We start from the raw sequence: 109,776 nt of genomic DNA on the forward strand, positions 1-109,776 counted from the left end.
CCGCCCACGGTTGACTCGGCCACGGTTGTCCCGGCCACGGTTGTCCCGATCCCGGTTGTCCCGATCCCGGTTGTCCCGATCCCGGTTGTCCCGATCCCGGTTGTCCCGATCCCGGTTGTCCCGATCCCGGTTGTTTCGGTGCGGGTTGTCCGGACCACGGTTGACTGGACACCGGCCGCAGTCCTGCCGGTCGTTCCCATGGCTCCAGCCCCGCCGGTCGTGCCCACGCCGGCAGGGCCGATGCCGGTCCGGATTGCGCCGGCCCGGGTAGCGGCGGCCCCGACGTCACAGGTCGTTCGGTTTCGAGCGCAGGCCTCGATTTCGGCTCCGCCGACTCGTCCGGTAGCTGCTCCGCCGGCCCCGCGGGCCGCATCGGCCTCGGCTCTCCGTGCCCGGGTTCCGCGGCACCCATCGGCTCCGACGTGCCCGATACCGATTCCGGCGATCTCTCGGCCTCCGGTTGCCTCGGCTCCACCGACTCCGGTTCCGCCGGCCCATCCGGTTCCCCCGGCGCCCGTTCCGCCGATCCGTCCGGCTCCCCCGGCGCCCGTTCCACCGACCCATCCGGCTCCGCCGGCCCCCGTTCCACCGACCCGCCCGGCTCCCCCGGCCCCCGTTCCACCGACCCGCCCGGCTCGCCCGGCCCCCGTTCCACCGACCCATCCGGCTCGCCCGGCCCCCGTTCCACCGACCCATCCGGCTCGCCCGGCCCCCGTTCCACCGACCCATCCGGCTCGCCCGGCCCCCGTTCCACCGGCCCATCCGGATTCCTCGGCGCCGGTTCCTCCGGTTCCGCCACCTGACCCCCCATGCCCCTGCTCCGCCGTGCCCCTGCCGCCCATCCTGGTGCACGCCGGTGCCCCACCGCCCACCGAACTGCCCCCGGCCTCCGGTGCCCCCGCTTGACGGGCGTTGGCCGGCTACCTAGCGTCGTCCAGGCGGCCCCCAGCGCACACCGATCGACGGAGGAGCCGTGTCTCAGACCGAACCGCCGAACGCCCGCGCCAGGATGGCCGAGGGCGCCCTCCGGTGGACCCCGGACCCAACCGCGCTGGACGCACCGGTCACCGAAACCGAGAACGTCTACCTGATCGGACACTTCGGACTCGCCGAGGTTCCCGCCGAGGGGTGGGCGCTGCGAGTGGACGGCATGGTGGACCGGCCACTGCGGCTCACCCTGGACGAGCTGCGCGCGTTGCCCGCGGTCACGGTGACCGCGGTACTGGAGTGCTACGGCAGCCCACTGCGGCCGGACGAGCCGGTGCGCCGGGCGGCGAACGTGACGTGGCGCGGGGTGCCGGTGCGCGACCTGCTGACCATGGCCGGCGCCGACGCCGGAGCGGACAGCCTCTGGGCGCGAGGCCTCGATTTCGGCCGGTTCGGCGACTGGGAGGACCTGGACTACCTGAAGGACGTCCCGCTCGCGGTGGTCGTCGAGCGCGGCCTGGTTGCCTACGAGATGAACGGTGCCCCGCTGACCCCGGGCCACGGTTTCCCGGCGCGGCTGTTCGTGCCGGGCTACTTCGGCACCAACAACGTGAAGTGGCTGGACGGACTGACCGTGGCCACCGGTCGCCCGGTGCACCTGTTCACCACGCGGCTCTACCAGCGCGAACGGCCCGGCTCGATCGAGCCGGCGCCGGTGCGCGACATCGACGTGAACAGTCTGGTCACCGGGCACGCCGAGGCCGGAGGGAAGCTCACCGTGTACGGCTGGGCGTGGGGCTCGGCGCCGGTCACCCGGGTGGAGATCGGCGTCGGTGACCGCTGGCTTCCCGCCGCTGTGAACGCCCGCGAGCCCGGCCGGTTCGACTGGCAGCGCTTCACCGTAGACCTGGACCTGGCCACGCTGCCTCCCGGCGAGCGCCTGGTCACCGCTCGCGCCACCGACGCCCTCGGCGCCACCCAGCCCTTGGCGAAGGCCCGCAACCAGGCGCACACGGTCACCCTGCCCGGCTGGTCCGCGAGTTAGAAGGGCGGGTCGGGGCCGAGTTCGGGTGGTGGGTCGATGAGCGGGTCTGCTCTGGTTCGGTAGGTCTGGCCGAGTGGGCTGCGCCAGACCAGAACGCCCGGTTCGGGTTGGTGCAGCGTCCAACCGCCCTCGGTCTTGAGTAGATGGTCGTGCCCGCATTGTGGGCTGAGGTTGATATGGAGGGTCTTGCCGCCGTGTTGGACGTCGCGGGTGTGGTCGATGTCGGACTGTCGGGCGGGTCGCCCGCATCCGCCGGGGCCGAGGCAGGTTTGGTCGCGGGTCTCGATCCATCGGCGCAACCCCGCCGTCGGGAACCGCCGGTCGAGTTGGGCGTTCAGGTCGGCAGCTCGTTGTCGCCAGGCGCGATATCGGGCAGCGATCTCGGCAATCAGCTTCTCGAAGCCCGGCGGGGGGTCGTGGAGCCAGCGTTCGAGCTGGGTGAGGGTCATTCGCAGCTCGACGGTCCCGCCCCGGTAGCGGTCGGTGGCGCCGGCGGGGCGGGCACGCAGGGTTTCGCAGCACAGCAGGTAACCCTGGTGATCACACACGGCGACGATCCACTGCCCGCGTCGTTGGGCCAGGGCTTCGGTGCGGGCGACGTGGCCGGGTATCGCGCCCCGTAGCTCCGGGAGTTCGCCGGGGCGTTGGTCGGCGCCGATGAGGGTGCCCAGTTCGAGCACGACGTCGGCCCCGGGTCGGTTCCCGGCCCCGTCGGGTCTCGCGGCGCGGGACTTCCCGGCAACGGTGCCGTCAGGTTCGGTGCCGCTGGGTTCGATGTAGCTGGGTTCGATGTAGCTGGGTTCGATGCCGACAGGTTCCGTAGCGGCGGGTTTCGCCGCGCGGGCCTTGGCGGCACCGGGTTCCGCAACGGATGTCGCGAGGGATTTCGCGGCCGGCGGCGCGTCAGAAGCAACGGTGGCTGGCGTGCTCGGCAGCGGGACCGACTCGTTTCCCGTGGTGGGGCGGAAGTGGGCGAGGATCTGCGCGCTGGTCAGGCCTTCCAGGGTGCCGTCCAACAGCGCGAGGGTGATGTCCGCGCGCAGCTGATCCATGCTGCCGGGGCAGCCGGTGCGCCGGAGTGCGCGGGCCAGTGCGCTGATGCGCTTCTTCGCCGCCGCCGCGTCACCCGGCGCGACCCCGTCCAACGCCAGCGAAGCTGTGCCGTCGGGGTTGAGGAACCACACCGCGCGACGGGCCGCCACCGCCCGCTCGTAGCGTTCCTCAGCTCTGTCCGGCGCGGCGGCGAGGGTGAGTTTGCGCAGCCGGGCGGCGAGCCGGCCGGTGTTCCAACCCGCGATCTTGCCCGCCACCTCCGACCACACCCTGGCCCGCTCGGTTGCCGGCAGGTCGGCCAGGTAGGTGTGACAAGTCCGGGCCTTGGCCCGGTCGATCACCCCGTCGTACCAGGCAGCGGCCACCTCGGGCAGCAGCTCGCGCAGCTCGTCGGCGAACGCCACCTCCCGTTCGGCTCGTTGGCGCGGCCAACCCAGCGCCACCCGCACCTCATCCGCGCCGAACCGGTGCGGGCGCGCCAACCGCCGACCCGCACCGGGCGGCGCCGAAGGATCCCGCCGGGCCGTCTCGTCCACCCAGGCCAGCTCCAGCGCGTCCCAACGGGCCCGCACCCGCCCGATCGCCGCCAACACTCGAGGAACATCCTCGTTCGCCACCAGATCCGGATCCAGCCCGTGCAGCAACGCCATCAGCCCCGGATCGAGGTCACGATCCTCAAGATCCGGCGGAACCACGCTGCCTGCGCCCACAACATCAGAATATCACATAGTTCGAACGCATGTTCGCTAACGATGACGACCGGATCGGGCCGACGAGGCCGATCCGACGGAGCGCCCGCTCGGCAACCCGGCGCATGTTGCACGGCCAGATCTTCCCGCAGGATGCACAGGTGTCCCCCTCGAACTTGCGGACGTGCTCGTTGAGCAGGTCCGCGGTGTGCCCGTTCAGCACGATGAAGTGAACGAATTCGTCAACGGGGCGAACGTCCATCGCCGCTCCAACTCTTATACTCTTTAGAATGGGTGTCGTTCGATCAGGTGTTCGACACAGTTAGTGCGCCGCGCCGTGCCGGTGCGGGATACGATGATGAGCCAATAAAGGGTCAATCGACCCCGGTTTCAGCGGGAACATTTTCCCGGGCGCTATATGCCACTTGAGCAGGGAAAATGCTTCGCTATCGCCCCGTTTCTTCGGGCGTTCAGGGAGTCATCCCCACCGGCTCTGTCGTCCGCTCTGGCTACTGTTTGCCCGCGGCATTGAGTGCCGATGACCGTGGGGGAAGCACATGCCCAGACGATCCAGTGACTCCGCGAAGGCGACGCGGGACGAAATGCGCGAGCGCATGCACGCGCTCGGCTTGAGCCTGCCGCTGATCGCGGCGGAGATGGGGCGCCGGTTCAGCCTGCGCCCGCGCATCGCGTGGCGGCATGCCTTGGGCTGGCCGCAGTGGAAGGTGGCGCAGCGGTACCGGACGCTGCACAACGAGCGCATCTCGGACAACCGGATCAGCGAGCACGAGACCTGGCCGCACGGCGGCGCCAAACCCAGCCTGGACTACCTGGTCAAGCTGGCCGCCACCTACGGGCACGGCTGCACGCCCGGCCACCTGATCGACCTGGCCGACCTGGAGGGCCTGGAGCCCGCCGAGCGGCGGGTGTTCGCCTCGGTGTTGCATCCCTCGCTGGCCGGCATGCACGCCGAGGTGAGCCGGGCCCTGGCCCGGCGGGTCGACCCCGGCCAGGTGGGCGCGCGACCGCTGTGGCTACCCGAGCTCGAGGACGGCCACTAGGGCACTAGACAAACCGGCCCGGGGTCGCGACGAACTGGCGCAAGCAGTCGTCCGAGCAGAAGTACACCCGGTCCTCCCGCCAGGACAGTTCGGCGGCCGCCCGCGTCGGGTCCACTTCCATGCGGCACACCGGATCGACCGCCCGGCCCGGACGGGCGGTGCCCGCGCGCAGGTCGAACAGCGGGACCTCGCCCTGGATGCCCTTCAGCCGGCGCCCGCCCACCGGCTCGAACTTCACGTCCTGCCCGTCGCCGGGCAGCTGATCGCGCATCGCCTCGGTGACCAGGAACTGGCCCCGGGTGGCGTGCCCGGCCACCCGGGCCGCGATGTTGACCGTGGTGCCCAGGTAGTCACCCTCGCGGTACAGGGCGCTGCCGACGTGCGCGCCCATGCGCAGCGCGGGGAAGTTGGGCTCCTCGGCCAGCCGTTCGGCCAGGCCCAGCCCGCAGCTGACCGCGGCCGCGGCGGTGCCGAAGGCCAGCATGAACTCGTCGCCGATCTGCTTGATGATCCGCCCGCCGGCCTCCCCGGTGGCTTCCCGCACCACGTCGGAGAACCGCTCGACCACCGCGGCCGCCACCCGGTCCCCCATCGCCTCGGTCATCGGGGTGAACCCGGCCAGGTCGGCGAACAGCACGGCCACCGACACCTGGCCTACCTCGGTCTCCTCCGCCGCCAGGTCCTCGGTCAGGTGCATGATCATGTCCTCGCGCAACGCCCGTTGCATCGCCTTGCGGTGGAAGTAGGCGAGGGCGGCGTCGCCGAGCTCGGTCAGCGGGTCGCTCACCGCCCGCGCGGTCTCCAGCAGCCGCACCCCGGACAACCCCTCGGCCCGCATCCGCGAGTGCACCTGCAGGTGGAACAACCGGATCTGCGCCTCGGCCACCCGCCCCATGGCGTCCCCGAACACCCGGACCAGCTGGAGCAGCGCGTCCTCGGGCAACCCCAGGCGCAACGCGGCGGCGAGCCCGCCGAACAACTCGACGTCCTCGTCGTAGACGTCCCGCTGGTCGCTCAGCCCGGCGGCGATCCACAGCCGCCGGACGAGCCCGGGGTCCAGCTCGGACAGCTCGGCCAGTGCGCCGAACGGGCGGCTGCCGCACTCGGCCTGCACGAACTCCACGAAGCTGCCGATCACGTCCTGGCCCCGGTCGAGCAGCTCGGCGATCTCCGCGGCGGAGACACCCCGCCGGGCGGCGAAACCGATCAGCCTGGCGCGCTCCACCGCGGGCTCGGCGAGCAGGCCGAGGCTGTCCCACTGCGCCACCGTGCCCTCGGGCTCGCCCACGCACTCCGCGATCTGCCGTACGTCTGCCATATCCGCATTGTGGGCGCCGTCACTCCCCCGGCGCATCCCGGATGCCCCGGTCAGTAGGCGGAGATGTCGGTGCACACCCACTTGATCACCCGGGCACCCGGGCCGGGCGCGGCCGACCTGGCCAGGCTGGCGGCCCGGTCGGCGGAACCGGCGTAGGCCCATCCCCAGGCCCGGTTCCTGGCCTGCGCCACGGCGGCGCAGCCGTTGGTCACCCGGACCACGGCCTGGCAGTCGGAAGCGCCGCACTGGCTGACCGCGCGGCCGACCGCGCTGCCGGCCGAGGGGGCGTTCAGGCTCCAGCCGACGTTGCCGGTCCTCGGCGAGATGGCGATGGCGGCCCAGTCGCCCACCGCCGCCTGCGCGGTACCCGGCGTGAGTGCCACGGCGGCGCCGGCGAACAGGGACAGGGCGGCGGTTCGGGCCACGGTCTGGCGGATGCGCTGCATGTCGATCTCCCCCTCGGTATTTCCGGTGCGTCTGACCGGTACGACCGAGGGAGAGCCGATTTGGTTGGGGTGCTTCCGAGCCCGCGACTACCAGCGCGGCGGGGGCGGAGGCGTGCGGGCCTGCAGCTTGGCCTGGAACTCCCGGTACTCCTCGAACTCCCGCAGCAGGTTGATGTCCACCCGGTGCAGGTCGCGGTCGATCACCTCACGCCCGCGCGGGGTGATCCGCAGGTACCCGCGCTTGGGCCGGGACAGCAGTCCCGCCTGCACCAGGTGCGCCAGGGCGAAGTTGATCCGGCTGTCGAACCGGGTGCCGCCGCTGGGGATACGGTCACCGAGCTGGTTGTCGGTCAGCCCGAAGTCTTCGGCGCACTCGTCGCGCAGCCGTCGCCAGGAGTGGACGACGCCGTCCGCGCTGTGGATCAGCAACGGAAGCATCAGATCCTGGAACGACGGCATTTCCACTCCGCCCAGGTAACGCGACCTTGCCCGGTTGTCAAGATCTCGCGCCGTAAGAGCGGTGTGATGCGCCCGGTCGGGTGGCGGTCGGGCCTATCGGGCCCGGGCGAACGGCACCGAGGTGGTCTCCGCGCCGGCGTGGGCGATCGAGCCGGCCGGCGGCTCCCACAGGCCCCGGGCGTGCAACACCGGCAGCAGGCCCTCGCCCACCCACCAGGCCTCCTCCAGGTGCGGGTGGCCGGAGAGCACGAACTCCTCGATGCCCAGCGCGTGGTACTCGGCGATGCGGTCCGCCACCTCGGCGTGGCTGCCCACCAGCGCGGTGCCGGCGCCGCCCCGCACCAGCCCGATGCCGGCCCACAGGTTGGGTGAGATCTCCAGGCGCTCGGTCGAGTCCCCGTGCAGCGCGCGCATCCGGCGCTGCCCCTCGGACTCGCTGCGCGCCAGGCCGGCCTGCACCTCCGCGATGGCCGCCGGGTCCAGCGCGTCCAGCAGGCGCCGCGCCTCCGTCCAGGCGGCCTCGCTGGTGTCCCTGGTGATGATGTGCAGCCGGATGCCGAAGCGCAGGGTGCGACCTCGGTCGGCGGCCAGCTTGCGCACCCAGCTGATCTTCTCGGCCACCTGCTCCGGCGGTTCTCCCCAGGTCAGATAGGTATCCACGTGCTCGGCGGCGACCTCGCCGGCGGCCGCCGAAGATCCGCCGAAGTAGATCGGCGGCACCGGGTCCGGGGTGCGCTCCAGCTCGGCGCCCTCCACCCGCAGGTGCCGGCCGGTGAAGTCCACCCGCTCGCCCCGCCACAGCGCCCGCACCACGTGCAGGAACTCGCCGCTGCGCCCGTACCGCTCGTCCTTGGTCAGGAAGTCGCCGTAGCCGCGCTGCTCCAGCGGCTCGCCGCCGGTCACCACGTTCAGCAGCAGCCGGCCGCCGGAGTGCCGCTGGTAGGTCGCGGCCATCTGCGCGGCCAGCGTGGGGGTGAGCATGCCCGGCCGGAAGGCGACCAGGAACTTCAGCCGCTCGGTGGTCTGGGTCAACATCGCCGTGGTCAGCCAGGCGTCCTCGCACCACATGCCGGTGGGGGTCAGCGCGGCCTCGAAGCCGAGCTGCTCGGCGGCGCGGGCCACCTGGGTGAGGTAGCCGAGGGTGGCCGGGCGCACCCGGTCCGCCGACCCGATGGGGACCCCGTGGCCGCCCCCCACCAGCTGCCGGCCGTCCCCGTAGGTGGGCAGGAACCAGTGCGCCTTCAGCTTCGGCTCAGTCATTCGTAAAACCCATCAAAGTAGTCTAGTTGTGTCAACGCGGCGTGACCTTTCGCACGCCGGCCTCGCAGGCAGGTTACAGATAATTCCAACTCTTCTGGTTGAGATTAGCAAGCACGACGGTTACCGTCGCTGCCGTTGATGCCGTTGAGCGGAGACCCGATGACCTTGACCGAGCCGGCCGAGCGCACCCGCTCGGCCGCCATCCCGACGCACCTCGTGCGGGCGGTGCCGGCCCACGGAGCCGGCCGCCTGCCCCGGTGGCTGATCAAGACGCTGTCCCCGATCGGCCTGGTCGCCGTGTGGCAGCTGCTCAGCTCCAGCGGCGTGCTCACCGCCGAGACCCTCGCCTCCCCGGTCGCGGTGGCCCGTACCGCCGCCGCCCTGTGCCTGGACGGCCAGCTCCCGGAAGCGGTGCTCACCTCGCTCGGCCGGGTGCTCGCCGGCCTGGCTCTCGGCGGCGTCGCGGGTGTGGTCCTGGCCACGCTCTCCGGGCTGTTCCGCCGGGGCGAGGACACCATCGACGCGCCGATCCAGATGCTGCGCACGGTGCCGGTGATCGGCCTGATCCCGCTGCTGATCATCTGGTTCGGCATCGGCGAGGAGCCCAAGGTGGCGCTGATCTCGCTGGCCGTGATGTTCCCGCTGTACATGAACATCTTCGGCGGCATCCGCAACGCGGACGCCGGGCTGGTGGAGGCGGCCAGGACGCTCGGGCTCGGCTGGTTCGGCCAGGTCCGGCACGTGATCCTGCCGTCCGCGCTGCCCAACGCGCTGGTCGGGCTGCGCTACGCGCTGGGCTCGGCCTGGCTGGCCCTGGTGTTCGGCGAGACCATCAACGCCACCTCCGGCATCGGCTACGTGATGAACAACGCCCGGGAGTTCTTCCAGACCGACGTCATCGTGGTCTGCCTGGTGCTCTACGCGGTGCTCGGCCTGCTCGGCGACCTGATCGTGCGCACGCTGGAGGGGGTGTTGCTGTCGTGGCGACCGGCGTTCCAGGGAGCGTGACCGATACCGCGCTGCCCGTCGAGGTGCGCGGGCTGATCCGGCGGTTCGGCGAGCGCGCCATGCTGGACGGCCTGGACCTGGACATCCCGCCCGGCCAGTTCGTGGCGCTGCTCGGCGCCAGCGGCTGCGGGAAGAGCACCCTGCTGCGGGTGCTGGCCGACCTGGACCAGGACATCGCCGGCACGGTCCGGGTGGCCCGGCGGCGGGCGATCGCCTTCCAGGCGCCCCGGCTGCTGCCCTGGAAACGGGTCTGGCGGAACGTGTCGCTGGGCCTGCCCGGCCGGCCGGACCGGGCCAAGTCGGTGGCCGCGCTGGACGAGGTAGGGCTGGCCAAGCGCGCGGACGTGTGGCCCAAGACGCTGTCCGGCGGCGAGGCGCAACGGGCCTCGCTGGCCCGCGCGCTGGTCCGCGAGCCGGACCTGTTGCTGCTGGACGAGCCGTTCTCCGCGCTGGACGCATTGACCCGGCTCACCGCACAGGCCCTGGTCGGAGAGCTGTGGCAGCGGCACGGCTGCGCGGTGCTGCTGGTCACCCACGACGTGTCCGAGGCGATCACGCTGGCGGACCGCGTGCTGGTCATGGAGCACGGGCGGATCGGCTACGACGCCCCGGTGGCGCTGGACCGGCCGAGGAGCACCGGTGACCCCGGGTTCGTCGCGCTGCGCACCGAGCTGCTGGGCCGGCTGGGGGTGCGGGTGTGACCGTCGAGTTCATCGGGATGATCGGCACGCGGCACGTCTCGGAGATCCACCGGCCGTCCGGGCCGCTGGTGAACCCCGATTTCGTGCGCCGGTTCGTGGCCGCGCACGAGGACGGCGGCTTCGACAAGGTGCTCATCGGGCACAGCTCGAGTACCCCGGACGGCCTGCAGGTGGCCGGGTACGCGGCGGCGCACAGCGAGCGGCTGGGCTTCCTGGTCGCTCACCGGCCGGGGTTCACCGCACCCACCCTGGCGGCGCGCCAGTTCGCCACGCTGGACCAGTTCTCCGGCGGGCGGGTGGCGGTGCACGTGATCAGCGGGGGCAGCGACCCCGAGCAGCGCCGGGACGGCGACTTCCTGGCCAAGGACGAGCGGTACGCGCGCACCGACGAGTACCTGAGCGTGCTGACCCGGGCCTGGACCGAGCCCGAGCCGTTCAGCCACCACGGCCGCTTCTACCGGGTGGAGGACGCGCACGCCGAGGTGCGGCCGGTGCACCGGATCCCGGTGTACTTCGGCGGCTCTTCCGAGGCCGCCTACCGGGTGGGCGGCCGGCACGCCGACGTGTTCGCGCTGTGGGGCGAACCGCTGGCCGAGACCGCCGAGCAGATCGCCTCGGTGCGGGCGGCCGCGCGCGCCGCGGGACGGGCCGAGCCACCCCGGATCAGCGTGTCCTTCCGGCCCATCCTCGGGCCCACCGAGGACGAGGCGTGGCGGCGGGCGCACCAGATCCTGGACCGGATCACCGCCGCCCGAGGCGGGCACGGCTCGTTCACCGGCAATCGGCTGCGGCTGGGCGGCGCGGCCCCGGCCAACGTGGGGTCCCGGCGGCTGCTCGCGGCCGCGGCCAAGGGCGAACGGCACGACCGGGCGCTGTGGACCCCGACGGCGGCCGCCACCGGCGCGGCGGGCAACTCCACCGCGCTGGTCGGCACCCCGGAGACCGTGGCCGCCGCGCTGCTGGACTACGTGGACATCGGGGTGAGCACGCTGCTCATCCGGGGCTACGACCCGCTGGAGGACGCGGTCCAGTACGGCCGCGAGCTGCTGCCCCTGGTCCACCAGGAGCTGGCCCACCGGGCGTCGGCATGACGACCTGGACTCCCGCCGGTACGCCTCGGGGCGCGGTGCTGATACTGCCCGGCCGGGGCGAGCATCCCGGGACCTACCGCCGGCTGGGCCAACGGCTGGCCGCCGACGGGTACGCCGTGCGCGCGGTGCGCACCCCGGCCGCGCTGTCCGAACCGAAGGCGCTGGCCGAACCGAGGGCGCTGCCCGAGCCGGAGGTGCTTGCCGATGCGGAGGCGCTGGCCGGCGAGTTTCCTGCCGTGACCGGACCGAGGGTGCTGCTCGGCGCGGACTCCGGTGCGCTGCACGCCTGGCGGTTCGCCGCCGCGCACCCGGGTGCGGTGGATGCGCTGGTGCTGGCCGGGCTGCCGTTGGAGGCGGGTAACCCGCCACCCACCGACCGGGACGCGGAGCTGGCCGCGCGCACCGCCTGCCCGGTGCACCGGGAACTGCTGGTCACCGACGACGACTTCGGCTGGGGCTCGCTCGCCGATCCGGTCCCGGCGCCGCCGGACCGGCTGCCCGCGCTGCCCGTGCTGCTGCTGCACGGGGAGGCGGACCAGGTGGCACCGGTCGCCGCCGTCCGGCTGCTCGCCGCGCGGCATCCGCGAGCCGCGACCGGGGTGGTCCGGGACGGCCTGCACGACGTGCTGAACGACCAGTTCCACCGCAGCGTGGCCGCCCGGCTGGTGCTGTTCCTGGAGGAGGTGGGCAAGGGCGCGCTGTTGTTGCCCGAGCCCACCGAGCCGGCCCGGCCCACCCGTGCCCGGCGCGCGGCGCCGCTGCACGTGTCCGCCCGGCTGGACTACGCGCTGCGCGCGCTGTCCGAGCTGATCGCCACTGACGCGTTGCCGCCGAACGAGCCGGTGCGCTGCGAGGCGATCGCGCGCGCCCGGGGTATTCCGCTGAACTCGCTGGTGAACCTGATGGGCGAGCTGCGGCGCGCCGGCCTGGTGCGCAGCCAGCGGGGCTGCGAGGGTGGCTACTGGCTGGCCCGGCCCGCACCGGAGATCACCATCACCGACGTGGTGCGCGCGGTGGAGGGCGAGGTGATCTCGCTGCACGCGGACGGCCCGGACACCTGGCTGTGGCACCGGCTCGGCCAGACCGTGACCGCCTTCCTGGACGGATGGACCGTCCGGGAGATCGCCGGGGGCGACGGCGCCGGCCTGACCCGAGAGGCGGCGCTATGACCGACCAGTTCCACCCCGACTTCCCGGCCACCGCCGGCACCCCGCGCACGCGACTGCACCACGTGAAGGCCGGCGAGCTGGACGGGGACACCGCACAGACCGCCGGAATGCGCCGGCTGGCCGCGATCAGCGGCAAGCGGGTCGGCTCGGAGCGGATCTGGATGGGCGAGACGCACGTCTCCCCGGACACCGCGTCGGCCAACCACCACCACGGCGAGTCGGAAACCGCGATCTACGTGGTCAGCGGGCATCCGTCGTTCGTGTTCCACGACGGCGACGGCGAGGTGCGCATCGACACCGGCCCCGGCGACTACATCTTCGTGCCGCCGTTCGTCCCGCACCGCGAGGAGAACCCGGACCCGGACGAGCCGGCGGTCGTGGTGATCTCCCGCAGCACCCAGGAGGCGATCGTGGTCAACCTGCCCGAGCTCTATCCACTCCAGGAGAAGTAGATGCGCCGAGTTGTCCTGGCCGCCGTCGCCGCACTGGTCACCCTGGTCACCGCCTGCTCAGGGGGCGGAGGTGACCTCGGTTCGGTGACCTTGCGGGTCGGCGACCAGGCCGGCATCCAGCAGGCGCTGCTGCGCGGCGCCGGCGCGCTGGACGGGACGCCGTACCGGGTGGACTGGGCGGAGTTCCCGGCCGCCGCGCCGCTGCTGGAGGCGCTGCGCGGCGGCGCCATCGACATCGGCATCGCCGGCGACGCACCCACGCTGAACGCGCTGGCCGCGACCGGGGACATCAGCATCGCGGCGGCGAGCACCCAGCCGAAGCGGGGCGGCCTGGCCATCCTGGTGCCCCGCGACTCCCCCATCAAGACGGTCGCCGACCTGCGCGGACGGGCCGTCTCACCGACCACCCAGGGCAGCATCGGGCACTACCTGCTGCTGCGGGCGCTGTCCGAGGCCGGGCTGGCCCCCACCGACGTGAAGATCAGCTTCCTGCAGCCGGTGGACGCGGCGGCGGCACTGAACTCGGGGGCGATCGACGCCTGGTCCACCTGGGACCCGTACACGGCGGTCGCCGAGCGGGAGCAGGGCGCGCGAATCCTGCGCGACGCCGGCGGCCTGGCCTCCGGGCTCACCTTCCTGGACGCCAACAACGACTCGCTGGCCGACCCGGACAAGCGGGCGGCGATGTCGGACTTCGTGCGCCGCTACAACCGCGCGCTGGACTGGGCGCACACCAACACCGCCGACTACACCCGGATCTACCTGGAGCTCACCCGCCGGCCCGAACCGGTGGCCGGTCTGGTCGCCGAGCGGGCCAAGCGAACCGGTACGCCGATCACCCCGGAGATCGTGGCCGAGCTGCAGCGCACCGCCGACAACTTCCACCGCTACGGCGTACTCCGGCAGCCGGTGGTGGTCGCCGACCGCGTCCAGGACCTGACCCCGGCCGGGCCCTAGATGATCGATTCCGTACGGGTTGTCGACCCCACTCCCCGGACGGCCTTGCCCGCCGCGCGGATGCCCGCGGACGCCCTGGGGCGGTGAGATCCGCATTGGTTACCCGGCGTGGTCGCGTTCTATGGGCCCTCATCACCGAGCGCGCGCCCAGTCCGGTCTCGATCATGAGCGGCGCGGACTCAGCCAGCACTCGATGCGGGCAGCCTCGCTCAGCCCGCTCCGCGCCGGCCCCAGGGTCACCGTCAGTGAGAAGAGCCGATCACGTCGCCGATGCCACGCTTGCCGCCTACTTGCCGAACAGGCGGTTCAGCAGTTCGGTGAGGGACGCCTCGGCCTGGGCGCGCGCTTCGGCGGGGTCGTCCGCGCGCGCGATCAGCTGCGCGATCTCGTTCACCGCGGCCAGGATGACGTGCGCGAACGTGGTGACGTGCGCGCGCGTCAGGCCGCCGGCGTCGGCCACCCGGACCAGCGCCGCCTTGACCAGGCCCAGGGTGTGCTCCTCCTCCATCGCGCGCCAGCGCGCCCAGCCCAGCACGGCGGGCGCGTCGATCACCACGATCTGCCTGACCACCGGGTCCTCGGCCAGCCGGATCCACGCCAGGCAACCCTCACGCAGCGCGCCGACCGGGTCGCCGGCCACGCGCGCCGCCTCGGCCACCTGTAGGCCGGCCCGCTGCTCGACCTCCTCGAGCACGGCCCGGAAGAGCTCGTCCTTGCCCCGGTAGTGGTGGTAGAGCGAGCCCTTGCTCATGTTGGTCTCGCGCAGCACCGCATCCACCGAGGTGCCCTCGTAGCCGCGCTCGGCGAACAGCCGGGTGGCCACCGCGAGCAGCCGTTCCCGGGTCGCGGTGCCGCGTTCGGCGTTCTTGTTCACGGACTCCCCTTGATCGGTCTGCGCCCAAGGTAGCCCTTCTCCGCCGGGCCTCCGCACATCTCGACAAACCGACCGTCGGTCTAGTAGCTTCAATATAGACCGACGGTCGGTTTACAGAGACGAGGGAGCCGAGATGATCAGTACGGAACTGGCGACGTTCGACGCCGACCGCCGGGAGGCCCGGTCCCGGTCCGGCCCGTTCAGCTACGTGGACACCGGCGGCGAGGGCCGGGCGGCGGTGTTCGTGCACGGGGTCGGCACCAGCGCCTACCTGTGGCGCCACGTGATCGCCCGGCTCCGCCCGGACCACCGGTGCATCGCGCTGGACCTGCCGCTGCACGGCCGCACCCCGGGCTCCGACGTCATTGAGGATCCGGACTTCTCGCTGGCCACCGTGGCGCGGTTCGTCGCCGACGCCCTCGACGCCGTCGGACTGGACCGGGTAGACCTGGTCGCCCACGACACCGGCGGCGCGGTGGCGCAGATCTTCGCGGCGAACCACCCGGACCGGCTGCACACCCTCGCCCTGACCAACTGCGACACCCAGGACAACATCCCGCCGGCGACCTTCGCCCCGACCGTGGAGGCCGCCAGGGCCGGCCAGCTGGCGGGCAACGGCGCGAACCTGCTGGCCAACCTGGAAGCGGCCCGGGGGCTCTACAACTTCGGCTACACGGACCCCGGTCAGCCGGAGGACGAGCTGCTGCGCGCCTGGCTGGAGCCGGTGCTCGGCACCGAGGCGCGCGGGCGGCTGTTCGAGCGCTGGCTGACCGCGCTGGAGCCGCGCGAACTGCTCGCGGTGGGCACCGAGCTCGCACAGCTCCAGGTGCCGACGCTGATCGTGTGGGGCACCGCCGACGACGGCTTCGACCGCAAGTGGGCCTACTGGCTGCGCGACACCATCCCGGGCGCGACCGAGGTGGTGGAGTTGGACGGCGGGAAGCTGTTCTTCCCCGATGAACGGCCGGACGAGCTGGCCGCCGCGCTGCGCTCGCACTGGTCCGGCTGACCGGTCAGGTAGTGCTGGATCACCGGCACCAGCCAGGCCACCAGGTCCTCCCGGGGCAGTGAGGCCAGCGGTTCGACCCGCAGGATGTAGCGCGCGGCGGCGGTGCCGAACAAGTGCGACCCGGCCAGGTTCGCCCGTACCCGCGCGTCCTCGGCGCCCAGCCGGCGGGCCAGCGGCTCCTGCGCGACCTCACCGATGAACCTGGCCACCATCGAGGCCGCGCTCGGCGACACCGATACCGAGCCGACGATCGCGCGGAGCCGCCCGGAGATCTCCGGGTCCTCCCACATCGCCAGGTAGTGCCGGACCAACCGCTCGCCCAGCTCCTCCCACGGCGCGGTGGCGAGCATTTCGGCCAGGCCTCGGATCGGCGGGTTGGCCCGCAGCGCCGCCTCGAACAGCCCGTCCTTGCTGCCGAAGAAGTGCAGCACCAGCGCCTGGTCGACGCCGGCCTCGCGGGCCACCCCCCGGATGGTCGCCCCGGCGTAGCCGTGCGCGGTGAACGCCGCCTGGGCCGCCGCCAGGATCGCCTCCCTGGTCTCGTTGCCGCCCGGGCGGCGGCCGCGCGGGCGCCTCCGTTGCATGCGGCTCAGGGTAGCGCCTCACACCCTCTTCTCAAGCGACGTTGAATTCTTGTACGCTAAGAACTCAGCACCGCTGAATTACTGAGGAGTGGCCATGGAGGCAGCGCAACCCGCCCGGTGGGGGCTCCCGCTGGCCGTGCTGATCGTGGGCATGTTCATGTCCGTGCTGGACGTGACGATCGTGAACGTGGCCGTGCCGTCCATCCAGCGCGACCTGGGTTCCACGCTGGACGACGTGCTGTGGATCGCCACCGCCTACACGCTCACCCTCGGCGTGGTGGTGCCGCTGAGCAGCTGGCTCGGCGACCGGTTCGGCCTGCGCAACATCTACCTGCTGACGCTGCTCGGCTTCTCCGCCGGCTCGGCGCTGTGCGGGCTGGCCTGGAACCTGGACAGCCTGATCGCGTTCCGGGTGCTGCAGGCGATCCCGGGCGGCATCCTCCCGGTGATCACCTTGACCATCGTGTACCTGATCGTGCCGAGGGAGAAGATCGGCGCGGCGATGGGCATGTACGGGCTGGGCATCGTGTTCGCGCCGGCGGTCGGGCCGGTGTTGGGCGGCTACCTCATCGAGCACACCGACTGGCGGCTGATCTTCTACATCAACGTGCCGATCGGGCTGCTCGGCGCGGTGGCCGCGTACTTCGTGCTGCCCCGGGACGGCCGGCGCCAGCGGGTGCCGTTCGACCTGCCCGGGTTCCTGGCGGTGGCGTTCGGCCTGTTCGCCATCCTGCTGGCCAGCGAGGAGGGCCAGGACTGGGGCTGGACGTCCTACCCGGTGCTCATCCTGTACACCGCCGGGGCGCTCAGCCTGGCGCTGTTCGTGGTGATCGAGCTGGCGGTGAAGCACCCGCTGCTGGACGTGCGGGTGTTCCGACACTGGCAGTTCACCAACTCGCTGATCCTACTGTCCCTGCTCACCGTCGGCCTGATGTCCATGCTGTTCTTCGTGCCGGTGTTCCTGCAGCAGGGCCAGGGCCTCACCGCGCTGGAGGCCGGGGTGCGCATCCTGCCCCAGGCGCTGGTGGTCGGCCTGCTCATGCCGATCGCCGGCCGGCTGTACGACAAGATCGGCCCGCGCTGGCTGGCCTCGATCGGGCTGACCCTGTGCGGCTACGGCACCTACCTGCTGTGCAACATCAACCCGGACATGACCGAGGGCGACGTGATCCTGTGGACCTGCGTGCGGGCCGCCGGCATGGGCCTGGCCATGATGCCGATCATGAGCGGCGGCATCGCCAGCCTGCCGATGGACAAGGTCAACCAGGGCAGCGCGTGGAACAACGTGAGCCGCCAGGTGGCCGGCGCGCTCGGCCTGGCCGGCCTGTCCGCGATGGCCAGCAGCCAGCAGGCGCAGATCCTGTCCGACCGGTCCGCGCTGCTGCACGCCGACACGCTGGCCGGCTACGGCATGCAGCCGCCCCACCCGGGCGGGCCGGCCGAGCTGCTGCGCCCGTTCTACGGGCTGTTCCGCAACACCCAGCTGGCCGCGCTGGCCGACTCCTACAGCAACATCTTCCTGGTCACCGCGCTGCTCAGCGTGCTGGGCGGCCTGCTCGCGCTAGGACTGCGCTCCGGCCCGAACCCGGCCGCCACGGCCCCGGCCGAACCGGCGCGGCCGAAGCCGGAGGCCGAGCCGGAAGCCGCCGAGCCGCAGACGACCGAGAGCCGGCCGAGGGAGATGGCCGGCGCGCACTGATCACCCGGTCACAGCTCCAACCACTTGTCCAGGACCTGGTGGAAGTGCCGGATGCGCGCCTCCTGGTAGTCGGAGAACGTGAGGCCGGCCTTGCCGTGCGTCTTCATGCCCTTCTGCAGCGCGGCCATGTTGCCGAAGTCCTGGTCGAAGATCTCGCCGAACAGCCCCAGCTCGGGCACGGCGGTGAACGACTCCTCGTACTTCAGCTCCCGCAGCGGCGCGCTCGGCGGGCGCGGCCCCTCCGGGTTGTACGGCAACATCAGCTTCACGTCGAAGATGCAGCTGTCCGGGTCCATCCCGTTCGGCCGGAACCGGTACTGCAGCCCCTGCGCCACCCCGGCCCAAGGCAGCCAGTTCGGGAACACGAAGTACTCGATCGAGTCGATCACCTCGGTGTCCGAGGTCTTGGACAGGTCCAGGCCGAGCTGCGCGGTGAGCATCTGCCGGGTCATCGCGGCCAGCACGCTGCGCGCGGTGACGCCCTCGGGCAGCGGCGGGATCTCCGCCCCCGGCGGGGCGAAGGCGGCGGCGGCCACCGCGAACACGTCGGCCTCGGTGCTGCCCTCCGGCAGGTGCGGGCTGGGCACCCCGGTGACCGTGATCAGCCGGCTGGAGGTGTCCCAGATGTCGTACTGGGTGTTCGCGTCGCCGGTGAAGTCCAGCGCCTGGATGTGCGTGGCGATCACGTGGTACGACTCCAGGAAGGCCTCCATGCAGGCCTTCCAGTTGATCGGCACGATCTTGCGCACGTTGGCGATGGCGAACCGGTGGTCCAGCGGGAAGTGCTTGAAGTGCTCCGGGACCACGTCCAGCGACTCGAGCAGCGGGGCGGCGTCGTCGTCGAAGTTGACGAACACGAAGCCGCCGTACCGCTCGCAGCGCACCTCGCGCAGCCCGAAGCGCTTGCGGTCGGCCTGCACCTGCGGGAAATCCCACTCGCAGGGCAGGCTCTTCAGCGAGCCGTCCAGCCCGTAGGTCCAGGCGTGGAACGGGCAGACGAATGCGTTGGTGCTGCCCGGGGCGTCGGCGAGCAGCCGGCCCCGGTGCTGGCAGGAGTTGTAGAAGGCCTGGATCCGGTCCGGCTCCGACCGGACCACGATGACGTTGCGGTCGCCGATCTCGTAGACGGTGTGGTCGCCGACCTCGGGGATCTCGTCCTCGGTGGCCGCCCACTGCCACACCCGCGACCAGAGCTTTTCGTACTCCAGCTCCAGGAACTCGCGTGAGGTGTAGCGCTCGACCCCGATGTCGCCGGTGCCCAGCGACCGGGGGGCCTCCTCACGCAGCACCGGCGGGATAGCGGGGCCGCCGTCTCGGTCCAGGATGTCCTGCACCGGGACCATGGTGGAACGCGCCATGCTCGGGATCGTCATCGATTAGTCCCTCCGTGCTCGCAGTACGTGCTTACCACACTGTCAGACGTCTCCGGCCGCACCGCAACCGGATCCACCCGAACGTACTGGCGCGCGCGGCCGGAGTCAGCGGGCGTGTTCGCGCTCCCCCGCGCCGTACTGGCGGATTCCGTGCGCGGTCTGCCCGGTGCGCAGGGTGGCCATGCCGTGCTCGTACTCGCCGGCCAGCGCCTCGGCCAGCGGGCGGTCCCACTGCTGGTAGCTGGACAGCCGGTCGCCGCGCATGGCCGCCGACGGGTAACGGGCGATCTCCTCGGCCAGCGCCAACGCCGCGGACAGCGCCTCGCCGGGCGGCACCAGCCGGTTGACCAGCCCCATGCGCAGCGCCTCCTCCCCGGAGATGCCCCGGCCGGTGAGGATCAGGTCCAGCGCGTTGCCCTGGCCGACCAGCCGGGGCAGCCGCACCGTGCCGCCGTCCATCAACGGGATCCCCCAGCGCCGGCAGTACACGCCGAACACGGCGTCGGTTGCCGCCACTCGCAGGTCGCACCAGCAGGCCAGTTCCAGCCCACCGGCCACCGCTACCCCCTCCACGGCCGCAATCACCGGCTTGGACAGCAGCATGCGGGTGGGGCCGACCGGCCCGTCCCCGTCCGGCTCCACCCGGCTGGACCGCCCGCCGGCCGGGTCGTTCATCGCCTTCAGGTCCGCGCCGGCGCAGAACTTCCCGGAAGCCCCGGTCAGCACCGCGACCGCCAGCTCGGGGTCCGCGTCGAACCGGCGCATCGCGTCGGCCAGCGCCTCGGCGGTGGGCCGGTCGATGGCGTTGCTGACCTCCGGCCGGTCGATAGTGATCGTCAGAATCCGGCCGTCGGGCCGATAATGGATGCTCATCACGCTCACCTTCCTCAAGGGAAGGTTCGACCTTCCTGAAGGGAATGTCAAGTGACCGAGCTGAACGCGACCGCCGCGTCCCTGCTGGGTTTCCTGCACGACGGCCCGAAAACCGGGTGGGACCTGCTGCAGGAGATCGACGCGGGCTTCCGGCATTTCTGGAACGTCACGTCCAGCCACGTGTACCGCGAGCTGAAGGGGCTGCACGAACGCGGCTACATCCAGCCCGAGGAACGCAGCGCGCGGGACCGCCAGCCGTACTCGATCACCGACGAGGGCCGACTGGCGTTCGCCGAGTGGCTGGCCCGGGAGCCCGGCGGGGAGACCATGCGCATCCCGCTACTGGTCACCCTGTGGTTCGGTGACCGACTGGAGCCGTCGTTGCTGCGGGAGTTTCTGGCCAACCACCGCAAGGTCAACGAGGAGCGCCTGGAGCGGTACCGCACGGCGCCGGCCGACCGGATGGCCGCCGACCCCTACTTCGCCGCCGTGGTCGAGTTCGGCATCGCCTACGAGGAGGCGGTGCTGCGCTGGATGGACCGACTGAACGACCTGCCCGGCCTCAGCTCTTGACCTGGCCGCCCGAACCAGGGATCGTCAGTGTTCGGACTATATGCACCAGGGAGTGGCCGTGAACCAGAACCTGCTGAACGACATGTGCCGGCAACAGCTCACCCTCAGCGGGGTGCACGAAGGCGAGACCGTCTCGGTCCTCAGCCAGGGCGAGGAGCGCGCCGACTACGCCGACGCCTTCATGTGGGCGGCGCAGCGGCTGGGCGCCCAGACGTTCCACCTGCGGCTACCCTCGCCGTCCAGCGCGTCCGGGGCGTGGGCGGTCGGCCAGTCCGGGCTGGCCGGCAACCAGCTCGCGGTGGACTCGCTGAAGGCAACCGACATGCTGGTCGACCTGACGTTCCTGCTGTTCAGCAAGGAGCAGTTCGAGATCCAGGCCGCCGGCACCCGGGTGCTCACCGCCGTGGAGCCGGCGCCACTGCTGGCCCGGCTGATGCCCACCCGCGAACTGCGGGAGCGGGTCGAGGTGGCCGCCGAGCTGCTGGCCAAGGCGAAGACCATGCGGATCACCAGCCCGCACGGCACCGACGTGACCTACCGGCTGGGGGTCTACCCCACAATGAGCGAGTACGGCTACACCGACCAGCCCGGGCGCTGGGACCACTGGCCGGCCGCGTTCGTGTTCACCGGCGGCGCCGACGACGGCGTGGACGGGCGGATCGTGCTCGCCCCCGGTGACGTGCTGCTTCCCTTCAACACCTACGTGCAGGCGCCGGTGGAGCTGACCATCGAAGCCGGGTTCGTCACCGACATCCGGGGCGGCCTGGACGCCGAACTGCTCTCCTCGTACATCCGGTCGTTCGACGACCCGCGCGGCTACGGCATGAGCCACGTCGGCTGGGGCCTGGACGAGCGCGCGCACTGGCACGGCCTGACCCAGTTCGGCGGCGGCATGGGCATGGAGCTGCGCAGCTTCTACGGCAACGTGATGTTCTCCATCGGCCCCAACAACGAGCTGGGCGGCCCCAACGACACCCCCTGCCACTTCGACATCCCCATGCGCAACTGCACCCTCACCCTCGACGACACCCTGATCGTCGAGTCCGGCACCCTAACCATCCCCGAAATGCGCCCCCCATCCCACCGCTAACCCCCACCCCACCCATATCGCGGATTCCCCCACCCCATATCGCGGATTCCCGCACGCCATATCGCGGGTTCCTCCGCCACATGTCGCGGGTTCTCCCACCCGATGTCGCGGGTTTCGACACCGCGTGTCGCGGGTCCGGCGCCCTTGGTCGACCCCGCAACACCCGCCGGGCTCGCCGTCGGACACGTTAGGGTCGGCCGATGTTGGACCACGTGTCGATCACCGTCGGCAATCTTGACGCGGCCGTTCGGTTCTATGACGGCGTGATAGGCGCGCTCGGCCACGAACGCGTCTACCGGACCGATGACGCGGCCGGCTACGGACCGCGCAACTCGCCGAACGACGACAACCACAGCTACCTGTCGATCATCGAGCAGGCATCGGTGGTCTCCGACGACCGGCACTGGGCGTTTCGTGCCGAGTCACGACCCGCCGTCGATGCATTTCACCGGGAGGCGCTGGCCCTCGGTGGCCGGGACGACGGCGGCGTGGCGCTCCGGCCGGAGTACCACTCCGCCTATTACTCCGCCTTCGTCCTCGACCCCACCGGGAATCGGCTCGAGGCCGTGTGCCACCGCGCGCCCTGACGGCTCACTGAGCAGGAAACCGCGACTCGCGGTGCTGAAACCCGCGATATGCGGTCGGGGAACCCGCGATATGGCGTGCGGGAACCCGCGATATGGGTGGGTTAGGGGGGTGGGAGGGTTGAGTCGCGGAGGAGGGGGAAGGCGTCGGCCGGGTTGTCCCAGAAGATCATGTGGGCGGCGTTGGGGACCTCGACGAAGGTTGCTTGGGGGTTCGTGGTGCGGGCTTCCGTCACGGCAAGCGGGGGGACGACCGGGCTTTGGGCGCCGTAGATGAACACCGTGGGGGTGGGCACCTTGGGCCAGGTCTCGAAGAAGTCCTCGGACTCGAAGCCGGCGTGGCTGGCCCGGATCGCCTCCTCGTCACAGCTGGCCAACCAGCGCGCGCGGAGCTCCTGCTCGCGGCGCGGCCAGCGGGGCCAGGCCCGTGCCACCTCGTCGGCGTCGGTGCCCCGGCGGGCCTGGTCGAGCTGGCCGAGGAACGCCTCCAGGGTGGTCGGGTACGGGTCGCGGCCGGGGCCGCTGGTCGGCGGGTCCACCACGATCGAGCCGCGCACCGGGGCGCCGCCGGCGGCCACCGCCGCGACGATCCGTGCGCCCATGGAGTGGCCGAGCAGGAGCGGCGACTCAAGGTCCAGCGCGGCCAGGACGGCGAGCACGTCGGCGGTGTAGTCGGCCAGCGTGTACGACGCGCCGGAGTCGGAGAGGCCGCGACCCCGGTTGTCCAGGACGATCGGCCGCACCGGGTCGGTCAGCTCGCGGGCCACGAAGTCCATGCTGATCGCCGGGCTGGTGATGCCCGGCACGATGAGCAGCGGCACGCCGGGGCCGCCGTAGTCGAGCAGGTGCAGGCGCAGCGGCCCGGAGCGCACCCATCGGCTGGTCGCGGGCACGTCGGCCAGGTCTGCCAGTGCCGGCTGGGTCAGCACGCGACTCATCGGGCACCCACCGACTTCAGGTAGTCCAGCGCGTCGGACAACTCGATCACATCCCCGTACTTGGCCTGGATGTCGAACAGGTTCGCCTGGTGCGGGCCGTCGGCCCGATCCCCCACGCACGCAAAGGGCACCAGCACGTCGAAGCCGCCCTGAACCGCGTCCACCGCGCTGGCCCGCACGCAGCCGCTGGTGGTGGCGCCGCAGATCACCACGGTGTCCACGCGCAGGCCGGTGAGCAGCGCGGCCAGCCCGGTGCCCCAGAACGCCGAGGCGCCCTTCTTGGTGATCAGGTGGTCCCCCGGCGCCAAGGGCAGCCGGGCGTCCACCTCCACCGCCGCCGAACCCTTGGTCAGCGCGGCCAGCCCGGGCGCCTTGCGCAGCCAGGCCACCCCACCGCCGGCCACCTCGGCGGCGGTGTAGGCGATCGTGGTGAACACCACCGGCACACCGGAAGCCCGCCCGGCGGACAGCAACGTGCCGGTGGCGGCCACCACCTCGGACAGCTCCGAGCCGGTGGGCCGGGAGGGGTCGGTGAAGCCGTTGGTCAGGTCCACCACCACGATCGCCGGCCGGTCACCGCGCCGGGCGGCGGCGCCGAACCCGGCGCGCGCGTAGGTCCGGTCGGCCTCGGCCCCGTGCAGGCCGGTCATCGGGCCGCCCGCCGTCGGGCCGCGCAGGCGGTGATCGCCTCCACGATGGTCTGGTAGCCGGTGCACCGGCACAGGTTGGATGCCACCACCTCGCGGATCTCCTCCTCGTTCGCGTCCGGCCGTTCGGCCAGGAACCCCTCGGCAAGCATCAGGAACCCCGGCGTGCAGAAGCCACACTGCAACGCGTGATGCTCACTGAACGCCCGTTGCAGGTCGTTCAGCCCGCTGCCCAGCGACTCCACGGTGCGGATCTCGCAGCCCTCGGCCTGGGCGGCGAACATCAGGCAGGCCCGCGCGGGCACGCCGTCCACCAGCACCGTGCACGCGCCGCAGATGCCGTGCTCGCAGCCCACGTGGGTGCCGGTGAGGCCCAGGTCGTGGCGGAGCACGTCGGACAGCAGCCGGCGGGGCTCGATGGCCAGGTCGTGGCGCTCGCCGTTCACCGTCAGCTCGATGAGTTGGATCATGTGCGGACCTCCGAGAAGGCCCGGTACACCGCTTCCCGGGCGATCGGGGTGTCGTCCAGCTCCACACCGGTGGAGCGCAGCGCGTCGTTCACGGCGTTGAGCACCGCCGCCGGCGCACCGATGGTGCCGCCCTCCCCCGCGCCCTTGGCGCCGCTCTCGGTGAAGGCGCACGGCGTCTCCAGGTGGTGGATGGCCACGTCCGGGATCTCGGCGGCGGTGGGTACCTTGTATTCCATGAAGCTGGGCGCCAGTGGTTGCCCCGTCGGGTCATAACACACCTGCTCGAACAGCGCTCCGGCGATGCCCTGCGCGATGCCGCCCCGGCACTGCCCCTCCACCACCTGCGGGTGGATCGCCACGCCGCAGTCCTCCACGCACACGTAGCGCAGGATGCGCACGCCGCCGGTGCCCGGGTCCAGCTCGACGACCACGCCGTGGCTGGCGTTGGAGAAGGTGCCGTCGCCGGCGACGTCGAAGCTGGCCGTGGCGGCCAGGCCCGGCCCGACGCCCTTGGGCAGCAGGTGCGCCTTCAGGTAGGCCACCTCGGCGATCTCGGCGAAGGACATGCCGCGCCCCGGGTCGTCGCGCAACCGGACCCCGCCCGCGCCGTCCAGCTCGGTGTTGTCCGGGGCGGTGTGCAGCAGGTGCGCGGCGATCTCCCGCAGCTGCTCGCCGAGCTTCCCGGAGGCGGCCCCGACGGCGCTGCCGCCGATGGTCACCGACCGGCTGGCGAACGAGCCCCAGCCGTAGGTGATCCGGTCGGTGTCGCCCTGGACCACCTTGACGTCCTCGATGTCCAGGCCCAGCCGGTCGGCCACGATCTGCGCCATGGTCGTCTCGTGGCTCTGCCCGTGGCTGAGCGTGCCGGTGGTCACCGAGACGGTGCCGGTGGTGTCCATCCGGATCTCCGAGATGTCGAACCCGGGCACCACGGCCATCTTGCGCTGCGCGAACGCCCCGGAGCCGTAACCGGTGCGCTCGGAGAAGCAGCAGTAGCCGATGCCGACCACCCGGTCCGGGGCGTCCCGGACCCGGTACCAGCCCTCCTCGCGCAGCAACCGTTCACAGAGATCCAGCGACTCGCGGTACGAGCCCGGGTCGTAAGTGATCTTGTTGACGCCGGTGTAGGGGAAGACGGTGATCACGTTGCGCCGGCGGATCTCCAGTGGGTCCAGCCGCAGCGCGCGAGCCGCCTTCTCCATCAGGCGCTCCATCACCATCACGTACTGCGGCCGGCTGACCCCTCGGTACGGGCCGCTCGGCGCCTTGTTGGTGGTGACCGCACGCCCCCGCACCCGGTACGCCGGCACCCGGTAGACCCCGGGCATCTCCGCACTGGCCATCAGCGGCTCGATGCCGGCGGTGAACGGGTAGCAGGAGTAGGCGCCCATGTCGCACACGATGTCCGCGTCCAGCGCCAGGATCCGGCCGTCAGCGTCGAAGGCCGCGCGGGCGTCGTAACGCTGCTCTCGGGCCAGGAACGCGGCGGTCAGCGCGTCCCGCCGGTCCTCGATCCACTTCACCGGACGACGCAGCTTCAACGCGGCGGCCGCCGCGGCGATCTCCTCCCGGCCGACGACGCACTTCTGCCCGAACCCGCCGCCCATGTCCGGCACGATCACCCTGATCTGGCGCTCCGGCCGCCCGAGGCAGCGGGCCAGCACAGTGCGCACCTGGTGCGGGATCTGCGTGGCGGTGTGCACCCGCAGCTGCTCGTCCCGGTCGTCCCAGTCCGCCACCACGCCCCTGGTCTCCAGCGGCAACGCGTTCTGCCGGCCGGTCTTGGTCCGCACCCGGACGACCGTGTGCGCACCGGCGAACACCTCGTCGATGCCCTCGGTGGCGAACAGGGAGACGTCGACCAGCGTGTTGCCCGGCGCCTGGTCGTGCACCAGGGCGGCTCCCGGGGTCAGCGCGGCGGCGTCCGAGACGACCGGCGGCAGCTCCTCGTACTCCACGACGGCCGCCTCCACGCCGTCCTCGGCGGCATACGGGTCGCGCGCGACGACCACCGCGACCGGTTCGCCGACGTAGCGCACCTTCTCCCCGGCGAGCACCGGCATCGCGGTCGGCACGAACTCGGTGGGCGGGCGGTCCAGCAACGCCACGATGTCGGCCAGGCCCAGGTCGGCGGCGCTGAACGCGGCCACCACGCCCGGCACCTCGAGCACCTCGGAGAGGTCCACCGCACCGAGGCGGGCATGTGCCACCGGGGACCGGACGAACTGGGCGTGCAGCAGCCCGGGCAGCTCGATGTCGTCCACGAACCGGCCGCGCCCGGTGAGCAGCCGGGGGTCCTCCCGGCGCGGCACGGACGCGCCCACCCATGCCCCGTCCCGCCGGAATCCCGGTCCCCGGGTCATGCCGCAGCCTCCGCCGTGGCGCGGGCTACCAGCGTGCGCACCAGGCCGCGCCGGTAGTGCGCGCTGGCCTCGGGGGTGTCGCGGACTGCGTCCGCGACCCGTGAGTGGCGAGTATCGCTATAGCCACACTCGCCACTCACGGGCGGCAGTGCCAACGGCACTGCCGCGACCCCACCCAGCACAATCCGGTCCGTATCCAGATCCACCGCCGCCGCAACCAGCGCGAAGTCCCCGCGCCGCTCGGCGAACTCGGTCAGCGCGGCGCGCGGCGCCGGCCGGGGGAAGACCACCTCGACGATCAGCTCGTCCGGTTCCAGCGCCGTGGAGAACACGCCGAGGAAGAACTCCTCCGCCGGGATCTCGCGAACGCCGTCCGGCCCGTGTGCCACGATCACCGCCCCCAGCAGGGTGGCGAGCAGGCACCACTCGGCGGTCGGGTCGCCGTGCGCGAGGCTGCCGCCGATCGTGCCCCTGGTGCGGATGGGCAGGTGGCCGACCCAGCGCATGGCCCGGGACAGCACCGCGAAGTCCGGCCCCAGCGCGGCCGTCTCCACCGCGTGGTGGGTGACCAGTGCGCCGATGCGCAGCGCGTCGCCGTCCCGCTGGATGTGGTCCAGGCCGGGCAGCCGGCGGATGTCCACCAGGTGCGCCGGCCGGGCCAGCCGGAAGTTCATCATCGGCACCAGGCTCTGCCCGCCGGCCAGCGCCTTGACGTCTTCCCCGAGCTCGGCCAGCAGACGGACCGCGCCGGCCACCGACGCCGGCCGGTGGTACTCGAAGGACGCGGGCTTCACCGGACCGCGAGCGACTCGTCCGAGCCGGGCCCGGTGATCCGGTCCAGCTCGCGGCCCCGGGTCTCCGGCGCGGCTACCGCCATCCACGCCACGGCGGCGCACACCGCCACGGCCAGCACGGTGAAGGTCAGCGGCAGCCCGAGCACCGGCCACAGCACGCTGCCGAACAGCAGCGGGGCGAACCCGGTGACCGTCCGGCTGGCCGAGGATGCCCAGCCGAACCCGCTGGCCCGCAGCTCGGTGGGATACAGCTCGGAGACATAGGCGTACATCACCGGGATCACCGTCAGCGACAACAGCCCGAAGGCGGCCAGCGCGGCCAGTGCGGCCGCCGGCACGTCCAGCACCAGCGCGAACAGCACCAGCACCAGCGCGGCCGCCGGACCGGCCACCGCGATCACCCACTTGCGCCCGACCACCTCGACCAGCAGCACGGCGGCGGCCACGCCCAGGACGCCCACGGCGTTCATCACCGTGGTTCCGGCGAAGGCCGCGTAGTCCCCCATGCCCTGCGCGCGCAGGATGGACGGCATCCAGTTCAGCGCGGCGTAGTACACCAGCATCACCGTGACGAACAGCGTCCAGGCCACGCCGGTGATCACCGGGTTGAACCGCCACACCAGGCGCAGCTGCTCGAGGGCCGCGCCCACCCCGCGCCGGCGTCCCGGCGTCCGGTCCACCGAGGGGATCACGTAAGCCTCGGGCGCGGCGCCGGTGCGCGCCACCAGGTCGTCGATCACCGCGCGGGCCCGTTCCTCCTGGCCGGTACGGGCCAGGTAGATGGGCGACTCCGGGACGCCCCGGCGCAGCCAGAACAGCAGCACGGCGGGCAGGATCATCAGCGCCAGCATCCACCGCCAGTTCCCCGGCAGCGGCAGCAACAGCGTGGACGCCACCCCGCACAGCGTCGCGCCGATCGGCCACCAGCCGTCCATCGCGGACAACACCCGGCCCCGCTGCTTACGCGGGCAGAACTCGCTGACCAGCGCGTAGTCCACCGGGATGCACCCACCGAGGCCGATGCCGGCGATGAACCGGAGCAGCAGGAAGACCTCCCAGTTCGGGGACAGCGCGCCCAACGCGGAGAACAGCGCGAAGATCAGCAGGGTGAGGCCGAAGGCTCGCTTGCGCCCCACTCGGTCGGCCACCGTGCCCCAGGCGATCGCGCCGACCGCCATGCCGACCAGGTTGGCCGTGCCGACCAGCCCGCGCTGCCCGATGCTCAGCGCGAACTCGGTGCCCAGCAGCGGGGTGAGGAACCCGTTCAGCGCCACGTCCCAGGCGTCGAACATGTAGCCGAGGCCACCGATGATGAAGATCTTTCCCTGCACGCCCCACTTCCACGGCAGGTCCTGCACAACCTGGTCTCCGGTACGCATTGGCCGGCTCCTCAACGTGCGAACGGGTAGTGAAAGGACTCGAGATCGGGATCGTTCAGCGGGGTGCCGCGCCACAGCCACTCGTAGGAGACGTCCGACTCCCCGTTGAACTGACGCAGCTTGCGGTCGCGTTCTTCCTGCTCCGGGCCGTCCGGCAGGTGGTAGAAGCGCATGTTCTCCAGTGAAGCGTCCTGCACCATGCCGGCGTGTTTGGCCCGACGGTTGACGTAACGGAGCAACGCGCCCGCGATGCCGCCGGCGCCGACCGCGCCCAGCTCCTCGGCCAGCACGGCGGCGTCCTCCATCGCCTGGGAAGCGCCCTGCGCCTGGTAGGGCAGCATGGCGTGGCAGGCGTCGCCGAGCAGCGCGACGTGCCCGTCCACCCACACCGGGTCGCGGCGGCGGCGGAACAGCGCCCACTTGGACGCGTCCCCCTCCGCCTTGGACAACATCGCGGCCACCCGGTCGTCCCACTCGGAGAACGCCGCCACCATCTCGTCGGCGGTGGCCGGCGCGGCCCATTCCCGGGAGACGTCCAGCGTGTTCGGCACGATGGCCACCACGTTGAGGTACTCGCCGCCCCGGATGCAGTAGTGCACCAGGTGCCGCTCCGGGCCGTACCAGATGGTCGAGTGGTAGCGGTCCAGCAGGAACCGGGTGGCCGGGTCGGCGGCGATCTTCTCCCCCGGGATCAGCGCCCGGTAGGCCATCTCGCCGGAGAACACCAGGGTGTCCGGCAGGCCCATGATGTCCCGGACAGCCGAGCGGATGCCGTCCGCGCCGATGACCACGTCGGCGGCGAACCGGCGGCCGTCCGCGGTCACGGCGACCGGGCGGGTGGGCTCGGCGCGGTCGATGTCGGTGACGCTGGCGCTGGTGTGCACCTGGACGACCGGGCCGGCGCCGTCCGGGTCCAGGCAGGCGTCCAGCAGCACCCGGTGCAGGTCGGCCCGGTGGTAGTGCCAGTACGGCGCGTTGTACTCGCGCTGCACCCGCTCGCCCAGCGGCAGCTGGGCGATGATCGCGCCGTCCCGCCAGCGGCGGCGCACCTGGTCCAACGGCTCGGTGCGGATGTCCGCCAGCTGGCGGCGCAGGCCCAGGCCGAGCAGGATCCGGCTGGCGTTGGGCGCGGTCTGGATGCCGGCGCCGACCTCCCCCAGCTCGGGCGCCTGCTCCAGCACGGTGACCAGCAGGCCCCGCTGCCGCAGGGCAAGTGCGCAGGTCAGGCCGCCGAGCCCGGCGCCGACGACGGTGACCGAGTACGACTGACTGGGCGGCACGGCTTCCTCCACGGCGGTTGCTCGGAGATAATCCGAACACTGACGATCCTGGATGGCAAGGGATCCGTCAAGCCTTAACAGAGAGGAAACCGACCGCCAAGATCAGTCGTCCACCAGGCTCTCCCACCGTTCGGAAAGCTCGGTGAGCTCCTGCAACAGCGCTTTTTGGCGGTCCGCCTGGTAGCCGCGCATCAACAGCACATCCAGCTCCCGCGCGCGCCGGTCGGCATCACGCAACGCCACCCGGCCCTGCTCGGTCAGGTACAGCAGGCGCTTTCGCCCGTCCTCGGCCGGGGTCTCCCGGATGATCAGCCGCCGGTCCTCCAACCGGCGAACCAGGCTGGCCATGGTGGACCGGTCCAGCGCCACACACGAGGCCAGCGAGCCCTGCTCGGCGCCCGGATAGGCGTTCACCGCGGTGAGCACGGCGAACTGGGGGCCGGTCAACGTGGCATCGACCATCCGCACCCAGGCCGCCACGTAGGCCTGATGCAGCCGTCGCGCCACGTAGCCCGGCGCGGCAAGCAACTCACCGGGAACCGGTAGACCGCCGGTTTCCTCGGCCCGCCTGTCGCTTGCCATCCCGCCTCACCCACTATGCACCGGTCGGCCACCCGGAGCCTGCCATGGCGCGCGGCCGGGTGCCCGGCGGCTTGCGCACCGCCGGACCGGGCACCTTACCGACTCACCGGCCGGCCCCCACCGCCGCTGGCCGGGTCGGCCGGTGCTCGGTGCCGTCGCCGAAGGTCAGGCTCAGCATCCGGCCCGCCTCATTCGGCGCGACCCGGTGCCAGGTGCCGGCCGGGATGAAGCAGACCTGGCCGGCGGCGAACTCCATCCGCTCCTCGCCGTCCGGGTGTTCCAGCACCGCGGTCATCGAGCCGGCCAGGCAGATCAGCAGCTCGTCGCCGTTGGGGTGCACCTCGCTGTGCCCGCCGTCCAGGTCGCCGCGGTCCGGGAAGTCGAAGGTGGCCACCAACCAGCCGGACAGCTCCAGGTCGCCGCCGGCCAGCCGAGCCCAGAACGCCGCCCCGCCCGGCATCGTCTCGGCGCGGGTGTCCCGCAGGTGGAAGTAGCTGGAGTCGAGGTCGATCACGTTGCTCATGGCTCCCAGGCTGCCCGGACGTTCGCCACGAGTCTTGGAAAAAGGGCAGCAGCCCCGGCTGGGCCGTTCGGGCGGCCCACACAGAAACTCCTGGACAGCGCCAAGCAGATAGTTTAACTTCTCGTAGTAGATACTGATGCTATCTACTATCCGAACACGAGGTAGCCATGTCCGAGTCGCTATTCGCCGATTGGCACCGGCCGATGCTGGTCTTGGCCGGGTTGATGGCCGGTGCGGCGGCGCTCTGCCTGGTGGGGCTGGCGGTGGACGACCGCGTGCTGCTGGGCGCCCCGATCTGGCTGAAGCCGTTCAAGTTCGCCGTGTCCATGGCGCTCTACAGCGCCGCGTGGGCCTGGCTCTACGCCCTGCTGAACCGGCCCCGCCGGGCCGCGTACTGGCTGTCCAACGGGGTGGTGGCCTGCATGGCCATCGAGTACGTCGTGATCGTGGGCCAGGTGGTGCGCGGCCGGCCCAGCCACTTCAACCGGTCCACCCCGCTGGATTCGGCGCTGTGGGACGTCATGGCGTTCACCATCGTCGCGCTGTGGCTGGGCACGCTGGCGCTGACCGTGTCCGCGCTGCGCGCCCCGGTGGCCGACCGGCCGAGCCGGTGGGCGATCCGGCTGGGCACCCCGATCGCACTGGTCGGCCTGGCCCTGGCCGGCCTGATGACCGGCCTGCCGTCGCAGACCCGCCCGAAGACCATCGACGGATTCCACGTGCAGGGCGCGCACGGCGTCGGAGTCCTGGACGGCGGGCCGGGCATGCCCATCACCGGCTGGAGCACCACCGGCGGCGACCTGCGCATCCCGCACTTCGTCGGCATGCACGCGCTGCAGGCGCTGCCCCTGCTGGCCATGCTGCTCGGCGCACTGGCCACCCGCTATCCCCGGCTGCGCCCCGAGTCGGTGCGCGCCCGCCTGGTGATCGTGGCGGCGGGCGGGTACGCCGGGCTGCTGGCCCTGGTCACCTGGCAGGCGCTGCGCGGGCAACCACTGATCCGGCCGGACGGCCCGACACTGCTCGCACTGGCCGTGCTCACCGGCGCGGTGGCCGCCGGCGGAGTGCTCGCAATGCGCGCACCCCGGTCGGCCGTGGAGGTGCCGGCGTGATCACCCCACTGTTCCAGGTCACGTTCTGGCTGGCCGCACCGTTCTGGGCGTTGATGATCCTGGTGCCGAGGTGGTCGGTCACCCGCCGGGTGATGGCCTCGCCGTGGGTCACCCTGCTCCCGCTGGCGGTCTACTTCGCCCTCGCCATCCCGTACCTGGGCGAGCTCTGGCCGGTGGTGAGCCGACCGGAGCTGGAACCGCTGCGCGACTATCTCGGCACGTCCTACGGCGCGGCGACGATCTGGGCGCAGCTGATCGCGTTCGACCTGTTCATCGGCCGCTGGATGTACCTGCGCGGGCGAGACCTGCCGGCGCCGCTGGTCAGCGTGATCCTGTTCCTGACCATCCTGCTCTCCCCCTTCGGCCTGGTGATCTTCCTGGCCGTACGGTCCGTCCACCGGTGGCGCGCCGAGCGGATAAACAGACTGTCCACTATGGGTAGTTAGGCTGTCCACATGTTGATCAGGATGGCCGAGCTGAGCCGCGAGTCGGGGGTGCCGGTCGCCACCATCAAGTACTACCTGCGCGAACGCCTGCTGCCGCCCGGCGAGCGCACCAGCCCGAACCAGGCGCTCTACGACGAGACCCATATCCGCCGGCTCAAGCTGATCCGGGCGCTGCTCGAGGTCGGCGGCCTGTCCGTGGCCACCGTCGCCGACGTACTGGCCGCGCTGGACGAGCAGATCTCCACCCACAAGGTGCTCGGCATCGCCTCGCACGGCCTGCCCATGCCGAAGGCCGGCGGGGACGCACAGGCCCGGGAGTGGGCGGCCGAGCAGGTCGACCGGGTGGTCGCGGAGCGCGGCTGGCAGCTCCGCCCGGACCACCCCGTGGTGGACTCGCTGGTCGGCACGCTCAGCGCGTTCGCCGAGCTGGGGCGACCCGAGCTGATCGCCCAGCTCAGTGGTTACGCCGAACTGGCCGACCGGATCGCCGAGCTGGACCTGCGCACCATCGCCGACCTGCCCAGCACCGAGTCGATCGTGGAGGGCGCGGTGATCGCAACCGTGCTCGGCGACGTGGTGTTCGCCGCGCTGCGCCGGCTGGCCCAGCAGCAGGTGTCCGCGCGCACATTCGGCGACCGGAGCGGTTGACATTCCCTTAGGGAAGGGTAGGTTCGTACACATTCCCTAAGGGAGTGTCGAATCGGGAGGACGCCATGAACGCCGCCCACCTGCCACCCGGCCCGAGTTCACCGCGCGCCGCCCAGACGCTGCGCTGGCTGGCCGACGGCCCCCGCTACCTGCGCGACTGCCGCGCCCGCTACGGCGACGTGTTCACGCTGGACCTGCTGCCCTACGCGGTGGCCGGTCCGGGCGCCGGCACCCGGTGGACCCCGTGGGTGTTCCTGGCCAACCCGGAGCACATCAAGCAGGTGTTCCGCGCGGACCCGGCGACCGTGCTCACCGGCGAGACCAACATGTTCCTGCGCGGGGTGGTCGGCGAGCGCTCCATCCTGGTGCTCGACGAACCGATGCACATGGCCGAGCGCCGGCTGCTGCATCCCCCGCTGCACGGCGACCGGGTGGCCGGCTACCGGGACCTGATCGCCGACGTGACCCGGGCCCGGATTCGCCACTGGCCGGTCGGGCGCCCGTTCGCGGTGTGGCCGCACATGCGGGCCATCACCCTCGAAGTGATCGTCCGGGCGATCTTCGGCATCACCGAGGCGGCCGAGGTTGCCCGGTGGCAGAACCTGCTCGGCCGGCTGCTGGACGGCATGACCGGCGCCCGGTTCCTGGCCGTGCACGGGCTGCACGCGATGGTCACCGGCGGCCGGGCCGGCGACCTGGGCGAGTCCGCGCCGGCGCGCCGGCTGCTGCGGCCGGTGGACGACGCGATCTTCACCGAGATCGCCGCCCGCCGGTCCGCACCGGGCGGCGGCGGGGACATCCTTTCCGCGCTGATGCGCGAGGAGCGCACCGACCAGCAGCTGCGCGACGAACTGATCACCCTGCTCATCGCCGGGCACGAGTCCACCTCGACCATGCTGGCCTGGGCGTTCGAACGGCTGCTCCGCCACCCCGACCAGCTGGCCCGGCTGCGCGCCCAGCCGGACGAGGACGCCGCCGAGGCGTACGCGGACGCGGTGGTGAAGGAGACCCTGCGGCTGCGGCCGGTGCTGCCCATCGTGCTGCGCAAGCTGGCCGCGCCGATGACGCTCGGCGAGCACCAGCTGCCCGCCGGCGCCTGGCTGGCGCCGTGCGCCTACCTGGTGCAGCGGGACCCGGCGGTGCACGCCGACCCGGAGCGCTTCCGGCCGGAACGGTTCCTCGGCACCGCCCCCAAGGCGCACGAATGGACCCCGTTCGGCGGCGGCGTGCGGCGCTGCCTGGGCGCCAACTTCGCCCAGCTGGAGATGCGCGTGGTACTGCGCACCGTGCTGGACCAGGTGGAACTGCGCCCGGCCGGGCCGGCGGCGGAACGCACCCGGCGCCGGTTCATCACCTACGCGCCGTCCCGGGGCGGCCGGGTGGTGCTGGCCGGCCCGCGCTGAAGCACCTCACATCCGGGGCGGCCGCATCGTCAGATGGATGACCCTTGTCGATCGAGGTGCCGAGGAGACCCGAGATGTTTACACCCTGGTGGCCGCTGGCGGTGTTGGCCGTGGTTTCGGCCGGGGACGCGGTGATGTGCGTGAAGCCGCTCGCGTTCATCCGCGCATGCCTGCGCGACGTGCACTTCCCCCAGCGGTACTGGAAGCTGCTGCCGCCGATCAAGCTGGCGGCGGCGGCCGGCCTGGTGATCGGCATCTGGCTGCCGCCGCTGGCCGTGCTGACCGCCGGCGCCCTGGTGCTGTACTTCCTGATCGCCGTCACGATGCACGTCCGGGCCGGCGACTTCGGCCGCAACCTGTTCCTGAACGCCAGCGGCATGCTGCTCACCTGCATCGCCGTGCTGGCGTTCACGATCGCGGTGTTCCCGTGAGGCTCACGGGCGGGCCGGCCGGCGCCGGCTCGGCCCGCTCCTCGTCGCGCGCCGCCGCGCGCAGCATGACGAACATGACCGCCAGCCAGATCAGCAGCGCGGCCAGGCCGAGCCAGAAGGTGAACACCCCGTTCCAGGCGAACGGCCCGGTCAGGAAGAACACGACCAGCGCGCCGGGCGTCAGCAGCACGGCGATCCACAGGTTGAAGTAGCCCAGCCAGCGCGGGAACACCGGCTCGGGCGTGCGGTCGGCGAAGATCGCGGCGGCGATCGCCACCCCCTGCAACACTGCCGGGCCGACCGTGCCCACGAGCATGACCCAGGCGACGTCGTTCAGCAGCGCGACCGACTCCGCCGAGCTGTCCGCGCGCAACGCCGCGACCGCCCACAACATCGGCGGCAGCATCGCCGGCAGCACGCCGAGCACCCCGGCGGCCAACTGCAGGGTCGCCAGCGAGGTGTCGATCCGGCGCAGCTGAATGAAGATCACCGAAACCCAGGCGCAGGTCAACGGCGCGGCCAGCCACATGAGCAGGGTGCCCAGCCGGATCCCGGTGCGGTTGGCGTCGAACAGCGCGGCCACCTCCCCCAGACCCAGCCGGGGCGAGGGCGGCGGCAGGAAGCCGGCGAGCGGCCACAGTCCGGCGCCGAACAACACCGCGAACAGCGGCATGGACCACAGGCACAACCGTTGGGTTCCGGGGTTCATCGGGACCTCACCTCAGGAGTCTGAACGGTCGACTGAGACGGACGTTCAACTCAGTCGATCCGAACTCTGGCACGGCGCCGGAAGGGCGTCAAGACCGGCCGGGAAGTCCCAGCTCGTAGGATCGATCGGGGTTGGCGAGCGGGGCGACGGGAGACACATGCCGCACGTGCCGGCGCGGGAGCGCCGTCGGCAGATCGTCGAGGCGGCCATCGTGGTGATGCGCGAGGCCGGCCTGGAGGGCGCCTCGATCCGGCGCATCGCCAAGCAGGCGGGCGCGCCACTGGCCAGCGTGCACTACACGTTCGAGGACAAAGAGGCGCTGTTCGCCGCCGTCTACCGGCACTGGGTCGACCTGATGACCGAACAGCTCTCCGGCCAGGTGCCCGAGGGCCGCGGCCTGGAGGCCTGCGTGCGCGGCCTGATGACCGGCTTCCTCGACTGGGTCGTCGGCGACCGCACCCTGGGCATCGCCCAGTTCGAGCTGATGCTCTGGGCCGCCCGCACCCCCTCGGCGTCCGGGTTCGCCGCATCCATCTACCAGGGCTACCGCGACGTCTGCCGCCTGGCGCTGGCCCGGGCGACCGGCGAGGATCTGGACCCGACCCAGCTGGACCCGCTGATCGAGTTGCTGGTGGCCGCGCTGGACGGGGTGGTGATCCGGTTCCTGGTGGACCGGGACGAGCAGACCGCGCGGCGCACCGTCGACCGGTTCATCACGCTGGCGCTGGGACGGACGGAGGAGGCGATGCCGGGATGACGACAGAGCGACCGATGCCCACCCAGGACGACGTGCTCGGGTACTTCAGCACGCTGTCGAACTGGGGACGGTGGGGCGACGACGACGAGCTCGGCACCCTGAACCACATCACCGACGACGTCCGGCTGGACGCGGCGCGGTCGGTGCGCCACGGCCGGAGCGTGTCGTGCGCGTGGGAGGTCGCCGTGCCGGAGGAGATGGAGCGCTCGACGACGACCTGCCCGTGCGCCGCCGACATGCCGGGTGCCGAGGGCATGCCGCCCGCGTTCCACGCCGACCGGCGCTGGGGCTTCTCGAACGAGCGGCTCGGCCTCCTGTTCCACGGCAACACCATCACCCACGTCGACTCGCCGTGCCACCTCTTCTGGGACGGCACGATGTACAACGGGCGGCCGCACTCGCTGGTCGACCCCACGACGGGATCGGCGTGGGCGGCCGTCACGGCGGCGGCCAACGGGATCGTCACGCGGGGTGTCCTGCTGGACGTCGCCAGGGCCCGTGACGTGCCGTGGCTGGAACCGGGGCAGGGCGTGTTTCCCGAGGATCTCGAGGAGGCCGAGCGCCGCCAGGGCGTGCGGGTGCGATCCGGCGATGCGGTACTCCTGCGGACCGGCTACGGCCGCGTCCGGCACGAGGCCGGTCCGGCCGGCGGTTTCACCCAGGCCGGCTGGCACGCGTCCTGCCTGCCGTGGCTGCACGAACGGGAAGTGGCGCTGATCGGCGCCGACACCCCCCAGGACGTGCAGCCGTCGGGCTACGACGACGTGTTGATGCCGGTTCACGCCGTGGGCCTGGTCGCGATGGGCCTGTGGCTGCTGGACAACTGCGACCTGGAGGCGTGCGCGACCACGGCCGCCGGGCTCGGCCAGTGGGACTTCCACCTCGCGGTCGCGCCGGTCCGCTTCGCCGGCACGTCCGGCAGCCCGGTCAACCCGATCGCCACGTTCTGACCGAGGGACTCGCGCCCGACCGTGTACCACATGCTGGTGATCCACCGAGGCTGGTCGGCGACCCGGTACGAGCAGTGGCTCACCCGGAGCCTGGTCGACCAGCTCCTCGAAGGAGGGAACCCGACTTGACCGGTATCGCCGACACCCTGGACGCGGTGCTCGACCCGGGGTCGTTCCGGAACTGGTCGCCCAACCACGACTCGATCGTCGCCGGCGAGGGCACCGTCGACCGGCGGCGGGTCGCGGTGCTGCTCGGGGAGTACCAGGTGCACGGCGGGTCCATCGGGGTCGAGGCGGCCGGACAGATCACCGCCGCGGTGCGCCGGGCCACCGCCGAGCGGCTGCCCCTGCTCGCTTCGCCCCGGTCGGCCGGCACCCGGATGCAGGACGGGACGGCCGCGTTCGTCGGGGTGCTGCCGATCACGGCGGCGGTTTCCGAGCACCGCCGGGCCGGCCTGCCCTACCTGGTCTGGCTGCGCGATCCGGTGTTCGGCGGTGTCCTCGCGTCCTGGGGGTCGCAGGGACACCTCACCGCGGCCGAGCCCGGCGCCCGCATCGGTTTCCTCGGCCCCCGGGTGGTGGAGGCCCTGAACGGGCGGCCCCTCCCGCCCGGCGTGCAGACCGCGGAGAACCTGCACCGCAACGGCCTGATCGACCGGGTGGTCCCGCTCGCCGGCCTGCGCACGGCGGTCGGCAAGGTACTCGACCTGACCGACCGGAGCCGGGACTCCCCCGCCACCGGTGACCCCGGCCCCGAGGCCGCCGAGGCACCGGCGGTCGAGGTGCTGGCGCGCAGCCGAGACCGGAACCGCCCCGGCATCCGCGACATCGTCCGGCACGCCGGGCTGACCATCGCCGAGCTGCACGGCAGCGGCCGGGGCGACGTGGCGCGGGCGACGCTGCTGGCGCTGGCCGAGATCGGCGGCACCCGCTGCGTGCTGATCGGCCAGGACCGCGCCGCGCAGGCGGACGGAATGCCCATCGGGCCGGCCGACCTGCGAGTGGCCCGGCGGGGCATCGCGCTGGCCGGCGAGCTGGGGCTGCCCACCGTCACCGTGGTGGACACCGACGGCGGCGAACTGAGCGGGCCCGCCGAGGAGGGCGGCCTGGCCGCCGAGATCGCCGGCTGCCTGCTGGACCTGACCCGGGCCGGCCGACCCACCCTGGCAGTGCTCCTCGGGCAGGGCGCCGGTGGCACGGCCATCGCCCTGCTGCCCGCCCGCCGGGTGATCGCGGCACGGCACTCGTGGTTGGCGCCGCTGTCCCCCGAGGGCGCCAGCACGATCATGCACGGCGCGCCGGGCCGGGCGGAGGAGATGGCGGCGAACCAGGGAATCCGCGCCGCCGACCTGGCCCGCCTGGGCATCGTGCACCGGGTCGTCGCCGAACTCCCCGACGCGGCGGCCGAACCGGAGGCCTTCGCGCGGCGCCTGGTGGCGACCATCGCTAGCGAGCTCGCGGACCTCGCGGGTGAGTCGTAAGAGGTAATCCATGCCCTCGAACGGACACCAGCGGTGGCAGCCCCACCTTCGACCGCCTTAGAGTGGCGGACCAGCCCGTCGGCGGGAGGTGAAGGACGTGGCCACCTCGTTCGCGCCGATCACCCGCGACACGACCAGCGCCGAGTTCGAGGCCCAGCGCCGGGCGGACACCGCGTTCGAACGCCGGATCCGGGCGGCGCTCGACCAGGCGCGCGCCTATGTCGACGTGGACGCCGCCGTCCCACCGGCCCGCGACCGACCGCGCGACAGCATCGACGTCTGCCTCGGCCGGACCGTCGAACAGCTGAAGCAGCGCCTCACCTCCGCGACCGGGCTGGAAGCGGCCGACTACGTCGAGATGACGCGCCTGGCGTTCGAGCTGCTGGCGCTCAACAACCACTACCAGAGGCACCTCTTCTCGCGGCGACTTCGCGCGCTGGGAATGCTCCACGAGCTGACGCCCACGGTAGGCGAGTCGACCGGAATCGAGAAGCTCTTCCACCGTGCCGCAATGGACGCGTGCGATACGTGCAATTTCGACCGCATTCTCATTCTCCGGCTCGACGAGACACATCTCGCCGCTCAGGCGGCCCATTTCCGGGGACACGAGGACTGGGCGTCCGACGCTCGGGAATTCGCTCGAGCCCATCCGATTGCGCTCGACCGGGGCCGTTTCGAGAGCGAGGTGCTGCGCCGGCGGACCGCCGGCCTGGTGCTCGATCCCCGCGACGACCCGAGAGCCAACCACCCGATCGTCGCCAACACCCGGACATTCAGCTACGCGTCCGCGCCGATCATCTCCGGTGGGGTGGCGATCGGCACCGTTCACGGCGACATGCACTTCAGCGGACGCCGGGTCGACGTGGTCGACCGGGACTGCCTGGGGGCCTTCGCGGCGAGCCTGGGATCGCTGGTCGAGAAGGCGCTGCTGGCCGGCCGGCTGTATGCGCAGCGGGATCGGGCCCGGGCGATGCTGCGGGCCAGCGAGGACCTGATCAGGGAGTTCGCCGACGGCGACATCCGGATCGGCCCGCCGAGGCCGGCCTCGCCCGAGCCGGAGGCCGGTGACCCGCCGTATGTGGACAGTCCGCTGAGCGGCCGGGAACGAGAGGTCCTGGCCCTGCTGGCCGGCGGTGCGACCAACGCGGCGATCGCGCGGCGCCTCGTCCTCGCCGAGGGCACGGTCAAATCACACGTCAAACGCATCTTCCGCAAGCTGCGGGTGAGCAACCGGGCCGAAGCCGCCGCTCGGTTCGCCCGACTCGAAAGGTCCGCGCACTCCCGATGACCTCGAACGAGGTAATCGATTATCGCTGACGAGAGTATCGGCGTATTGCGTCACTGAATAATCTTCCTGGCGTGGCCTACGTAATTACCGAAGCGTGTATCGGGCAGAAGGACGGCAGTTGCGCGGCCGTGTGTCCGGTCGACTACGACGAGCTACCCGAAGAAATGAGTCATTTCGAGGCGAAGGCCGCCGAGTACTACGCCGCCGGCAGTTCTTGACCACGAGGAGCGTCATGCCCACCCAGGAGAAGATCACCTATTGCGGCATCTGCGAAGGCCAGTGCGGAATCGTCGTCACGGTGGAGGGCGGAAAGGCGGTCAAGGTCCGGCCGGACAAGAACTCGCCGTTGTCCAAGGGCTTCGCCTGCCCCAAGGGGATCGCGTACCCGAGTATCGCGGCCGACCCGGACCGCGTCGTGGAACCGCTCAGGCGGCTCCCCTCGGGCAACCTGGTCCCGGTCACCTGGGACGACGCACTCGACGACATCGCCGACCGGCTCCGGACGATCATCGACCGCGACGGCGGCGACAGCGTCGGTCTCTTCGGCGGCCACGCGCTCCTGGACAACTACAGCGGCTTCTTCTGGGACGCCGGAATGTGCGCCGCGTTGGGCTCTCCGCACAACTACACGTCGTCCTCGGTCGACATCAACAACTACTGGGCGATCGGGTCGATGCTCTACGGGCATCCGCTGATCAATCCCATTCCGGACATCGACCGGACCGACTTCCTGCTCGTGTTCGGCGCGAACCCACTCATCTCGCACTCGTCGATGCTGACCGCGCCGAGGGCGCGCGACCACTTCACCGGGGTGGTGCGCCGGGGCGGCCGGGTGGTGGTGATCGACCCGCGCCGGTCCGAGACGGCGGCCGCGTTCGACTGGCTCCCGATCCGCGCGGACGAAGACGTGCTGCTCATGGCCTCACTACTGCAGACAATCTTCGCCGGCGGGCTGGCCGACCAGGATGCGCTGGAGCGGCAGACGACGGACGGCGGCCGCTTCATCCGCGACATGGTCGGCGGGCACACCCCGGAGTCCACCGAGCATCGAACGGGGATTCCGGCCGCGACCATTCGCGCGCTCGCGCACGACTTCGCGACCACGCCCCGGGCCGCCGCCTACGGCCGCTGCGGCATCTCCCTGGGCAGCGCCGGAACCCTGGCGAAGTACCTGATGGACGCGCTCAACATCGTCACCGGGAACCTGGACCGGGTCGGCGGTTACGTCTTCGGCGAGGAGTTCATCGACCTGCAGCTGATCACCCACCTCGCGGGCGCGGCGACCTATGACACCTGGCGGACCCGGGTCGACGGATTCCCCGAGGTTCTCGGTACCGCGCCCGCGGTCAGCATGGCCAGGGAGATCACCACACCCGGCAAGGGCCAGCTGAAGGCCCTGATCGTGAACGCCGGGAACCCGGCGATGAGCGTGCCGGGCTCGGGCGAGCTCGGGCGCGCGCTGCAACAGCTCGAGCTGCTGGTCGTCCTGGACGTCCAGCAGACCGAGACCGCCGGTTACGCCGACTACGTGCTGCCCGGGGTGCTCGGGATCGAGCGCGACTGCCTGCCCTGGCTCAACTCCGGGCACACGATCAAACCGTTCGCGCTGTGGGCGGACAAGACGGTCGAGCCGCCGCCGGGCTGCCGGGAGGAATGGTGGGTGGTCGACCAGATCTGCGAACGCCTCGGCCTCGTGCCTTCGCCATTCCCGCTCATCCGCGAGCTGGGTGAAACCGGCCTGCGGCTCACCCCGCAACAGACCTTCGACCTGTTCCTGCGGATCAGCCCGCGCGGCGACCTGTTCGGCCAGCGGCCGGACGGCTGGAACCGGGAAAAGGCCTGGCAGAACCCGCAAGGCGTGATCCTGGAGGACGAGCTGCCGACCGATGTGCTGCGCGAGAAGCTGTACACCCCGGACAAGCGGGTTCACCTCGAGCAGCCGAAGATGCGCGACGAGCTGGTCCGGCACACGGCGCGATCGGTGAACGGCGACCTGCCACTGCGCCTGGTCAGCGTGCGCGAGCTCCGGACCTGCAACACCTACCTGTTGAACGTCGAGAAGTTGATGACCGGCGACCGTCGCCAGCGGCTGCGGATCAACCCGGTCGACGCCGAGGCCGCCGGCATCAACAGCGGCGACATGGTCACCATTCGCAGCGCCGAGGGTGAGATCGAGGTCGAGGCACTGGTCAGCGAGGAGATGGCCGCCGGCAACATCGGCCTCCCGCAGGGCTGGGGGCACAACGGCGGGTGGCGGCTGGCCAATGCCGCCGGCGGCGCCAACTACAACCTGCTGACCACGAGCGCGGCCGAGACCCACGACCAGCTGTCCGGCAACGGCCACGTCAACGGCGTCGACACCGCGGTGAGCGCGGTCAGGACCCCGGGCGCACGAGTACCGGCGCTCCACGAGGGCGGGCGATGACGGGTCAGGCCGGTTCCGGGGTCACATTGTGCGCGGTGATCTCCTGTTGGCAGTGGCGGCAGGTGAGGGTGGGGTCGGCGGGTTGGCCGCATTCGTGGTGGCGCAGCACGATCGGCGGCCCCTGCGGCCCGGCGAGGTAGGCGTCGCCCCAGCGCATCAGCGCGACCACGGCCGGGAAGAGGTCCCGGCCCGACTGGCTGAGGTGGTACTCGTGCCGGTCCGGCTCGGTGGCGTAGCGGACGCGCTCCAGCAGGCCGGCGTCCACCAGGGAGCGCAGGCGCGCGGACAGGGTGGGCCGGGGGATGTTGAGGTTGCGGGCGAGCCGGCCGTAGCGGCGGACGCCGAAGAACATCTCGCGCAGGATGAGCAGCGTCCAGCGCTCCCCGACCAGGTTGAGGGCGCGGCTGACCGAGTCCGCCTCGAGACCGCGGGGAAGGTCGTGCTCGGAGACCACGGTCAGCCCTGCCGGCCGGGCAGGGCCAGGATGAGCTTGCCGGTGTTCCCCCCGGTGAACAGCTTGAGCAGGGTCTCCGGGAACCGGTCGATGTCGCCGTCCACGATCGTCTCCAGGCCGGTGATCGACCCGGCGCGGACCCATTCGGCCAGCTCGGCCCGGGCCTCCGGGTAGCGCCGGGCGTAGTCGAAGATCACGAAGCCGGCCATGGTCGCCCGGCGGATCAGCAGCTGCATGTAGTTGCGCGGCCCGCTGGGCGGCGAGTTGTACTGCGAGACCGCGCCGCTGAGCACGATGCGCGCGCCCCGGGCGAGGTTGCCCAGGGCGCCCTCCAGGATCGCGCCGCCCACGTTGTCGAAGAAGACGTCGATGCCGTCCGGGGCCAGATCGCGCAGCCGGCGGCCGACGTGTTCGGACTTGTAGTCGATCGCGGCGTCGAACCCGAGCTGGTCCACCAGCAGCGCACACTTCTCCGGTCCGCCGGCGATCCCGATCGCGCGGCAGCCCCGGATCTTGGCGATCTGCCCGGTGATGCTGCCGACCGAGCCGGCCGCGGCGGAGACCACGACGGTCTGCCCCGGCTCCGGGCGGCCGATGTCCAGCAGGCCGAAGTAGGCGGTCAGCCCGCTGAGCCCCAGCGCGCCGAGGTGCGTGGGCGCGGAGGCCACGGACGTGTCGACCGGCGTCACGCCCCGCCCGTCGGCCAGCGCGAAGCGCTGCACCCCGAAGGTGCCGTAGACGGTGTCACCCACCGAGTAGTCGGGGTGCCGGGACTCGACCACCCGGCCGATGCCTGCGGCCCGCATGACCTCGCCGAGCTGTACGGGCGGCACGTAGGAGGGGACGTCGTTCATCCACGCCCGCATCGCCGGGTCCACCGAGAGGTACTCGTTCCGCACCAGGAACTCCCCCTCGGCGGGCGCCGGCACGGCCTCCTCGGTGAACTCCCAGTCCGTCGCCCCGGGCAGGCCGGACGGCCGGGCGGCGAGGCGGCATTGGCGGTTGGTCATGAGCGGGCCTCCATGGCTAGTTCGGCGAGTACCTTGGCGCCCGCCGGGTCTTCGGCGGTGGCGGGGACGACCGCCACGTGATCGGCACCGGCGCGCCGGTACTCCGCGATCCGGCCGGCGATCCGGGTCATCGAGCCGACGGCGCCGACCGCCGCCACCAGCTCCGCCGGTACGGCGGCGGCCAGCTCGGACCTCGGTGCCCCGGCCCTGGCCCGCTCGACCAGTGCGCCGTGGCCGAGCTGGCTGAACATCTCGCCGTAGCCGGGCGGCCGGAGGTACACGGCGAGCTGGCCGGCGAGCTGGCGCAGGGTCGCGGCGCCGGGGTCGTGCGCGACGGGCAGCCACACCGCGATCCGGGGCGGCGGGCGGTCGGCGTCACGGGCGTGGGTGTCCACGATCTCCCGGGTCCGCGCGACGTGTTCGGCGGTGACCAGGTTGAGCACCAGCTCATCCGCCTCCTCGGCGGCCACCCGGGTCATGGCCGGCCCGAACGCGGCGATCGAGATGCGGGTCCCCGGGCGGGGCGAACGCAGGCGGAAACCCCGCGTCCGCACGTACCTCCCCTCGAACACCCCGCGCTCGCCGTCGAGGATCCCCCGCAGGGCGCGCACGCACTCCCGCATGCGCCCGGCGGCGTGGTCCCACGGCCGGTCGTGCCAGCCCGACACGATCGGCGGGCTGGACGCGCCGAGCGCCAGGCCGACGTCGCGGCCGGTGAGCGTGGCCACCGAGGAGAGCCCCAGGGCGAGGGCCACCGGGCCGCGCACGGTGGCGGCCAGCGGCCCGATGCGCAGCGGTATGGAGCCGGTCCGCGCGCCGACCGCGGTGGCCAGCGCGAAGGCGTCGAAGGTCACCATCTCGCCGATCCACAGCGCGTCGAACCCGTTGCGGTCGGCCTCGACCGCGACCTCCAGTGCCTCGGTGTCCGGCCGGTCCAGCCAGAACGGCGTCACCACGCCGAGCTCGGTCACAGCTGGTCCGTCCGGGTCGGCAGCCCGAGCAGGAGCCGGCCGGCGAGCTCGTAGGTGGCCGGGTTGACCTGGAAGTGCGCCGTCGCGGTGTGCGCGTCGCGGAAGCGCCGCTGCAGCGGGGACCGCTCGTAGATCGCCGCCCCGCCGCCCAGGTCGTGCATCGACCTGGTGACCTCGGCCGAGGTGCGGGTGGCGTGGGTGGCGGCCAGGCGCAGCCCGAGCCGCGCCGCGTCCGGCACCGCCCGCGTCGCCAGCGCCGCCTGCCACGCGTCGGCCACGGCCTGGAAGAAGAGCAGCCGCGCGGCCCGCAGCGCCGCCTCGGCCTCGGCCACCGCCCCTTGCACCGAGGAGCGCTCGGCCAGTGATCGGGAGGACCCGAGCGACCGCTTCTCCCCGGCCAGCGCGGTCAGGTCGTCGATCGCGCCGCGCGCGTTGCCCAGCGCGGCCGCCGCGATGGAGAGGGCGAAGAACCCGAAGATCGGGAACCGGTAGAGCGGCTCGTCGACCTGTGGCCCCTCGCCCAGCGCCAGGATCCGGCGCCCGGGCACGAATACGGCCTCGGCGACCGAGTCGTGGCTGCCGGTGCCGCGCAGGCCGCCGGTGTACCAGGTGTCCCGGACCTCCAGGTCGGCCTTGGGGATCGCCACCACCCGGTTCACCGGCGGGCCGTCGCCGGCGTCCACCATGCACCCGGCGAACAACCAGTCCGAGTGGTTGATCCCGCTGCAGAACGACCAGCGGCCCGAGACCTGGAGACCGCCGTCCACGGCCCGGGCCCGGCCGGTCGGCGCCCAGACGCCGGCGGCGACCGAGGCCGGCTCGCCGAACACCTCCTCCGCGCCGTCCTTGGGCAGGTAGGCGGCGAGCAGGCTGCTGGTGGCCCCGATGGACACGCACCAACCGGCGGACGCGTCACCCCGGGCCACGGTCTCCGCGCAGCCGAGGATCACCTCGGGCGGCGCCTCCGGACCGCCCAGCCCCCGGGGCACCCCGGCCCGGAACAGCCCGCCGTCGCGCAGCGACCCGACCAGCTCCCCGGGCAGCGCCCGGCCCGACTCGGTGGCCGGCGCGTGCTCCCGGGCCAGTTCCGCGCCCCGCTCCGCCGCCCGGCGCAGTTCCCCGAAGCCGTCCGACCGCTCGCCCATGAAGCGCCCTCCACCGGTTCAATACTGTTACCGGTTCAGTATCTTTACCAAGACGCGGGGCGTCAACACCGTCACACGGTCACACCGGCACGGGCGCGGGCGTGCGGGCTCGCAGGCCGACCGCCAGCCCGGCGCCGACCAGGGCAATCCCCGCCCACATCAGCCCGGACGGCGCCGGCGCGCCCAGCAGCCATCCCATCCCGGCGGCGGCCACCGGGGCGACGCCGGTGAACAGGCCGGCCCGCGCCGAGCCGAGGCCCACCACGGCGGAGTACCAGAGCACGAACGCGAGCGCGGTCAGCACCACGGCGAGGTACCCCACCGCCAGCAGGTGCACCGGCCGCAGGGTGAGCACGGCCGACGCGCCCTCGGTGGTGAGACCGAGCGCGCCCAGCAGGACGGCGGCGATCCAGCAGCTGTGCACCGAGACCCCCCACGGGCCGTGCCGGCGCAGCACCGGCTCGGCCAGCAGCGTGAACCCCACCTCGCAGGCCAGCACCACGGCCGCCCAGCCCAGGCCGGCCGCGTCGGTGCGCCCCCCGCCCTGCACGATCATCGCCCCGAGGGTGACGACGACCGCGCCCGCGGTCACGGCCGGGCTGGGCCGGCGCCCGGCCCGGATCGGCCCGGTCACGGCCAGCACGATGGGGACGCAGGCGACCGCCACCCCGAGAACCGCGGGCGCGGCGTGCGCGGAACCCCGCACCAGCGCCACGTTGAACAGCACCAGGCCGGTCGCCGCGACGGCGGCGAGCCAGGCCCACTCCAGGCCGCGCGGGCACACCAGCCGGCGCCGCAGCAGCCGGGCGACGGCCACCAGCAGCGCCGCGGCACAGGTGTAGCGCAGCGCCTGGCTGGTGAACAGCGGGGCGTCACCCAGCAGGCCGGAGACCCCGACGCCACCACCGACGCATCCCATGGCGGCCAACCCGGCGGCGGTGGCCAGGCCACCCGACGGCCGTGGCCTCGCGGAACTGATCATAGGTTCACTGTCGGCCAGGAAAGGTCCGATGAACAGATCCATTCAGACCTTGCCTGACAGGACCATTCCAACCGCGTCGCCCGCCGAACGTTTCCCATCGCGACGGCCGCGCGGGGCAGTCGCGGGGGGGGCTCCGGCCGTCCTCACCCTGCGCCTCGGCTATGAGGTCAGTCGCGGGCGATCGGCGCGTCCAGCCAGGCCTCCGGGATACCGAAACCGTCCACCAGGGTGCGGGCGTGCGGGCGCAGCTGGGCGCACAGCTGGTTGACCATCCCGAGGACCTGCTTGGACTGGGTGGCGGTGAGCCGGCCGTGTTCCAGGTACCAGGCCCGGTCGGCCTCCACCAGGGCCAGCACGTGCAGCGCGCGCACCCGGCCGAGCAGCCCGGCCACGCCGGGATCCGCGCAGGCGTCGACGGTGCGGTCGAAGGCGTCCAGCACGAACCGGTCGACGTGGGCCTTGGCCGCCGTCAGCAGGTGGTCCTGCGCCGCGTTGAACACCGCGAAGGGGTCCGCGTCGGCCTCGCCGGCCCGGCGCAGCCGGCGGGCCAGGCCGGCCAGCAGGTGCTCCTCGCGGTCCTCCAGCAGCGAGCGGTGCCACTCCGGGTCCTCCAAATCCGGGTCGCGCAGCCGCTGGGCCAGCGCGCGGGCCGAGGTGCGCTCGGCCACGGTGTCCGCGATGTTCTCCACCACGAACCGGATCATGCCCAGGGTGTCCAGGTCGCCGACGTGGTCGCGGTAGTTGGTGAGCAGCGCCTTGGCCACCAGCTGAAGGAGCACCGTGTTGTCGCCCTCGAACGTGGTGAACACGTCGGTGTCGGCCTTGAGCTGCACGATCCGGTTCTCGGCCAGGTAGCCGGCGCCGCCGCAGGCCTCCCGGCAGGCCTGGATGGTGCCGGTGGCGTGCCAGGTGCTCACCGCCTTCAGCCCGGCCGCCCGGGTCTCCAGCTCGCGCTGCGCGGTCTCGTCCCCGGTGCCGCCGCTCTGCACCTCGTGCAGCATCTCCACCAGCCGCTGCTGGGCGAAGTGCAGCGCGTAGCTGGTGGCCAGCCGGGGCAGCAGCCGCCGCTGGTGGGCGAGGTAGTCCAGCACCACGGTCTCCTCCTCGGCCCCGGGCGCGGCGAACTGCCTGCGGGTGAGGCCGTAGCGGACGGCGATGGTGAGCGCGACGTGGGCGGCGCTGCTCGCCGCGCCGGCCACGCTCACCCGGCCCCGGACCAGCGTGCCGAGCATGGTGAAGAACCGGCGGGACTCGTTCTCGATCGGGCTGTGGTAGCTGCCGTCGGCGTCCACGTCACCGTACCGGTTGAGCAGGGCCTCGCGCGGCACCCGGACGCGATCGAAGCTCAGCCGGCCGTTGTCCACCCCGTTCAGCCCGGCCTTCACCCCGCAGTCGGAGATCTCCACGCCGGGGCACGGGCGGCCGTCCGCGTCGCGGATCGGCACCACCAGCGCGTGCACGCCGTGCCGGCCGCCCGGCGTGACGAGCTGGGCGAACACCACCGCCACCCGGCCGTCCCGGGCGGCGTTGCCGATGTAGTCCTTGCGGGCGGACGGGGTGGGCGTGTGCACCACGAACTCGCCGCTGTCCGGGTCGTAGGTCGCGGTGGTCTCCAGCGCCTGCACGTTGCTGCCGTGCCCGGTCTCGGTCATCGCGAAGCACCCGGGCAGCCGGTAGTCCATGATCTCGCGCAGGTAGCGGTCGTAGTGCCGCTCGGTGCCGAGAGCCTGCACGGCGCCGCCGAAAAGGCCCCACTGCACGCCCGCCTTGACCATCAGCGAGAGGTCGCCGTAGCCGAGCATCTCGATCGAGGTGACCGAGCCGCCGATGTCGTCCCGGCCGCCGTACCGCTCGACGAAGCCGAGGCTGGCCCGACCGCTCTCCGCGAGCTTCCGCATGTGCTCGCCCACCTTGGCGCGGTGCTCGGCCATGCTCCACTCCGGGTCGGGGTGCATACGGCGCTCCCCCATCCGCGCCCGGACGTCCTCGCGGACGGCCTGCCAGCGGCCGTCCATCACCGCACGCAGGCTTCGCACATCGATCGGGTCGGGCACGGTTGAGAGGGAGCTTTGCGTGGTAGTCATGTCTCCTCCGATGCGGGATCAGCCACCCGAGGGGGTTACCCGGAAAGGCTCGAATCATGAACAACTTGCGCCGGGCGGCGGTCATCGGCGGCAACCGGATCCCGTTCGCCCGGTCCGGAGGGCGCTACGCGCGCGCCTCCAACCAGGACATGCTGACCACCGCGCTGGACGGCTTGGTGGCCCGGTTCGGGCTGCGGGACGAGCGGATCGGCGAGGTGGTGGCGGGTGCGGTGCTCAAGCACAGCCGGGACCGGGACCTCACCCGGGAGTGTGTGCTCGGCAGCCGGCTGTCCCCCGCGACCCCGGCCTACGACGTGCAGCAGGCCTGCGGCACCGGGCTGGAGACGGTCGTGCTGGCCGCGAACAAGATCGCGCTGGGCCAGCTGGACAGCGCGGTGGCCGGCGGGGTGGACACCACCAGCGACGCGCCGGTCGCGCTGAACGACGACCTCCGCCGGGTGCTGCTCGAGCTGAACCAGGCCCGCTCGACGGGCGCGCGGCTGGCCGCGCTGCGCCGGCTGCGGCCCGGGCAGATCGTGCCCGACCTGCCGCGCAACGCCGAGCCGCGCACCGGCCTGTCCATGGGTGAACACGCCGCGATCACCGCCGAACGCTGGCGGATCTCCCGCGAGGCCCAGGACGAGCTGGCGACGGCCAGCCACCGCAACCTGGCCGCCGCGTACGACCGGGGGTTCTTCGACGACCTGGTCACCCCGTACCTCGGGTTGACCAGGGACGCCAACCTCCGCGCGGACTCCTCCGTGGAGTCGCTGGCCAAGCTGCGCCCGGTGTTCGGCGGTTCCGACGGCACCATGACGGCGGGCAACTCGACGCCGCTGTCCGACGGCGCGTCCACGGTGCTGCTGGCCAGCGAGGAATGGGCCGCCCGGCGCCGGCTGCCGGTGCGGGCGTGGCTGGTGGACGCGCAGACCGCGGCCGTGGACTACGTGCACGGCGACGAGGGCCTGTTGATGGCGCCGGCCTATGCGGTGCCGGTGCTGCTCGAGCGCAACGGGCTGACGCTGCGCGACTTCGACTTCTACGAGATCCACGAGGCCTTCGCGTCCACCGTGTTGGCCACGCTGGCGGCCTGGGAGGACAAGGAGTTCTGCACCGAACGGCTGGGGCTGGACGCCGCGTTGGGGCCGATCGACCGGTCCCGGCTGAACGTGACCGGTTCCAGCCTCGCCGCCGGGCACCCGTTCGCGGCCACCGGCGGGCGCATCGTGGCCACGCTGGCCAAGCTGCTGGCCGAGCGCGGCTCCGGCCGGGGGCTGGTCTCCATCTGCGCCGCGGGCGGGCAGGGCGTGGTAGCGATCCTGGAGGCGCCGTGACCGACACCTATGCGCGGCTGGTGAACGGCGGGCCGGGCGCCGCGCTGAGCCGGCGCCTCGGACTGCCCCGGCCCGTGCCGCTGCGCCGCTACACGCCGGGTCAGCCGCTGGTCGACGGCCCGGTACTGGTCGGCGCGGTCGGCAAGCCGCGGTTCGCCGGCCAGGTACGGGAGCTGGTCCCGGAGGCGGACTCCGGGGAGGGCACGCTGGGCGGCGTGGTGCTGGACGCGGCCGGATTGGCGCGGGTGGGTGAGCTGGCCGGCGTGCGGGAGTTCCTCCGGCCGGCGCTGCGCCGGTTGGGCCGGTGCGGCCGGCTGGTCGTGCTGGGCAGCCCGCCGGAGCGGGCCGACTCGGTGGAATCGGCGGCCGCCCGGCAGGCGTTGGACGGGCTGGTCCGGTCGGTGGCCAAGGAGCTGCGTGACGGCGCCACCGCCAACCTGGTGCTCGCCGAGGACGGAGCGGACCTCGGGTCCACGGTGCGGTTCCTGCTGTCCGCCCGATCGGCATACGTGGACGGCCAGGTGATCCGGGTGGCGTCGGCCGAGCGCACGCCCGCGCCGGAGGACCCGCCGCACGCGGGCCGGGTGGTGCTGGTCACCGGGGCCGCACGGGGCATCGGCGCGGCGATCGCCGAGGTCTTCGCCCGGGACGGCGCCACCGTGGTGTGCCTCGACGTGCCCGCCCAGGGCGAGGCGCTCGGCACCACCGCGAACCGGCTGGGCGCGCTCGCCGTGCAGCTGGACATCACCGCACCGGACGCGCCCGCCCGCCTGGTCCGCCACCTGCGGGAACGGCAGGGCGGGGTGGACGTGGTGGTGCACAACGCCGGCGTCACCCGGGACAAGCTGCTGGTGAACATGGACGAAGCCCGCTGGGACACGGTGCTCGCGGTCAACCTGCGGGCCCAGCTGGACCTGAACGAGGCGCTGCTCGCCGGTCCGCTGCGGGACGGCGGGCGGATCGTGTCGGTGGCCTCCACCAGCGGCATCGCCGGCAACCGGGGACAGGCCAACTACGCGGCCAGCAAGGCGGGCGTGATCGGCATGGTGCGCGCGCTGGCCCCGGTGACGGCGAGCCGCTCGATCACGGTCAACGCGGTCGCCCCCGGCTTCATCGAGACCGAGATGACCGGGGCGATGCCGCTGGCCACCCGGGAGGCGGGTCGCCGGATCAACAGCCTGCGGCAGGGCGGGCTGCCGGTGGACGTGGCCGAGACGGTGGCCTGGCTGGCCGAACCGTCCAGTGCCGGCGTGACCGGGCAGGTGGTCCGGGTGTGCGGGCAGAGCATGCTCGGGGCCTGAGCCGTGCGCACCGAACACCTCAGCAGGCCACCCCGGTTGGCCGGCAGCTACGCGGCCGCCCTGCTGCCCCGCCGCTCACGCGGCGAAGCCCCGCCGGACCGGGTGCTCGAGCTGGACAGCGCGCCGACCGACCCGGCCCGGCTGGCCGAGTACTGCCGGCTGTGTGGCTTCGTGCTGGACGGGAACCTGCCCAGCCCGTTCCCGCACCTGCTCGGGTTCCCGCTGCAGGCCCGGCTGATGGCGGCCGGGGACTTCCCGTTCCGCCTTCCCGGCCTGGTCCACCTGCGCCAGCGGATCGAACAGCGCCGGCCGATCGGCGCGGGCGAGGCGCCCTCGGTGGCGGTCCGGGCGGAGCGGCTCCGGGCGCACCGGCGCGGCGCGTGCATCGACCTGGTCACCGAACTGTGGGCGGCCGGTGAGCCGGTGTGGCGGGGCCGGAGCACCTACCTGGCCAAGGGCGCGGCGGCACCGGGCGTGCCCGTCGAACCGGCACCCCCTCCGGAGGTCCCGCCCGGACACCCGGTCGCCCGCTGGCGGGTGGAGGCGGAAACCGCCCGGCGTTACGCCCGGGTCAGCGGCGACATGAACCCGATCCACCTGAACCCGGCCGCCGCCCGGCTGTTCGGGTTCCCGGGCACGATCGCCCACGGCATGTGGGCGGCCGCCCGCTGCGCCGGCACGGTGGCCGGCCGGCTGCCGCCCGCGCACGCCCTCGACGTGACGTTCCGCAAACCGGTACGGCTGCCCGGAACGGTCGAGTTGGCCAGTGCCCACGACGCGGACGAGTGGCGGCTCGCGCTCCGCATGGCCGGCTCCGACCAGGCCAGCGTGGTGGCCACCGCGCGCCCGTTCAGGACTTGAGCCACTTCAGCCGCTTGCGCCGGTTCAGTTTCCGCCACGCGGCGGGGAGGTCACGCTCCGCCTGCTCGGCCCGGCGGGTCTCCAGGCCGTGCATCACCCCATGGGTGAAGCCGTTGCCGCCCTCGCTGTGCGCCTGCCCGGCCAGCTCGCGGATCACCGGCCGGGCCACCACCGCGTCCTGGTGGTCACCGAGCAGGCTGTGCACCCCTTTGAGCAGCTTGCGCAGTCGCTTGGCCGGCTTGCCCACGCTCGGCGCGGCCACCTCGACCGCGTACCGCATCCGCTTCGCCGCCTTGCGGGTCTCGTGCAGCCCCCGGTCGCGCTCCTCGCCGGAGGCCCGGTCCGCCGCGTCCATCCGCTTCGCGGTGCGGCGCCACGCCCTCGCCGCGCTCTTCGGCAGCTCGCGCTTCGCCGGCCGCTTGGCCCTGCCGGTCAGCGGCGGGTCGGCCAGCAGGCGGTCGATCGCGTCGTGCAGGGCCAGGTACCGGTCGCTGTCCAGCGCCGCGATCGCCCGCTCGCGGCCCAGCGCCCGCCGGCGCTGCAGCTGCCGGGTGGTGTGCGCCGCCACCGGTCCCATGACCAGCTCGGCGGGCAACGCGTCGATCATCTCCGCCAGGCGTTCCTCGATGACCTCGCTGTCCCGGGCGTCGCCGAGCTCGTTGCCCAGCCAGCGCAGCTCGTCCACCAGCGGCTCGGTGGCCGCCCGGTCGAGCACCCGGCGGTAGGCCTGCAGCCCGCTGCGCATCCGGCGCGCGGCCACCCGCATCTGATGCACCGCGTCCGGGGCGTCCTGGCGGACCAGCGGGTCGTACGCGCGCAGCCGTTCGGCCTGCGCGTCCAGGTACTCGAGCACGGCCTCGCCCGCGCTGCCCCGCTTCGTCTTCCGGCGCTTCGTCTCCCTCGGCAGTTGGTCACCGAGCACCCTGGCCAGCTTCGAGGGTGCCGCCGAGCGGTGCGCGCCGTGCCGCAGCAGGTCGCGCTCGATCCGGTCGAGCAGCTCGACCCGGCCGGGCTCGGCCAGTTCCACCTCCAGCTCGCTCCACGACATCGAGCTCGTCGAGGCACCCAGCGTGTGGGCGCGAACCCGGTCCTCGACCAGCTCGGCCACCACCCGGCCGCCCGAGTCGGCGAGCACCCAGCGGCGCCGTTCGGTGTCCAGCTCGGCGACCGGCGCCAGCTCGGCGCCCCGGGTCCGCAGCCGGGTGAGCGAAACCAGCTCGGCCGGCGGCTCGTGCGGGCCACCCCGGCCGAGCGGCAGGCGCAGCTCGTCCCGGCTGTCCCCGCCGGCCGGCAGCTTGAGGTGCCAGCCCTCGTCGTGGCCCCCCTCGCGGCGGCGGAGGGTGACTCCGCCCCGCAGCAGCCGCAGGTCCCCGGTGTCGAAGTACACCGCCGCCAGCCGCTGTTCCTCCGGCCCCGAACCGGCGGAAAGACCGGCCGGTCCAGCCTGTTCCGGCAGGCTGATCGGCCGGTCCGTCTCGTACTTGCGTTCCGTCTCCTTGGTTGTCGTCACTGCGCTCATGTCGCTCTGCTACCCGGCCGGGTGGGGGTCGAACCGGTCAGACGGCCAACAACCGGTCGATCATCCCCCGGTACTGGCCGAGCGCCCGGCGCAGGTCCTCGGTGGACGCGTTGTCGTCCAGGTCCTGCTCCAGCTCGGCGCGCTGCTCGCGGAAGACCCGCTGCAGCTCATCGAGCACCTCGCCGACCAGGCTGTCCGCTCCGTGCACCGCCGTGCGGGGCTCGTCCACGAACCCGGCCTTGAGCTGGTTCCACCGGGACTCGTAGGCCTGGGACCGTCCCGGCTCGAGCAGTGTCGTCTGGTTGTGGTTGGTGGGGTTCGGGTCGGTCATCTCAGCTCCGCTCCGGCTCGGTGGTTGTGGCGTTAGTCCGCTTGTCCTCGAGGAGCACCTGCACCAGCGACCGGTAGGAGGTGGTCGCATCGCGCAGCTGCTCGGTGCTGGCCTCGCCGTTCTCGTTGGCGCGGGCGATCTCGCGGGCCGACCGGTAGCGCTGGGTCAGCTCCGGGTGCTCCACCGAGAGGTCGTCGGCGCGCTGGTCGAAGTCGCGCACCGGGTAGCCGCGGGCGGACATGACCTCGGTCACCAGCTCGTCCGCGTCCCGGACCGCGCGCGCCGGGTTGTCCACGAACTCGCCCTGCACCTGCTGCCAACGGATCTCGTACCGGCCCCGGGCCTCGGGCTCCAACGGCCGCAGCTCGAACTCGCTGTGCCGCTTCTCCCGCTCCCGCAGCTCGGACTCGGCCTTGCCGCGGTCGTCGGCGCGGTCCACCACCCGGTCGTACTCGGGGCCGAAGCGTTCGCGCAGCCGGTCGGTGCGTTTGCCTCGCCATGAATAGAAGGCGCCGGCCGCCAAACCGAGTACGACGACCACGCCAAGAATGATCAGGAGGGTGAGCATCACGTTATTCATGCCGGGTCGCATTCCCTGGGCAATGAACGATAAACGCGCCTCCTCCGATTAGCCGTGAGACGATCGGGTACCAGATCGACGCGGCGCCGAGGCAGGTACCGGAGGGTGTCCGGACACCGTTCGGTACCAGGTTCCGCCGGTTGAGTACCCCAGCCGGCGGAACCGTCCGCCGCCAACCAGCCTTCGTCCAGGCCGAAGGCTGCCTCGCCGATCGGCGAATTGTCCGGGCCGGGCAACGGTGCCACCCTGAACCCGGGGGCGGGCACGAGGAAGGGGCCGACCGTTGCCGGACATCCTGGTCGAGGTGAGAGGCCCGTGGCTGGCGGGCCGGCAGGCCGCATTCCTGCGGGCGGTGCACCGGGCGGTCACCGAGGCCCTCGGAACACCCGAGGACGAACCGCTGGCGCGCCTCATCGAGCACCCGGCGGGCAACTACCTGACGCCGGATGCGGCGGGCGAACGCTTCACCCGGATCGAGATCGCCCTGTTCGCCGGGCGGTCCGTCGAGGCGAAACGCCGGCTGTACCGGGCGATCGTGCGAAACCTGGGCCGGTTCGAGGTGCCGCCGGCCGACGTCAAGATTGTGCTGCTCGAATGCGCGCCGGAGAACGTAGGGCTCCGGGGCGGCCAGGCGGCGTGCGACGTCGACCTCGGCTACTCACTGCGGGTCTGAGAGCCATCCACCTAGTAGAGCCGGTGGTCACCGCACCCTGGGGTGGCGGGTGGTGATGTCGGCGTACTCCGCGCGGATCTCCCGTTTGGAGATCTTGCCGTTGGGCAGGCGGGGCAGCGGCCGGTCCCGCACCACCACGTAGCGCGGCACCTTGTACCCGGCCACCCGGCGGTCGCACTCGGCGACCACGTCCGCCGGTTGCAGCCCGGCCCGTCCGTAGATGACGGCCGCCGGGGTCTCCCCGAACCGGTCGTCCCGGGCCGCGATCACCGCGACCTCCTCGACGCCGTCGATGCGGGCGATCACCGCCTCCAGCTCCACCGGGGAGATGTTGATCCCGCCGGAAATGATCAGGTCCTTGAGCCGGTCGACGAACGTGAGCCGACCATCGGCATCGCGCCGGCCCAGGTCACCGCTGTGCAGCCAGCCGTCCCGGAGCACCTGGGCGGTGCCGTCCGGGTCGTTCCAGTAGCCGGGCGTGACCGAGGGGCCGCGCACCAGGATCTGGCCCGCCTCACCCGGCTCGCACTCGGTGCCGTCCTCCCGCACCACCTTGATCTCGGTGAACACCGAGCCGATGCCGCAGGAGTCGGGGTGCGCGGCGGCCTCGTGGCGTAGCGTGGCGGTGACTGTCCCGCCGCCCTCGACCATGCCGTAGATCTGCCGCAGCGCGACCCCCTTGTCCGCCCAGGCCTCCAGCAACGGACCCGGCACCGCGGCCCCGCCGACCGTGGCCGTGCGCAGGCCGGAAAGGTCGGCGCCGGCGAACTCGGGAGCCTTCGCCATCACCTCGTAGATCAGCGGCACCCCGAAGATGGCCTCGATCCGCTGTTCCTCGAGCTGACGCACCGCCCGCGAGGGGTTCAGGTCGGCCTCCACCACCAGGGTGCCGCCCAGCACCGCGTGCATGTAGAGGCCCCACACCAGTCCCGGGGTGAAGCAGAACGGCAGCAGCAACAGCGTCCGGCCGCCGGGGTGCAGGCCCTCCTCGGTCAGGCTCGCCTCGAAGGCGATGTTGAGCAGCGTCCGGTTGGTCAGGATGACGCCCTTGGACAGGCCGGTGGACCCACTGGTGAACATCACCGCCAGCGTCTCGTCCGGCCCTCGCTCCACCCGGAACGGCTCGGCCGGCCCGTCGCGCAGCGCACCCAGCTCGGTCAGCTCGACCGGCCGGAACACCGCGCCCAGCTCCTCGACCTCCTTGAGGATGGCCTCGAACCCGGCGTCGGCGATCACCACGCCGGCGCCGGCCGACTCCAGCAAGGTGTGCATCTCGGCCGCTACCAGGCGGGGGTTCAGCGGGATGAGAATCGCGCCGGCCTTGATCACGCCGAACGCGGCGGCCGCCCACCCGGCGGTGTTGCCGCCCAGCAGCGCGACCCGGTCGCCGGGCGCCACGCCGTCGTCCACCAGCCGCCGGGCGATGCGGCCGGACCAGTCCCGCAGCTCGCGGTAGGACACCGCGCCGTCGGCGAACACCAGCGCTTCCCGGTCCCCCTGGGTCCGCCCCCACCACTCCAGGGCCGATGCGATCGAGGTCGCCATGTCTCTCCTCGGGTCCACGATTGCCTATAGGCTTTAGGTTACAACCGTTGACTCGCCCAGTCGAGACCATTAGCCTATAACTATTAGGCTCGAGCTGACAGGAGCGGCGAGGATGCCCACCACGGCTGCCGATGTACCGGAGAATCTGGTCGTCGATTTCGACGTGTACGACCCGAGCCACACCATTCCGGTGGACCACATGCAGGAACACGTCGGAGCGCTCGCCCGCCGGGGACCGCTGGTGTGGTCCACCGCCCACGGCGGGCACTGGGTGGTCACCCACTACCGGGAGTGCCACGACGTGCTGCGCCGGCCGGAGCTGTTCTCCAGCTACCCGAACAACCTGGTCAACGCGGCGCAGGGCAAGTTCATCCCGCTGGAGATCGACCCGCCGGACCACACCGCCTACCGTCACGCCCTCCAGCCGCTGTTCAGCCCGTCCCGGATGCGCGCACTGGAAACCGAGATCCGCCGCATCGTGATCGAGCTGATCGAGGGCTTCGCGGCGAGGGGCAAAGCGGAGTACGTCTCCGAGTTCGCCCACGAGCTGCCCGCGCAGGTGTTCCTGGCCCTGATGGGCTGGCCGAGGGAGGACACCGCACTGTTCGCCGAGGCCAGCGACATCGCGCTGAACGGGCGCCCCGGCGACACCCCGGAACAGGCCAACGAGTCCCGCGCCCGGTCGGCGTTCGCCATGTACGAGTACTTCCTGAAGGTGATCAACCAGCGCCGCGCCGCGTTCGAGGCGGGCGAGCAGCCCACCGACATCACCTCCGAGATCATGCGCCAGCGGCTCACCCTGGACGGCGATGAGCGCCCGCTCAGCGACGAGGAGCTGGTGCGCTCCTTCTTCCTGCTGCTCATGGGCGGGATGCACACCGTGCAGGGTTCGCTGGCCTGGGGCGTCATGCACCTGTCCCAGAACCCCGAGCAGCGCAAGCTGCTGCTCGACGACCGGTCCCGGATTCCGGCCGCCGTGGAGGAGATCCTCCGGCTGGAGGCCCAGGTCGCCGCCGGCCGCCGGGCCACCGCCGACGTGGAGATCGGCGGCGTGCGGGTCCAGGAGGGCGACCAGCTGCTGGTCATGCTCTGCTCGGCCAACCGGGACGCCGCCGAGTTCGACGATCCCGACCGGATGCGGGTGGACCGCACCCCGAACCGGCACCTCACCTTCGGCTCCGGCCCGCACCGCTGCCTCGGCTCGCACCTGGGCCGCATCGAGCTGCGGATCGCGTTCGAGGAGCTGCTGGACCGGGTGCCGGACTTCGCCCTCGACCCGGACGACCCGCCGGTGGTGCTGCCCAGCCAGGTCCGGTCGGTGCAGCGCCTGCCGATCGTATTCACCGAAAGGCACGGCCATGGGTAACCATCTGCTGGTGGACCGGAAGGCCTGCGCCGGGCACGGACTCTGCTACAGCGTGGCGCCCGACGTGCTCGACGCCGACGACCAGGGCGACCCGGTCGTCACCGCCGATCCGGTACCCGACGACCGGTTCGACGAAGCCGATGCCGCTGTCGACGCATGCCCGGAGCGGGCATTGTCGTGGGAGCGGGACTAGGAGGGTTGGATCATGACCAGGCCCATTGCCCCGCGCGAGGTCCGGATCAGGCGCGCCCTCGAGCACCTGCGCAACGGCAGCACCGACGAGTTCGAGAGCATCAGCCCGTTCGGCCCCGAGGAGTTCACCAGCCCGGAGATCGCGGCCACCGACCGCGCGATCTTCGCCCGGGTGCCGTCGATCATCGCGCACAGCTCGGAGCTGCCCGAGCCGAACGACTTCATCACCCACCAGATGCCGCGCAACAAGGTGATCGTGGCCCGCCAGGCCGACGGCGGGGTGAAGGCCTTCGTCAACCTCTGCCGCCACCGGGGCGCCCTGCTCGAGGAGCGGGACCGGGGCCGCTGCCGGATCTTCTCCTGTGCCTACCACCGCTGGTCGTACAACACCGACGGCACGCTGCGGGCGATCACCCGAGACCGAACCTTCGGCGACATCGACCGCTCCGCGCAGGGGCTGGTCGAGCTGCCCTGCGAGGAGCGGCACGGGTTCGTCTGGATCGTCGACGAGGCCACGGCGGAGATCGACGTGGCGGCCTGGCTCGGACCGGAGATGGACGAGATCATGGCCGGCTACCACCTCGGTGACCTGGTCTGCGTGCGGGGCGAGGCGTTCGACGAGCCGGTCAACTGGAAGATCATGCAGGACGCGTTCCTGGACGGCTACCACATCCAGTACGCCCACCCGAACACGGCGGGCAAGATCGTCCACACCAACATCATGGCGATGGAGGACTTCGGCCGGCACTGCCGGTTCGTGGCCCCCCGCAAGTCCATCGACCGCTGGCTGGACGAGGACCCGGGTGACCACAGCCTGGCCAAGCACGTGATCGAGACGCACTTCCTGCTGCCCTGCCACACGCTGCTGCGCCAGCCGGACCACTTCCAGCTGCTCACCTTCCGGCCGCACCCGAAGGAGCCCGGCCGCTCGCAGATGGAGATGCGGCTGATGGTCCCGCGACAGCGGGACAGCGGGATGGAGATGGACACCTGGACCAGGCTGTGGGACAAGAACTGGCAGATCCTGCTGGCGGTGCTGCACCAGGAGGACTTCCCTCTGCTGCGGTCCTCGCAGTCGGGCATGGAGAGCGCCAACGCGGGCCCGATGCTGCTGGGCCGCAACGAGATCGCCAACCAGATCTTCCACCGCGAGCTGCGCAAGCTGGTGACCGACAACCAGTGATCCACTACGAGTGGCGCACAGAGGTCACCGGAGCCGAGCGCGAGGAGCTCGACCGCCTGCTCACCGAGTCCGCCGAGCGGGACGCCGAGCCCGGGTTCCCGTCCTTCGCGCTCACCGACCCGGTGCCGCCGGGCTCCCGCTACCTGCTGGTCTGGCTGCTGCCCGACGAGCGGACCGGGCGGACCGAGCCGCCGCCGACGCTGGCCGCCTGCCTGCGCCTAGAACCGGACAGCGCCGAACCGAACGGCGCCGGGGCGGAAGGCGCGGAGGTGCGGATGGTGGTGCACCCGGACCTGCGGGCCCGCGGCATCTCCACGCTGCTGGGCGAACAGCTCGGCACGGACGTCACCGGGCCGGACGGCTGGGTCGGCACCGGGTGCACCCGACTGCGCTGCTGGGCCCGGGGCGACCACCCCGCCGCGCACCGCATGTGGCGGCGGCTGGACAACCCCCGGATCATCCGCGACCGCCGGCGCTGGCGGCTGATCGCCCCGCTGCGCCCGGCCGGGTCCGGGTCACGGATAGGCCAGCCGGGTTCGCCCGGCCCGGGGTTGGACAAGTTGTGGCTGGCCAGCGGCCGCCGCGACCCGGCCCCGGCCGCCGGCCGGGTCCTGGTGACCGGGCCGGCGGACGCACCGCACGGCGCGGCCTGGTTCGACGCCACCGCGGCCGAGCCCACCGAGTTCGGGCCGGCCGGGCTGATCACGGCCGTGCTCGTCGCGCCGGAACACGCCGAGAACGGCACCCGGGCCGGCCTGCTCGACGCGGCGATGGCGGCGATCCGGCGGGACGGTTCCCGGGTCGCGGCCATCACGGTGGACGAGCGGGACCGGGGCCTGGTCACCGACTGCCGGCTGGCCGGGTTCCAGCACGAGCGCACCGACATCAGGTACCACCTGCGCTGAGCTCCGGCGTGACCCCGAGGACGCAGGCCACCGGCGGGTCGATGCCGAGCATCTCGGTCCGGAGTTGCTCGAACCCGGCCTCGGTGAGCAGGTCAGCCAGTTCGCCGGCCGCCGCGGCCGAGGTGGCCGCCGTGGCACCGGGACAGCGGGGCTGGGTCACCAGGGCGATTCGGCCGCCGGGCCGCAGCATTCGGCCCAGCTCGCGTAGCCGGGCCGCCGGGTCGGTCCACATGCCGACCGTGTTGACGGCGAGCGCGGCGTCGAACGGCCCTTCCTCGAACGACAGGCCCTCAACCGGCGCGTGAACCAGCCGAACCCGCCCGGCCCGCACGGCGGCCCGGTTGCGGCGGCGGGCCTGGCTGATCATCACCGCCGAGTGGTCCACGCCGACCACCAGTCCCCGGGCCGCCCGCCCGGCAAGGGCGGCGAGGGCCACGCCCGGGCCGCAGCCGAGCTCGACGACCCGGTCGGCCGGCCGGATGTCGAGCAGCCCCGCCGCCCAGCGGTTGCGGGCCACGTTCGACGAACGCCGGCCCATGATCCAACCGGCCACGTGCCCCACCGCCCCGGTCGGCCGATGGAACTGCGCAATCCCCCCGCGCGGACCCCACCACCGCAGGATCCGGTCCAGCGCCCTCTCCTTGATCTCCATCAACCAAGCACAGCACTTCGAGTACGCTTGAAGTCAAATGGCCGACACCGAGCTGACCCCGGGCCTGCTGTCGATCGGCGAGCTGTCCGAACGCACCGGCGTGCCCACCACCGCACTGCGGTACTACGACGAGCTCGGCCTGGTGCGGCCGACGGCTCGCGCATCGGGACGACGGCGCTATGCCGCGTCGGCGGTCCGGGACGTCGCCGTGATCCTGTTCTTCCGCGAGATCGGGTTCTCGCTGGCCGAGATCGGGCGGTTCATCGCCGGCGAACGGCGGTCCCAGCGGGAGCTGATCGACCGCAAACTGGCCGAGCTGGCCGAGCAGCAGCACCGCATCGAGGTGGCCCGCACCGCACTCGAGCACGGCCGGCGGTGCCCGGCCGGCGAACCCATGAGATGCCCGCGATTCTGGTCGATCATCGAGGGCCAACAGCGCGGCCTCTCCCTGGAAGAAAGCCATGCCCGGGCGCACCGACCGTGATCCTCGGGGGCGCCGAAGTGTCTTGCCTAAAATAATTAGGCGCAGCCTCCTAGCGCCCGCCTACACCTTTTAGGTATTTTGTAGGCGACAACGGCGAGGAGGAGTCCAGGTGCCGGACAACGCCGTCGCGGCGGAGACCACCATCACCGGAGGCATCGGCGCCGACCGGGGGTACTGGGACGGGCTGGCGGCCGGCGAGTTCCGGCTGCCGCGGTGCCCCGACTGCGGCACGTGGCGCTGGCCGGCGCACTTCCGCTGCGGCCACTGCGGCGGCTGGGAGCAGGAGTGGGTCGCGGTGGAGCCGGTCGGCACCGTCTACACCTGGACCCGGTCCTGGTACGCGTTCGACCGCACGAAGGAGCGCGTCGAGGACGTGCCCTACGTGGTGGTGCTCGCCGAGATTCCGGGCGCCGGGAACGCACGGGTGCTGGGCGTGCTGAAGGGATCCGAGGACGGCCTGCGGGTGGGTGCCCCGGTCACCGGGAGCATCGACCCGCCGTCGGGCCGGTCGAAGGGCTACCCGGCGGTGCGGTGGGCGCTGGGAGGAGCGTCGTGAACCACCCGCTGCGCGGCGCGACCGCCGTGGTCGGCATCGGGCAGACCCCGATGTACAAGCGCGGCACCTCGCCCGACCCGGAGATGAAGCTGTGCCTGCGGGCGATCGCGGAGGCCTGCGCGGATGCCGGGCTCTCCACCGCCGACATCGACGGGTTCGTCTCCTACGGCGCGGACAAGAACGACCCGCCGAAGCTGGCGCCCGCCCTGGGCGTCCGCGAGCTGCGGTTCTCCGCGCTGAACTGGACGCACGGCGGCGGCATCCCGGGAGCGTTGGGGCTGGCCGCCGCCGCGATCGTGACCGGTCAGGCCGAGGTGGTCGTGGTCTACCGGGCGATCGCCGAGTCCGCCGGCCAGCGACTGCGGGTGGCGGTGGCCCAGGACGACACGGCGGCCCAGTACCTGGTCAACGGCATCGACGGCCCGGCCCAGATCTGCGCCATGCGCGCCCAACGGCTGATCGAGGCCGGTGGCGTCCCCCGCGAGACGCTGCGCGCGATGGCCCTTGCCTCCTACTTCCACGCGCAGCGCAACCCGCACGCGGTGGCCTTCGACAAACCGCTGGACGTGGCCACCTACGAGGCCTCCCGGTGGATCTCCGAGCCGTTCCACCTGTTCGACTGTTCGCGGGAGAGCGACGCCGCCGTGGCCGTGGTGCTGGTCTCCGCGGAGCGGGCCCGCGACCTGGCCCAGCCGCCGGCGTACCTGCTCTCCGCGCCCACCGGGGCCACCGCGGGCGGCGCGGGCCTCGAGGAGAGCCACACGCCGTACGGCTCGGCGAACTTCGCCGGCGTGGCCCGCCGGTTGTGGGCGGAGTCCGGTTACCGCCCGGAGGACGTGGACGTGGTGCAGGTCTACGAGAACATGACCGGTATGGGCGTGGCCGCCCTCATCGACCACGGCTTCTGCACGCCGGAGACCGCCGGCGAGGTGCTGACCTTCGACAACCTCATCGCCCCCGGGGGCGGCCTGCCGGTGAACACCTCGGGCGGAAACCTGGCCGAGGGCTTCATCCACGGGATGAGCCTGGTCACCGAGGCCGTCCGGCAGATCAGGGGCACCTCCTGCAACCAGGTGCCGGGGGCCGGCCTGTCCCTGATGACCGGCGGCCCGGGCGACCCGCTGGTCAGTTCCGCACTGTTCGCCACCGAAGACCGCCGCTAGAACCAGCAGGAGGATCAACCGTCATGGGTCGACTCGAGGGCAAGGTCGCCTTCATCACCGGCGCCGCCCGGGGCCAGGGCCGCTCGCACGCCATCCGGCTCGCCGAGGAGGGTGCGGCCGTCATCGCGGTGGACATCTGCGAGCAGATCTCCACGGTGTTCTACCCCCTGGCCACCGAGGCCGACCTGGAGGAGACCCAGCGGCTGGTCGAGGACGCCGACGGCCGAATCCTCACCGCCGTCGCCGACGTGCGGGACCGCGCGCGGCTGCAGGCGGCCTACGACGCCGGCGTCGCCGAGTTCGGGCCGGTCGACATCGTGCTGCCCAACGCCGGGATCATGCCGGTCATCGGCGAGGGCGAGCGGGTCCAGGCCTGGCACGACGGGATCGACACGCTGCTCACCGGCGTCTGGCACACCCTCGAGATCACCATCCCCGGCATGATCGAGCGCGGCCGGGGCGGCGCGATCATCATCACCAGCTCCACCGCCGGCCTCAGCGGCATCGGGCTCAACACCCTGCCCGGGCAGGCCGCCTACGTCGCGGCCAAGCACGGCGTCGTCGGGCTCATGCGCCTGTACGCCGGCCAGCTCGCCCAGCACAACATCAGGGTCAACACCGTGCACCCGACCGGCGTGAACACCCCGATGGTGGCCAACGCCGAGTACGGCGCGTTCGTGGAGCGGTTCCCCGAGATCGCCGGCAGCCCGCTCTACCAGAACCCGATGCCCGTCCAGCTCATCGAACCGGTCGACGTCAGCAACGCCATCGTCTACCTCGCCTCGGACGAGGCCCGCTACGTCACCGGCGTGACCTTCCCCGTGGACGCCGGCTACCTCAACCGCGGGCCCGCGCTGACCGACGTCCAGGGGTGACGATCCGCTACCGCCGGCCGGTCACCGGAACTGGTCGAGGTGTGTTCGTGCCCAGTCCGCGAACCTGCCGGGGGGCCGGCCGAGCAGCTCGGCCACGGTGGGCAGCAGCTCGGTGCCCACGTCGGAGCCGAGGGTGCGGGCCACCATCGCGTCGAACACCTCGTCCGTCACCCCGCCTCGCCGCATGCCGGCGCGCACCGTGTCCAGCGGCGGGTCGATGGCGCGCAGCGGCCGGTCCAACAGTTCGGCCAGCACGGACAGTTCCTCGGCCGGGGTGTGCGCCTCCGGGCCGGACAGCTGGTACGCGGCGCCCCGGTGGTCGTCGGTGGTGAGCGCGAGGGCGGCCACGGCAGCGATGTCGGCGGGGTCGATCGAGGCGGCCGGGCGGTGCGCGAACGGGATGGTGATGTCGTCGCCCCGCTGGATCATCGGTGCCCAGTGCAGCGCGTTGGACATGAACCGGCCCGGCCGCAGCAGCGTCCAGTCCATCCCGCTGTCGGTGACCGCGCCCTCGATCCGCCCGCACCACTCGGCGATTACGTCGCCGCCCCCGCCCCCGGTGTAGACGGACAACGCCACCACGTGCCGCACCCCGGCGCGCACCGCCGCTTCCACCAGCCGGGGCAGCTGGGTCGGCCGCCGGCCACCGCCGCCGACGGGCTCGGCGGACATCAGGAATGCCCGCTCGACGCCGTGGAACGCGGCGCACAGGCTGGCCGGGTCGTCGGCGTCGCCCCGGACCACCCGCACGCCGGGCAGCGCGGTGAACGCCTCCGGCCGGCGGGTCATCGCGCGGACCGGCTCGGCGCCGGCGGAGGCGAGCCGGCGGACCAGCTCGGCGCCGACATGCCCGGTGGCTCCGGTGACCAGGATCATGGGTTCCCTCCGGTACTGGTGGTGATCAGAAAGGCGGCCAGCGCCGCGCCGGCGAGCAGCAGCCCGGCGGCGACCGCGGCGGCCGTGGTGTAGCCGTGGACCAGGGCGACCGTCCGGGCGGCCGGGTAGCCGGCGGCGGCCCCGGCGGCCACGGTGTTCAGCAGCGCGAGGCCGACCGACCCGCCCACCTGCTGCGCGGTGTTGACCACGGCGGCCGCGATCCCGGCGTCGGCCCGGTCCACCCGGGCGGTCGCGCTGCTGATCGCCGGGGTGAACACGCACCCGAGGCCCACACCGAGCAGGATCTCGGCGGGCAGGACCAGCGAGGCGTAGCCGCTCTCCGGCGTGAGCCGGGTGAGCAGCCCCATCGCGGCGGCGGCCGCCAGCAGGCCGGGCACGATCAGCGCGCGGGCCGGGCAGCGAGGCAGCAACCGCGCGGCGACGAGCTGCGCGGAGCCGAACACCGCGAGCGACAACGGCAGGAAGGCCAGCCCGGTGCGCACCGGCGAGTAGCCCAGCACCACCTGCAGGTAGTAGCTGAGGAACAGGAACACCCCCAGCATGCCGGCCACCGCGAACGCCACCGCCAGGCACGCGCCAACCCGGGCCCGGTCGGCCAGGAGGCGCGGCGGAAGCAGCGGCCGGGCGGCGCGCGCCTCGCACCAGCCGAACAGAGCGATCAGCGCCAGCCCGGCACCGAGCGGCCCCAGCGTCCAACCGGACGCCCAGCCCTGGCCCGCCGCTCCGGAGCAGCCGGCCACCAGCCCGGCCAGCCCGGCGGTAACCAGCGCGGCGCCCGGCAGATCCAGCCCAGCACCCGGCGGGTCCGAACCGGCACCCGGCCGGTCCAAACCCACGCCAGGCGGGTCCAAACCGGCGCCCGGGCCGCCCGGCGCCATCCGGGGCCGGAAGGGCGGGCCGGACGGCAGGTAGCGGGTGCCGAGGGCGGCCACCACCGCGACCGGGACCGTGACGAACAGGCAGGCCCGCCAACCCAGCTGACCGACCAGCACGCCACCGAGCAGCAGGCCCACCGCTCCCCCGCTGCCCGCGATGGCCCCGAACAGGGCGAACGCCTTCGCCCGGTCGCGCGGCGCGGTGAACGTGACCGACACCAGCGCGAGCGCGCTCGGTGCCAGCAGCGCGGCCGACGCACCCTGCGCGGCTCGGGCCAGCGCCAGCGGGACCAGACCGGTGGCCAGCCCGCCGGCGGCCGACGCCGCCGCGAAGCCGGCCAGCCCGGCCAGGAACGCGCGGGCCTGGCCCAGCCGGTCGGTGAGCCGGCCGCCGAGCAGCAACAGCCCGCCGAAGGCCAGCGTGTACGCGGTGATCACCCACTGCCGGTCGCCGTCGGAGAGGCCCAGCGCGTGCTGCACCGACGGCAGCGCGACGTTCATCACCGTGGCGTCCAGGGCGATCATCAGCTGGGCCAGCGAGACGACCGCGAGCGCCGACCAGCGGTGCGGGTGGGTAGCCATCGACAAAACGTTAGATATCGAATGATTAGGCGTCAATACAATTCGATGGCTAACGTTCGTGCTAGGGTGACCGCGTGCGACCGGCCGGGACCCCGATCGGCATTGCGCTGGCCCAGGCCGCGAAGGCGACCAGCGCGGCGTTCGACGACGCGATGAGCCGGGCCGGCGGGTCGATGCCGATCTGGCTGATCCTGTTGGCGTTGAAGACGCACCAGGGCGCCAACCAGCGCGAGCTCGCCTCGGCGGTGGGCATTCAGGGCGCCACGCTGACCCACCATCTGAACGGCATGGAGTCCGCCGGCCTGGTCACCCGGCGGCGGGACCCGGCGAACCGGCGGGTGCACATCGTCGAGCTGACCGGGGCCGGCCAGGACCTGTTCAAACGGCTGGCCGGCGTCGCGCGTGAGTTCGACCGGAGGCTGCGGGCCGGCATCGGCGAGGACCAGCTCAACGGGTTCACCGAGACGCTCGGCCGACTCGAGCGCAACCTCACCGCCGGCGGGTAGCCGGGCGCACTACGAGGGCAGCCGGGCGCACGCAACGCGCCTCTGGCCGTGGCGACCCAGATCGTATATGATTTCGTCGCTGATATCAGATCAGATCTGACCGGAGGCGAGGTACGCCAGTTGGGCGTCACGGAGGCGGGGACAACGGACGCGGTGACCCGGACGCTGGGCGAACGCCCCGGCAAGGTCATCGCGGTGCACCTCAACTACCGCTCCCGGGCGGCGCAGCGCGGCCGCACCCCCACCGAGGCGTCCTACTTCCTGAAACCTTCCTCCTCGCTCGCCGGCGACGGCGCGGTGACCCGCCCGGAGGGAACCGAGCTGCTCGCCTTCGAGGGCGAGATCGCCCTGGTCATCGGCCAGCCGGCCCGACACGTGCGCCCGGACGAGGGTTGGGCGCACGTGGGCTGGGTGACGGCGGCCAACGACCTGGGGCTGCACGACCTGCGCGCCGCCGACCGGGGCTCCAACGTGCGCAGCAAGGGCGGCGACGGGTTCACCCCGCTCGGGCTGGCCCTGCTGCCGGCCGCCGGCCTCGATCCGCGCGGGCTGCGCCTGCGCACCTGGCTGGACGGGGCACCGGTGCAGGACGACACCAGCGAGAACCTGTTGTTCGACTTCGGCCACCTGGTCGCCGACCTGTCCCGGATGATCACCCTCGAGCGGGGTGACGTCATCCTGACCGGCACGCCGGCCGGTGCCTCGGTGGCCCGGCCCGGCCAGGTCATCGAGGTCGAGGTCACCGACCGGACCGGGCAACGGAGCACCGGGCGGCTGCGCACCGAGGTCGTCGAAGGCCCCGAGCTGTCGCCGTGGGGATCCCCAGCCCGGGTGGACGATGCGGCGCGCGCCGACGCCTGGGGCACCGAGCCGGCGTCCCGACCTGGGCTGGGCGACGAGCTGCGCGAGCGGCTGGCCAACGTCGCGGTGGCCACGCTGTCCGTCCAGCTGCGCAAGCGCGGCTTCGAGGACTCCAGCATCGACGGGGTGCGCCCGCTGACCCCGGGGCGGAAGCTGGTCGGCGTCGCCCGCACGCTGCGCTTCCTGCCGTTCCGCCCGGACCTGTTCGCCGAGCACGGCGGCGGGTACAACGCGCAGAAACGCGCGGTGGACGGCATCGGCGCCGGCGAGGTGCTGGTCATGGAGGCCCGCCGGGACCCGACCGCCGGAACCCTGGGCGACATCCTGGCGCTGCGCGCGCAGGTGCGCGGGGCGGCCGGGGTGGTCACCGACGGAGCCGTGCGCGACGCCGCCGCGGTCGCCGCCCTGGAGCTTCCGGTGTACGGCGCCGGCCGGCATCCGGCCGTGCTGGGCCGCCGGCACGTGCCGTGGGAGACCGACGTGACCATCGCCTGCGGCGGCGCGACCGTCGCGGTGGGGGACGTGCTGGTCGGCGATGACGACGGCGTAGTGGTGATCCCCCGCGCACTGGTCACCGAGGTACTGGAAGACGCGGAACGCCAGGAAACCGAAGAACGTTGGATCACCGCCCGGGTCGCCGAGGGCGCGGCCCTGCCGGACCTGTACCCGCTGGCCGGGCAATGGCGAGCACGCTACGACGAGGGAGCCGGATGACCAGCACCGAGGCATCGTCCAAGGTCGAGCGGGCCTACCACCTGATCCGCCGGCGCATCCTGGACGGCTCGTACACCCCGGGCTACCGGCTGGTGCTCAGCACGCTGGCCAAGGAGCTGGGCGTCTCCACCGTGCCGGTGCGCGAGGCGGTGCGGCGGCTGGAGGCGGAGTCGCTGGTCGAGGTGGTGCGCAACGTGGGCGCCGCCGTGCGCGGCCTGGACCCGGCCGAGTACCGGTGGACGGCCGAGACGCTGGCCATCGTCGAGTCGGCGGCCACCGGCCTGGCCGCCGAACACCTGGACGCCGCCGCACTGGGCGAGGCGCACCGGCTGAACGCGGCGATGCGCGAAGGCCTGGCCGACCTGGACCCGATGCGGCACAGCCGGCTGAACCAGCAGTTCCACCACGTACTGATCGCCACCTGCCCCAACCCGCACCTGCTCGAGCTGGTGCACCGGGAGTGGGCGCGGATGGCCACGCTGCGCGCCACGGTCTTCTCGTTCGTCCCGGACCGGGCCCGGGAGTCGGTGGACGAGCACGACACGCTGCTCGCCCTGATCGAGCGGCACGCCCCGCCGGCGGACATCGAGGCCATGGTGCGCCGGCACCGGGAACACACCGTGCGCGCCGTGCTGAACTCCCAGGAAGGACGAGGATGAGATTCCGCTCCGACCCCGCGCGGATCAGGGGTTCGATCGCCCCGCTGGTCACGCCGTTCACCGCGACCGGGGCGGTTGACCACGACGGGCTGCGCGCCATGGTGCACTGGCAGCTGGACGCCGGCTCGCACGGCATCTCCATCGGCGGGTCCACCGGCGAGCCGTCCGCGCAGTCGGTCGCCGAGCGCGCCGAGGCGATCCGCACGGTGGCCGCCGAGGTGGGCGACCGGGTTCCGCTGCTCCCCGGCACCGGCTCGGCCAAGCTGGACGAGACGCTGGAGCTCACCGCCGCCGCCCGGGACGCCGGGGCGGACGCCGCCCTGGTCATCACCCCGTACTACGCCCGGCCCACCCAGGAGGCGCTCTACACCTGGTACGCCACCGTGGCCGCCGAGTTCCCGGACCTGCCCATCGTGGCCTACAACGTGCCGACACGGACCGCCGTGGACATCGCCCCGGAGACGGTGGGCCGGCTGTTCCGGGACCACGACAACTTCGTCGGGGTGAAGGAGACGACCAAGGACTTCGAGCACTTCTCCCGGGTGCTGCACGCGGCCGGGCCGGAGCTGCTGGTGTGGTCCGGGATCGAGCTGCTGTGCCTGCCCGTCCTGTCGCTCGGGGGCGCCGGATTCGTCTCCGCGCTGGCCAACATCGCGCCGGCGGCGGTCGCCGAGATGTACCAGGCGGCCCGGGCCGGGGACCTGGAGCGGGCCCGGGCGATCCACTACGGCGTGCACCCGCTGGTGGACCTGCTGTTCGTGGAGACCAACCCGGCCCCGGCGAAGTGGTTGCTGGCCGAGCGGGGCCTGATCGCGGGCGACCATGTGCGGCCCCCGCTGGTCCCGCTCAGCGAGGACGGCCGGCGGAAGGTGCGCGCGCTGGCCGCCGCCGGCGAGCGCTACCTGACCCCTGTCCCGGAGGTGACCCGATGACCACGCAACCGGCCGTCGCCGCGCCGCACGTGCCGGCCGGCCTGCCCGACCACCTGCCGCACTTCGTCGACGGCGAGCGCCGGAACTCGGCCGACGGCGACACGTTCGAGGTGGCCGACCCGGTGTCCAACCGGCCCTACGCCACCGCCTCGGCCGGCCGGGCACGGGACGTCGACCTGGCCGTCGCCGCCGCCCGGCGGGCGTTCGCCGAGGGGCCGTGGCCGCTGATGACCGGCCGGGCGCGGGCCCGGGTGCTGTACCGGATCGCCGACCTGATCGAGGACCGGGAGGCCCGGCTGGCCGAGTGGGAGTGCTTCGACACCGGCCTGCCGATCACCCAGGCGCTCGGCCAGGCGCGGCGGGCGGCGGAGAACTTCCGCTTCTTCGCCGACCTGGTCACCACGCAGACCGACGAGGCCTACCAGGTGCCCGGCCAGCAGCTCAACTACGTCAACCGCAAGCCGGCCGGGGTGGCCGGGCTGATCACGCCGTGGAACACCCCGTTCATGCTGGAGTCCTGGAAGCTGGCGCCGGCGCTGGCCGCCGGATGCACCGTGGTGCTCAAGCCGGCCGAGTTCACCCCGCTCTCGGCCAGCCTGTGGGCGGACATCTTCGCCGAGGCCGGGTTGCCCCGAGGGGTGTTCAACCTGGTCAACGGCATCGGCGAGGAGGCCGGTGCGGCGCTGGTGTCCCACCCGGGCAGCAAGCTGATCTCGTTCACCGGGGAGTCGGCCACCGGGCAGACGATCTTCCGCGCGGCGGCGCCGCACCTCAAGGCGCTCTCCATGGAACTGGGCGGCAAGTCCCCGGTGGTCGTCTTCGACGACGCCGACCTGGACGCCGCGCTGGACTCGGCGCTGTTCGGGGTGTTCTCGCTGAACGGCGAGCGGTGCACCGCCGGCTCCCGGATCCTGGTGCAGCGGGGCAGCTACGACGATTTCGTCGCCCGGCTCGCCGCCCGGGCGGAGCGGATCGTGGTGGGCGACCCGCACGACCCGAAGACCGAGGTCGGCGCGCTGGTGCACCCCGAGCACTACCAGCGGGTGCTGCGCTACGTGGAGATCGGCCGGCGGGAGGCCACCCTGGTCGCCGGCGGCGGCCGGCCGGAGCACCTGCCGGAGGGCAACTACCTGGCCCCCACGGTGTTCGCCGACGTGCCGCCGACCGCGCGGATCTTCCAGGAGGAGATCTTCGGGCCGGTGGTGGCGCTGACCCCGTTCGACGACGAGGCCGAGGCGATCGCGCTGGCCAACGACGTGCGCTACGGGCTGGCCGGCTACGTGTGGACCTCCGACCTGGCCCGGGGCCACCGGGTGGCGCACGCCGTCGAGGCCGGAATGGTCTGGCTGAACTCGCACAACGTACGCGACCTGCGCACCCCGTTCGGCGGGGTCAAGGCCTCCGGGCTGGGCCACGAGGGCGGTCGCCGGTCCATCGACTTCTACACCGAGGAGCAGGCGGTGCACGTGGCGCTGCACCCGGTGCACACCACCCGGTTCGGCTCCTGAACCGCTCTCGACGAGGAGACCCGATGTCCGCCGCTCCACCGAACATCCTGCGCTGCGCCTACGCCGAGCTGGTGGTGACCGACCTGGCCGCCGCGCGCTGGTTCTACCGCGACCTGCTCGGCCTGGTGGTCACCGAGGAGACCGGGGATGCGATCTACCTGCGCGCCTTCGAGGAGTACCTGCACCACTCGCTGGTGCTGCGGCTCGGCCCGGTGCCGGCCTGCGCCAAGCTGGCGTACCGGGTCACCGCGCCGGAGGAGCTGGACCGCGCCGAGCGGTACTTCGGGGAGCTGGGCGTGCGGGTGCTGCGGGTGCCGGCCGGCGCCACCCTGGGCATCGGCGAGGCGGTGCGGATCGAGGACCCGCTCGGGTTCCCGGTGGAGTTCTTCCACCACGCCACCCACGTGGAGCGGTTCACCCAGCGCTACGACCGGCACGGCGCCGCCGCGATCAGCCGGCTGGACCACTTCAACGTGGTGGTCCCGGACGTGCCGGCCGGTCAGCGGTACTACCAGGACCTGGGCTTCCGCCTGTCGGAGAACATCGTGGACGCCGACGGCACGGTCTACGCCGCCTGGATGTTCCGCAAACCCACCGTGCACGACATCGCGCTCACCGGCGGGGACGGCCCCCGGCTGCACCACATCGCGTTCGCCAGCCAGGAACGCGGGCAGATCCTGCACCTGTGCGACCACCTGGGCGCGGTGCGCCGGTCCGACCAGATCGAACGCGGACCCGGCCGGCACGGCGTCTCCAACGCGTTCTACCTGTACCTGCGCGACCCGGACGGGCACCGCGTGGAGATCTACACGCACGACTACTACACCGGTGACCCGGACAACCCGGTGATCAGCTGGGACGTGCACGACAACCAGCGCCGGGACTGGTGGGGCAACCCGGTGGTGCCGTCCTGGTACGCCGAGGCGTCGCCGGTGCTGAACCTGGACGGGCAGTTGCGCCCGATCAACACCCGCACCGAGCCGCGCGAGGCCGACGTGACCATCGGCGCGGACGGCTTCAGCTACACCCGGCCGGCCGAGGCCGACGGCGCGGCCGCGCGGGGTTTCAAGGTCGGCAACCAGGTCTGAGGAGGTCGTCATGCCCTTGTCCGGCGGAGGAATCGACCGGGAGCACCGCCGCGTGGTGCTCGCCGCCATGGTCGGCACCACCATCGAGTGGTACGACTTCTTCATCTACGCGATCTGCGCGGGCCTGGTGTTCGCCGGCCAGTACTTCGCCGCGCTGGGCCCGAACGCGCTGATCCTGTCCTTCGCCACGGTCGGCATCAGCTTCGTGTTCCGGCCGGTCGGCGCGGTGCTCGCCGGACAGCTGGGCGACCGGTTCGGCCGGCGCGCGATGCTGATCGCCACCCTGCTGCTGATGGGCGTGTCCACCGTGCTCATGGGCCTGGTGCCGGCCGCGTCGAGCATCGGGGTGGCCGCGCCGGTCATCCTGGTGCTGCTGCGCATCCTGCAGGGCCTCTCCGCCGGCGGTGAGTGGGGCGGCGCGGCGCTGCTCGCGGTGGAGCACGCCCCACCCGAGCGGCGCGGCCTGTACGGCGCCTTCCCACAGATCGGCGTGCCGATCGGGCTGTTGCTGGCCAACGGGGTACTCGCCCTGGTCAGCGCGCTGACCACGCCCGGGCAGTTCCTCGCCTGGGGTTGGCGCATCCCGTTCCTGCTCAGCGTGGTGCTGATCGTGGTCGGCCTGCTCATCCGGTCCCGGGTGGCGGAGAGCCCGGTGTTCGAGGAGGTACGCCGGGCCGGCTCGGCACCCGTCCCCCTGGGCGCGTTGTTCCGCGAGCGGGGCCGGCTGGTGCTGCTGGGCGCGCTGCTGTTCGCGGCGAACAGCGCGGTCGGCTACATGACCACCGGCGGCTACGTGCAGTCCTACGCGGTGAAGTCGCTGCACCTCGATCCGGCGGCGGTGCTCGCCTCGGTGATGGCCTCGGCGGCGGTGTGGCTGGTCAGCACGCTGGCCGGCGGCTGGCTGGCCGACCGGTGGGGGCGCGTCCGGGTGTACCAGGCCGGTTTCGTGCTCCAGCTGATCTGGATGGTGCCGTTCTTCGCGCTGGTCGACCTGGCCACGATTCCCGCGCTGGTGCTGGCGCTGATGCTTTACGCGGTGGGCCTCGGGTTCACCTACGGCCCGCAGTCGGCGCTGTACGCCGAGATGTTCCCCACCCGGGTGCGCTACCGGGGCGCGGCGATCGCCTACGCGCTCGGCTCGGTGCTCGGCGGCGCGTTTGCGCCGACCATCGCCGAGGCGCTGCGCACCACCACCGGCACCGTCTACTCGATCGGCGGCTACCTGGCCGGAATGACGGTGATCGGCCTGTTGGCCAGCGTGTTCATCCCGGACCGGCCCGGTATCCCGCTGAACCCCCCGGCCACGCCGGCGCGTCCAGAGGCAAAGCCGTTCAGTTGAGGTTTCGAGCCCGTCGTCCTCGGCCCGCCGGATCGGCGGTTGGCAACGCCGCGTGACGAAGACCGCCACCCACCAGCCGCTCGCCGTGGGCACGCGCGAGAACGCGCTGGGCGGGACCCGACCCGCGGCAGATGGGCATGCCGCTGGTACGGCGCTCGCGCTCGCTGGTCGCCTTCCGCTCCGGCCGGTGGAGATCGTTGTTCCTGGCGGTTTGGCGTCGATTTTCGACGCTGAACCGCCACGGATGGCGATCAACCTGGGACGAGGACCGCGAACGTCGGCCGGTCCAGCTCGAAGGGCCGGGCCGAAGCCCCACGTCCGCCCGGCTAGATGGGGTCGCGGACCAGGGCCAGGCGACCGGTGTGCCCGGCCCAGGCATCGACCGCGTCGGACCAGGGGGCGGTGGCGCGCACCATCGGCGCCAGGTCCAGGCGCCCGCCGGTGACCAGGTCCAGGACCTTCGGCATGGCCGGGCGGGCGTGCGCCCGGCCGGTCACCAGGGTGATGCCCTTGACGTACATGTTGAACAGCGGCAACGGGGTCTCGTTGTCGAAGATGATGCCGGTGTCCACGCACACCCCGCTGGAGGTGGTCGAGGCGATCGCGGCGCGCAGCGCGTCGGGCGTGCCGGCGGTGTGCACCACCAGGGGGTGCGCCCGGTACCGCTCCTTCGGCGGCTCGTGGAACACGCTCGCGCCGACCAGTTCGGCGATGCGGCAGCGGTCCGGATCGGGGTCCACGTAGCTCACCTCGGCGCCCAGCGCGGCCGCGATCGCCGTGGCGTACAGCCCGATGGAGCCCCGGCCGAACACCAGCACCCGGGGTTCGGTCGCCGCGCCGAGGTAGGGGCCGACGGTGCGCCAGCCGTCCACCAGGTTGTCCGAGAGCCCGGCCAGGGCGGCCGGGTCCAACCCGGCCGGCAGCGGCACGCACATGGCGTCGGCGTACGGCACCCCGACCAGGTCGGCGACCGCGCCGGCCCAGCGCAGCCCGTCGCTCAGCGGCCCCATGCCGTAGGCCGAGCCGGCGGGCACCGAGCGGCAGTCGGCGGTCAGGCCGGCCCGGCAACGGGCACACTGCCCGCAGCTGATCTGGAACGGCACGCTGACCCGGTCGCCCGCCGCCACCGAGGTCACCGACTCCCCGACCGCGACCACCTCCGCGACGAACTCGTGGCCGACCGGGAACGGCCCCGGCGCGGGCACCTCGCCGCGCACGATCGGTCCGTCCAGGTCACAGGTGGCCACCGCGAGCGGCCGCACGATCGCCGCGTCCGGGCCGTTCGGCTCCGGCTCGGGGACGTCCCGCCACTCGAGCTCACCAGGTTTCAGGTACCAGAGCGCACGCATCCCGGGCTCCCTTGTTCGGCCTCAGGGAACCGTACTAGATAGATCGCTCTATTAGCCAGCCCGAACGCCGCGCATCAGCGCGTCCAGGAAGTCGTCGGCGACCTGTTCCGGGGTGAGCTCGCCGCCCGGGTCGAACCACAGGTACGTGTAGTTGAGCATGCCGAGGATGCCCTTGACCAACAGCCGGGGCGTCGGGCGCAGCACCCCCGCCTGCACCCCCCGGTCCAGCGCCTGGCGCCAATAGCCCTCGTAGCGTTCCCGGGCGGTGATCACCTTGTCCCGCCGCTCGCCGGTGAGCGCGCCGTAGTCGCGGAAGAACACCGCCCACTGCGCGCGGTGGTCGGCGATGTTGCGCAGCAGCCCCCGGGCCAGCGTGCGGAGCAGCTCCTCGGGTTCCAGGCCGGCCGACATCGCCCGCTCGGCGAAGGTGTTCATGCGGTCGACCTGTTCCTTGCTGATCGCGTAGAGCAGCGCTTCCTTGCTCTCGATGTAGTGGTAGAGCGCGCCCCGGCCGAGCCCGGCGGCCTTGCCGAGCTCGGCGATGCCGGTGCCGTGGTAGCCGTTGCGGGCGAACAGCTCGGCCGCGACGGCGATGACCCGCTCCCGGTTCATCTCGTAGGTGCTCGTCGCCATGGTGCCGCTCAGACTAGAGGGACCAGCCACCGTCGATGCTCAGCACCGATCCGGTGCAGAACGTGGCGTCCTCGGAGAGGAACACCGCCGCGCGGGCGATCTCCTCGACCGTGCCGAACCGGCCCAGCAGGGTGGCGTCGGCGATGGCGCGGCGGGACCGCTCGGGGACCAAGGCGGTCATGTCGGTGTCCACGAACCCCGGCGCCAGGACGTTCACCCGGATGCCGTCGGCCGCGACCTCCTTCGCCAGCGAGCGGGCGAACCCGATCATCGCGGCCTTGGCGCTGGCGTAAGCGGTGTCACCGGCGTGACCGATCAGCCCGACGATCGAGGACACCAGCACGATGCCCGGCCGGTCGCCCTTGGCCAGTGCCGGCAGTGCGGCCCGCGCCAACGCCGCGGTACCCCGGACGTTCAGCTCGACCACCCGCCACCAGTCCGCCGGGTCGAGGGTGGCCAGCCGCCCGCCGTCCCACACGCCGGCGTTCAGCACCAGGCCGTCCAGCCCGCCCCACGCATCGAGCATCGTGTCTACCGCGCGTTCCGCGCTCGCCTCGTCGGCCAGGTCGTAGGGCACCGGCAGCACCGCCTCCGGCTCGGCCGGCCCCACCGCCCGGGCGACCGCATCGGGGTCTCGCCGGTAACCACAGCCGACCCGGCATCCCCGGGCGAGCAGCTCGCGGGCTATCGCGGCCCCGATCCCGCGCGAGGCCCCGGTCACCAGTACCACTCGGGGTAGCTTCGTCATGCCGGCACTGTACCGAACGATCCAGTGCTGCAGTTGAAGTGCAGCTATGTCTTGTACCGATCGTTCCAACCGTGTTACGTTCCCGGCCGTTGCGCTCACCGAGGACGCGGAGGTTGCCGTGACGACCGAGGACGAGCGGAGGGCGGCCGCACATCCCGCCCGCGTGGCCCTGGCCAGCTTCATCGGGACGGCCATCGAGTGGTACGACTTCTTCCTGTTCGGCGCCGCCGCCACGCTGATCTTCAACCGGCAGTTCTTCCCCACGCTGAGCCCGGTCGCGGGCACCCTCGCCGCACTGGCCACCTTCGGCGTGGCGTTCGTCGCCCGCCCGGTCGGCGGGCTGGTCTTCGGCCACTTCGGCGACCGGATCGGCCGCAAGCGGATGCTGGTGCTGTCCCTGGTCCTGATGGGCGGCGCAACCACGGCGATCGGCCTGCTGCCGACGTACGCGCAGGTCGGAGTCGCGGCGCCCATGTTGCTGGTGCTGGCCCGGATGGTGCAGGGGTTCGCGGTCGGCGGCGAGTGGGGCGGCGCGGTGCTGATGGCGGTCGAGCACGCGCCACCGGGCCGCCGGGCGTTCTTCGGCGGTTTCCCGCAGGCCGGAGTGCCGGCCGGGCTGGTGCTGTCCTCGGCGGCGTTCCTGGCGGTGCAGCAACTGCCGGCCGACCAGCTCGCGGAGTGGGGCTGGCGGCTGCCGTTCCTGGCCAGCCTGGTGCTGGTGCTGCTCGGGCTCTACGTCCGGCTGCGCATCGTGGAGTCGCCCGACTTCCAGCGGGTCCGCGACACTTGTACGGTGTCCCGGTTCCCGCTGCGTGACGTGCTCACCGGCTCACCCCGGGCGCTGCTGGTCGGCATCGCCACCCAGGCCGCCTCGAACGTGCCGTTCTACCTGGTGTCGGTGTTCGTGCTGTCCTACGGGCCCGCCGAGGTGGGCGTCTCCCGCGACGTGATCCTGCTGTGCCTGCTGGTCGCCTGCGTGCTGGACCTGGCCACCGTGCCGATCGCCGCCGCCCTCGCCGACCGGATCGGCCGCCGCGCGATGCTGACCGCCGGCGCCGGCTACATGGCCTCGGTCGCGTTCCCGTTCTTCTGGTTGTTCGACACGGGGAACCCGTGGGCGATCCTGCTGGCGATGCTGCTGGTCATCACGGTCGGGCACGCGGTCACCTACGCGGCGATCGCCGGATTCCTCGCGGAGATCTTCCCGGCCCGGCTGCGCTACACCGGCGCCTCGGCCGCCTACCAGGTCGGCGGCATGGTCACCAGCGGCCCGGCCCCGTTCCTCGCGGTCGCGCTGGTCGGGATGGGGGGTGGATCGTGGCCGATCGCGCTGTACATCGTGCTGGCCTGCGCGGTGACCTTCCTGGCGCTGCGGGCCGCGCCGCCGGCCCAGGTCGATTCCTCCGCGGCGGCCCGGCGGGCAGGGGTTCTCCGATGAGTGCGGAGACCGAGCGGGTCTGGGACCAGGTCGAGGCCGGTCTCAGCACCGACCCGGCCGTCGGGCTGAACACGGCCCGGGAGGCCTGCGGCCGGTACGCCGGCGAACCGGGCCGGCTCGCGCTGGTGGTCCGGCACGCCGACGGCCGCGCCGAGCGGTGGACCTACGCCGAGCTGGACCGCGCCTGCGCCCGGGCGGCGCGGGTGTTCTCCGCCGCCGGGTTGCGCCAGGGCGACCGGGTGGCCGGCCTGCTGTCCCGGCAGGTGGAGAGCTGGATCGTCGTGCTCGCCGCGTGGCGGAGCGGGCTGGTCTACGTGCCGCTGTTCTGTGGCTTCGGCTCCGACGCCCTCGCCTACCGCCTCGCCGCGTCGCGCGCCGCGCTGGTCGTGGTCGACCACCGTTGGCGGGCCGGCCTCGAACCCGCGCTGGAAAGCTTGGACGGCGACCCACACATCCTCACGGTCACCGACGCGGCGGGGCGGGGCCGGCGGCCCGGCGACCGCGACTTCCACGCCGAGCTGGAGCGCGCCGCCCCGGACGGCCCGGCGGCCCCCACGGCCGGGGCGGACCCGGCCACGCTGCTGTTCACCAGCGGCACCACCGGCGAGCCGAAGTCCTGCGTCATGCCGCACTCGGCGCTGCTCGCGCTGATGCCGTTCGTCCGCCACTCGCTCGGGGTCGGGCCGGCGGACCTGCTGTTCACCGCCGCCGACCCCGGTTGGGCCTACGGCCTCTACTCGACCGGCGCCGCGCCGATGGCGCTGGGCGTCCCCCGGGTGCTCTACAGCGGCGACTTCGACGCCGACGCCTGGTGGCGGGTGATCCGGGAGGAACGCGTGACCTGCATCGCCGCCGCCCCCAGCGCCTACCGGCGGCTGCTCACCCCGCTGGAACGCGCCGGTGCCGCACCGCCGGCCCTGCGGACCTCGGCCGCGGCCGGCGAGCCCCTCGACGCCGACACCGCGCGCCGCTGGGCCGCCGGGCGGGCACCGGCGATCCGGGACGGGTACGGGCTCTCCGAGGTCGGCATGGTGCTGTGCGACCTGGTCGACGGGTCACCGCCCCGGCCGGGCACGCTCGGCGGGCCACTGCCCGGGTTCGAGGCCCGGCTGCTCGACCCGGGCGGGGAGCCGGTCGAGGCCGGCGCGAGCGGGCTCATCGCCGTGCGCCGACCGCGCTACCAGCTCAGCACCGGCTACGAGAACCGCCCCGAGACGTGGGCGGCCCGCTGGCGCGGGGACGAGTTCGTCACCGAGGACCGGGCGGTGATCCACCCGGACGGGCGCTGGCGGTTCCTCGGCCGCGACGACGACATGATCGTGACCTCCGGGTACAACGTCAGCCCGGTGGAGGTCGAGCGGGTCCTCGGCGACCACCCGGCGGTGGTCGAGGCGGCCGCCGTGGCCGCCCCCGGCCGGCGGGGCGGGACGGTGGTACGCGCGGTGCTCGTCCGCGCCGACGACGCGCCGCCCCAGCCGGAGCTGGAGGACCAGCTGCGCGCGGAGGTGACCCGGCGGGTCGGGGCGCACGCCAGCCCCCGGATCTTCGACTACGTGGACGCGCTGCCCCGCAACGAGGTCGGCAAGCTGCAGCGGGCACGGCTGCGGACCGGCTGAACCGTTCAGGCGGGTTGGTGGCGGGGGCACCAGAAGGTGGTCCGGCCGCCGACCTTGGTCCGCCGCAGCTCGGCTCCGTCCCGAGGGCAGTGGCCACCCGGCCGGCGGTGGGGCACCAGCGGAAGGGTGTGCACACCGCCGCCCCGCATCGCCTCGCCGACGGCCTCGCGCACCGCCCGGTGCAGCCGTCCGCGTTCCCGCCCGGTGAGCTCGTCGACCGGGCGGGCCGGGTTGATCCCGGCCCGGTACAGGATCTCGTCGGCCAGCAGGTTGCCCACGCCGGCCAGTGCCTGCTGGTCCAGCAGGCGCGCCTTGACCGGCCCCCGCCCGCGCAGCGCCGCCGCGAACCGGTCCGCGCCGATGGTCGCGGCGTCCGGGCCGAGGCCGTCCAGCGGCGGGTCCAGCCGCACCCGCCCGAGCCGGCGCGGGTCGACCAGCCGGAGCGTGCCGCCCCCGGCGAAGCCGAGCGAGAAGCGCGACCAGCGGTAGTCGCCGGGCTTCCGGCCGCCCTCCCAGTAGTCGCCGCCGTCGATCTCGGTCCCGTCCGGGTCGGCGATCACGATCTTGCCGGACATCCCCAGGTGGATGCCGAGAACCGGGCCGCTCGTGGTGTCGCACCACATCGTCTTGCCCCGCCGGTGCGCCGCGGTCAGGGTGCCGCCGACCAGCGCCGAGGCGATCTGCCCTTCGGTGTGCGGGCGGCACACCCAGCCGTCGGAGTCGTCGACCGCGACGATCCGCCGCCCCAGCGCGGCCCGCTCGATGACCAAGCGGGCCGACTCCACTTCGGGAAGCTCGGGCACCTCGCCTCCTTATGGTCTGTGATGCCAGTCACAAATGTCCCGCCCGCGGCCAGATTTCCCCGTCCACGATGTCGATTCCGACCTAAGCAGTTTGTCGATCTGGTGTGAGGGCCGGGTGTACGGCCATGGCACGAGATGAGGAGAGCGACGATGGCGGAACCGTTCGAGGTGCGATGGGAGGGTGTGCTGCCCGGAACCCCGGAACAGGTCTGGGACGCGATCACCGTGCATGCCGAGGGGTGGGTGTGGAAGGTGGAGTACGAGCCACGGGTCGGCGGGGCCGAGCGGGGCCTGACCCCACAGGGCGGCAGCGTCACCGTGTGGGAGCCGCCCAAGCGTTTCGTCACCCGCGCCGAGGGCAGCGAACCCGGCGAGACGTCGGAGGGGTTCAACCAGCTGTCGTTCGTGCTGGTGCCGCATCCCGAAGGGACGCACGTGCACTACGTCCACAACAGCGTCTTGACCGAGAACTATGACGTCGAGCTGGACGCCTGCCGCCGGCACACCGAGTTCTACCACCACTCCCTGGCCGAGTACGTCCGCTACTTCGGCGGGCGCGAGGCCGCCTACGTGAGCGTGGACGGCCCCGAGTCGTCGGCCAAGGGCGGGATGTCGGCGGTGCGCGCGGCGCTCGGCCTGTCCGGGGATGTCGCCGCCGGCCAACGGGTCCGGTTGACCCCGGCCGGCCTGGACCCGATCGACGGCGTCGTGGACTACTCGACCGACGCGTTCCTGGGCGTACGTACCGCCGACGCGCTCTACCGCGTGTACGGGCGGGACGCCTGGGGCTACCCGGTCGGCGTGGCGCACCACCTGTTCGCCGACGGTGTCGACCAGGCGATGCAGCAGGAGGCCTGGCAGCGTTGGTTGACCGGAGTGTTCGAGGAGAAGGTGGCCGGATAGATGCCTCAGTACGTGGTGCTGATCTACGAGCGGATGACCCCCAACTGGCCCGATGACGTCCCGCCGGAGGTGATGGCCGCCAACGAGACGGTCGACGCCGAGATGGTCGAACGCGGCGGCCGGATCCTGGCCGGGATCGCGCTGCAGCCGCCGGACACCGCGACGGCGGTTCGCGGCGACCTGGTCACCGACGGCCCGTTCATCGAGACCAAGGAGGCGTTGGCCGGGGTGACCGTGATCGAGGCCCGCGACCTCGACCATGCCCTCGAGCTGGCCAAGCTCACCCCGGTCGCCAACGGCGGGGTCGAGGTCCGCCCGCTGCTCGGAATCCAACTCGGGGACACGAGCTGAACGGAGCGGACCCGGGCGAGATCGAGAGGGCGGTCGCCGACGCGCACCGTCGCGAGTGGGCCTACGTGCTCGCCGCGACGGTGCGCGTGACTCGCGACCTGGATGCGGCCGAGGAGGCCGTGCAGGACGCCTACGAGCAGGCCCTGCGGATATGGCGGCAGGACGGAGTACCCGACTGGCCGGGCGCCTGGCTGACCACCGTGGCCCGGCGCACCTCACTCAACGTCATGCGCCGCCAGCGGACGCTCGAGCGCAAGCTGCCGCTGTTGATGGAGCCCGAGACCCGCGAGCCCGCCGAACACGACGCCGGCGCGATCCCCGACGACCGGCTCCGGCTGATCTTCACCTGTTGCCACCCGGCGCTGGCCGAGCACGCCCGGATCGCGCTCACCCTGCGGCTGGTGTGCGGGGTCGCGGTTCCGGACATCGCCCGCGCCTTCCTGGTCAGTGACACCACCATGGCCGCCCGGCTGACCCGGGCCAAGAAGAAGATCGCCACCGCCGGCATCCCCTACGTGGTGCCGGCCGCCGCCGACCTGCCGGCCCGGGTGGACGCCGTGCGCACCGTGATCCACCTGCTCTACACCGCCGGCCACACCGCGCAGTTCGGTGACGAGCTGGTCCGCGACGACTTCACCGACCGCGCCCTCGACCTGGCCCGCATGCTCATGCGCCTGGTGCCGGACGACCCGGAGAACGCCGGGATCCTGGCGTTGATGCTGGCCCATCACGCCCGCCGGGGCACCCGTACCGACGACCAGGGGCAACTGGTCCGCCTCGAGCAGCAGGACCGCTCCGCCTGGGACCGTGACCTGATCGGGGAGGCCGACCGGCTGGTCGTCACCGCGCTGCGGGCCGGGCCGCCGGGCCGGTTCGCCCTGCAGGCGGCGATCGCGGCCCTGCACGCGCAGGCACCGAGCTACGCCGCGACCGACTGGCCTCAGATCCGCGCCCTCTACGACGAGCTGCTGCGGATCTGGGACACGCCGGTCGTGGCGCTCAACCGTGCGGTCGCGGTGTCCATGGTCGACGGGCCGGCGGCCGGGCTGGCGGAGATCGAGGCGCTGGAGCGCGACGGCCGGCTCACCGGCTACCCCTACCTGCCGGCGGCCAAGGCCGACCTGCTCCGCCGCCTCGGCCGGCACGCCGAGGCCATCGAGGCCTACCACGCCGCCCTGGGAATCACCGAGAACGCCGCCGAACAGCGGTTCCTCGCCTCCCGCATCCGCTCGGCCCTGGACCGCGACTAAGGCCGGGCGGCCGTGGTGCCCTGTTGACCATGGAATCAGGTAGCCGCGAAGAGGGTGATCGCCGTTCGTGGCGATTGAGCGTCGAAAATCGACGCTGAAGCACCAGAGCCGGTGATCATGCCCGAGCCCAGCTCGGTGCCCAGGTGCGCTCCCCAGCCCTGCTCGCGCGGACGGCGCGCAGATGGTCGAGAAAGGCCGCGAGGCCCGGATGGGCGTTGTCGTCGCGCCAGATGACCGAGTGGGGGTAGACCGGCGTGGGATCGACGATCGGGATGCGGCGCAGGTCGTAGGACTCCGGCCACAGGTAGCGCGTGCCCTCACCGACCAGGGTGGCCACGTCGGCGGACTCGGCGATCTCCTCCAGGAGTACCTCGGTCCCGAACGCCGGCCCTACGGTGTCGATGCTGAGCCCGAACTCCTCGGCCAGCTCGTCGTAGTACGCGCCCCATTCCGTGTCGGCCCTCATTCCCGGCATCCAGATCCGCCGCCGCCGGAGGTCTCCGGGCGTCAGGCTGGCGGCGTCGGCCAGCGGGTGGCGGGGGCCGACCAGAAGCTGGTGGCGGTCGTCGATGGCCCGGGCAGCCCTGATCGGCGAGGTGATCTGACGCCGGGGTTCCATGACGGCGCGGACGGTCGCGTCGATGGTTCCGGCGGCGACCGCCGCCACGGCGGCGTCGGCGTGGGCGTCGGGGAGGGTGATCACGTCGAGGTCGATGCCGGGGTGCAGTTGGTGGAAGGCGTGCAGCGACGTCGCCGGAGCGGTGCGGCGGTTGAGCACATCGATGCGCAGGGCCCGCCGGCCCGGCCGGACCGAGGCGGCCGCGCGCTCCGCGACCCGCAGGAGCTCCCGGGCGTGCGGCAGGAACGCCTGCCCGTCGACGCTCAGCCGCGCGCCCGGGGCGACCGGGCGAACAGCGGCGCGCCGAGCGCCCGCTCCAGGGTGGCGACCCGTTTCGAGACGGCCTGCTGCGTTATCCCGAGCTCGTCGGCGGCCGCCTGGAACTGCCCGTTGTCGGCGACCGCCACGAAGGTCCGGACGACTTCGAGCTCCACTCCGCCACCCTAGATGTACAACCATCGGTTGTGACGTCATGGCACAAGCGTTGTTTGACCAGGCTTGTCAGCCGGTGATTGCATCGGCGTTCCCAAGGAACGGTTGTACACCTCGAGGGAGAAGCCATGCGTCAGCCCGTACCGCGCGGGTTCCGGGAACGGGTCGAGCGCGCGATCCGCCTGACCGAACGGCTCAACGCGCTGCCCTACGGTGATCAGGAGGCGATCCGGACCACCTGGGCCGAGCTGACGGGCCGCCCCGTCGACGAGGGCTTCCACCTGATCCCGCCGGTGTACTCGGACCACGGCGTCAACATCCGGCTCGGCCACAACGTCTTCGTCAACCAGGGGTGCCGGCTCAACGACGTCGGCGGCATCGAGATCGAGGACGACGTGATGATCGGCCCGTCGGTCAGCCTGATCACGTCCGGCCACCCCGTCGACCCGTCGCCGCGTCGCTCGGGGATCACCGCCGCACCGATCCGGATCGGCCGGAACGCCTGGATTGGGGCCTCGGCGATGATCATGCAAGGAGTGACGGTGGGAGCGGACTCGGTCATCGCGGCCGGCGCGGTCGTCACCCGCGATGTGCCGCCGGCCACGCTGGCCGCCGGCGTACCGGCCCGGGTCGTTCGCCACCTCGGCTAGCGACCCGGCGCGGACGCTCGTGTCGGGGCACTAGGTCATCGGCCGGCGGCCGTCGATCGTTGGGCCAGCGGGACGCGGACCGACCGGCCGTCGCCCAGCTGCAGGGTGACGACGTCGCGCGGCGCCAGGTTCCTGGTCAGCGCGACCAGCTCGTCGCCGGACGCCACGGGACGCCCGTTGACCTTGGCGACGATGTCGCCGGCCTTGAGCCCGGCGGCACTCGCGGGGCCGCCGGAGGTCACGGCGACGACCCGCGCCCCGGACGGTTCGTTCAGCGCCGCGAGCCGGCCACCGGTGGCTACCTGCGCACCCAGGACCGTCTGAGCGGCCCTGGTGGCGTCGAGGAGCCGCTCGGCGACCCGTACGGCCTGGTTGATCGGGATCGCGAAGCCGGGCTGGGGCCGCCCACCCGGCGCCGAGGGGCCGGGGACGGTCTCGATCCCGATGACCTGGCGGTGGGAGTCGAGCAGTGGCCCGCCGGAGTCGGCGGGGTTGATCGTGGCGTCGATCTGGATCGCGTTGCGGTTGACCGCGCTGACCACGCCGCTGGTCACCGTGCCGCCCGCCTCGAGCGGTGACCCGATCGCCGTGACCGGCTGCCCGACCCGAACCGCGTCGGAGTTGGCGGGCTCGATCGGGGTGAGCCCGGTGAGGTTGTCCGCCGCCACCACGGCGACGTCGGATGCGGGGTCACGGCCGACGACGTGACCGGGCCGGGAGGCGCCGTTCGGAAGCAGCACGGTGATCTGGCCGGCGTGGGCGATCACGTGGTCGTTGGTCAGCACCAAACCGTCGGGGCTGAGCACGACGCCGGATCCGGAACCCGCCTGGTTCCCCGGGTGGACCCGCAACCGCACCACGCTGGACAGCACCCTGTCACCGGCACCCCTCGACGGCTCGCCCGGCGAAACGCGGGAAGGTACCGGCACCGGCGCGGCCACCGGTGACGCGGGCCGGCCGGTGTCGGCCCCGATCCGGTAGCCCACCAACCCGCCGGCGGCGGCACCGACCAGCAGCGCGGCCGACCCGACAGCCACGCCCGCCCACCCCCGGTGGCGGCGGGCCACGCCCGGCGTCGGGGCGAGGACTCCGCCGTCGGCCGCCGCCGCAACGGGCTGGCGGGCCGGGGGGTGTGTTCGCCGGGCGGCGGCCGCTTCGGCCACATCCGGGTCGGTGAAGTAGGCCTCCTCGACGCCGAAGTGGTGAGCAAGAATGATCAACTGGTCCGCGAGGGCATCGTCCAGCTCGACCGCGCCGGCCGGCTGGGCCAGGAACGACCTGATCGAGCGCTCGATCTGCGCATCCCGCCGCCCGGCCTCGGCCGGATCCGCTGTGCCCAGCAGCTGGCGAGTGGCCTCAGCGAGTCCCCACTCGCGCCTGTCCAGAACTCGGCTGTCCATGGGGCTGGATCCTGCCATTGCAAGGCCCCATTACCGCACGCATCGTTACTGAGAGTTCACAGAGAGCGACGAAGACGGCGGTTACCCGGAGCGTCGGCGTCCTCGAATCCCCGACTCGCCGTACCCGAATCCCCGACTCGCCAGTGCCCGTTCGAGGGTGGCGTAGCCGGCCGGCTCCCAGGTCGGCTTGCCGCCGGGCCGACCGAGCCGGCCGTTCTGGCCGATCCCGATCAGGGCCAGGGCGCGCAGGACGGCCCAGCCGCGGGCCCGGGTGATGGTGGCCTCGTCGGCCCGCTCGTAGGCGTCGAAGAACCGGCCCGCCGCGCCGGCCGGCAACAGGATCCAGGCGGCCGAGAGATCGAACGCGGGATCGCCCGAGCACAGGTCGCCGAAGTCGATCACCCCGGCGAGCATCCCGTCCCTGACCACCACGTTCGCCGGATGGAGGTCAGCGTGCAACCACAGGGGCGGACCCGGCCAGGCGGGCGCCGCGACGGCCCTCTCCCACAGTTCCCGCGCGGCGTCGGCGTGCGGGTGGTCGGCAATGAGCTCGAACCAGCCGTCGACCGGCCCCAGTCCGCTCAGGGGCATTCCGCGCGGAGGGTTGGCCGGGGCGTCGGCCGGTGCCCGGTGATGCAGCGCCGTCAGGAACCCCGCGAGGATCTCGGCCGCCTCGATGCGGGTGATCGGCGCGCGATCGGCCGGCTCCCCCTCGACCCAGCGCGCAATCGTCCAGATGTGCTCGAACCGGCTCGAAGGCCGGCCGACGCGCACCGGGGCGGGCGTCGGCAGCGGCAGGCGCCCGGCCAGCCGCGGCAGCCAGGTCTGCTCGATGTGCAGCAGGGCCGGCGCTCGCTCGGTGCGGGGCAGGCGCACGGCCAGCTCCTCGCCGAGGCGCCACTGCTGGTTGTCCCAGCCGCCGCTGACGTCACGCAGCTCCAGGTGCGCGAGGTCCGGATGCTGTTCCCGCAGCAGACCGCGCACCAGATGCTGCTCGAACCTCAACTCGGCCACTGCCATCCGCACATCTTGACCGACCGGGTGGGACCCCTCGAGGGCACGGGCGTTTTCCGCCGGTGCCCTCGAGCCCCCTTCGTGCCGCGTGTCTAGCCGGCGGTGGACCGGTGGATCCGGACGTTGCCGTGCGTGCTGCTGGCGCGCAGCTCGGCCTTCTCCTCGGCGGTGTCCAGGCTCTCCAGCTCGTTGCGTACATCGCCGGACGCGGTCCGAGCGTCCACCTGGGCGTTGGTGCCGGGGTGCACGCCCACCTGGATGCCGCCGTTCTCGGTGCGCAGCGAGACGACGCCGCGCAGGATCTCCCCGATCCGGATGCCGCCGTTCCGGGCCTCGACGGTCAGGTCGCCGGTGATCCGGTCCAGGCGGGTATCGCCGTTGGTGTTCCTGAGCAACGCGGTGCCGCCGACCTGCCCGATGTTGATTTTTCCGGACTCGACGCTCACCTCGGCGTGCCCGTCGACCCTCGCCACGGTCACGTCGCCGAGGCGGATGCCGGCTTCCAGCGAGCCGGTGGACTCCAGGGTGATCGCGCCGCCACTGGTCCGGATGCGGGTTTCGCCGAGGGTGCCTTCGGTCCGGAACTCGGCCATGGCGGCGGTGGCGTGCAGGGCGGAGCCGGTGGGCAGCTCGATCAGCACGTCGACCGAGCCGACCTTGCCGAACAGGCTCGGTTTGCCGGTGGGCGCGGCAACCCGCAGCTCACCGCCGGTGAGGGTGACCGCGGTCTGCTCGACCGCTTTGACGTCCCGGTCGGTGCCGGGGTTGGTGGGGTTCACCGTGACCGTGGTTTCGGTCCGGTCGCCGGCGCTGACCCGGAGGTTCCCGGCGGCGAGCTCGACCGTGGCGGTCACGGGGCCAGGAGTCTGGAAGGTGGGCATCGGACAGGTCTCCTACTCGGTGATGGTGATGGTGATCGCCGGCCGGTCAGGCCGGGCCGGCGTCGTCGGGCGGGATCCGCCCGGTCCAGGGCTCAGTCCCAGGCGACGGGGAGCCGGTGCACGCCGTAGATGTCCATGTCGGTGCGCAGGGGCACCTGTTCGGGCGGCACGGCCAGGCGCAGACCGGGGTACCGGGCGAACAGTGCCGGGTAGGCGACCCGCATCTGCATCCGGGCCAGCTGCTGGCCCAGGCACTGGTGCACCCCGTGGCCGAAGGCCAAGTGCCCGGTGGCGCGTCGCGCCACGTCGAGGGTGTCCGGGTCGGCGAACCGGATGGGGTCGCGGTTGGCGGCCGGAACGGCCACGGTGACCGTCTCGCCGGCCTTGACCAGATGGCCGTCCAGCGCCACGTCGGCCAGCGCGGCGCGGACCAGGAACGGCACGATGCTCAGGTACCGCAGCAGCTCCTCGACGGCCCGGTCCGGGTCGGCGAGCAGCGCGGCGAGCTGCTCGGGCCACCGGAGCAGGGCGAACACGCCGAGGGCGATCATGTTCGTGGTGGTGTCCAGGCCGGCGCCGAGCAGCAGCGTGCCCACCCCGGCCAACTCCTCGTCGTCCAGGTCGCTGGTGGTCAGGTCGCCGAGCAGGTCGTCGGTGGGCGCCGCCCGCTTCGCGGCGACCAGCTCCCGCAGGTACCCCTGAATCTCCAGGTACGCGGTGGCGCGTTGCTCCTCGGTGGCCTCGTGGCGGTTCACCGTCGCGGCATGGCGCTGGAAGTACTCGTGGTCGGCGTACGGCACGCCGAGCAGCTCGCAGATCATCAGCGCCGGGATGGGCCGGGCGAACTCCGCGACCAGGTCCACCGGCGGGCCGGCCCGGTCCATCGCGTCCAGGTGTTGGCCGGTGAGCTGTTCAGCGCGCTCGGTGAGCAGCCGCATCCGGCGCACGCTGAACCGGCCGGCCAGCAGGCGCCGGTAACGGGTGTGCTCGGGCGGGTCCACGCCGAGCATGTCGCCGGGTGGCGCGGGCGTCAGCGTGCCCGATCCGGCGCCGGGGAACGGGTGGTGCATCAGCTCGTAGCGGGCGCTGAACCGGGGGTCGGCGAGCACGGTGCGCGCCGCCCGGTGGCCGGTGGCCAGCCAGCCGACGTGGCCGTCCGGGTAGGTCATCCGGGTCAGTCCGGCCAGCCCGGTCAGCCCGGCCGGCGGGTCGAACGGACAGCCGGGTGCCCGGGCGGCGGGCAGGCCGTCCAGCGAGATCGTCATGTCTCCGCTCCTTTCGGGCGCGCGAAACCAGGGGTCACTCCCCCGAGGGCCAGAAGTTGGGTCAGGAACGCTGGATCGTGATGGCGCCGTACGAGGTGTGCGCGCGCACCTCGACGGTCTCGTCGGACTCCCCGGGCCCGGTGATGTTGTCCAGCAGGTTGTGCACCTGCCCGAACCCGGTTTTCACCTCGAGCAGGGCGGCGGTGCCGTGGGCGATGCCGATCTCCAGGTCGCCCGCCGCGGTCCCGAGCTCGACGCTGCCCCGGGCCACCTCGCCGAGGCGGATGCTGCCGTTGGACGTCTTCGCGTCGACACCCGCTCCGGCCCGGCCGACGGAGATGTCGCCGTTGGCCGAGCGCACCCGCACGTCACCGGTGGCCGCGGCGATCGTGGTGTGGCCGTTGGAGTTCTTCACCACCACCGAGCCCTCGACCTCGCCGAGGCTGACCTTCCCGGTACCGGTGTGGATCTCGGCATTGCCCGCGACCCCATCGGCGGTGACGTGGCCGGCCCCGGTGTCCACCCGCAACGGACCGGTCCGCTCGAGCCGGACGTTCCCGCAGGAGGGCTTGAACCGGCACTCCCCGAGCCGGCCCGTGGCGCTCAGGTCCCCCAGCTGCACCTCGCCGGACACCGGTGAACCGCTGGGCAGCTCGATGGACACCTCCACCGACCTGGACTTGCGGGAGAAGTCGAAGGCCCGCGCCTTCGGCCCGGCGACCTGGAGCACGCCGTTCGCGTAATCGACCCGGACCCTCTCGGCCGCCTGTACGTCCGACTCGTCGGAGTCGTCGCTCGGGCGCACCTCCACGGTGGTGTCGGCACGGTCGCTCGCGGCGATCCGCACATTGCCGACGCCGAGCTCGAGCGTGACCGAGATCGGTTCGGGTGTCTCGAAATTGGGCATAGCTGTCCCCTCGTGATGAGTAGGTGGCGCATCCCCGCTGGTCAGGGACTTGGCGTGGTGGAGAGTGGTGCGGCTAGCGCACCCACCCGGTGAAGCTCTGCCGGGCTCTTCTGCCGCTGGGGCGCTGCTCGGGCCGCTGGTCGCGGTCGGCGCGCGCGACCGCGACCGAGGCCGCCCGGACCAACCAGGCGTTGACCGAGCGCCCCTCCTTGGCGGCGGCCTCCTCGACCGCCGCCTTGAGCTGCTCCGGGAGACGCACGTTGATCCGCGAGCTCGGGCCGTCCTCGGCGAACAGCGCGCCGCCGTCCACCGTCGCCGGCTCGTCCCCGGCCGGCTCCTCGATCGGCGCGGCCGGCGGCGCGGTCACGACGAAGTTCGGATCGCGTCCACGCAGGCGCAGCTCCACCGAACCCGGGGCCAGGTCCCGGGTGATCTCGTCCGCGGCGGCGGACAGCGCCTCCAGCAGCGTCATCCGGATCGCCGACTCGAGCGACCCGGTCAGGCGCTCGACCAGCGCACGGGCCTCGTCACCGCCGGCATCGGCAAGCGTGGCGAACTCACGCCCGAGGTTGCTCACGTACACGGTCAAGTCCATGGTGCCATCATGGCTCAGCTATGGCACCACCGCAAGCCAAAATGGCTCAGCTCGGTTCCGAGGCTAAAGATCGGTGGCGTGGCGGCCGGTTCGACCGGGGTCGGATTTGCCGTAGAAGCGCTCGAGTCGCCGCGGGGTGTCGGGGTCGGCGCCGGTGTACGCGGTGAAGGCCTCGTTGCGGAGTTGGTCGTCGAGCGACTTGCCGATCGTGTCGTGCAGCGTGCGTTTGGCCGAGCGGACGGCCCGTTGTGAGTTGCGAAGTATCTGCCGGGCGATCAACAGCGCTTCCTCGGCGAGGCGGTCATGGGGAACGACCTTGGTGACCAGGCCCCAGGTGAGGGCCTGGTGCGCGTCGATCGGTTCGGCGGTGAGCACCAGGTGGGAGGCGACACCGACCCCGGCGGAGTTCAGCAGCCGGACGATGCCCCCGTCCCCGTGGTGATATCCCCGCCGCGCTTCGAAGGAGCCGAACATCGCACGTTCGGAGGCGATACGGATGTCACAGGCCAGCGCGGTCTCCAGGCCCGCGGCCAGCGCCCAGCCGTTGACCGCCGCGATGATCGGCTTGTCGATGCGGTGCAGGCCCCGGGTGATCCCGTTGATACCCAGGTCGACGATGTCGCGCACGTCGCCCGGGCGGGCGTCGCCGATCAGGGGCGGAATGAAGGTCTTGAGGTCGGCCCCGGAACAGAAGGCCTCACCGGCGCCGGTGAGGATCGCCACGTCCACCGAGTCGTCGTCGCGGAAGTCGGTGAACGTCTCGACCATCAGCCGATGGACATCGGGGTCGATCGCGTTGCGCGCCTCGGGCCGGTTGAGGGTGACATGGGCGATCCGGTCACGCTTCTCGTACAGGACCTTCGACATGCCCGAAACTATATAGAACGTTCTAAATCGCCGCTAGGCTCGCAGCTCCTCGGCGACGATCGTGCCGGTGGAGCGGACCGGCGCCGCGTCCCGGCTGGTCCGGCTCAGGATGAACGCACCCTCCAGGGCCGCCAGGGCAAAGCTCGCGAGCTCGCGCGCCCGTGACGCCTCGCATCCCTCGCCGACGAGGCGCTCGACCACCGCCGACTGCCAGGAGGTGAACACCTCCGCGCAGACCCCACGCAGGACCTCGTTGGTGTTCGCGACCTCGAGCGCAACCGTGGCGATCGGGCACCCGTCCGCGTAGTCGGAGCGTTCGAGCAGGTCGGCGGCCATGTCGAACCACGCCCGCACGCCGGCCGCGGCGGAGTCCGTGCGTTCGAAGACCGACTCGATCAGCCTGCCGTAGCGACGGCCGGACCGGGTGAGCGCCTCGGTGGCGAGGTTCTCCTTGCCGTCGGGAAAGTAGTGGTAGAGCGAGCCGATCGGCCCGCCCCCGTGCGCCACGATCTGCTTGAGCCCGGTTGCCGCGTAGCCCTGCCGCCGGAACAGCTCGGCACTCGCGTCGAGAATCCGGTCTTTGGCGGCCGACGTACGGGGCATTGTTCTCCACTCGAGTAGTTCGAATGTTCTACATATTAGATCCAGGAGGGGTTGTGTCGATCGAGACGACCGTCATGCGGGCCCGCGAGCGGTGGGAACGCAACGCCGGCTACTGGGCGCGGGTCATCCGGGAGGATCGTGACCGGTTCCGCACCGAGCTGACCGATTCGGCGGTCCTGGACGCGATCGGCGACTGTTCCGGCCTGCGGGTCCTGGACGCCGGTTGCGGCGAGGGCTACCTGTCCCGCCGGATGGCCGGTGCCGGGGCGCGGGTCGTAGGGGTGGACGCCTGCCGGGGCCTGATCCGGGCGGCCGGAGCCGACGCCCGGCCGGGCTCGGTGTCGTTCGTACAGGCCAGCGCCGACGCGCTGCCGAGCGCCGACGGGAGCTTCGACCTGGCGGTCTGCAACCACCTGTTCAGTCACCTGTACAACGCCGAGGGCGCGATCGACGAGTTCGGCCGCGTCCTGGCCGGCGGCGGCCGGCTGGTCATCCTCACCCTGCACCCGTGCTTCTACGCCGGCCGGTCCGAACGCGGGTCGCGCCGGAGCGTGCCCGCCGACGAGTACTTCTCGCTGCGCGGCATCGAACAGCACTTCAACGTCGGCGGCCTGGAATCGCCGTCGGTCATCACGTCCTGGTTGCGCCCGCTCGAGTGGTACGCGCGGGTGTTGCGCGGCTCCGGGTTCGTGATCACCGACCTGCGCGAGCCGCACCCGTCACCCGAGCAGCTGCGGGACGATCCGTGGTGGCGCGACAGCTTCCCGACGCCGCTGTTCATGCTGCTGACCGCCGAGCACCGGGGGTGACCACTCCCCGACCGTCAGGTTGACCGCCGCCAGTGGTGAACGGGTGGGAGCCCGATCGGCCGGGCCGGCGGGGCATCACGGCCGAGCCGTTGTGCGCTCGTTGTGGAGCGGCATGGGCAGGGGTGAGTCGGCGAGGGCGATGACGGGGCGGGCGGTGATGCGGTGGCCGAGGAAGACCGGCCGGTTAGCCTGGCCGAGCAGGAGCGGCAGTAGCTCCTCGGCGCGGACGGGTCCCCACCAGCCGTTCCGCGCCGGGAGCTCGCCCCACTCGGTGACGTCGTCGGCGCGCACGGTGGGGCCGGCGACGAGCAGGGGTGTGGGGTCGGCGGTGTGCATGACGCCGTGGGTGGAGGGGGTCGCGTGGTCACCGGTCACCGCCACGACGGCCTTGCCGGCCAGCTCGGCGAGCCCGGTCAGCCCTCGATCGATCATTTCCAGGACGTCGCGCTTGGCATGGGGTTGTTTGGTGTGCCCGGCCTCGTCGGTGGCCTTGGTGTGGACGTGCACGAAGCGGGCACCGGCGGCGACCAGGTCGGCGGCGGCGTCGAGGCGGGCGACCATGTCCCGCTCCAGGTCCTCCAGCGGTTGGAGGTGGGTGGCGGGCATTTCGAGGACCGTGGCGATTCCCCGGTACAGCCGGGTGCTGGTGACCATCGCGCCGGGCACCCCGACCTGTTCGACGAACGTGGGAATCGCCCCGAGGCGGCCGGACCACTTGGTGGTCAGCACGTCGAGGGCCGGGAGCCCGCGCCGAACTCGCGCCTGGTTGACCGCACTGGTTCGCAGGTGGGTGCGCGCGTCCTGGAGCGCCGCGGTGAGCGCCCGGGCGAACGGTTCGCCGCCGGGGCCGGTCGGGACCGGCAGCATCCAGGGGTGGAAGGTCTCGAACAGCGGGTCGGTGTCGGTGACGTCCCCGCATCGGTGGTCGGTCGCGGTGAGCAGTGCCTCGCCCCGGTCCCCGAGCCGAGCCAGGGTCATCCGGTGCCCGGCGAGCACCGGGGCAAGCCCCTCGAGCAGCTCGGCGGTGTCCGGGGCGTCCTCGGCGCGCGCCCGTCCGGTGATGTGCAGGGCGTGGCCGTCACGGCGGGAGGTGCGCAGGGACGCGTGGGTGACGGCGCGACCGGCTTCGACGGTGAGGCCCGCACCCAGCGCTTCGAGGACGGCGCGCCCGGGAAACGGTACGTCGGCGTAGCCGAACATCGCCCAGTGGGCGAGCTCGGAGGTCGGGGCCCGGCCCCAGCCGAAGGGCAGGTGCCAGCCGCTCGCGCCTCGGCGGGCGAGGGCGTCCAGGTGGGGGGTGTGTGCGGCCTCGGCCGGTGTGCGCCCGCCGAGCTCCGGGATCGGGCGGTCGCCGAGCCCGTCCAGGATGACCAGCACGATCGGGAGCCGGTCGTCGCTGAGGCGGGGTTGGGTCTCTCCGTAGCCGGGTGGCTTCACGTTCGACGCCCGCTACCGGCCGAGGAGCGGGCCAAGAGCAGTTCGGCCAGCGGCGGGACCACCGAGGCGGGTACGAGATCCTCCCAGCCGTTGCCGTCCAGGCGGGCCCGGATGTCCGTGGCCGAGATCCGCGTGGCCGGATCGCCGTCGAGCACCGTGACCGGGTATCCGGCCCGGGCGAGCCGGGCGGCCTTGTCGTGCTCCCAGCCGCCGTAGGCACGAACCAGCTGGTTCGCGTGCAACGGGACGTACTCGGGCCAACACCGCGGGCGGGTCAGATCGAAGGGCACGACCGTGGTCCGCGCCGCCCAACCCCGGTCGGTGACCGCGGCCGCCAGCAGCTGGGTGCGCTCGAAGAAGGTGAACGGGTTGGCCCCGGGCAGGTGCCGGTGCGCCGAGGTCGGCTCTTCGTGGCGCGTGCCGGTGTCCGGGTTGGTGACCGCGATGACGAGATGGTCGGCATCGCGCAGCGCGATCTCGAACAGCTCCAGGTGCTGGGCGTGGACGGGTTGGAAACGACCGGTCACGCAGGCCAGGCTGGTCACGCCGCCCGGCCCCGCAACAGGCCGCGGGCGATCGCGTTGCGCTGGATCTCCGTGGTCCCGGCCGGGATGCGCAGGTTGCGGGCAACCCGGAACAGCTTCTCCTCCGGGGAGTCCTGGATCAGACCGACCGCGCCCCGCACCTGGACCGCCGTGTCCGCGACCCGGAAGAACGCCTCGTCGTTGATCACCTTCACCAGGCTGATCAGCCGAGGGGCATCGGGGTGCAACGGCCGGCCGTACGGGCCGAGCCCGTCCAGCTCGGCCTGGGCGACCAGGGACGTGGCCCGCGCCTGGTAGATGTCGGCGTGCATGTTCGCCAGCATGTGCTGGATGACCTGCTGCTCGGCGATCGGCTTGCCGCCCGACTGGCGCCGCCGCGCGTAGTCCACGGAGCGTTCCAGCAGCCAGGCGCCCCAGCCCGCGCACATGCCGCCCCGGCACAGCCGCCGCCAGTTGATCCACGACATGGCGAGCGCGAAGCCGTCGCCGATCTCGCCGACCACGTTCTCGGCCGGGACACGCACACCGGCGAACTCCAGCGTCCCGGTCAGCCCGTCGGCCAGGGTCGTGGGCAGGTCCGGGCCCCGGGTCACCCCGGGGGCGTCGGCATCGACCAGGAACATCGACAGCGACCGGGTGCCCGCTCCCGGCTCGGTCACCGCCACCACCTGCAGGACATCGGCGAAGTGCGAGTTGGTGATCCAGCCCTTGGTCCCGTTGATCACCCAGTCGCCGCCGTCGCGGACCGCGTGGGTCGCCATCCGCAGGACGTCCGAGCCCACCCCGAGCTCGGTGTTGCAGAAGGCCGCCGTGATCTCCCCCTTGACCAGCGGGGTCAGGTACCGCTCGCGCATCGCGCCCGAGCAGTGCTCGATCGCCGGGTTCGGTCCTTCGGTCCACCCCAGCGCGGCCAGGCCCAGCCCGAGCCCCGAGTGCCGGTAGACGAACTCCTCCACGTGATGCATCTCGACCAGGCCGAACCCGCCACCGCCCACCTCGACGCCGGCGTGCGGGGCGTACAGGCCGGCCCCGCCGGCGCGTCGCTGCACCTCACGACGGGCCTCCCACACCGCCGGGTGCATCCGCCCCTGCTCGTCGAAACGTGGCTGGCTCGGCGTGCCGGCCTCCCGGCCCGCCAGCTCCTCCCCCAGCCGAGCCACGTCGTTGTCGAGGAACTCACGGAAGCGCTCGGTATAGGCGGTCACCCGTTCGCTGGCGGCGATGTCGACGACGGTGGTCATCAGCCTGGACTCCTTCCCGACGACTGATAGAACAGTGTTCATTTTGATGAACGCCGTTCAGACTGTAGCGTCGCGCTACCCCGGACGGAAGGGCTCGACGCATGTCTGACGCTGCGCGCGCGGATCGACTCGGCGCGGTGACCGAGGCCAAACGGGGCCTGATCCTGGAGGCGGCGCTGCGGGTCTTCGCCCGCGAGGGAATGCGCGAGGCCAGCATCAGGGCCATCGCCAAGGAGGCCGGCTACGCACCCGGCGCGATCTACGGGTACTTCCCGAGCAAGGAGCACATCTACGCGGCGGCCCTGCGCGAATCGCTGCGGCGGCTACGGACGGCGACCGAGACCGCGTCGGCCGATGCCGACGGGGCCGCCGCCCGGTTCGTCGCAGCGGGCATGGCCTTCTTCGACTTCTACGATGCGAACCCCCGTGACCTCGACATGGGGTTCTACCTGTTCGCCGGCGGGGTGGCCCCCCGGGGGCTGCCCGATCACGAGGTCAACCGCGAGCTCAACGCCGCGCTGCTGGCAACCCTGGAGCCCGTGCGTAAGGCCGCGGAGCAACTGTTCGGCGCGCCCGAGGCCACCCGGCTGACCGCCGAAGCCTTCGCCCACTCGACCGGGCTGCTCCTACTGCGCCACACCCACCGGCTGAACCTCTTCCAACTCGACGCCCGCGAGCTCATGCAGCGCTACCTCACCGAGCAGATCACCCGCCGCCAACCGGGGTGAGCAGGACGATCGGGATCTCCCGGCCGGTCTTGTGCGCGTACTCGTCGTAGAGCGGGAAGATGTCCACCATCTGAGCCCAGAGCGGGGCGCGCTCGGTCGAGGTTGCGACGCGGGCGCGGGCGGTGAACCGGCGGGTGCCGACCTGCACCCCGACGCTGGGGTCCGCCTCGAGGTTCATGAACCATGCCGGGTTCTCCTCGGCGCCGCCCTTGGAGGCGACAACGACGTACTCGTCGCCCGAGGTGCCGTAGATCAGGCAGGTGCGGCGGGGGATACCGGTCCGCCGTCCGGTCGTGGCGAGCACGAGGGTGCGCACGCCGTCCCGGTCATGACCTTCGGTGCCGCCCGAGGCCAGGTACGTGCGGGTGTGCTCGGCGACCCAGTCCCACTGCGAGTCGGTGGCGCGGTCGAGGTCCTCGGCGATGGCCATGGCGGCTCTCCTTCCAGTGCGTCGTGCAACCACGGCGGCCGCACCTGCCCCTGGGACGGAGCCGCCAAGCCGCCCTCGACATCCGCACCGGATCTGCCCGTGCTCACCCCGTGGGGATGAGCGGGCCGGGTGACCCAGAACTGCCGCCGCCGGAGTCGGAACCCGAGCTGCCCGGACTCGAGCCACTCATCCCGCCGCCGGGGTCGGTGATGGTCGGGCTGGAGCCGGTGACGCCGGGGCCGCTATCGATGATGTTCGGGCTGGAGCCAGTGATATCCGGGCTGGAGCCGCTCATGTCCGGGCTGGTGCCGGTGATGTCCGGGCTGGAGTCGGTGACGTCGGGACTGGGCAGCTCGGGTAGCACCTGCCGCCCCGGCTGAGTTGGTTCGAGGGTTACCTCGGGCGCTTGTGGCAACGCGACTTCCGGCGATCCGTCCTGGTCGTCCGTTTTCGTCGGGTCGAGCGGCGTGAGCTTTTCGGTCGGCCGGGTTCCCGGCGTTTCGCGCGGGCCGGACGGCGCGGACTGGCCGTTGGGTACCGGCAGGGTTTGCCCGAGGGTGGAGTTTGACGAGTCCGTGGAACTCGACGTGTCGGTGGAACTCGACGTGTCGGTCGAGCTTGACGGGTCGGTCGTGGCCGGGTCGGGCGAGGGCGTCGCCGCGGGGGTGGACTCCATCCCGGTCGGGCAGCCGACGGGATAGGCGCAACGGGCCCGGGCAGTGGCGCAGTCGGCGGGCGGGGCCGAGCAGAGGTCGATCCCGTTCTCGCAGTTGGTCTGCCACCACTGGCAGCCGGGACTCGGCACCGGGATCGACGGCGGCAACAGGTACCCCGGCGTGGGCGCCCACACGGTGAACGGCGGACCCACCGACCAGAGGTACTGGGTCTCGGGCCCACAGCGCGCCACAACGCGCGAGCGGTCCATGAGCACGACGAAGGCGCCGTCCCAGACCCACACCGCCCCGGGGTGGTTGACCAGCAACGACTGCGCCGAGGCGAGTTCGCAGACACCGGGGTTGTCGTCGTCGGGCTCCTCGGCCCGCAGCCGATCGGCGAAGCCGGCGACGCGAACCGGGGGCTGCTGCGCCGAGGCACTCGGATGCGGCGCCTCGATGACGGCGGCCGGAGCGTGCGGGGTCGCGGTAAGGGTGGCCGGAAGCGCAATGGCGCCGATCACGAACACCACAGCGCGGAGAAACGCTCGCCGGTAGCCCATACCCACCTCTCCGGCCGCGCGTATCGACGGCGTGGCCCAGGGGTCTACACCCAATGATCCCCCACATCGGGGAGCTTTCGCCACGAATATTGCCGCCGGCCAAGGGGCGGTCAGTAATCCCAGACGACCGGTACGAAACGGAAGGCGTTGCCGGCGACCGTCACGTGGCAGACGGACGGGAACGGCAGGTGGGTGGCCACCAGTTGCTCACCGCTCGCCGCCAGCTCGGTCAACAGACGAATCCGGACGCGGGCCGATTCCTCGGGATCGTGTTCGAAGCCGTTGTGCCACTCGGGGTTGTCGAACCCGGGCTGGAACACGGCATCGCCGGCGAACGTCAGCCGGTCGCCGCCGGACTCCAGGCGAACGATGCTGTGGCCGGGAGTGTGACCTCCGGTACGGCAGATCATTACTCCTGGCGCCACCTCGTACTCGGTCTCGAACGGCTTCAGGTTGCCGCGGTACACGTCCAGGAACCGCGAGGCGGTGGTTCGGAGCACGTCCGGCACCGGTGCCGGCATGACGGTGCGGGAGAAGTCGGGCGCCTCCCAGAACTCGGCCTCGGCGGCCGCCAGGTGAACCCGCAGGTCCGGGCGCAGCCGGCCCCTCAACCCGTCGACGAGCAGCCCGCCGATGTGGTCCATGTGCAGGTGGGTGAGCACCACATCGGTCACGGAGGCGGGATCGATCCCGGCGGCGTCCAGCCGCACGGCCAGCTGCCCGGCCCTCGGGAAGCCCGGAAACTCCGTCCCCAGCCCGGAATCGATGAGGATGGTCCGGCCGCCGCTACGGACCACGGCCACATTCAGCGGCCAGTCGAGCATCTCCGGCGGCAGGAACATGTCCCGCAGCCAGGCCGCCAGGTCGGCCGGGGCGGCGTTGGTGGCCAGCGTCACGGCGGTAATCGGCAGCACCCCGTCGCTGATCACCATCACGTCGATGTCGCCGACCTTCAGCGCGTAGCGCGACGGAACCAACTCGTCATACCCCGGCACATCGGGGCGTGCGACGTTGACCGAACTCATATTGTTCTCCCCTTACCGAGCGTCAACCGAGGACATCGACGGCGCCATGGGTCAGGCCGTCCAGTCATCCCCTAGGACAGGACGGCGGCCCGGTTTGTGACCGCCGCCCCGATCCAGGTCGTGGCCCGGCCGTCAGGAGTGGCCGAGTTCGCGGCCGAGCGCGTCCAGCCAGTCGCCGGTGCCCTGGTGGCGCCATTCGGGCTGTTCCCGGTTGTCGAGGAAGGTGTCCTGTTCGGTGAGCACCAGGTGCGTGCCGGTGCCGTCGGGGACGATCTCCACGGTGGTCACCGACACGGTCGCCAGCACGCCGCGGCCGTAGAGGAGGGTGGTGTAGACGATGCGCTGGTCGGTGAGGATGTCGTGGTAGACCGATTCGGCGGCGATCTCCGCTCCGTCGTCGGTGTGTCCGTGGACGGCTTCGGTGCCGCCGACGCGGAAGTCGAGGGTGTAGTCGGTGTCCTGGGCCGCGAACCATTTCGCCTTCGTGTCGCGGTCGGCCCATGCCCCGAACACCTGAGCCGGGGAAGCGGAGTAGGTCCGCTCCAGTGTGAACGTGCTGTGCTTCACCGAGTGCTCGATCATGATTGGGCCTCCTTGGAGGGGTCGTCTGGGGCCGTGGCGTGGTCGGCCGCGTTCTCGCCGAGGACGTCGCCGAGGCGGTCGAGGCGGCGCTCCCACGTCGTTCGCTGGAGGCGCAGCCATTCCTCGGCGCGTCGCAGGCCGGATGGATCGATCTGACAGGTGCGGACGCGTCCGGTCTTCTCCGACCGAACCAGCTCGCTCGCCTGCAGCACCTGAAGGTGCTGGACCGTGGCCGCGATCGTCACGCCGAGGAGGCGCGCGAGCTCGCTCACCGTGGCCGGGCCGCGAGTCAGGTGCTCGATGATCGCCCGCCGGTTGGCATCGGCGATCGCGTGGAACACCTGATCCGCGGCCGGCGACTCATGGTTAAGCACGTACTTAACGGTAGAGGCGCATCCTCAAACAGTCAAGTCTCCACTTAACTTTTGCTCCGAGCTCCGGGACGACCAGTTGACGAGCAGCGCGACGGCGGCGATTTCGGCGAGGATGCTGATCAGTGCTTGTGGAGCCGGTTGCAGGCCGCGTTCCACAAAGCCGAACACGCCTACCGTGCGTGAGGCGAGGAACCCGGCGAGCGCCCCGGCGGCCAGGCCGATCCCGCCCAGCCGCAACATCAACGGGCCGGCGATCAGCAGCAGCAGTCCGACCGCGAGAGACCCGCTGGCCTGTAGCAGGAACGCCGGCCCGACGCCGGGGATGACGCGGTAGCCGTGCAGGTAGAGCTGGGCGTGGATGTATCCGCTGACGACGAGGCAGAGCGCGGCCAGGATGCGGCGTGCGGTGGTCATGAGAGTTTGGTGTCCTTCACGGCGAGGTCGTGCTGGCCGGGTTGGTAGTTGACCTGTCGGATGCCGAGGGCGTCGCCGAGCTGTCCGGCGGGCAGGGTGAGCGGGGCCGGCGCCGGTCCCTGTCCCGGGTGGGGCAACGGGTAGGCCGTGGTGGTGGCGCTGTGGAAGGTGACGTTGCCCTCGGTCTTGGAGAACAGCTGGTGCACGTGCCCGTTCAGGCAGGTCACCGAGGCGAACCGGCGCAGGTAGGACAGGGCCTGGGTGGCGTCGTCGGTGCCCCACCCCCAGGTGGGATACATCGCGAACAGCGGGATGTGGCTGAACACCACGATCGGGGTATCGGCCGACAGCCCCGCCACGTCGCGCTCGATGAACTCCAACTGGTCGTTGCCCAGGTGCCCGAGCTTCTCCAGGGCCAGGGTGTTGACCAGCGCGATCACGTGCACACCCTTGACGTCGAAGCTGTACCAGCCTTCGCCCCGGCTGCCGGCGCCGAACCTGGCCCGGTACTTCTGGCCGTGGTCGTCGACCGAGTCGTGCTCGCCGGGCACGGTGAACACCTGCCCGGTGTTCAGCCCCTTGAGCATCTGGTCGACCTGGTCGAACTGCGCCGCGGTCGACAGGTGGGTGAGGTCGCCGGTGTGCATGACGAAGTCCGGTCGGTAGCCGAGCGAGTTGACCTGGCCGACGGCGCGGGCGAACGAGCCGGTGACGTCGGTGTTGGCCGGCCCCTTGAAACCGATGTGACTGTCGCTGACCTGCACGAACCGCAGCGCGTGCGGGTCGTCGGCCGCCGGACCCGGTGCGCTGCCGCCTATGTGGCTGATCACCTCACCGCCGGCCACGGTGAGCGCGACGGCGGCGCCGAACCACGCGCCGTGCCGGATCAGCTGCCGGCGGGTCATCCCGCGCGGGTCGCCGCCCGGTGCGGCGGTCACGGGGTCACCACCACGGTGGCGGTCATGAACGGGTGGATGGTGCACAGGTAGTCGAACCGGCCCGGCTCGGTGAACGTGAAGCGGAACGACTGGCCGTTGTTCAACGTCGGCGAGTGGAACGGGCCGTCGTTCATCGCGGTGACGGTGTGCGGGTCCTGGTCCCGGTTGGTCCAGGTGACCGTGGTGCCGGCCTTGACGGTGATCGTCGCCGGCGAGTAGGCGAAGTTCTCGATCGCCACGGTGTCGGTGGCCACCGGTGCGTCCGCGTTGACCGGTTGCGCCATCCCGGCCATGCCGGTCATGCCCGGCATCGATGAGCTCGATGAGCTCGGTGGGTTCGCGGACGGAGCGACCGTGCATCCGGTCAGCGCCCCCACCCCGACCGCGGCGGCGATACTCCACGCCGCCCCGGCATACCTGACCCGTTCGCCCATGTGAACCGCTCTCCATTTCGGTGACGGGACCCGCCGGTCGGGTCCCTCACCGGTAGATAGGCGCGGCGGTTACGCCAGCTCTCAGCTAGCTCAGGTTGCCGTGTCCGGGGCGAACACCTGGACCATCCCGTCGACCTCGCGGACCTGGAACAACGGCAGCGGCCGGGGCGCCACGGCAAGCTGATAGCGGAGCAGCTGGCCGCCCAGCGCGAACGACGCGTTGTGGCAGGGGCAGTCCAGCCGCCGCGCCTGGGGGTTGAACGCCAGCCGGCAGCCCAGGTGGGTGCACACTCCGGACACCGCCGCCAGTCTCCCGGCGGAGCGGGCCACGAACCCGGTCACGTTGCCGAGGTCGAAGTCGTGCACCCCGCCTTCGGGCAGGTCCGCACTGGCCACCACGGTCCGCCAACGCCCGGAGTTGGGAGCCAGCGTCTCCTGGGCGCCGTCGGGGCCGGAGGAGCCGAGCACATGATCGGCACCGGCACCGATCGCCGCCGCCCCGGCCGCGAGGGATGCGGCCTGGACCACCCGGCGCCGGCTGTGCCCGATGGGTGTCACCGGCCCGGGGGTCGGTTCCTGGTCCTTTGGCGTGGCGTCGTCCTCGCTCCCGTCGGGCCGCGCGGCCGACCCCGCCTCCACGCGACCCGACTCGGCCGGCTCACCGCTCCCGAGCTCCTGGGCCAGCCGGCGGCGCAGGTCGGTGACGAACTCCTCCCGGGGCGCCGCTCCGCCCGGCCGGGCCGCACGCAGGACGATCGCCGTGCGCAGCTCGGCCACTTCGCTCTCTTCGACCCGGAATCGGCGCGGCCGGCGGCCCCGCAGCAGATCCGCCACGAACCGGCGCACACCTCGCTCGCTCATCGGGACACCTCACCGCTCAGTTGGGCAGCGCGGCGCAGCGCCCGATGCTGCAGGACCTTCGCGTTGGACACGCTCACCCCGAGTTCGGCGGCGGCCTCGCGCACCGAACAGCCTTCCAGGAACCGCAACCGCAGAATTCGCCGGTACTGATCGGGCAACGCGGCGAGGATCTCTTCCGCCAGCGCGACCCGGGTCGCGGTGGCCGTGGACTCCGCCTCCTCATCGGCACCCGGACCGTCCCAGCCCTCGGTGACAACGGTGACCTCCCGGCCCAAGGTGTGCCGCCAGTGCTCGGCCAACACCGTCCGGGCCGTCGCCGTCAGATACGCCCGCACCTCACCCACGGTCGCCGAGACCCGCAACGGACGCAGCGCGGCCAGGAACACCTCCGCCGTCAGGTCCTCGGCATCCGCCCGATTACCCAACTTGGCGAACATGAGCCGGTACACCCAGTCCACGTTATCCAGGTACACGGACTCCCAGTCCGGGTACGCCTCGCCGCTGACCGCGCGCAACTCCGGCGCGCGCGAAGCCGATCCGCCGACCCTCCGCGCTCGCGCGTCGCCGGTGCGACCCCGCCTGGTGCCGTCCATCGCATCACCCCGCCCACCCCACCGATGCCAGGCCTACTCACCAATACGCACCGCGGTTACACCCGAGCGCGACCAGTGACCCGGCGCGCCGGTGGCACCGACCAGTTTCGTCGGTCGGTGGTGTCTGAACTGACGCGGGTCCAGCCCGTGATGAGAGCTGACGACCAGGGAAGGTGGACACATTCATGGCGATGATCGCGGACAGTGCGATTCTGGTCACCGGGGGTAATCGGGGTATCGGCCGGGCATTGGTCGAAGAGGCGTTGCGCCGGGGCGCGAGACGGGTATACCTGGGCACCCGGACGCCCCTGACCCACGCCGACCCTCGGGTCGTCCCGCTGGCCTTGGACGTCACCGACCCGGCGCAGGTCCAGGGGGCGGTCGAGAAGGTCGAGTCCCTTGATGTGCTCGTCAACAACGCCGGCGTGGCGCTCTACGACGACCTCAGTGACCTGGCCGCTATCGAACGCTCGTTGGCGGTCAACTTCTACGGCACCCATGGGGTCATTCGGGCGTTCCTGCCGCTGCTGACGCGGTCGCACGGGGCCATCGTGAACAACCTGTCGGTGAACGCGTTCGCGCCCTTGCCACTCATTCCGTCCTACTCGATCTCCAAGGCCGCGACGTTTTCCCTGACGCAGTCGCTCCGCGCGATCCTGGCGCGGCGGGGAATCGCGGTTCACGCCATCCTGACCGGCATCGTGGACACGGACATGTCCCGCGGCGTTGATATTCCGAAAGCCTCTCCGGACGCCGTGGCCCGGGCCATTTACGACGGGGTGGAGCAGGGTCTCGAAGAAATATTCCCGGACCCCATGGCCGAAACCATGGAGAAAAGCTGGCGCGAAGGCGCGGGAAAGGTCCTGGAGCGTCAGTACGCGAAGCTGTACGAAGAAACGACCTACGAGTCCGCGCCGGTTGGCCAGGAAGCGAGCGCCTCGTGATGGAAACACCTCCGATTGTGTCCGCCGAGCAGTGGGAGGCGGCGCGCCAAGGGCTGCTGGCCAGGGAGAAGGAGCTGACGCGAGCCCATGACGCGCTCGCCGCGGAACGTCGGCGGATGCCGTGGCTGCGCGTGGAGAAGGACTACGAGTTCGAGGGGCCGGAGGGACCGGTCGGCCTGGTTGACCTGTTCCAAGGGCGTCGCCAACTGGTCGTTTATCGCGCGTTCTTCGAGCCCGGCGTGCACGGTTGGCCCGACCACGCCTGCCCGGGATGTTCGATGGTCGCCGACCACGTCGGCAACCTCGCCCACCTGAACGCCCGCGACACCACCCTGGTGTTCGTTTCGCGGGCACCGCGGCCGGACATCGAGCGGGTCAAGGAACGGATGGGCTGGCAAATACCGTGGTACACCCTGAGTGGCAGTTTCGACGCCGATTTCGGCGTTGACGAATGGCACGGTACGAACGCCTTCATCCGGTCCGGCGAAAAGGTGTTCCGCACCTACTTCATCAACAACCGTGGCGACGAGGCGCTGGGTAGTACTTGGAGCTACCTCGACATGACCGCGCTCGGCCGGCAGGAGAACTGGGAGGACTCGCCGCCGGGCTACCCCCAGACCCCGCCGTACCAGTGGTGGAACTGGCACGACGAGTACCGCCAGGCCGCCCCGGCCGACGCGGAATGGCTCAACCGTGTCGAGGGCGCGATCGAGGCCGGCCGGGCCACCGCCCGTCGTCGCTCCTGATCGCCGGCCCTGGCGTTCCAGGATCGGCCCATGCCAACAAGAACCCGGCGGGCCGCGTCGACGACGGCCGGCCGGCGTTCGTCGCGCTGCTCGGCCGGGTCGGCCACCACCGCGGCCAGCGCGCAATCGATATACGATAACGCCAAATGTCGACCAAAGAATCGTCGCGCCCGGCGCCCGGCTATGGCTGCTGAGCCTCGGGTCGCGCTTCCCCGCGTGGACGTTCCCGGGGGCACGGTCGAGTATCTCGACGTTCCCGGCGCGATGGACCGCTCCCCGCTGCTGTTTCTCCACGAAGGCCTCGGCTCGGTCGGGCTTTGGCGCGGGTTCCCGGCGAAGGTCGCCGCCGCGACCGGACGGCGCGCCGTCGCCTACTCGCGGCTCGGGCACGGCTGGTCCGATCCGCCACCCACCGGGCGCGGGCCGCGGTTCATGCACGAGGAGGCCGCGGCGGTGGTTCCCGAGTTGTGCACCGCGCTGGGCCTGCGGCGGCCAATAGTCGTCGGGCACAGCGACGGCGCATCGATCGCGCTACTGGTCGCGGCGGCACCCGACGTGGACGTTGCGGGGCTGGTGGTGCTGGCCCCACACGTGTTCGTCGAACCGGTCGGGCTGCGCGGCATCGAGGCGGCGCGACAGACGTTCGTCGAGAGCGACCTGCACCGCCGAATGTCGCGCCACCACCGCGACCCCGAGGTCACGTTCTGGAGCTGGAACGAGGTGTGGCTGTCCGAACAGTTCCGCGACTGGGACCTGCGCCCCGATCTCGGCCGCATCCGCTGCCCCGTACTCGGTGTCCAGGGCACGGCCGACCCGTACGGCACCCTCGCGCACGTCGAGGCGATCCGTGACGGGGCGCAAGGTCGCGTGCGCCTGCTGGTCCTCGACTGCGCTCATTCCCCCCATCTGGAAGCCCCGGAGGCGACACACGACGCGCTGGTGGAGTTCCTCGGCGAGCTGCCGTGACGGCCGAGTGGATGTCGCCGAAGACGCCTCGCCGGGTTCAGGTGTGTTCCGCGCGGTTCTCGACGCCTGATCTGGCGAGGACGTATCCGGCGAGTCCCAGGACGACGATCACGGCGAGAGTGGCGAAGGTGAACAGCTCGAAACCGCCGCGGGTGACGCCCCATCTCTCGACGAAGTCGTAACTGACCCCGAAGACGGGCTCGAGGGTGCCCGGGAGAATGGTCTGCCATACGCCAAGGAGCACCCAGCCGTAGGCGAGCCCGGTACACAGCAGCAGTCCGGTCCGTCCGCCGGGGACCTTGAACGCCCTGGGCGCATTCAGCCGGCGCAGCCGATAGGCGCTGGGCACGATCAACAGGTAGGACATCAGCAATGTGCTGACCGCGATGTTCAGCACGATGCCGAATACCGAAGCCGCGGCACCGTGCTGCAGCTGCGTGGCGGCGATGGTGAACAGGGTCGCGATGGCGCCCGAGAGCAGGTTGACCCGGACCGGGGTGCCGAGCGTTGGGTGGAAGGCGCCGAACCAGCGGGGAAACGTGCCATCGACGGCCGCGATGGCCTGCACCCGGTCGGACGCGATCATCCAGGTACAGCCTTGGCTGAACAACACGTAGATGAACGCGATCGCCGCGACAGTGAGCAGCGGCCGCTGGGCGGGCCCGTAGACGGCGAACACCTCGGCGACGGCGTGCATGAACCCGTCCAGCCCAGTGATCGTCCGCGGCGGCAGCACCACGAGGACACCGACCACCGGGACGAGGTAGCAGAGGGCGGTCACCACACCGGACGCCGCGACCATCACGGGGACATCGCGGCGCGGGTCGTGCATCTCCTCGGCGGCGCCGTTGGGCGCGTCGAACCCGACCAGCGAGAACATCAACACGGCCACCACGCCCAGCAGACCGCCCACCGTCGGGTGCACCAGCCCGGCCAGATCGCCGCGCACCCCATGCTGTGTCGCATAGAGCACGACGGTGCCGGCGAACAGCGCAATCAGCCCGATCTTCACGATGGCGCCCGCGGTGCTGAGCCACTTGCCGTAGCGGAGGCTCACGATCGCGCCGAGAATGGCGATCCAGATGAAGGCCATCTTGAACAGGTAGTCGCCGAGGTCACCGGAGATGATCGGGGACAGGTAGGCGTCCCAGGTGGCGGCGGCGAGCAGGGCCAGCGAACCACCCAGCCACACCGGGTTCGTCACCCAGTAGAAGACCGTGCCGATCGCGGCCGCGAGCCGCCCGAACGCCAGCCGCATCCACACGTACGGCCCGCCTTCCTGGGTGAAGGTGCTGCCCAGCTCGGCGATCAACAAGCCGTACGGGAGGAGAAAGGCGATCGCCAGGACCAGGGTCCAGAAGAACGACTCGGCGCCGTGGGTGGCTATCTGCCCGATCGTGTCGAGGGAGACGATGGCGGCAATGGCGAAGAAGACCGAGTCGATCCGACGCAGGTGCCGACGCAGGTGCCTCGACTCGGTATTGACGAAATCGACCGCGCTCACCCACGGCCCCCTTCTCGACAGTCACGCGAAAGATCTTGCTCGCGACGTTAACCGCCGACGCACAAGCGTCGCCAGCGAAGAAATCCGATGGCGAAGATCGGCCCCGACGATTTTGCGCCGCCACTCAGCCGATCGGCGGAGAGTGGTGGGCGATGTCCAGGTGTACGAGGTCGACCACGCGGGGGTCCTCGATGAAGTAGATCTGGTGTTTGCCCGCGCGTCGGTTACGGACCAGTCCCGCAAGTTTGAGTTTGCCGAGGTGGTGGCTGGTCGTCGGCACGGTCTGCCCAACCTGTTCGGCGAACGACCCCGACATCGCGTTCACCGGCGGCGAGCAGCCACATGATGTGCGGTCGCACGGTGGCCGACAGCAATCCGAAGGTGGCCGCCACATCCTGGAGCAGCGCGGCGCCGACCCGACTCGGGTGGCGGCGCAGATCGGGTTCGAAAGATCGGCCTGGAGGGCGCGGACCGCTTAGGCTGGCGCGGATCGGGTCCCGCCCGGCGGCATTTCCGGTCGGCGCCCGTGCCGTGCTCACGACCAGCGGTTGGCGTAGCGGCCTTCGTCACGCGGCGTCGCCAACCGCCGAGGCCCGCGGACGATTCCACGTCGGTTC

The 109,776-nt window shown here is 72.2% G+C and carries 117 protein-coding genes and 1 pseudogene; 56 read left to right on the forward strand and 62 right to left on the reverse strand.

Annotated features, from left to right (window positions below):
* The first annotated feature begins 40 nt into the window (after positions 1-40).
* The 3 genes from ABEB12_RS42250 to ABEB12_RS27465 all read left to right on the forward strand — a co-directional run bounded on the left by ABEB12_RS42250 (position 41) and on the right by ABEB12_RS27465 (position 1,972).
* The gene (locus ABEB12_RS42250) at positions 41-271 is read left to right on the forward strand and encodes a pentapeptide repeat-containing protein (protein WP_425572278.1); all 231 of its coding nucleotides are present in this window, start codon (positions 41-43) and stop codon (positions 269-271) included.
* A gap of 151 nt (positions 272-422) precedes the next feature.
* Complete coding sequence (locus ABEB12_RS27460) at positions 423-803, forward strand: hypothetical protein (protein WP_345703188.1); 381 nt, start codon at positions 423-425, stop codon at positions 801-803.
* A gap of 170 nt (positions 804-973) precedes the next feature.
* Entirely contained in the window at positions 974-1,972 is a 999-nt protein-coding gene (locus ABEB12_RS27465; protein WP_185064994.1) for a molybdopterin-dependent oxidoreductase, read from the forward strand.
* Here ABEB12_RS27465 and ABEB12_RS27470 read toward each other — a convergent pair.
* Both ABEB12_RS27470 and ABEB12_RS27475 read right to left on the reverse strand, forming a co-directional pair.
* Entirely contained in the window at positions 1,969-3,735 is a 1,767-nt protein-coding gene (locus ABEB12_RS27470; protein ID WP_185064993.1) for a DUF222 domain-containing protein, read from the reverse strand. The genes ABEB12_RS27465 and ABEB12_RS27470 overlap by 4 nt on opposite strands.
* A 4-nt stretch (positions 3,736-3,739) precedes the next feature.
* On the reverse strand, positions 3,740-3,976 hold the full coding sequence (locus tag ABEB12_RS27475) for a hypothetical protein (RefSeq protein WP_185064992.1): 237 nt from the start codon (positions 3,974-3,976) through the stop codon (positions 3,740-3,742).
* A 295-nt stretch (positions 3,977-4,271) separates the two neighbouring features.
* Between ABEB12_RS27475 and ABEB12_RS27480 the strand changes: the two genes are divergently transcribed.
* Positions 4,272-4,775 carry a hypothetical protein gene (locus ABEB12_RS27480; protein WP_185064991.1) on the forward strand — a complete coding sequence of 168 codons (504 nt, stop codon included), beginning with the start codon at positions 4,272-4,274 and terminating at the stop codon, positions 4,773-4,775.
* A 4-nt stretch (positions 4,776-4,779) separates the two neighbouring features.
* On the opposite strand, the gene ABEB12_RS27485 is transcribed toward ABEB12_RS27480, so the two are convergent.
* The 4 genes from ABEB12_RS27485 to ABEB12_RS27500 form a co-directional block, all read right to left on the reverse strand.
* A complete protein-coding gene (locus ABEB12_RS27485) occupies positions 4,780-6,093 on the reverse strand; it encodes an adenylate/guanylate cyclase domain-containing protein (RefSeq protein ID WP_185064990.1) in 1,314 nt (437 codons plus the stop codon).
* Between the two features lie 50 nt (positions 6,094-6,143).
* Complete coding sequence (locus tag ABEB12_RS27490; protein ID WP_185064989.1) at positions 6,144-6,539, reverse strand: DUF4189 domain-containing protein; 396 nt, start codon at positions 6,537-6,539, stop codon at positions 6,144-6,146.
* Positions 6,540-6,626: 87 nt separating this feature from the next.
* On the reverse strand, positions 6,627-6,998 hold the full coding sequence (locus tag ABEB12_RS27495) for a winged helix-turn-helix domain-containing protein (RefSeq protein WP_185064988.1): 372 nt from the start codon (positions 6,996-6,998) through the stop codon (positions 6,627-6,629).
* 93 nt (positions 6,999-7,091) lie between these two features.
* Positions 7,092-8,258, reverse strand: a complete 1,167-nt coding sequence (locus tag ABEB12_RS27500) for an LLM class flavin-dependent oxidoreductase (RefSeq protein WP_185064987.1) — start codon at positions 8,256-8,258, stop codon at positions 7,092-7,094.
* Positions 8,259-8,417: 159 nt separating this feature from the next.
* Between ABEB12_RS27500 and ABEB12_RS27505 the strand changes: the two genes are divergently transcribed.
* The 6 genes from ABEB12_RS27505 to ABEB12_RS27530 are packed head-to-tail and all read left to right on the forward strand — an operon-like array spanning position 8,418 to position 13,636.
* The gene (locus ABEB12_RS27505) at positions 8,418-9,266 is read left to right on the forward strand and encodes an ABC transporter permease subunit (RefSeq protein WP_185064986.1); all 849 of its coding nucleotides are present in this window, start codon (positions 8,418-8,420) and stop codon (positions 9,264-9,266) included.
* A 59-nt stretch (positions 9,267-9,325) separates the two neighbouring features.
* Positions 9,326-9,967, forward strand: coding sequence for an ATP-binding cassette domain-containing protein (locus tag ABEB12_RS27510; RefSeq protein WP_185066093.1), 642 nt, complete (start codon positions 9,326-9,328; stop codon positions 9,965-9,967).
* Entirely contained in the window at positions 9,964-11,058 is a 1,095-nt protein-coding gene (locus ABEB12_RS27515) for an LLM class flavin-dependent oxidoreductase (protein WP_185064985.1), read from the forward strand. Before ABEB12_RS27510 ends, ABEB12_RS27515 begins: the two co-directional genes overlap by 4 nt.
* A complete protein-coding gene (locus ABEB12_RS27520) occupies positions 11,055-12,227 on the forward strand; it encodes an Rrf2 family transcriptional regulator (RefSeq protein ID WP_185064984.1) in 1,173 nt (390 codons plus the stop codon). Before ABEB12_RS27515 ends, ABEB12_RS27520 begins: the two co-directional genes overlap by 4 nt.
* Complete coding sequence (locus ABEB12_RS27525; protein ID WP_185064983.1) at positions 12,224-12,679, forward strand: cupin domain-containing protein; 456 nt, start codon at positions 12,224-12,226, stop codon at positions 12,677-12,679. Before ABEB12_RS27520 ends, ABEB12_RS27525 begins: the two co-directional genes overlap by 4 nt.
* Positions 12,680-13,636 carry an aliphatic sulfonate ABC transporter substrate-binding protein gene (locus ABEB12_RS27530; RefSeq protein WP_185064982.1) on the forward strand — a complete coding sequence of 319 codons (957 nt, stop codon included), beginning with the start codon at positions 12,680-12,682 and terminating at the stop codon, positions 13,634-13,636.
* Between the two features lie 286 nt (positions 13,637-13,922).
* Here the strand turns inward: ABEB12_RS27530 and ABEB12_RS27535 are convergent, their stop codons facing one another.
* The gene (locus ABEB12_RS27535) at positions 13,923-14,510 is read right to left on the reverse strand and encodes a TetR family transcriptional regulator (RefSeq protein WP_185064981.1); all 588 of its coding nucleotides are present in this window, start codon (positions 14,508-14,510) and stop codon (positions 13,923-13,925) included.
* 133 nt (positions 14,511-14,643) lie between these two features.
* Between ABEB12_RS27535 and ABEB12_RS27540 the strand changes: the two genes are divergently transcribed.
* The gene (locus tag ABEB12_RS27540) at positions 14,644-15,519 is read left to right on the forward strand and encodes an alpha/beta fold hydrolase (RefSeq protein WP_345703189.1); all 876 of its coding nucleotides are present in this window, start codon (positions 14,644-14,646) and stop codon (positions 15,517-15,519) included.
* A 17-nt stretch (positions 15,520-15,536) separates the two neighbouring features.
* Here the strand turns inward: ABEB12_RS27540 and ABEB12_RS27545 are convergent.
* A pseudogene (locus ABEB12_RS27545) lies at positions 15,537-16,103 on the reverse strand (TetR/AcrR family transcriptional regulator); the annotation flags it as partial.
* A gap of 94 nt (positions 16,104-16,197) precedes the next feature.
* Here ABEB12_RS27545 and ABEB12_RS27550 point away from each other — a divergent pair.
* Complete coding sequence (locus ABEB12_RS27550) at positions 16,198-17,802, forward strand: DHA2 family efflux MFS transporter permease subunit (RefSeq protein WP_185064979.1); 1,605 nt, start codon at positions 16,198-16,200, stop codon at positions 17,800-17,802.
* A gap of 8 nt (positions 17,803-17,810) precedes the next feature.
* On the opposite strand, the gene ABEB12_RS27555 is transcribed toward ABEB12_RS27550, so the two are convergent.
* Both ABEB12_RS27555 and ABEB12_RS27560 read right to left on the reverse strand, forming a co-directional pair.
* A complete protein-coding gene (locus ABEB12_RS27555; RefSeq protein WP_185064978.1) occupies positions 17,811-19,175 on the reverse strand; it encodes an SRPBCC family protein in 1,365 nt (454 codons plus the stop codon).
* 105 nt (positions 19,176-19,280) lie between these two features.
* Positions 19,281-20,048, reverse strand: a complete 768-nt coding sequence (locus tag ABEB12_RS27560; RefSeq protein WP_185064977.1) for a crotonase/enoyl-CoA hydratase family protein — start codon at positions 20,046-20,048, stop codon at positions 19,281-19,283.
* Positions 20,049-20,099: 51 nt separating this feature from the next.
* Between ABEB12_RS27560 and ABEB12_RS27565 the strand changes: the two genes are divergently transcribed.
* The 3 genes from ABEB12_RS27565 to ABEB12_RS27575 all read left to right on the forward strand — a co-directional run bounded on the left by ABEB12_RS27565 (position 20,100) and on the right by ABEB12_RS27575 (position 22,298).
* Positions 20,100-20,621, forward strand: coding sequence for a helix-turn-helix transcriptional regulator (locus tag ABEB12_RS27565; protein WP_185064976.1), 522 nt, complete (start codon positions 20,100-20,102; stop codon positions 20,619-20,621).
* 58 nt (positions 20,622-20,679) lie between these two features.
* A complete protein-coding gene (locus ABEB12_RS27570) occupies positions 20,680-21,711 on the forward strand; it encodes a M29 family metallopeptidase (protein ID WP_185064975.1) in 1,032 nt (343 codons plus the stop codon).
* A 200-nt stretch (positions 21,712-21,911) separates the two neighbouring features.
* The gene (locus ABEB12_RS27575; RefSeq protein WP_185064974.1) at positions 21,912-22,298 is read left to right on the forward strand and encodes a VOC family protein; all 387 of its coding nucleotides are present in this window, start codon (positions 21,912-21,914) and stop codon (positions 22,296-22,298) included.
* Between the two features lie 101 nt (positions 22,299-22,399).
* Here the strand turns inward: ABEB12_RS27575 and ABEB12_RS27580 are convergent, their stop codons facing one another.
* The 9 genes from ABEB12_RS27580 to ABEB12_RS27620 all read right to left on the reverse strand — a co-directional run bounded on the left by ABEB12_RS27580 (position 22,400) and on the right by ABEB12_RS27620 (position 31,271).
* Positions 22,400-23,233, reverse strand: coding sequence for an alpha/beta fold hydrolase (locus ABEB12_RS27580; protein ID WP_185064973.1), 834 nt, complete (start codon positions 23,231-23,233; stop codon positions 22,400-22,402).
* Positions 23,230-23,883: an isochorismatase family protein gene (locus tag ABEB12_RS27585; protein ID WP_185064972.1), complete on the reverse strand. Its 654-nt coding sequence runs from the start codon at positions 23,881-23,883 to the stop codon at positions 23,230-23,232. Before ABEB12_RS27585 ends, ABEB12_RS27580 begins: the two co-directional genes overlap by 4 nt.
* On the reverse strand, positions 23,880-24,350 hold the full coding sequence (locus tag ABEB12_RS27590) for a 2Fe-2S iron-sulfur cluster-binding protein (RefSeq protein WP_185064971.1): 471 nt from the start codon (positions 24,348-24,350) through the stop codon (positions 23,880-23,882). Before ABEB12_RS27590 ends, ABEB12_RS27585 begins: the two co-directional genes overlap by 4 nt.
* Entirely contained in the window at positions 24,347-26,713 is a 2,367-nt protein-coding gene (locus ABEB12_RS27595; protein WP_185064970.1) for a molybdopterin cofactor-binding domain-containing protein, read from the reverse strand. Before ABEB12_RS27595 ends, ABEB12_RS27590 begins: the two co-directional genes overlap by 4 nt.
* On the reverse strand, positions 26,710-27,507 hold the full coding sequence (locus tag ABEB12_RS27600) for an FAD binding domain-containing protein (RefSeq protein ID WP_185064969.1): 798 nt from the start codon (positions 27,505-27,507) through the stop codon (positions 26,710-26,712). The genes ABEB12_RS27595 and ABEB12_RS27600 overlap by 4 nt, the downstream gene beginning before the upstream one ends.
* Positions 27,504-28,886, reverse strand: a complete 1,383-nt coding sequence (locus ABEB12_RS27605; protein WP_185064968.1) for an MFS transporter — start codon at positions 28,884-28,886, stop codon at positions 27,504-27,506. Before ABEB12_RS27605 ends, ABEB12_RS27600 begins: the two co-directional genes overlap by 4 nt.
* A gap of 11 nt (positions 28,887-28,897) precedes the next feature.
* Positions 28,898-30,166: an FAD-dependent monooxygenase gene (locus tag ABEB12_RS27610; protein WP_185064967.1), complete on the reverse strand. Its 1,269-nt coding sequence runs from the start codon at positions 30,164-30,166 to the stop codon at positions 28,898-28,900.
* Between the two features lie 102 nt (positions 30,167-30,268).
* Positions 30,269-30,748 carry a MarR family transcriptional regulator gene (locus ABEB12_RS27615; protein WP_185064966.1) on the reverse strand — a complete coding sequence of 160 codons (480 nt, stop codon included), beginning with the start codon at positions 30,746-30,748 and terminating at the stop codon, positions 30,269-30,271.
* A 103-nt stretch (positions 30,749-30,851) separates the two neighbouring features.
* A complete protein-coding gene (locus ABEB12_RS27620; RefSeq protein WP_185064965.1) occupies positions 30,852-31,271 on the reverse strand; it encodes a cupin domain-containing protein in 420 nt (139 codons plus the stop codon).
* A 167-nt stretch (positions 31,272-31,438) separates the two neighbouring features.
* Here ABEB12_RS27620 and ABEB12_RS27625 point away from each other — a divergent pair, with 167 nt between their 5' ends.
* The 5 genes from ABEB12_RS27625 to ABEB12_RS27645 all read left to right on the forward strand — a co-directional run bounded on the left by ABEB12_RS27625 (position 31,439) and on the right by ABEB12_RS27645 (position 35,311).
* Positions 31,439-32,383 carry a hypothetical protein gene (locus ABEB12_RS27625; protein WP_185064964.1) on the forward strand — a complete coding sequence of 315 codons (945 nt, stop codon included), beginning with the start codon at positions 31,439-31,441 and terminating at the stop codon, positions 32,381-32,383.
* Positions 32,380-32,829, forward strand: a complete 450-nt coding sequence (locus tag ABEB12_RS27630; RefSeq protein ID WP_185064963.1) for an abscisic acid-deficient protein Aba4 family protein — start codon at positions 32,380-32,382, stop codon at positions 32,827-32,829. The genes ABEB12_RS27625 and ABEB12_RS27630 overlap by 4 nt, the downstream gene beginning before the upstream one ends.
* Before the next feature lie 9 nt (positions 32,830-32,838).
* Entirely contained in the window at positions 32,839-33,477 is a 639-nt protein-coding gene (locus tag ABEB12_RS27635; RefSeq protein WP_345703190.1) for a MerR family transcriptional regulator, read from the forward strand.
* Positions 33,478-33,521: 44 nt separating this feature from the next.
* A complete protein-coding gene (locus ABEB12_RS27640) occupies positions 33,522-34,880 on the forward strand; it encodes a cytochrome P450 (protein WP_345703191.1) in 1,359 nt (452 codons plus the stop codon).
* 74 nt (positions 34,881-34,954) lie between these two features.
* Positions 34,955-35,311: a DoxX family protein gene (locus tag ABEB12_RS27645; RefSeq protein WP_185064961.1), complete on the forward strand. Its 357-nt coding sequence runs from the start codon at positions 34,955-34,957 to the stop codon at positions 35,309-35,311.
* On the opposite strand, the gene ABEB12_RS27650 is transcribed toward ABEB12_RS27645, so the two are convergent.
* A complete protein-coding gene (locus ABEB12_RS27650; protein WP_185064960.1) occupies positions 35,289-36,020 on the reverse strand; it encodes a hypothetical protein in 732 nt (243 codons plus the stop codon). The two genes, ABEB12_RS27645 and ABEB12_RS27650, sit on opposite strands and share 23 nt — an antisense overlap.
* 157 nt (positions 36,021-36,177) lie before the next feature.
* On the opposite strand from ABEB12_RS27650, the gene ABEB12_RS27655 reads away from it, so the two are divergent.
* The 6 genes from ABEB12_RS27655 to ABEB12_RS27680 all read left to right on the forward strand — a co-directional run bounded on the left by ABEB12_RS27655 (position 36,178) and on the right by ABEB12_RS27680 (position 42,921).
* The gene (locus ABEB12_RS27655; protein ID WP_185064959.1) at positions 36,178-36,777 is read left to right on the forward strand and encodes a TetR family transcriptional regulator; all 600 of its coding nucleotides are present in this window, start codon (positions 36,178-36,180) and stop codon (positions 36,775-36,777) included.
* Complete coding sequence (locus ABEB12_RS27660; RefSeq protein ID WP_345703192.1) at positions 36,774-37,727, forward strand: cyclase family protein; 954 nt, start codon at positions 36,774-36,776, stop codon at positions 37,725-37,727. Before ABEB12_RS27655 ends, ABEB12_RS27660 begins: the two co-directional genes overlap by 4 nt.
* 125 nt (positions 37,728-37,852) lie before the next feature.
* Entirely contained in the window at positions 37,853-39,208 is a 1,356-nt protein-coding gene (locus ABEB12_RS27665) for a carboxyl transferase domain-containing protein (protein ID WP_185064958.1), read from the forward strand.
* A 97-nt stretch (positions 39,209-39,305) separates the two neighbouring features.
* Positions 39,306-40,496 carry a LuxR C-terminal-related transcriptional regulator gene (locus ABEB12_RS27670; RefSeq protein WP_185064957.1) on the forward strand — a complete coding sequence of 397 codons (1,191 nt, stop codon included), beginning with the start codon at positions 39,306-39,308 and terminating at the stop codon, positions 40,494-40,496.
* 71 nt (positions 40,497-40,567) lie between these two features.
* The gene (locus ABEB12_RS27675) at positions 40,568-40,714 is read left to right on the forward strand and encodes a hypothetical protein (protein WP_185064956.1); all 147 of its coding nucleotides are present in this window, start codon (positions 40,568-40,570) and stop codon (positions 40,712-40,714) included.
* A gap of 14 nt (positions 40,715-40,728) precedes the next feature.
* A complete protein-coding gene (locus ABEB12_RS27680; RefSeq protein ID WP_185064955.1) occupies positions 40,729-42,921 on the forward strand; it encodes a molybdopterin-dependent oxidoreductase in 2,193 nt (730 codons plus the stop codon).
* A 4-nt stretch (positions 42,922-42,925) separates the two neighbouring features.
* On the opposite strand, the gene ABEB12_RS27685 is transcribed toward ABEB12_RS27680, so the two are convergent.
* The 6 genes from ABEB12_RS27685 to ABEB12_RS27710 form a co-directional block, all read right to left on the reverse strand.
* On the reverse strand, positions 42,926-43,375 hold the full coding sequence (locus tag ABEB12_RS27685) for a winged helix-turn-helix transcriptional regulator (RefSeq protein ID WP_345703193.1): 450 nt from the start codon (positions 43,373-43,375) through the stop codon (positions 42,926-42,928).
* Between the two features lie 2 nt (positions 43,376-43,377).
* Positions 43,378-44,385 carry a zinc-binding dehydrogenase gene (locus tag ABEB12_RS27690; RefSeq protein ID WP_185064954.1) on the reverse strand — a complete coding sequence of 336 codons (1,008 nt, stop codon included), beginning with the start codon at positions 44,383-44,385 and terminating at the stop codon, positions 43,378-43,380.
* The gene (locus ABEB12_RS27695; RefSeq protein ID WP_185064953.1) at positions 44,382-45,356 is read right to left on the reverse strand and encodes an LLM class F420-dependent oxidoreductase; all 975 of its coding nucleotides are present in this window, start codon (positions 45,354-45,356) and stop codon (positions 44,382-44,384) included. Before ABEB12_RS27695 ends, ABEB12_RS27690 begins: the two co-directional genes overlap by 4 nt.
* On the reverse strand, positions 45,353-46,501 hold the full coding sequence (locus tag ABEB12_RS27700) for an acyl-CoA dehydrogenase family protein (RefSeq protein ID WP_185064952.1): 1,149 nt from the start codon (positions 46,499-46,501) through the stop codon (positions 45,353-45,355). Before ABEB12_RS27700 ends, ABEB12_RS27695 begins: the two co-directional genes overlap by 4 nt.
* Before the next feature lie 79 nt (positions 46,502-46,580).
* Positions 46,581-47,483 (reverse strand): EamA family transporter, encoded by a 903-nt coding sequence (locus tag ABEB12_RS27705; protein WP_185064951.1) that lies wholly within the window; start codon positions 47,481-47,483, stop codon positions 46,581-46,583.
* A gap of 167 nt (positions 47,484-47,650) precedes the next feature.
* Entirely contained in the window at positions 47,651-49,567 is a 1,917-nt protein-coding gene (locus tag ABEB12_RS27710) for an acyl-CoA dehydrogenase family protein (protein ID WP_185064950.1), read from the reverse strand.
* A 56-nt stretch (positions 49,568-49,623) separates the two neighbouring features.
* Between ABEB12_RS27710 and ABEB12_RS27715 the strand changes: the two genes are divergently transcribed.
* From ABEB12_RS27715 to ABEB12_RS27725, 3 genes are read left to right on the forward strand one after another with little or no spacing between them, the layout of a single operon-like run.
* On the forward strand, positions 49,624-50,901 hold the full coding sequence (locus ABEB12_RS27715; RefSeq protein ID WP_185064949.1) for an acetyl-CoA C-acetyltransferase: 1,278 nt from the start codon (positions 49,624-49,626) through the stop codon (positions 50,899-50,901).
* Positions 50,898-52,202, forward strand: coding sequence for a 3-oxoacyl-ACP reductase (locus tag ABEB12_RS27720; RefSeq protein WP_185064948.1), 1,305 nt, complete (start codon positions 50,898-50,900; stop codon positions 52,200-52,202). Before ABEB12_RS27715 ends, ABEB12_RS27720 begins: the two co-directional genes overlap by 4 nt.
* A gap of 3 nt (positions 52,203-52,205) precedes the next feature.
* Positions 52,206-53,063 (forward strand): MaoC/PaaZ C-terminal domain-containing protein, encoded by an 858-nt coding sequence (locus ABEB12_RS27725; RefSeq protein ID WP_185064947.1) that lies wholly within the window; start codon positions 52,206-52,208, stop codon positions 53,061-53,063.
* Here ABEB12_RS27725 and ABEB12_RS27730 read toward each other — a convergent pair.
* From ABEB12_RS27730 to ABEB12_RS27740, 3 genes are read right to left on the reverse strand one after another with little or no spacing between them, the layout of a single operon-like run.
* Positions 53,053-54,582 (reverse strand): CHAD domain-containing protein, encoded by a 1,530-nt coding sequence (locus ABEB12_RS27730; protein WP_185064946.1) that lies wholly within the window; start codon positions 54,580-54,582, stop codon positions 53,053-53,055. The genes ABEB12_RS27725 and ABEB12_RS27730 overlap by 11 nt on opposite strands.
* Positions 54,583-54,619: 37 nt before the next feature.
* Complete coding sequence (locus ABEB12_RS27735) at positions 54,620-54,913, reverse strand: hypothetical protein (RefSeq protein ID WP_185064945.1); 294 nt, start codon at positions 54,911-54,913, stop codon at positions 54,620-54,622.
* 1 nt (position 54,914) lies between these two features.
* Positions 54,915-55,493 (reverse strand): hypothetical protein, encoded by a 579-nt coding sequence (locus tag ABEB12_RS27740; protein WP_185064944.1) that lies wholly within the window; start codon positions 55,491-55,493, stop codon positions 54,915-54,917.
* A gap of 283 nt (positions 55,494-55,776) precedes the next feature.
* On the opposite strand from ABEB12_RS27740, the gene ABEB12_RS27745 reads away from it, so the two are divergent.
* Positions 55,777-56,166 (forward strand): tautomerase family protein, encoded by a 390-nt coding sequence (locus ABEB12_RS27745; RefSeq protein WP_185064943.1) that lies wholly within the window; start codon positions 55,777-55,779, stop codon positions 56,164-56,166.
* Positions 56,167-56,193: 27 nt separating this feature from the next.
* On the opposite strand, the gene ABEB12_RS27750 is transcribed toward ABEB12_RS27745, so the two are convergent.
* Positions 56,194-57,711 (reverse strand): AMP-binding protein, encoded by a 1,518-nt coding sequence (locus ABEB12_RS27750; protein ID WP_185064942.1) that lies wholly within the window; start codon positions 57,709-57,711, stop codon positions 56,194-56,196.
* Between the two features lie 112 nt (positions 57,712-57,823).
* Between ABEB12_RS27750 and ABEB12_RS27755 the strand changes: the two genes are divergently transcribed.
* From ABEB12_RS27755 to ABEB12_RS27770, 4 genes are read left to right on the forward strand one after another with little or no spacing between them, the layout of a single operon-like run.
* Complete coding sequence (locus ABEB12_RS27755; RefSeq protein WP_185064941.1) at positions 57,824-59,077, forward strand: cytochrome P450; 1,254 nt, start codon at positions 57,824-57,826, stop codon at positions 59,075-59,077.
* Entirely contained in the window at positions 59,070-59,270 is a 201-nt protein-coding gene (locus ABEB12_RS27760) for a ferredoxin (protein ID WP_185064940.1), read from the forward strand. Before ABEB12_RS27755 ends, ABEB12_RS27760 begins: the two co-directional genes overlap by 8 nt.
* Before the next feature lie 12 nt (positions 59,271-59,282).
* Positions 59,283-60,452 carry an SRPBCC family protein gene (locus ABEB12_RS27765; protein ID WP_185064939.1) on the forward strand — a complete coding sequence of 390 codons (1,170 nt, stop codon included), beginning with the start codon at positions 59,283-59,285 and terminating at the stop codon, positions 60,450-60,452.
* Positions 60,449-61,357, forward strand: coding sequence for a hypothetical protein (locus tag ABEB12_RS27770; RefSeq protein ID WP_185064938.1), 909 nt, complete (start codon positions 60,449-60,451; stop codon positions 61,355-61,357). The genes ABEB12_RS27765 and ABEB12_RS27770 overlap by 4 nt, the downstream gene beginning before the upstream one ends.
* On the opposite strand, the gene ABEB12_RS27775 is transcribed toward ABEB12_RS27770, so the two are convergent.
* A complete protein-coding gene (locus tag ABEB12_RS27775) occupies positions 61,338-62,009 on the reverse strand; it encodes a methyltransferase domain-containing protein (RefSeq protein ID WP_185064937.1) in 672 nt (223 codons plus the stop codon). The genes ABEB12_RS27770 and ABEB12_RS27775 overlap by 20 nt on opposite strands.
* Before the next feature lie 37 nt (positions 62,010-62,046).
* Between ABEB12_RS27775 and ABEB12_RS27780 the strand changes: the two genes are divergently transcribed.
* From ABEB12_RS27780 to ABEB12_RS27795, 4 genes are all read left to right on the forward strand, one after another.
* A complete protein-coding gene (locus ABEB12_RS27780) occupies positions 62,047-62,493 on the forward strand; it encodes a MerR family transcriptional regulator (RefSeq protein WP_185064936.1) in 447 nt (148 codons plus the stop codon).
* Positions 62,494-62,602: 109 nt separating this feature from the next.
* Positions 62,603-63,049 carry a zinc ribbon domain-containing protein gene (locus ABEB12_RS27785; RefSeq protein WP_221498732.1) on the forward strand — a complete coding sequence of 149 codons (447 nt, stop codon included), beginning with the start codon at positions 62,603-62,605 and terminating at the stop codon, positions 63,047-63,049.
* Positions 63,046-64,212 (forward strand): thiolase C-terminal domain-containing protein, encoded by a 1,167-nt coding sequence (locus ABEB12_RS27790; protein ID WP_185064935.1) that lies wholly within the window; start codon positions 63,046-63,048, stop codon positions 64,210-64,212. Before ABEB12_RS27785 ends, ABEB12_RS27790 begins: the two co-directional genes overlap by 4 nt.
* Positions 64,213-64,235: 23 nt before the next feature.
* Positions 64,236-65,087 carry a mycofactocin-coupled SDR family oxidoreductase gene (locus tag ABEB12_RS27795; protein ID WP_185064934.1) on the forward strand — a complete coding sequence of 284 codons (852 nt, stop codon included), beginning with the start codon at positions 64,236-64,238 and terminating at the stop codon, positions 65,085-65,087.
* Positions 65,088-65,108: 21 nt separating this feature from the next.
* Here the strand turns inward: ABEB12_RS27795 and ABEB12_RS27800 are convergent, their stop codons facing one another.
* Both ABEB12_RS27800 and ABEB12_RS27805 read right to left on the reverse strand, forming a co-directional pair.
* Positions 65,109-65,963 (reverse strand): NAD(P)H-binding protein, encoded by an 855-nt coding sequence (locus ABEB12_RS27800; RefSeq protein ID WP_185064933.1) that lies wholly within the window; start codon positions 65,961-65,963, stop codon positions 65,109-65,111.
* Positions 65,960-67,441: an MFS transporter gene (locus ABEB12_RS27805; protein WP_185064932.1), complete on the reverse strand. Its 1,482-nt coding sequence runs from the start codon at positions 67,439-67,441 to the stop codon at positions 65,960-65,962. The genes ABEB12_RS27800 and ABEB12_RS27805 overlap by 4 nt, the downstream gene beginning before the upstream one ends.
* Before the next feature lie 74 nt (positions 67,442-67,515).
* Between ABEB12_RS27805 and ABEB12_RS27810 the strand changes: the two genes are divergently transcribed.
* The 7 genes from ABEB12_RS27810 to ABEB12_RS27840 all read left to right on the forward strand — a co-directional run bounded on the left by ABEB12_RS27810 (position 67,516) and on the right by ABEB12_RS27840 (position 75,048).
* A complete protein-coding gene (locus ABEB12_RS27810; protein WP_345703194.1) occupies positions 67,516-67,947 on the forward strand; it encodes a MarR family winged helix-turn-helix transcriptional regulator in 432 nt (143 codons plus the stop codon).
* Between the two features lie 120 nt (positions 67,948-68,067).
* Positions 68,068-69,522: a fumarylacetoacetate hydrolase family protein gene (locus ABEB12_RS27815; protein ID WP_221498731.1), complete on the forward strand. Its 1,455-nt coding sequence runs from the start codon at positions 68,068-68,070 to the stop codon at positions 69,520-69,522.
* Entirely contained in the window at positions 69,519-70,181 is a 663-nt protein-coding gene (locus ABEB12_RS27820; protein ID WP_185064931.1) for a GntR family transcriptional regulator, read from the forward strand. Before ABEB12_RS27815 ends, ABEB12_RS27820 begins: the two co-directional genes overlap by 4 nt.
* Entirely contained in the window at positions 70,178-71,113 is a 936-nt protein-coding gene (gene dapA, locus ABEB12_RS27825) for a 4-hydroxy-tetrahydrodipicolinate synthase (protein ID WP_185064930.1), read from the forward strand. Before ABEB12_RS27820 ends, dapA begins: the two co-directional genes overlap by 4 nt.
* Positions 71,110-72,621, forward strand: a complete 1,512-nt coding sequence (gene hpaE, locus ABEB12_RS27830; protein ID WP_185064929.1) for a 5-carboxymethyl-2-hydroxymuconate semialdehyde dehydrogenase — start codon at positions 71,110-71,112, stop codon at positions 72,619-72,621. The genes dapA and hpaE overlap by 4 nt, the downstream gene beginning before the upstream one ends.
* Positions 72,622-72,644: 23 nt before the next feature.
* Positions 72,645-73,709 (forward strand): 3,4-dihydroxyphenylacetate 2,3-dioxygenase, encoded by a 1,065-nt coding sequence (hpaD, locus tag ABEB12_RS27835; protein WP_185064928.1) that lies wholly within the window; start codon positions 72,645-72,647, stop codon positions 73,707-73,709.
* A 10-nt stretch (positions 73,710-73,719) separates the two neighbouring features.
* A complete protein-coding gene (locus tag ABEB12_RS27840; RefSeq protein WP_185064927.1) occupies positions 73,720-75,048 on the forward strand; it encodes an MFS transporter in 1,329 nt (442 codons plus the stop codon).
* Positions 75,049-75,374: 326 nt separating this feature from the next.
* Here ABEB12_RS27840 and ABEB12_RS27845 read toward each other — a convergent pair whose 3' ends face one another.
* From ABEB12_RS27845 to ABEB12_RS27855, 3 genes are read right to left on the reverse strand one after another with little or no spacing between them, the layout of a single operon-like run.
* Positions 75,375-76,397, reverse strand: coding sequence for an alcohol dehydrogenase catalytic domain-containing protein (locus tag ABEB12_RS27845; RefSeq protein ID WP_185064926.1), 1,023 nt, complete (start codon positions 76,395-76,397; stop codon positions 75,375-75,377).
* Positions 76,398-76,448: 51 nt separating this feature from the next.
* The gene (locus tag ABEB12_RS27850) at positions 76,449-77,030 is read right to left on the reverse strand and encodes a TetR family transcriptional regulator (protein ID WP_185064925.1); all 582 of its coding nucleotides are present in this window, start codon (positions 77,028-77,030) and stop codon (positions 76,449-76,451) included.
* Between the two features lie 13 nt (positions 77,031-77,043).
* Complete coding sequence (locus ABEB12_RS27855; protein ID WP_185064924.1) at positions 77,044-77,778, reverse strand: SDR family oxidoreductase; 735 nt, start codon at positions 77,776-77,778, stop codon at positions 77,044-77,046.
* 118 nt (positions 77,779-77,896) lie between these two features.
* Between ABEB12_RS27855 and ABEB12_RS27860 the strand changes: the two genes are divergently transcribed.
* Both ABEB12_RS27860 and ABEB12_RS27865 read left to right on the forward strand, forming a co-directional pair.
* A complete protein-coding gene (locus ABEB12_RS27860; protein ID WP_345703195.1) occupies positions 77,897-79,216 on the forward strand; it encodes an MFS transporter in 1,320 nt (439 codons plus the stop codon).
* Positions 79,213-80,832 carry an AMP-binding protein gene (locus ABEB12_RS27865; RefSeq protein ID WP_185064922.1) on the forward strand — a complete coding sequence of 540 codons (1,620 nt, stop codon included), beginning with the start codon at positions 79,213-79,215 and terminating at the stop codon, positions 80,830-80,832. Before ABEB12_RS27860 ends, ABEB12_RS27865 begins: the two co-directional genes overlap by 4 nt.
* A 5-nt stretch (positions 80,833-80,837) precedes the next feature.
* Here the strand turns inward: ABEB12_RS27865 and ABEB12_RS27870 are convergent, their stop codons facing one another.
* Positions 80,838-81,635, reverse strand: coding sequence for a DNA-formamidopyrimidine glycosylase family protein (locus ABEB12_RS27870; protein WP_185064921.1), 798 nt, complete (start codon positions 81,633-81,635; stop codon positions 80,838-80,840).
* A 150-nt stretch (positions 81,636-81,785) separates the two neighbouring features.
* On the opposite strand from ABEB12_RS27870, the gene ABEB12_RS27875 reads away from it, so the two are divergent.
* The 3 genes from ABEB12_RS27875 to ABEB12_RS27885 all read left to right on the forward strand — a co-directional run bounded on the left by ABEB12_RS27875 (position 81,786) and on the right by ABEB12_RS27885 (position 84,139).
* Complete coding sequence (locus ABEB12_RS27875; protein ID WP_185064920.1) at positions 81,786-82,538, forward strand: SRPBCC domain-containing protein; 753 nt, start codon at positions 81,786-81,788, stop codon at positions 82,536-82,538.
* Positions 82,539-82,889, forward strand: coding sequence for a YciI family protein (locus tag ABEB12_RS27880; protein WP_185064919.1), 351 nt, complete (start codon positions 82,539-82,541; stop codon positions 82,887-82,889).
* Between the two features lie 65 nt (positions 82,890-82,954).
* A complete protein-coding gene (locus ABEB12_RS27885; protein ID WP_185064918.1) occupies positions 82,955-84,139 on the forward strand; it encodes a DUF6596 domain-containing protein in 1,185 nt (394 codons plus the stop codon).
* Between the two features lie 115 nt (positions 84,140-84,254).
* On the opposite strand, the gene ABEB12_RS27890 is transcribed toward ABEB12_RS27885, so the two are convergent.
* Positions 84,255-84,917 carry a LysR substrate-binding domain-containing protein gene (locus ABEB12_RS27890; protein ID WP_345703196.1) on the reverse strand — a complete coding sequence of 221 codons (663 nt, stop codon included), beginning with the start codon at positions 84,915-84,917 and terminating at the stop codon, positions 84,255-84,257.
* Positions 84,918-85,021: 104 nt separating this feature from the next.
* The gene (locus ABEB12_RS27895) at positions 85,022-85,192 is read right to left on the reverse strand and encodes a helix-turn-helix domain-containing protein (protein WP_345703197.1); all 171 of its coding nucleotides are present in this window, start codon (positions 85,190-85,192) and stop codon (positions 85,022-85,024) included.
* Between the two features lie 126 nt (positions 85,193-85,318).
* Between ABEB12_RS27895 and ABEB12_RS27900 the strand changes: the two genes are divergently transcribed.
* Positions 85,319-85,840 carry a DapH/DapD/GlmU-related protein gene (locus tag ABEB12_RS27900; RefSeq protein ID WP_185064917.1) on the forward strand — a complete coding sequence of 174 codons (522 nt, stop codon included), beginning with the start codon at positions 85,319-85,321 and terminating at the stop codon, positions 85,838-85,840.
* A gap of 35 nt (positions 85,841-85,875) precedes the next feature.
* On the opposite strand, the gene ABEB12_RS27905 is transcribed toward ABEB12_RS27900, so the two are convergent.
* From ABEB12_RS27905 to ABEB12_RS27940, 8 genes are all read right to left on the reverse strand, one after another.
* Positions 85,876-87,240, reverse strand: coding sequence for a trypsin-like peptidase domain-containing protein (locus ABEB12_RS27905; RefSeq protein WP_185064916.1), 1,365 nt, complete (start codon positions 87,238-87,240; stop codon positions 85,876-85,878).
* Positions 87,241-87,321: 81 nt separating this feature from the next.
* Positions 87,322-88,260, reverse strand: coding sequence for a phosphotransferase (locus tag ABEB12_RS27910; RefSeq protein WP_185064915.1), 939 nt, complete (start codon positions 88,258-88,260; stop codon positions 87,322-87,324).
* 86 nt (positions 88,261-88,346) lie between these two features.
* On the reverse strand, positions 88,347-89,108 hold the full coding sequence (locus tag ABEB12_RS27915) for a DUF4097 family beta strand repeat-containing protein (protein WP_185064914.1): 762 nt from the start codon (positions 89,106-89,108) through the stop codon (positions 88,347-88,349).
* A gap of 119 nt (positions 89,109-89,227) precedes the next feature.
* Positions 89,228-90,400 carry a cytochrome P450 gene (locus ABEB12_RS27920; protein ID WP_185064913.1) on the reverse strand — a complete coding sequence of 391 codons (1,173 nt, stop codon included), beginning with the start codon at positions 90,398-90,400 and terminating at the stop codon, positions 89,228-89,230.
* A gap of 61 nt (positions 90,401-90,461) precedes the next feature.
* Positions 90,462-91,307: a DUF4097 family beta strand repeat-containing protein gene (locus ABEB12_RS27925; protein ID WP_185064912.1), complete on the reverse strand. Its 846-nt coding sequence runs from the start codon at positions 91,305-91,307 to the stop codon at positions 90,462-90,464.
* A 73-nt stretch (positions 91,308-91,380) separates the two neighbouring features.
* Positions 91,381-91,902 (reverse strand): YlcI/YnfO family protein, encoded by a 522-nt coding sequence (locus ABEB12_RS27930; RefSeq protein WP_185064911.1) that lies wholly within the window; start codon positions 91,900-91,902, stop codon positions 91,381-91,383.
* Positions 91,903-91,965: 63 nt separating this feature from the next.
* Complete coding sequence (locus ABEB12_RS27935; RefSeq protein WP_185064910.1) at positions 91,966-92,769, reverse strand: enoyl-CoA hydratase-related protein; 804 nt, start codon at positions 92,767-92,769, stop codon at positions 91,966-91,968.
* 33 nt (positions 92,770-92,802) lie between these two features.
* Complete coding sequence (locus tag ABEB12_RS27940) at positions 92,803-93,372, reverse strand: LmrA/YxaF family transcription factor (protein ID WP_185064909.1); 570 nt, start codon at positions 93,370-93,372, stop codon at positions 92,803-92,805.
* 53 nt (positions 93,373-93,425) lie between these two features.
* On the opposite strand from ABEB12_RS27940, the gene ABEB12_RS27945 reads away from it, so the two are divergent.
* Entirely contained in the window at positions 93,426-94,181 is a 756-nt protein-coding gene (locus ABEB12_RS27945) for a methyltransferase domain-containing protein (RefSeq protein ID WP_185064908.1), read from the forward strand.
* Between the two features lie 75 nt (positions 94,182-94,256).
* Here ABEB12_RS27945 and ABEB12_RS27950 read toward each other — a convergent pair whose 3' ends face one another.
* The 3 genes from ABEB12_RS27950 to ABEB12_RS27960 are packed head-to-tail and all read right to left on the reverse strand — an operon-like array spanning position 94,257 to position 97,404.
* Entirely contained in the window at positions 94,257-95,618 is a 1,362-nt protein-coding gene (locus ABEB12_RS27950; protein WP_185064907.1) for a phosphoglycerate mutase, read from the reverse strand.
* Positions 95,615-96,145, reverse strand: coding sequence for a cytidyltransferase (locus ABEB12_RS27955; RefSeq protein ID WP_345703198.1), 531 nt, complete (start codon positions 96,143-96,145; stop codon positions 95,615-95,617). The genes ABEB12_RS27950 and ABEB12_RS27955 overlap by 4 nt, the downstream gene beginning before the upstream one ends.
* 14 nt (positions 96,146-96,159) lie before the next feature.
* Positions 96,160-97,404, reverse strand: a complete 1,245-nt coding sequence (locus ABEB12_RS27960) for an acyl-CoA dehydrogenase family protein (RefSeq protein ID WP_185064905.1) — start codon at positions 97,402-97,404, stop codon at positions 96,160-96,162.
* Positions 97,405-97,505: 101 nt separating this feature from the next.
* On the opposite strand from ABEB12_RS27960, the gene ABEB12_RS27965 reads away from it, so the two are divergent.
* The gene (locus ABEB12_RS27965) at positions 97,506-98,132 is read left to right on the forward strand and encodes a TetR family transcriptional regulator (RefSeq protein WP_185064904.1); all 627 of its coding nucleotides are present in this window, start codon (positions 97,506-97,508) and stop codon (positions 98,130-98,132) included.
* Here ABEB12_RS27965 and ABEB12_RS27970 read toward each other — a convergent pair.
* The 10 genes from ABEB12_RS27970 to ABEB12_RS28015 all read right to left on the reverse strand — a co-directional run bounded on the left by ABEB12_RS27970 (position 98,110) and on the right by ABEB12_RS28015 (position 104,999).
* On the reverse strand, positions 98,110-98,562 hold the full coding sequence (locus ABEB12_RS27970) for a nitroreductase/quinone reductase family protein (protein ID WP_185064903.1): 453 nt from the start codon (positions 98,560-98,562) through the stop codon (positions 98,110-98,112). The genes ABEB12_RS27965 and ABEB12_RS27970 overlap by 23 nt on opposite strands.
* 103 nt (positions 98,563-98,665) lie before the next feature.
* Positions 98,666-99,778, reverse strand: a complete 1,113-nt coding sequence (locus ABEB12_RS27975) for a hypothetical protein (protein ID WP_185064902.1) — start codon at positions 99,776-99,778, stop codon at positions 98,666-98,668.
* 110 nt (positions 99,779-99,888) lie between these two features.
* Positions 99,889-100,803 (reverse strand): MBL fold metallo-hydrolase, encoded by a 915-nt coding sequence (locus ABEB12_RS27980; RefSeq protein ID WP_185064901.1) that lies wholly within the window; start codon positions 100,801-100,803, stop codon positions 99,889-99,891.
* Positions 100,804-100,935: 132 nt separating this feature from the next.
* Positions 100,936-101,385 carry an SRPBCC domain-containing protein gene (locus tag ABEB12_RS27985; protein WP_185064900.1) on the reverse strand — a complete coding sequence of 150 codons (450 nt, stop codon included), beginning with the start codon at positions 101,383-101,385 and terminating at the stop codon, positions 100,936-100,938.
* On the reverse strand, positions 101,382-101,759 hold the full coding sequence (locus ABEB12_RS27990; protein WP_185064899.1) for a metalloregulator ArsR/SmtB family transcription factor: 378 nt from the start codon (positions 101,757-101,759) through the stop codon (positions 101,382-101,384). The genes ABEB12_RS27985 and ABEB12_RS27990 overlap by 4 nt, the downstream gene beginning before the upstream one ends.
* A 24-nt stretch (positions 101,760-101,783) precedes the next feature.
* Entirely contained in the window at positions 101,784-102,173 is a 390-nt protein-coding gene (locus ABEB12_RS27995; protein ID WP_185064898.1) for a hypothetical protein, read from the reverse strand.
* Entirely contained in the window at positions 102,170-103,111 is a 942-nt protein-coding gene (locus ABEB12_RS28000) for a metallophosphoesterase family protein (protein ID WP_345703199.1), read from the reverse strand. Before ABEB12_RS28000 ends, ABEB12_RS27995 begins: the two co-directional genes overlap by 4 nt.
* A complete protein-coding gene (locus ABEB12_RS28005) occupies positions 103,108-103,422 on the reverse strand; it encodes a cupredoxin domain-containing protein (protein WP_345703200.1) in 315 nt (104 codons plus the stop codon). Before ABEB12_RS28005 ends, ABEB12_RS28000 begins: the two co-directional genes overlap by 4 nt.
* Positions 103,423-103,635: 213 nt before the next feature.
* Positions 103,636-104,406 (reverse strand): Rieske 2Fe-2S domain-containing protein, encoded by a 771-nt coding sequence (locus tag ABEB12_RS28010; protein ID WP_185064896.1) that lies wholly within the window; start codon positions 104,404-104,406, stop codon positions 103,636-103,638.
* A complete protein-coding gene (locus tag ABEB12_RS28015; protein ID WP_185064895.1) occupies positions 104,403-104,999 on the reverse strand; it encodes a sigma-70 family RNA polymerase sigma factor in 597 nt (198 codons plus the stop codon). Before ABEB12_RS28015 ends, ABEB12_RS28010 begins: the two co-directional genes overlap by 4 nt.
* A 185-nt stretch (positions 105,000-105,184) precedes the next feature.
* Between ABEB12_RS28015 and ABEB12_RS28020 the strand changes: the two genes are divergently transcribed.
* The 3 genes from ABEB12_RS28020 (at position 105,185) to ABEB12_RS28030 (ending at position 107,655) form a co-directional block, all read left to right on the forward strand.
* Positions 105,185-105,943: an SDR family NAD(P)-dependent oxidoreductase gene (locus tag ABEB12_RS28020; protein WP_185064894.1), complete on the forward strand. Its 759-nt coding sequence runs from the start codon at positions 105,185-105,187 to the stop codon at positions 105,941-105,943.
* Positions 105,943-106,689: a DUF899 family protein gene (locus ABEB12_RS28025; RefSeq protein WP_185064893.1), complete on the forward strand. Its 747-nt coding sequence runs from the start codon at positions 105,943-105,945 to the stop codon at positions 106,687-106,689. The genes ABEB12_RS28020 and ABEB12_RS28025 overlap by 1 nt, the downstream gene beginning before the upstream one ends.
* Before the next feature lie 216 nt (positions 106,690-106,905).
* A complete protein-coding gene (locus ABEB12_RS28030) occupies positions 106,906-107,655 on the forward strand; it encodes an alpha/beta fold hydrolase (protein WP_345703202.1) in 750 nt (249 codons plus the stop codon).
* Between the two features lie 37 nt (positions 107,656-107,692).
* Here the strand turns inward: ABEB12_RS28030 and ABEB12_RS28035 are convergent, their stop codons facing one another.
* Together ABEB12_RS28035 and ABEB12_RS28040 are read right to left on the reverse strand one after the other, a co-directional pair.
* On the reverse strand, positions 107,693-109,159 hold the full coding sequence (locus tag ABEB12_RS28035) for an amino acid permease (RefSeq protein WP_185064891.1): 1,467 nt from the start codon (positions 109,157-109,159) through the stop codon (positions 107,693-107,695).
* Positions 109,160-109,283: 124 nt separating this feature from the next.
* Positions 109,284-109,475, reverse strand: a complete 192-nt coding sequence (locus tag ABEB12_RS28040) for an ArsR/SmtB family transcription factor (protein WP_345703203.1) — start codon at positions 109,473-109,475, stop codon at positions 109,284-109,286.
* Positions 109,476-109,776: the final 301 nt, after the last annotated feature.

Origin of the sequence: Actinospineispora eucalypti (assembly GCF_039543365.1) — a bacterium.
GTDB classification, from domain to species: domain Bacteria; phylum Actinomycetota; class Actinomycetes; order Mycobacteriales; family Pseudonocardiaceae; genus Pseudonocardia; species Pseudonocardia eucalypti.

What these genes read in the sequence shown, in the direction of transcription:
- ABEB12_RS27780 (WP_185064936.1), top strand. Translation starts at nt 62,047, where the DNA reads ATGGCCGACACCGAGCTGACCCCGGGCCTGCTGTCGATCGGCGAGCTG.
- ABEB12_RS28010 (WP_185064896.1), bottom strand. Translation starts at nt 104,406, where the DNA reads ATGAGCGAGCGAGGTGTGCGCCGGTTCGTGGCGGATCTGCTGCGGGGC.
- ABEB12_RS27715 (WP_185064949.1), top strand. Translation starts at nt 49,624, where the DNA reads ATGAACAACTTGCGCCGGGCGGCGGTCATCGGCGGCAACCGGATCCCG.
- ABEB12_RS27480 (WP_185064991.1), top strand. Translation starts at nt 4,272, where the DNA reads ATGCCCAGACGATCCAGTGACTCCGCGAAGGCGACGCGGGACGAAATG.
- ABEB12_RS27605 (WP_185064968.1), bottom strand. Translation starts at nt 28,886, where the DNA reads ATGCGTACCGGAGACCAGGTTGTGCAGGACCTGCCGTGGAAGTGGGGC.
- ABEB12_RS27710 (WP_185064950.1), bottom strand. Translation starts at nt 49,567, where the DNA reads ATGACTACCACGCAAAGCTCCCTCTCAACCGTGCCCGACCCGATCGAT.
- ABEB12_RS27925 (WP_185064912.1), bottom strand. Translation starts at nt 91,307, where the DNA reads ATGCCCAATTTCGAGACACCCGAACCGATCTCGGTCACGCTCGAGCTC.
- ABEB12_RS27855 (WP_185064924.1), bottom strand. Translation starts at nt 77,778, where the DNA reads ATGACGAAGCTACCCCGAGTGGTACTGGTGACCGGGGCCTCGCGCGGG.
- ABEB12_RS27900 (WP_185064917.1), top strand. Translation starts at nt 85,319, where the DNA reads ATGCGTCAGCCCGTACCGCGCGGGTTCCGGGAACGGGTCGAGCGCGCG.
- ABEB12_RS27760 (WP_185064940.1), top strand. Translation starts at nt 59,070, where the DNA reads ATGGGTAACCATCTGCTGGTGGACCGGAAGGCCTGCGCCGGGCACGGA.
- ABEB12_RS27540 (WP_345703189.1), top strand. Translation starts at nt 14,644, where the DNA reads ATGATCAGTACGGAACTGGCGACGTTCGACGCCGACCGCCGGGAGGCC.
- ABEB12_RS28020 (WP_185064894.1), top strand. Translation starts at nt 105,185, where the DNA reads ATGGCGATGATCGCGGACAGTGCGATTCTGGTCACCGGGGGTAATCGG.
- ABEB12_RS27750 (WP_185064942.1), bottom strand. Translation starts at nt 57,711, where the DNA reads ATGGCGACCTCGATCGCATCGGCCCTGGAGTGGTGGGGGCGGACCCAG.
- ABEB12_RS27975 (WP_185064902.1), bottom strand. Translation starts at nt 99,778, where the DNA reads ATGGGCTACCGGCGAGCGTTTCTCCGCGCTGTGGTGTTCGTGATCGGC.
- ABEB12_RS27910 (WP_185064915.1), bottom strand. Translation starts at nt 88,260, where the DNA reads ATGGCAGTGGCCGAGTTGAGGTTCGAGCAGCATCTGGTGCGCGGTCTG.
- ABEB12_RS27590 (WP_185064971.1), bottom strand. Translation starts at nt 24,350, where the DNA reads ATGATCCAACTCATCGAGCTGACGGTGAACGGCGAGCGCCACGACCTG.
- ABEB12_RS27940 (WP_185064909.1), bottom strand. Translation starts at nt 93,372, where the DNA reads ATGCCCCGTACGTCGGCCGCCAAAGACCGGATTCTCGACGCGAGTGCC.
- ABEB12_RS27615 (WP_185064966.1), bottom strand. Translation starts at nt 30,748, where the DNA reads ATGGCAAGCGACAGGCGGGCCGAGGAAACCGGCGGTCTACCGGTTCCC.
- ABEB12_RS27875 (WP_185064920.1), top strand. Translation starts at nt 81,786, where the DNA reads ATGGCGGAACCGTTCGAGGTGCGATGGGAGGGTGTGCTGCCCGGAACC.
- ABEB12_RS27800 (WP_185064933.1), bottom strand. Translation starts at nt 65,963, where the DNA reads ATGATCCTGGTCACCGGAGCCACCGGGCATGTCGGCGCCGAGCTGGTC.
- ABEB12_RS28015 (WP_185064895.1), bottom strand. Translation starts at nt 104,999, where the DNA reads ATGGACGGCACCAGGCGGGGTCGCACCGGCGACGCGCGAGCGCGGAGG.
- ABEB12_RS27845 (WP_185064926.1), bottom strand. Translation starts at nt 76,397, where the DNA reads ATGCGTGCGCTCTGGTACCTGAAACCTGGTGAGCTCGAGTGGCGGGAC.
- ABEB12_RS28005 (WP_345703200.1), bottom strand. Translation starts at nt 103,422, where the DNA reads ATGCCGGGCATGACCGGCATGGCCGGGATGGCGCAACCGGTCAACGCG.
- ABEB12_RS27930 (WP_185064911.1), bottom strand. Translation starts at nt 91,902, where the DNA reads ATGGACTTGACCGTGTACGTGAGCAACCTCGGGCGTGAGTTCGCCACG.
- ABEB12_RS27555 (WP_185064978.1), bottom strand. Translation starts at nt 19,175, where the DNA reads ATGACGATCCCGAGCATGGCGCGTTCCACCATGGTCCCGGTGCAGGAC.
- ABEB12_RS27595 (WP_185064970.1), bottom strand. Translation starts at nt 26,713, where the DNA reads ATGACCCGGGGACCGGGATTCCGGCGGGACGGGGCATGGGTGGGCGCG.
- ABEB12_RS27475 (WP_185064992.1), bottom strand. Translation starts at nt 3,976, where the DNA reads ATGGACGTTCGCCCCGTTGACGAATTCGTTCACTTCATCGTGCTGAAC.
- ABEB12_RS27650 (WP_185064960.1), bottom strand. Translation starts at nt 36,020, where the DNA reads ATGAACCCCGGAACCCAACGGTTGTGCCTGTGGTCCATGCCGCTGTTC.
- ABEB12_RS27580 (WP_185064973.1), bottom strand. Translation starts at nt 23,233, where the DNA reads ATGAGTCGCGTGCTGACCCAGCCGGCACTGGCAGACCTGGCCGACGTG.
- ABEB12_RS27965 (WP_185064904.1), top strand. Translation starts at nt 97,506, where the DNA reads ATGTCTGACGCTGCGCGCGCGGATCGACTCGGCGCGGTGACCGAGGCC.
- hpaE (WP_185064929.1), top strand. Translation starts at nt 71,110, where the DNA reads ATGACCACGCAACCGGCCGTCGCCGCGCCGCACGTGCCGGCCGGCCTG.
- ABEB12_RS27575 (WP_185064974.1), top strand. Translation starts at nt 21,912, where the DNA reads ATGTTGGACCACGTGTCGATCACCGTCGGCAATCTTGACGCGGCCGTT.
- hpaD (WP_185064928.1), top strand. Translation starts at nt 72,645, where the DNA reads ATGTCCGCCGCTCCACCGAACATCCTGCGCTGCGCCTACGCCGAGCTG.
- ABEB12_RS27970 (WP_185064903.1), bottom strand. Translation starts at nt 98,562, where the DNA reads ATGGCCATCGCCGAGGACCTCGACCGCGCCACCGACTCGCAGTGGGAC.
- ABEB12_RS27775 (WP_185064937.1), bottom strand. Translation starts at nt 62,009, where the DNA reads ATGGAGATCAAGGAGAGGGCGCTGGACCGGATCCTGCGGTGGTGGGGT.
- ABEB12_RS27755 (WP_185064941.1), top strand. Translation starts at nt 57,824, where the DNA reads ATGCCCACCACGGCTGCCGATGTACCGGAGAATCTGGTCGTCGATTTC.
- ABEB12_RS27620 (WP_185064965.1), bottom strand. Translation starts at nt 31,271, where the DNA reads ATGAGCAACGTGATCGACCTCGACTCCAGCTACTTCCACCTGCGGGAC.
- ABEB12_RS27960 (WP_185064905.1), bottom strand. Translation starts at nt 97,404, where the DNA reads ATGACCACCGTCGTCGACATCGCCGCCAGCGAACGGGTGACCGCCTAT.
- ABEB12_RS27495 (WP_185064988.1), bottom strand. Translation starts at nt 6,998, where the DNA reads ATGCCGTCGTTCCAGGATCTGATGCTTCCGTTGCTGATCCACAGCGCG.
- ABEB12_RS27985 (WP_185064900.1), bottom strand. Translation starts at nt 101,385, where the DNA reads ATGATCGAGCACTCGGTGAAGCACAGCACGTTCACACTGGAGCGGACC.
- ABEB12_RS27690 (WP_185064954.1), bottom strand. Translation starts at nt 44,385, where the DNA reads ATGACCAACCGCCAATGCCGCCTCGCCGCCCGGCCGTCCGGCCTGCCC.
- ABEB12_RS27660 (WP_345703192.1), top strand. Translation starts at nt 36,774, where the DNA reads ATGACGACAGAGCGACCGATGCCCACCCAGGACGACGTGCTCGGGTAC.
- ABEB12_RS27510 (WP_185066093.1), top strand. Translation starts at nt 9,326, where the DNA reads ATGCTGGACGGCCTGGACCTGGACATCCCGCCCGGCCAGTTCGTGGCG.
- ABEB12_RS27980 (WP_185064901.1), bottom strand. Translation starts at nt 100,803, where the DNA reads ATGAGTTCGGTCAACGTCGCACGCCCCGATGTGCCGGGGTATGACGAG.
- ABEB12_RS27560 (WP_185064977.1), bottom strand. Translation starts at nt 20,048, where the DNA reads ATGAGCATCCATTATCGGCCCGACGGCCGGATTCTGACGATCACTATC.
- ABEB12_RS27520 (WP_185064984.1), top strand. Translation starts at nt 11,055, where the DNA reads ATGACGACCTGGACTCCCGCCGGTACGCCTCGGGGCGCGGTGCTGATA.
- ABEB12_RS27820 (WP_185064931.1), top strand. Translation starts at nt 69,519, where the DNA reads ATGACCAGCACCGAGGCATCGTCCAAGGTCGAGCGGGCCTACCACCTG.
- ABEB12_RS27735 (WP_185064945.1), bottom strand. Translation starts at nt 54,913, where the DNA reads ATGACCGACCCGAACCCCACCAACCACAACCAGACGACACTGCTCGAG.
- ABEB12_RS27935 (WP_185064910.1), bottom strand. Translation starts at nt 92,769, where the DNA reads ATGTCGAAGGTCCTGTACGAGAAGCGTGACCGGATCGCCCATGTCACC.
- ABEB12_RS27795 (WP_185064934.1), top strand. Translation starts at nt 64,236, where the DNA reads ATGGGTCGACTCGAGGGCAAGGTCGCCTTCATCACCGGCGCCGCCCGG.
- ABEB12_RS27485 (WP_185064990.1), bottom strand. Translation starts at nt 6,093, where the DNA reads ATGGCAGACGTACGGCAGATCGCGGAGTGCGTGGGCGAGCCCGAGGGC.
- ABEB12_RS27530 (WP_185064982.1), top strand. Translation starts at nt 12,680, where the DNA reads ATGCGCCGAGTTGTCCTGGCCGCCGTCGCCGCACTGGTCACCCTGGTC.
- ABEB12_RS27550 (WP_185064979.1), top strand. Translation starts at nt 16,198, where the DNA reads ATGGAGGCAGCGCAACCCGCCCGGTGGGGGCTCCCGCTGGCCGTGCTG.
- ABEB12_RS27920 (WP_185064913.1), bottom strand. Translation starts at nt 90,400, where the DNA reads ATGACGATCTCGCTGGACGGCCTGCCCGCCGCCCGGGCACCCGGCTGT.
- ABEB12_RS27880 (WP_185064919.1), top strand. Translation starts at nt 82,539, where the DNA reads ATGCCTCAGTACGTGGTGCTGATCTACGAGCGGATGACCCCCAACTGG.
- ABEB12_RS27995 (WP_185064898.1), bottom strand. Translation starts at nt 102,173, where the DNA reads ATGACCACCGCACGCCGCATCCTGGCCGCGCTCTGCCTCGTCGTCAGC.
- ABEB12_RS27850 (WP_185064925.1), bottom strand. Translation starts at nt 77,030, where the DNA reads ATGGCGACGAGCACCTACGAGATGAACCGGGAGCGGGTCATCGCCGTC.
- ABEB12_RS27705 (WP_185064951.1), bottom strand. Translation starts at nt 47,483, where the DNA reads ATGATCAGTTCCGCGAGGCCACGGCCGTCGGGTGGCCTGGCCACCGCC.
- ABEB12_RS27635 (WP_345703190.1), top strand. Translation starts at nt 32,839, where the DNA reads ATGTTGATCAGGATGGCCGAGCTGAGCCGCGAGTCGGGGGTGCCGGTC.
- ABEB12_RS27490 (WP_185064989.1), bottom strand. Translation starts at nt 6,539, where the DNA reads ATGCAGCGCATCCGCCAGACCGTGGCCCGAACCGCCGCCCTGTCCCTG.
- ABEB12_RS27730 (WP_185064946.1), bottom strand. Translation starts at nt 54,582, where the DNA reads ATGAGCGCAGTGACGACAACCAAGGAGACGGAACGCAAGTACGAGACG.
- ABEB12_RS28025 (WP_185064893.1), top strand. Translation starts at nt 105,943, where the DNA reads ATGGAAACACCTCCGATTGTGTCCGCCGAGCAGTGGGAGGCGGCGCGC.
- dapA (WP_185064930.1), top strand. Translation starts at nt 70,178, where the DNA reads ATGAGATTCCGCTCCGACCCCGCGCGGATCAGGGGTTCGATCGCCCCG.
- ABEB12_RS27625 (WP_185064964.1), top strand. Translation starts at nt 31,439, where the DNA reads ATGTCCGAGTCGCTATTCGCCGATTGGCACCGGCCGATGCTGGTCTTG.
- ABEB12_RS27655 (WP_185064959.1), top strand. Translation starts at nt 36,178, where the DNA reads ATGCCGCACGTGCCGGCGCGGGAGCGCCGTCGGCAGATCGTCGAGGCG.
- ABEB12_RS27905 (WP_185064916.1), bottom strand. Translation starts at nt 87,240, where the DNA reads ATGGACAGCCGAGTTCTGGACAGGCGCGAGTGGGGACTCGCTGAGGCC.
- ABEB12_RS27585 (WP_185064972.1), bottom strand. Translation starts at nt 23,883, where the DNA reads ATGACCGGCCTGCACGGGGCCGAGGCCGACCGGACCTACGCGCGCGCC.
- ABEB12_RS27645 (WP_185064961.1), top strand. Translation starts at nt 34,955, where the DNA reads ATGTTTACACCCTGGTGGCCGCTGGCGGTGTTGGCCGTGGTTTCGGCC.
- ABEB12_RS27505 (WP_185064986.1), top strand. Translation starts at nt 8,418, where the DNA reads ATGACCTTGACCGAGCCGGCCGAGCGCACCCGCTCGGCCGCCATCCCG.
- ABEB12_RS27740 (WP_185064944.1), bottom strand. Translation starts at nt 55,493, where the DNA reads ATGAATAACGTGATGCTCACCCTCCTGATCATTCTTGGCGTGGTCGTC.
- ABEB12_RS28040 (WP_345703203.1), bottom strand. Translation starts at nt 109,475, where the DNA reads ATGTCGGGGTCGTTCGCCGAACAGGTTGGGCAGACCGTGCCGACGACC.
- ABEB12_RS27525 (WP_185064983.1), top strand. Translation starts at nt 12,224, where the DNA reads ATGACCGACCAGTTCCACCCCGACTTCCCGGCCACCGCCGGCACCCCG.
- ABEB12_RS27865 (WP_185064922.1), top strand. Translation starts at nt 79,213, where the DNA reads ATGAGTGCGGAGACCGAGCGGGTCTGGGACCAGGTCGAGGCCGGTCTC.
- ABEB12_RS27500 (WP_185064987.1), bottom strand. Translation starts at nt 8,258, where the DNA reads ATGACTGAGCCGAAGCTGAAGGCGCACTGGTTCCTGCCCACCTACGGG.
- ABEB12_RS27765 (WP_185064939.1), top strand. Translation starts at nt 59,283, where the DNA reads ATGACCAGGCCCATTGCCCCGCGCGAGGTCCGGATCAGGCGCGCCCTC.
- ABEB12_RS27805 (WP_185064932.1), bottom strand. Translation starts at nt 67,441, where the DNA reads ATGGCTACCCACCCGCACCGCTGGTCGGCGCTCGCGGTCGTCTCGCTG.
- ABEB12_RS27700 (WP_185064952.1), bottom strand. Translation starts at nt 46,501, where the DNA reads ATGGGCGAGCGGTCGGACGGCTTCGGGGAACTGCGCCGGGCGGCGGAG.
- ABEB12_RS27680 (WP_185064955.1), top strand. Translation starts at nt 40,729, where the DNA reads ATGCCCACCCAGGAGAAGATCACCTATTGCGGCATCTGCGAAGGCCAG.
- ABEB12_RS27840 (WP_185064927.1), top strand. Translation starts at nt 73,720, where the DNA reads ATGCCCTTGTCCGGCGGAGGAATCGACCGGGAGCACCGCCGCGTGGTG.